86 protein-coding genes (1 of these 86 cut by a window edge) are annotated in these 115,343 nt (G+C 30.4%); 35 read left to right on the top strand and 51 right to left on the bottom strand.

The window, feature by feature from the left end:
- Positions 1–127 precede the first annotated feature (127 nt).
- The 4 genes from CXF68_RS17300 to CXF68_RS17285 all read right to left on the bottom strand — a co-directional run bounded on the left by CXF68_RS17300 (position 128) and on the right by CXF68_RS17285 (position 9,258).
- Positions 128–2,581: a TonB-dependent receptor domain-containing protein gene (locus CXF68_RS17300; protein ID WP_101046361.1), complete on the bottom strand. Its 2,454-nt coding sequence runs from the start codon at positions 2,579–2,581 to the stop codon at positions 128–130.
- A gap of 297 nt (positions 2,582–2,878) precedes the next feature.
- Positions 2,879–4,798 (bottom strand): leucine-rich repeat domain-containing protein, encoded by a 1,920-nt coding sequence (locus CXF68_RS17295; protein ID WP_101046360.1) that lies wholly within the window; start codon positions 4,796–4,798, stop codon positions 2,879–2,881.
- A gap of 782 nt (positions 4,799–5,580) precedes the next feature.
- Positions 5,581–7,452, bottom strand: coding sequence for a membrane protein insertase YidC (gene yidC, locus CXF68_RS17290; RefSeq protein ID WP_101046359.1), 1,872 nt, complete (start codon positions 7,450–7,452; stop codon positions 5,581–5,583).
- Between the two features lie 192 nt (positions 7,453–7,644).
- On the bottom strand, positions 7,645–9,258 hold the full coding sequence (locus tag CXF68_RS17285) for a CTP synthase (RefSeq protein ID WP_101046358.1): 1,614 nt from the start codon (positions 9,256–9,258) through the stop codon (positions 7,645–7,647).
- Between the two features lie 230 nt (positions 9,259–9,488).
- Here CXF68_RS17285 and rpmH point away from each other — a divergent pair, with 230 nt between their 5' ends.
- Together rpmH and carB are read left to right on the top strand one after the other, a co-directional pair.
- The gene (gene rpmH / locus CXF68_RS17280; protein ID WP_058884776.1) at positions 9,489–9,650 is read left to right on the top strand and encodes a 50S ribosomal protein L34; all 162 of its coding nucleotides are present in this window, start codon (positions 9,489–9,491) and stop codon (positions 9,648–9,650) included.
- 114 nt (positions 9,651–9,764) lie between these two features.
- Positions 9,765–12,617, top strand: a complete 2,853-nt coding sequence (gene carB / locus CXF68_RS17275) for a carbamoyl-phosphate synthase large subunit (RefSeq protein ID WP_101046357.1) — start codon at positions 9,765–9,767, stop codon at positions 12,615–12,617.
- A 116-nt stretch (positions 12,618–12,733) separates the two neighbouring features.
- Here carB and CXF68_RS17270 read toward each other — a convergent pair whose 3' ends face one another.
- From CXF68_RS17270 to CXF68_RS17235, 8 genes are all read right to left on the bottom strand, one after another.
- The gene (locus tag CXF68_RS17270; protein ID WP_101046356.1) at positions 12,734–13,354 is read right to left on the bottom strand and encodes a Crp/Fnr family transcriptional regulator; all 621 of its coding nucleotides are present in this window, start codon (positions 13,352–13,354) and stop codon (positions 12,734–12,736) included.
- Positions 13,355–13,508: 154 nt separating this feature from the next.
- Positions 13,509–14,117 carry a Crp/Fnr family transcriptional regulator gene (locus CXF68_RS17265; RefSeq protein WP_101046355.1) on the bottom strand — a complete coding sequence of 203 codons (609 nt, stop codon included), beginning with the start codon at positions 14,115–14,117 and terminating at the stop codon, positions 13,509–13,511.
- A 243-nt stretch (positions 14,118–14,360) separates the two neighbouring features.
- Positions 14,361–15,164 (bottom strand): alpha/beta fold hydrolase, encoded by an 804-nt coding sequence (locus tag CXF68_RS17260; protein WP_198553847.1) that lies wholly within the window; start codon positions 15,162–15,164, stop codon positions 14,361–14,363.
- Positions 15,165–15,275: 111 nt separating this feature from the next.
- Positions 15,276–15,902: a Crp/Fnr family transcriptional regulator gene (locus tag CXF68_RS17255; protein WP_101046354.1), complete on the bottom strand. Its 627-nt coding sequence runs from the start codon at positions 15,900–15,902 to the stop codon at positions 15,276–15,278.
- 135 nt (positions 15,903–16,037) lie between these two features.
- Complete coding sequence (locus CXF68_RS17250; protein ID WP_369800529.1) at positions 16,038–16,919, bottom strand: VOC family protein; 882 nt, start codon at positions 16,917–16,919, stop codon at positions 16,038–16,040.
- A 26-nt stretch (positions 16,920–16,945) separates the two neighbouring features.
- Complete coding sequence (locus CXF68_RS17245) at positions 16,946–17,860, bottom strand: hypothetical protein (protein ID WP_101046352.1); 915 nt, start codon at positions 17,858–17,860, stop codon at positions 16,946–16,948.
- A 25-nt stretch (positions 17,861–17,885) separates the two neighbouring features.
- The gene (locus tag CXF68_RS17240) at positions 17,886–18,182 is read right to left on the bottom strand and encodes a putative quinol monooxygenase (RefSeq protein ID WP_101046351.1); all 297 of its coding nucleotides are present in this window, start codon (positions 18,180–18,182) and stop codon (positions 17,886–17,888) included.
- Between the two features lie 88 nt (positions 18,183–18,270).
- On the bottom strand, positions 18,271–18,909 hold the full coding sequence (locus CXF68_RS17235; RefSeq protein WP_101046350.1) for a Crp/Fnr family transcriptional regulator: 639 nt from the start codon (positions 18,907–18,909) through the stop codon (positions 18,271–18,273).
- A 274-nt stretch (positions 18,910–19,183) separates the two neighbouring features.
- On the opposite strand from CXF68_RS17235, the gene CXF68_RS17230 reads away from it, so the two are divergent.
- From CXF68_RS17230 to CXF68_RS17215, 4 genes are read left to right on the top strand one after another with little or no spacing between them, the layout of a single operon-like run.
- Positions 19,184–19,645 (top strand): MarR family winged helix-turn-helix transcriptional regulator, encoded by a 462-nt coding sequence (locus CXF68_RS17230; RefSeq protein ID WP_101046349.1) that lies wholly within the window; start codon positions 19,184–19,186, stop codon positions 19,643–19,645.
- A 10-nt stretch (positions 19,646–19,655) separates the two neighbouring features.
- Positions 19,656–20,786: an efflux RND transporter periplasmic adaptor subunit gene (locus tag CXF68_RS17225; RefSeq protein WP_101046348.1), complete on the top strand. Its 1,131-nt coding sequence runs from the start codon at positions 19,656–19,658 to the stop codon at positions 20,784–20,786.
- A 3-nt stretch (positions 20,787–20,789) separates the two neighbouring features.
- Positions 20,790–23,945 (top strand): efflux RND transporter permease subunit, encoded by a 3,156-nt coding sequence (locus tag CXF68_RS17220; RefSeq protein WP_101046347.1) that lies wholly within the window; start codon positions 20,790–20,792, stop codon positions 23,943–23,945.
- 14 nt (positions 23,946–23,959) lie between these two features.
- The gene (locus tag CXF68_RS17215; protein ID WP_101046346.1) at positions 23,960–25,294 is read left to right on the top strand and encodes a TolC family protein; all 1,335 of its coding nucleotides are present in this window, start codon (positions 23,960–23,962) and stop codon (positions 25,292–25,294) included.
- Positions 25,295–25,344: 50 nt separating this feature from the next.
- On the opposite strand, the gene CXF68_RS17210 is transcribed toward CXF68_RS17215, so the two are convergent.
- The 3 genes from CXF68_RS17210 to CXF68_RS17200 are packed head-to-tail and all read right to left on the bottom strand — an operon-like array spanning position 25,345 to position 26,960.
- On the bottom strand, positions 25,345–26,037 hold the full coding sequence (locus CXF68_RS17210) for a cyclase family protein (protein ID WP_101047581.1): 693 nt from the start codon (positions 26,035–26,037) through the stop codon (positions 25,345–25,347).
- A 4-nt stretch (positions 26,038–26,041) separates the two neighbouring features.
- Entirely contained in the window at positions 26,042–26,590 is a 549-nt protein-coding gene (locus CXF68_RS17205; protein WP_101046345.1) for an acyl-CoA thioesterase, read from the bottom strand.
- Positions 26,583–26,960, bottom strand: a complete 378-nt coding sequence (locus CXF68_RS17200; protein WP_101046344.1) for a 6-phosphogluconate dehydrogenase — start codon at positions 26,958–26,960, stop codon at positions 26,583–26,585. The genes CXF68_RS17205 and CXF68_RS17200 overlap by 8 nt, the downstream gene beginning before the upstream one ends.
- Positions 26,961–27,197: 237 nt before the next feature.
- On the opposite strand from CXF68_RS17200, the gene CXF68_RS17195 reads away from it, so the two are divergent.
- Positions 27,198–28,373 (top strand): GlmU family protein, encoded by a 1,176-nt coding sequence (locus CXF68_RS17195; protein ID WP_101046343.1) that lies wholly within the window; start codon positions 27,198–27,200, stop codon positions 28,371–28,373.
- A gap of 32 nt (positions 28,374–28,405) precedes the next feature.
- Here the strand turns inward: CXF68_RS17195 and CXF68_RS17190 are convergent, their stop codons facing one another.
- From CXF68_RS17190 to CXF68_RS17165, 6 genes are all read right to left on the bottom strand, one after another.
- Positions 28,406–30,781: a TonB-dependent siderophore receptor gene (locus CXF68_RS17190; protein WP_101046342.1), complete on the bottom strand. Its 2,376-nt coding sequence runs from the start codon at positions 30,779–30,781 to the stop codon at positions 28,406–28,408.
- Positions 30,781–31,698 carry a FecR family protein gene (locus tag CXF68_RS17185; RefSeq protein WP_101046341.1) on the bottom strand — a complete coding sequence of 306 codons (918 nt, stop codon included), beginning with the start codon at positions 31,696–31,698 and terminating at the stop codon, positions 30,781–30,783. The genes CXF68_RS17190 and CXF68_RS17185 overlap by 1 nt, the downstream gene beginning before the upstream one ends.
- Positions 31,699–31,765: 67 nt before the next feature.
- Positions 31,766–32,287: an RNA polymerase sigma factor gene (locus CXF68_RS17180; RefSeq protein ID WP_101046340.1), complete on the bottom strand. Its 522-nt coding sequence runs from the start codon at positions 32,285–32,287 to the stop codon at positions 31,766–31,768.
- A gap of 76 nt (positions 32,288–32,363) precedes the next feature.
- The gene (locus CXF68_RS17175) at positions 32,364–34,112 is read right to left on the bottom strand and encodes a M14 family metallopeptidase (RefSeq protein ID WP_101046339.1); all 1,749 of its coding nucleotides are present in this window, start codon (positions 34,110–34,112) and stop codon (positions 32,364–32,366) included.
- A gap of 10 nt (positions 34,113–34,122) precedes the next feature.
- A complete protein-coding gene (coaD, locus tag CXF68_RS17170) occupies positions 34,123–34,575 on the bottom strand; it encodes a pantetheine-phosphate adenylyltransferase (protein WP_064966217.1) in 453 nt (150 codons plus the stop codon).
- 4 nt (positions 34,576–34,579) lie between these two features.
- Positions 34,580–35,554, bottom strand: a complete 975-nt coding sequence (locus CXF68_RS17165; RefSeq protein ID WP_101046338.1) for a D-alanine--D-alanine ligase — start codon at positions 35,552–35,554, stop codon at positions 34,580–34,582.
- Between the two features lie 207 nt (positions 35,555–35,761).
- On the opposite strand from CXF68_RS17165, the gene CXF68_RS17160 reads away from it, so the two are divergent.
- Both CXF68_RS17160 and CXF68_RS17155 read left to right on the top strand, forming a co-directional pair.
- Positions 35,762–36,274: a PASTA domain-containing protein gene (locus tag CXF68_RS17160; protein ID WP_232771679.1), complete on the top strand. Its 513-nt coding sequence runs from the start codon at positions 35,762–35,764 to the stop codon at positions 36,272–36,274.
- 16 nt (positions 36,275–36,290) lie between these two features.
- Positions 36,291–37,325: an RluA family pseudouridine synthase gene (locus CXF68_RS17155; RefSeq protein WP_101046336.1), complete on the top strand. Its 1,035-nt coding sequence runs from the start codon at positions 36,291–36,293 to the stop codon at positions 37,323–37,325.
- A 108-nt stretch (positions 37,326–37,433) separates the two neighbouring features.
- Here CXF68_RS17155 and cmk read toward each other — a convergent pair whose 3' ends face one another.
- On the bottom strand, positions 37,434–38,123 hold the full coding sequence (cmk, locus tag CXF68_RS17150; RefSeq protein ID WP_101046335.1) for a (d)CMP kinase: 690 nt from the start codon (positions 38,121–38,123) through the stop codon (positions 37,434–37,436).
- A 206-nt stretch (positions 38,124–38,329) separates the two neighbouring features.
- Here cmk and CXF68_RS17145 point away from each other — a divergent pair, with 206 nt between their 5' ends.
- The 10 genes from CXF68_RS17145 (at position 38,330) to CXF68_RS17100 (ending at position 71,717) form a co-directional block, all read left to right on the top strand.
- The gene (locus CXF68_RS17145; protein WP_101046334.1) at positions 38,330–40,609 is read left to right on the top strand and encodes a gliding motility-associated C-terminal domain-containing protein; all 2,280 of its coding nucleotides are present in this window, start codon (positions 38,330–38,332) and stop codon (positions 40,607–40,609) included.
- A 5-nt stretch (positions 40,610–40,614) separates the two neighbouring features.
- Positions 40,615–42,456: a PorP/SprF family type IX secretion system membrane protein gene (locus tag CXF68_RS17140; RefSeq protein WP_101046333.1), complete on the top strand. Its 1,842-nt coding sequence runs from the start codon at positions 40,615–40,617 to the stop codon at positions 42,454–42,456.
- A gap of 47 nt (positions 42,457–42,503) precedes the next feature.
- Complete coding sequence (locus tag CXF68_RS17135) at positions 42,504–64,580, top strand: T9SS type B sorting domain-containing protein (RefSeq protein WP_198553846.1); 22,077 nt, start codon at positions 42,504–42,506, stop codon at positions 64,578–64,580.
- 1 nt (position 64,581) lies between these two features.
- The gene (locus CXF68_RS17130) at positions 64,582–65,529 is read left to right on the top strand and encodes a type IX secretion system membrane protein PorP/SprF (RefSeq protein ID WP_101046331.1); all 948 of its coding nucleotides are present in this window, start codon (positions 64,582–64,584) and stop codon (positions 65,527–65,529) included.
- A gap of 66 nt (positions 65,530–65,595) precedes the next feature.
- Positions 65,596–66,489: a 23S rRNA pseudouridine(2604) synthase RluF gene (rluF, locus tag CXF68_RS17125; protein WP_101046330.1), complete on the top strand. Its 894-nt coding sequence runs from the start codon at positions 65,596–65,598 to the stop codon at positions 66,487–66,489.
- 124 nt (positions 66,490–66,613) lie between these two features.
- Positions 66,614–67,744, top strand: a complete 1,131-nt coding sequence (gene tgt / locus CXF68_RS17120) for a tRNA guanosine(34) transglycosylase Tgt (protein ID WP_101046329.1) — start codon at positions 66,614–66,616, stop codon at positions 67,742–67,744.
- Positions 67,745–67,755: 11 nt separating this feature from the next.
- Positions 67,756–68,841, top strand: coding sequence for an LptF/LptG family permease (locus CXF68_RS17115; RefSeq protein WP_101046328.1), 1,086 nt, complete (start codon positions 67,756–67,758; stop codon positions 68,839–68,841).
- Complete coding sequence (locus CXF68_RS17110; RefSeq protein ID WP_101046327.1) at positions 68,828–69,727, top strand: DMT family transporter; 900 nt, start codon at positions 68,828–68,830, stop codon at positions 69,725–69,727. Before CXF68_RS17115 ends, CXF68_RS17110 begins: the two co-directional genes overlap by 14 nt.
- Positions 69,728–69,816: 89 nt before the next feature.
- Entirely contained in the window at positions 69,817–70,770 is a 954-nt protein-coding gene (locus CXF68_RS17105; RefSeq protein WP_101046326.1) for an acetyl-CoA carboxylase carboxyltransferase subunit alpha, read from the top strand.
- Positions 70,771–70,865: 95 nt separating this feature from the next.
- Entirely contained in the window at positions 70,866–71,717 is an 852-nt protein-coding gene (locus CXF68_RS17100; RefSeq protein WP_101046325.1) for a DUF2911 domain-containing protein, read from the top strand.
- 52 nt (positions 71,718–71,769) lie between these two features.
- On the opposite strand, the gene CXF68_RS17095 is transcribed toward CXF68_RS17100, so the two are convergent.
- Entirely contained in the window at positions 71,770–72,402 is a 633-nt protein-coding gene (locus tag CXF68_RS17095; RefSeq protein WP_101046324.1) for a 7-carboxy-7-deazaguanine synthase QueE, read from the bottom strand.
- Positions 72,403–72,489: 87 nt separating this feature from the next.
- Here CXF68_RS17095 and CXF68_RS17090 point away from each other — a divergent pair, with 87 nt between their 5' ends.
- Positions 72,490–74,013: a helicase HerA-like domain-containing protein gene (locus tag CXF68_RS17090; RefSeq protein ID WP_101046323.1), complete on the top strand. Its 1,524-nt coding sequence runs from the start codon at positions 72,490–72,492 to the stop codon at positions 74,011–74,013.
- 56 nt (positions 74,014–74,069) lie between these two features.
- Positions 74,070–74,630: a hypothetical protein gene (locus CXF68_RS17085; protein WP_101046322.1), complete on the top strand. Its 561-nt coding sequence runs from the start codon at positions 74,070–74,072 to the stop codon at positions 74,628–74,630.
- Positions 74,631–74,730: 100 nt separating this feature from the next.
- On the opposite strand, the gene CXF68_RS17080 is transcribed toward CXF68_RS17085, so the two are convergent.
- The 6 genes from CXF68_RS17080 to CXF68_RS17055 all read right to left on the bottom strand — a co-directional run bounded on the left by CXF68_RS17080 (position 74,731) and on the right by CXF68_RS17055 (position 80,440).
- Positions 74,731–75,996: a hypothetical protein gene (locus tag CXF68_RS17080; RefSeq protein WP_157821984.1), complete on the bottom strand. Its 1,266-nt coding sequence runs from the start codon at positions 75,994–75,996 to the stop codon at positions 74,731–74,733.
- 76 nt (positions 75,997–76,072) lie between these two features.
- On the bottom strand, positions 76,073–76,714 hold the full coding sequence (locus CXF68_RS17075; RefSeq protein ID WP_198553845.1) for a response regulator transcription factor: 642 nt from the start codon (positions 76,712–76,714) through the stop codon (positions 76,073–76,075).
- A 67-nt stretch (positions 76,715–76,781) separates the two neighbouring features.
- Positions 76,782–78,488, bottom strand: a complete 1,707-nt coding sequence (locus CXF68_RS17070; RefSeq protein WP_101046320.1) for a sensor histidine kinase — start codon at positions 78,486–78,488, stop codon at positions 76,782–76,784.
- Positions 78,489–78,492: 4 nt separating this feature from the next.
- Entirely contained in the window at positions 78,493–78,936 is a 444-nt protein-coding gene (locus tag CXF68_RS17065; protein ID WP_101046319.1) for a hypothetical protein, read from the bottom strand.
- A 101-nt stretch (positions 78,937–79,037) separates the two neighbouring features.
- The gene (locus tag CXF68_RS17060; RefSeq protein ID WP_101046318.1) at positions 79,038–79,718 is read right to left on the bottom strand and encodes a ZIP family metal transporter; all 681 of its coding nucleotides are present in this window, start codon (positions 79,716–79,718) and stop codon (positions 79,038–79,040) included.
- A complete protein-coding gene (locus CXF68_RS17055; protein WP_101046317.1) occupies positions 79,715–80,440 on the bottom strand; it encodes a bifunctional 2-polyprenyl-6-hydroxyphenol methylase/3-demethylubiquinol 3-O-methyltransferase UbiG in 726 nt (241 codons plus the stop codon). The genes CXF68_RS17060 and CXF68_RS17055 overlap by 4 nt, the downstream gene beginning before the upstream one ends.
- A gap of 112 nt (positions 80,441–80,552) precedes the next feature.
- On the opposite strand from CXF68_RS17055, the gene CXF68_RS17050 reads away from it, so the two are divergent.
- Complete coding sequence (locus CXF68_RS17050; protein ID WP_101046316.1) at positions 80,553–81,731, top strand: class I SAM-dependent RNA methyltransferase; 1,179 nt, start codon at positions 80,553–80,555, stop codon at positions 81,729–81,731.
- Between the two features lie 64 nt (positions 81,732–81,795).
- Here the strand turns inward: CXF68_RS17050 and CXF68_RS17045 are convergent, their stop codons facing one another.
- Together CXF68_RS17045 and CXF68_RS17040 are read right to left on the bottom strand one after the other, a co-directional pair.
- Positions 81,796–82,059: a hypothetical protein gene (locus CXF68_RS17045; protein ID WP_101046315.1), complete on the bottom strand. Its 264-nt coding sequence runs from the start codon at positions 82,057–82,059 to the stop codon at positions 81,796–81,798.
- Positions 82,010–82,684: a serine hydrolase gene (locus CXF68_RS17040; protein ID WP_232771706.1), complete on the bottom strand. Its 675-nt coding sequence runs from the start codon at positions 82,682–82,684 to the stop codon at positions 82,010–82,012. Before CXF68_RS17040 ends, CXF68_RS17045 begins: the two co-directional genes overlap by 50 nt.
- On the opposite strand from CXF68_RS17040, the gene CXF68_RS21055 reads away from it, so the two are divergent.
- On the top strand, positions 82,605–82,877 hold the full coding sequence (locus CXF68_RS21055) for a hypothetical protein (RefSeq protein WP_232771678.1): 273 nt from the start codon (positions 82,605–82,607) through the stop codon (positions 82,875–82,877). The two genes, CXF68_RS17040 and CXF68_RS21055, sit on opposite strands and share 80 nt — an antisense overlap.
- A 393-nt stretch (positions 82,878–83,270) precedes the next feature.
- Here CXF68_RS21055 and CXF68_RS17035 read toward each other — a convergent pair whose 3' ends face one another.
- The 5 genes from CXF68_RS17035 to CXF68_RS17015 all read right to left on the bottom strand — a co-directional run bounded on the left by CXF68_RS17035 (position 83,271) and on the right by CXF68_RS17015 (position 86,909).
- Positions 83,271–83,582 (bottom strand): hypothetical protein, encoded by a 312-nt coding sequence (locus CXF68_RS17035; protein ID WP_157821983.1) that lies wholly within the window; start codon positions 83,580–83,582, stop codon positions 83,271–83,273.
- A 524-nt stretch (positions 83,583–84,106) separates the two neighbouring features.
- Positions 84,107–85,144 carry a dienelactone hydrolase gene (locus tag CXF68_RS17030; RefSeq protein ID WP_157821982.1) on the bottom strand — a complete coding sequence of 346 codons (1,038 nt, stop codon included), beginning with the start codon at positions 85,142–85,144 and terminating at the stop codon, positions 84,107–84,109.
- A 132-nt stretch (positions 85,145–85,276) separates the two neighbouring features.
- On the bottom strand, positions 85,277–85,852 hold the full coding sequence (locus CXF68_RS17025; protein ID WP_101046311.1) for a sulfotransferase family 2 domain-containing protein: 576 nt from the start codon (positions 85,850–85,852) through the stop codon (positions 85,277–85,279).
- An 85-nt stretch (positions 85,853–85,937) separates the two neighbouring features.
- A complete protein-coding gene (locus CXF68_RS17020; protein ID WP_101046310.1) occupies positions 85,938–86,327 on the bottom strand; it encodes an integrase core domain-containing protein in 390 nt (129 codons plus the stop codon).
- A 210-nt stretch (positions 86,328–86,537) separates the two neighbouring features.
- Positions 86,538–86,909, bottom strand: a complete 372-nt coding sequence (locus tag CXF68_RS17015) for a transposase (protein ID WP_101046309.1) — start codon at positions 86,907–86,909, stop codon at positions 86,538–86,540.
- A 254-nt stretch (positions 86,910–87,163) separates the two neighbouring features.
- Between CXF68_RS17015 and CXF68_RS17010 the strand changes: the two genes are divergently transcribed.
- Positions 87,164–88,156, top strand: a complete 993-nt coding sequence (locus CXF68_RS17010; RefSeq protein WP_101044188.1) for an IS110 family transposase — start codon at positions 87,164–87,166, stop codon at positions 88,154–88,156.
- Between the two features lie 617 nt (positions 88,157–88,773).
- Here the strand turns inward: CXF68_RS17010 and CXF68_RS17005 are convergent.
- From CXF68_RS17005 to CXF68_RS16995, 3 genes are all read right to left on the bottom strand, one after another.
- A complete protein-coding gene (locus CXF68_RS17005) occupies positions 88,774–89,241 on the bottom strand; it encodes an ankyrin repeat domain-containing protein (RefSeq protein WP_101046308.1) in 468 nt (155 codons plus the stop codon).
- A gap of 293 nt (positions 89,242–89,534) precedes the next feature.
- Positions 89,535–90,422, bottom strand: a complete 888-nt coding sequence (locus CXF68_RS17000) for a 3-hydroxybutyryl-CoA dehydrogenase (RefSeq protein ID WP_101047577.1) — start codon at positions 90,420–90,422, stop codon at positions 89,535–89,537.
- Between the two features lie 29 nt (positions 90,423–90,451).
- Positions 90,452–91,411, bottom strand: coding sequence for a Gfo/Idh/MocA family protein (locus tag CXF68_RS16995; RefSeq protein WP_101046307.1), 960 nt, complete (start codon positions 91,409–91,411; stop codon positions 90,452–90,454).
- A gap of 276 nt (positions 91,412–91,687) precedes the next feature.
- Here CXF68_RS16995 and CXF68_RS16990 point away from each other — a divergent pair, with 276 nt between their 5' ends.
- Positions 91,688–92,329, top strand: coding sequence for a protein-L-isoaspartate(D-aspartate) O-methyltransferase (locus CXF68_RS16990; RefSeq protein ID WP_101046306.1), 642 nt, complete (start codon positions 91,688–91,690; stop codon positions 92,327–92,329).
- Between the two features lie 54 nt (positions 92,330–92,383).
- Here CXF68_RS16990 and CXF68_RS20695 read toward each other — a convergent pair whose 3' ends face one another.
- The 11 genes from CXF68_RS20695 to CXF68_RS16940 form a co-directional block, all read right to left on the bottom strand.
- Positions 92,384–92,545, bottom strand: coding sequence for a hypothetical protein (locus CXF68_RS20695; RefSeq protein ID WP_157821981.1), 162 nt, complete (start codon positions 92,543–92,545; stop codon positions 92,384–92,386).
- Between the two features lie 18 nt (positions 92,546–92,563).
- On the bottom strand, positions 92,564–93,424 hold the full coding sequence (locus CXF68_RS16985) for a substrate-binding domain-containing protein (RefSeq protein WP_101046305.1): 861 nt from the start codon (positions 93,422–93,424) through the stop codon (positions 92,564–92,566).
- Positions 93,425–94,294: a nucleoside phosphorylase gene (locus CXF68_RS16980; RefSeq protein WP_101046304.1), complete on the bottom strand. Its 870-nt coding sequence runs from the start codon at positions 94,292–94,294 to the stop codon at positions 93,425–93,427. It lies immediately after the preceding gene.
- Complete coding sequence (locus CXF68_RS16975) at positions 94,295–95,239, bottom strand: DUF1835 domain-containing protein (protein WP_101046303.1); 945 nt, start codon at positions 95,237–95,239, stop codon at positions 94,295–94,297. It abuts the gene before it with no gap.
- Positions 95,240–95,386: 147 nt separating this feature from the next.
- Complete coding sequence (locus tag CXF68_RS16970) at positions 95,387–95,710, bottom strand: translation initiation factor (protein ID WP_101046302.1); 324 nt, start codon at positions 95,708–95,710, stop codon at positions 95,387–95,389.
- Positions 95,711–95,714: 4 nt separating this feature from the next.
- Positions 95,715–96,662 carry an isopenicillin N synthase family oxygenase gene (locus tag CXF68_RS16965; protein ID WP_101046301.1) on the bottom strand — a complete coding sequence of 316 codons (948 nt, stop codon included), beginning with the start codon at positions 96,660–96,662 and terminating at the stop codon, positions 95,715–95,717.
- A gap of 60 nt (positions 96,663–96,722) precedes the next feature.
- Complete coding sequence (locus CXF68_RS16960) at positions 96,723–97,439, bottom strand: DUF6048 family protein (RefSeq protein ID WP_101046300.1); 717 nt, start codon at positions 97,437–97,439, stop codon at positions 96,723–96,725.
- Positions 97,420–97,899, bottom strand: coding sequence for a DUF6452 family protein (locus CXF68_RS16955; RefSeq protein WP_101046299.1), 480 nt, complete (start codon positions 97,897–97,899; stop codon positions 97,420–97,422). Before CXF68_RS16955 ends, CXF68_RS16960 begins: the two co-directional genes overlap by 20 nt.
- Before the next feature lie 6 nt (positions 97,900–97,905).
- The gene (gene rlmD, locus CXF68_RS16950; protein ID WP_101046298.1) at positions 97,906–99,357 is read right to left on the bottom strand and encodes a 23S rRNA (uracil(1939)-C(5))-methyltransferase RlmD; all 1,452 of its coding nucleotides are present in this window, start codon (positions 99,355–99,357) and stop codon (positions 97,906–97,908) included.
- 102 nt (positions 99,358–99,459) lie between these two features.
- The gene (locus CXF68_RS16945; RefSeq protein WP_101046297.1) at positions 99,460–100,155 is read right to left on the bottom strand and encodes an OmpA family protein; all 696 of its coding nucleotides are present in this window, start codon (positions 100,153–100,155) and stop codon (positions 99,460–99,462) included.
- Between the two features lie 17 nt (positions 100,156–100,172).
- A complete protein-coding gene (locus CXF68_RS16940; protein WP_101046296.1) occupies positions 100,173–100,649 on the bottom strand; it encodes a lipocalin family protein in 477 nt (158 codons plus the stop codon).
- Between the two features lie 603 nt (positions 100,650–101,252).
- Between CXF68_RS16940 and rocD the strand changes: the two genes are divergently transcribed.
- The 3 genes from rocD to CXF68_RS16925 all read left to right on the top strand — a co-directional run bounded on the left by rocD (position 101,253) and on the right by CXF68_RS16925 (position 105,343).
- Positions 101,253–102,497 carry an ornithine--oxo-acid transaminase gene (rocD, locus tag CXF68_RS16935; RefSeq protein ID WP_101046295.1) on the top strand — a complete coding sequence of 415 codons (1,245 nt, stop codon included), beginning with the start codon at positions 101,253–101,255 and terminating at the stop codon, positions 102,495–102,497.
- Between the two features lie 207 nt (positions 102,498–102,704).
- Positions 102,705–104,333 (top strand): hypothetical protein, encoded by a 1,629-nt coding sequence (locus CXF68_RS16930; protein ID WP_157821980.1) that lies wholly within the window; start codon positions 102,705–102,707, stop codon positions 104,331–104,333.
- Positions 104,334–104,428: 95 nt separating this feature from the next.
- Positions 104,429–105,343 (top strand): hypothetical protein, encoded by a 915-nt coding sequence (locus tag CXF68_RS16925; protein WP_101046293.1) that lies wholly within the window; start codon positions 104,429–104,431, stop codon positions 105,341–105,343.
- A 1-nt stretch (position 105,344) separates the two neighbouring features.
- Here CXF68_RS16925 and CXF68_RS16920 read toward each other — a convergent pair whose 3' ends face one another.
- Positions 105,345–108,320, bottom strand: a complete 2,976-nt coding sequence (locus CXF68_RS16920) for an ATP-binding protein (RefSeq protein WP_101046292.1) — start codon at positions 108,318–108,320, stop codon at positions 105,345–105,347.
- Between the two features lie 341 nt (positions 108,321–108,661).
- Between CXF68_RS16920 and CXF68_RS16915 the strand changes: the two genes are divergently transcribed.
- The 7 genes from CXF68_RS16915 to CXF68_RS16885 form a co-directional block, all read left to right on the top strand.
- Positions 108,662–109,651, top strand: a complete 990-nt coding sequence (locus CXF68_RS16915) for a Gfo/Idh/MocA family protein (protein WP_157821979.1) — start codon at positions 108,662–108,664, stop codon at positions 109,649–109,651.
- Between the two features lie 264 nt (positions 109,652–109,915).
- The gene (locus CXF68_RS16910; RefSeq protein WP_101046290.1) at positions 109,916–110,731 is read left to right on the top strand and encodes a helix-turn-helix domain-containing protein; all 816 of its coding nucleotides are present in this window, start codon (positions 109,916–109,918) and stop codon (positions 110,729–110,731) included.
- Between the two features lie 163 nt (positions 110,732–110,894).
- Positions 110,895–111,278 carry a VOC family protein gene (locus CXF68_RS16905; protein WP_101047575.1) on the top strand — a complete coding sequence of 128 codons (384 nt, stop codon included), beginning with the start codon at positions 110,895–110,897 and terminating at the stop codon, positions 111,276–111,278.
- A gap of 172 nt (positions 111,279–111,450) precedes the next feature.
- Complete coding sequence (locus tag CXF68_RS16900) at positions 111,451–112,230, top strand: MOSC domain-containing protein (RefSeq protein WP_101046289.1); 780 nt, start codon at positions 111,451–111,453, stop codon at positions 112,228–112,230.
- A gap of 77 nt (positions 112,231–112,307) precedes the next feature.
- A complete protein-coding gene (locus tag CXF68_RS16895) occupies positions 112,308–112,706 on the top strand; it encodes an NUDIX domain-containing protein (RefSeq protein ID WP_101046288.1) in 399 nt (132 codons plus the stop codon).
- Positions 112,707–112,736: 30 nt separating this feature from the next.
- Positions 112,737–114,146: an aminotransferase class V-fold PLP-dependent enzyme gene (locus CXF68_RS16890; protein WP_101046287.1), complete on the top strand. Its 1,410-nt coding sequence runs from the start codon at positions 112,737–112,739 to the stop codon at positions 114,144–114,146.
- A 581-nt stretch (positions 114,147–114,727) separates the two neighbouring features.
- A protein-coding gene (locus CXF68_RS16885; RefSeq protein WP_101046286.1) for a WG repeat-containing protein crosses the window boundary here: on the top strand, positions 114,728–115,343 show its beginning. 740 nt of this gene lie beyond the right edge of the window; the window shows 616 of its 1,356 coding nt (coding positions 1–616); the start codon lies at positions 114,728–114,730; the stop codon falls past the right edge of the window.

The following is a 115,343-nucleotide window of genomic DNA, read 5'->3' as shown; positions in this document are numbered from 1 at the left end:
TTAGAATTCAATTATGCCTACTGCGTTAGGGATTGAATGGTTTGTTTGAGCTCTTTTAGACTGTGTGTATTTTTATACACACAGTCTAAAAAGCGAGTAATGAAAGCTCGCTCGAACGCCCAGAATATTATCCTTCAAAACCACCTCCGCCATCATTTTGACTTCCTCCTTGAGGTCTTCCTCTTTTTTTCTTTTGATTAAAGCGATAGGTGAAGCTTAATGATATTTGACGTTCACGCCATTGAAATTCACCGTTAGAGATTGTTGATGGGTTTTCTCTACCGCCATAATACGTAGTGCTTTCTCGTTTACGAGAATTAAATAAATCGCTTACATTTAAAACCAATGAAGCTTTGTCTTTTAAAATATCTTTACTAAAAGCTAAGTTTGTCATAAACATACCGCTTCTATCGCTTTGTGCATTTGTTTGTGGTCCACGATACATTATACGTGTTTGCCATTCTATTTTTGCAGGAAGTGTTATACGAGCATTAAAACGAGCAAACCAACTGCTTTCGTTTACCTCGGCTAAGTTTGTAGTAACTTGCGAATTATCTTGTGCAGTATGCGTATATGAAAAAGCATCAGTATTAAATTTAAAGTAATTAAAACTAGCCGATAAGCGTACTTTTTTTGTTGGATTGTAATTACTAGTAAACTCAAATCCATAACGCTTCTCATTATTTAAATTTAATGGCTGACGTACAAAAACATTGGTTCCGTTTCTTTCTTCTATAATAGATACTCCTTGAATTACATCCGTAGAATATTTATAATATAAAGAAGCTCCTAAATTAAATTTTCTAATTTTTGTGTTGTAGCCTAAATCGAAAGAACTTGTAAATGTTGGGTTTAAATCTGGATTACCTCTAAATACATTTGTTGCAGAACTTCTGCTTTCGAAAGGGTTTAAAAACCAGTGACGTGGTCTTCTTAAACGCCTGCTATAACCTAAAGTAAGATTTTCATTGTCGTTTAGTTCGTAACCAAGGTTTACGGTAGGAAACCATTCAGTATAATTTTTATCAGATTTTTCATTAGTAGTTAATACGTCTAAATCGATATCTGTTATTTCTGCTCTAAGCCCTAATAAATAAGAAAACTTATTAATCTTACTTCCATACTGGGTGTAAAAAGCATAAATGTTTTGATCAAAAGTAATAGCATTTGAAGGATCGAAATTATTATTTGGATCTAAAATATTTACTTTAAAATCAGAATCTAAATTTTGATAAGCAGCTTTATGTCCTATTTCAAATTGACTGTTTTCTCCAATTGGCAATACATAGTCTATTTGTAGTAGTTTTTCTTTAGAGTTTGTTATTTGTGAATTGTCTTCAGATAGCGTTCCGTTAACTGAAACAGGAGATTTTTCTATTTCGTTACTATCTCCGTATTGTAAATCGATGGTTAATTTTTCGCCACTTTTATTTAATTTATTGGTGTAGTTTATGGAGTATTGTTTATCTGTACCTTTTTCGTCTTCGTTTTCTATACGAGTCTCAGTTCCTGTTAAAATTTTATTTTCATCAACAAATGTTGATATATTTGTAGCAATATCATTTCCGTTAGATTTTCTGTAGACAAAATTACCAGTAATAGAACTGTTATCATTTATGTAATATTCCATACCAACAGAAGCATTGAAGTTTTTGTTTTTTCTATCAAAAACCCTGTCTTCATTTCTATAGTTTTTAATAGTATTATCACTATTAAAATTGGTGAAATAAGTTTGAGAGTTTCCTGGGCCTTTTCTATATGAATAGCCAATATTAGAGAATAAGTTAACTTTTTTTGTACGATAGTTTAGGTTTGGGGCAACTCTAACCATATCTGGGTTTCCAACAGTAAGGTTTACAGAGCCATTAAAACCCGTTATTTTTCCTTTTCTTAGAATAATATTTAAAATACCAGCAGTTCCTTCAGCATCATAACGTGCAGAAGGTGAGGTAATCACTTCTACTTTTTCAATAGCATCAGCAGGAAGGTTTCTTAAAGCATCAGTACCTGTTAAACCAACTAAAGCAGATGGTTTTCCATCAATTAAAATACGTACGTTTTCACTACCACGTAAACTAACAGCACCTGCAGCATCTACATTAACAGAAGGTACATTATCTAAAACATCAGAAGCTGTACCGCCTTTTACAGTCATGTCTTTACCAACATTGTAAATCTTTTTGTCTAAACGGATTTCTACCGTTGATTTTTCTGCAATTATTTCTACTTCATTTAAAGTTTCTGCATCTTCAGAAAGTGTAATTGTGCCTAGGTTGGTGTTTTCTATTAGTTTTTGATTTTTAAGATTTTTAGTTTTAAATCCTATAAATTCAACTTTTACAGCATACATCCCTTTAGGAACTTCAATTGAAAAATTCCCTTTAGCATCTGTTATTCCTCCAGAAATTCGTTTTCTTTTTAAATGGGTTAATACCAAAGTAGCATATTCTAACGGTTGTTTAGAGTCAGCTTCAATAACTTTTCCTGTTAACGTTATTTTAGGAATATTACTACGAATAGGTTTTTGGGAAAATGCTGAAATAGAGAGTAAAATAACAATAATAAGCGTAATTTTTTTCATTGAATATTTAATTGATTAGATATTTAAGACAGTAAAAATATTTAAAGGTTTAATCTGGTTTTGTTAAGAGAGTGTTAAAATAATTTAATTGTTTTTTTTGAATTTTTTCACTTAAGAAAGTACTTGTAGAATAAGGGGCTAGGTTGGTGTCTGATTGTTTTGTAATAATATTTTTTATTGTATCTGAAAATCAATCAAAGGAGATGATATGTTACTAGATGAGATTAGAGACATGATAAAAGGGCAATTGTTTTTACACAATTGCCCTTAAAGCTATAGAAGTAAGTTAGTGGTAGATTACAGCTTAATAAACTGAGTAGTTACAAGTTTTAGATTGTTTCGTACACTTAAAAAGTATTGTCCGGCAGGTATGTCTCTTACGTCTACTAAAACAGATCCGGAATCTGCTCCAGGAGCTTCTGATGATTGGTTAGAAGGAGTACTAATTTCTTCGTCTTCTGGAGTATTACTAGTGAATTTAACAAGCACTCTTTTTACAATTTCACCAGAGATTTTAAAAACTGTTACAACTGCATTTCCATTAATTGATGGGTCTCTTGGTCTTAAAGTCAAAAAAGAGCTAGTTGGATTAGGAGATAATATTAAGAGATCATTAAATTTAGGAACAGTTGGAGTACAATTACTACTTACCGTACAATTTAAAAGTTTTAATGTATTGTCTGTATATTGTTTCATTTTATTTAAAGCAGAAGGGTCTATACATATAAAGTTTAATTTTGGGCAGTTACTTAAACCTAAATAAGTGAAATTTAAGTTTCCTTGAAATACTGTATTTATAAATTTATGATTACCAGTAAGAAAAGTTTTTTCTAAATTTGGGTTATTATTTACATCTATTGATGCAGATAAACAGTTTCTAATATCTATTTCTGATATTAGATTATTACTTATTGTTATTTCGCTTAGTTTACTGTTATTGTTAGTAATGTCAAGTTTTTTTAATTTATTATTAGTAAGATATAGTGATTCTAAATTAACATTATTGCTAATGTCAATAACCGAAAGTTGATTATTAGTAGCATCCAGCCGTTTTAATGACAAATTACTATCAATATTTAAATTTGTTAAATTATTATCATTTACATGTAATATTTCTAGTTTAGTATTATTTATAATATTTAAAGAGGTTAAATTATTATGAAAGATAAATAACTGTTCTAATTTAGTATTATTTGTGAAATTTAAAGAGGTTAAATTATTCTGAGAAAGAAAAAGTAGTTTTAGATTTTTAAAATATTCGATTCCAGAGGCGTCATTTATATTTTTATTATGCAATGATAAATTCGTGAGTTTTTCAGCTTCTTCGATACAGATTTCACCATCACCATCAGTATCAATAGCGGGAGAAGTTGCCAATAAAGCAGTTTTTAAGTTCGCATCAGGAAAATTGATGATTTGGCAAGTTGATGTTACATTACAATTAGTGCTAACGATATAATTTCCAAAATAATTTGTAGCAGTTTTTCTGTTTTCGACTTCTTGAACGTATACGGGATCGACACAGATAAATTCTAATTTTGGACAATAAGAATAATTTACCGACATAAAAGTAGGAAGTGTAACTCCTGGGTTTAATTCTAGTGGAGAAAATACATTATCAGTTAAAAGGGCTTTTTTAATATTAGGATTATTACTAAAATTAAGACGCTTTATAGCGCTGTTTCTTATATCAATGTGAGTTAATAAATTACCTGAAACATTTAAACCTTCAAGTCGTTTATTATTAGAAACATTTAAACTCGCAATTTTATTATTAATAAGACCCAAATATTTTAAGCTGGTATTGTTTGTAACATCTATAGAAGTAAGATTGTTAAAATTTAAAAGGGCATCTTCTAATAAGTTGTTTTGTGAAAGATTTATATTTGTTAGTAAAGGATTACTTTCGATTCTTAGAAAGTTTATTTTTTTGTTTTGGCTAAGATTAATGTTTTTTAGTTTACTAAAACTTATATGAAGACTTTGCAGGTTTACAAAGTGTTCTATACCAGTTAAATCTGATATTTCAACTCTGAAAAATCTTAAATCACCTACATTTTGAGCTTCTTGTACTGTTATTTCTCCATCTCCATTAGCGTTACATGGAAGTGATAGTAAATGGTTTTTAAAAACGGGATCAATAAAGTCAATGTTTTGTGAATAAGAAGTAAAAAAAAAGCATAAAAATACACTAACAAAAAATATTTGTTTTTTCATAATATAAAAGTTTTAATACATCTAATAGTTTTTAGATGTATGGTTTAAAATTAAAAGGGATAACAATTTAAAGGAATAATCATTTATTGTCGTCATAGCTAATTCCGACATTTCATAACTTACTAATAATTATTTACTTAGCTAAAGTAGGTTATAAATGGATTAATAACAAAAAATATAAAACTATAACGTTAGGTATTTGTACGTTGTTAAGCTTTATAGATGAGTAGCTCTATAAATATGGCTATTAATTACACTTGGGTTTTATAATTAAAAATTAAAAATTAGAATTTTTAATGCTTTACAATGTTTTTCATAAATTCATTTTAACTTATTGATTCTTATAAGCAAATATTATTAGATTTTGAGTGAAAAAAAAGAAGATAATCCATCAAATGATTATACATTTTGTTAATGGGGTTATCAGTTATATCTAAAATTTATATACAGGTTTTGTAAATATGTATAGGGTAATTTATCACTCAGTATTTCTTATCATTGTATTTCTGGATAGATTAAACAGGCTATTAACTTTTTCTATGGAGTTTCATGATAGATAACTTAGAAAATGAAGAATAATCATTTTTAGTTTTTAGATAAGGACTGTGGTAAGATATATCAAAGAGCTTATTCTTGTCAAAGTTATTTAAGAATATTGTCTTGGTTGGTTTTTAATTAATTATTAAAATATAAAAGAATAATTATTTATTGAGTATTAAAAATAGAATTAAATAAAAAAAGGTCGCATTTAGCGACCTTTTTGAGTATTAAAAATTATTTAATTATTTTTTCTTTGCTTTTTTTTGAGTTGCTTGTTGCTCTTGAGCTTGTTTCATAGCGTTATCTAAACGCTCACGGAACTTACTTTTAGCTTTTTCAGGTTTCTTTTTGTTTTCTTCAATTTTTGCATGAATCTTAGCTTCATCAATCACGTAATTTTTAATAATTAACATAATTACAATGGTTAATAAGTTAGATATGAAATAATATAAACTTAATCCACTAGCATAGTTATTAAAGAAAAACAACATCATAATAGGAGAGAAGTAAATCATATACTTCATCATTTTACCCATATCAGGCATTCCTTCTTGTGTTGGAGCTTGCATATTAGCTTGTTGATTTTGATTCATTTTCATGTAAAAGAAAATAGCAATAGAAGCTAATATTGGAAATAAACTGATGTGATCTCCGTAAAATGGAATGCTAAAAGGTAATTGATAAATCATATCGTATGATGATAAATCATTTGCCCATAAGAAGCTTTTTTGTCTAAAATCGATGTTTGTTGGAAAGAATTTAAATAAAGCAAAGAATACAGGCATTTGTAATAATGCAGGGATACATCCAGACATCATACTTACACCAGCTTTTCGTTGCACCGCCATTGTTTCTTGCTGACGTTTCATTGCATTTTCTTTACCAGGAAATTTTTTATTGATTTCCTCCATTTCTGGACGAATCACTTTCATTTTAGCACTAGATAAATACGATTTATAAAGTACAGGAGACATAATAATACGAACTACAATTGTCATTAAAATGATAATTAATCCGAAATTCCCAATAAATCCTTTTAATAAATTAAATACTGGATAGAAAACAGTACGGTTTAAGAAACCAAAAATACCCCAACCTAAATCAGAAATTTCATCTAAACCAGTTCCTTCATATGTTTTTAATAAGTTATAATTTGTAGGTCCATAAAACCATTGCATGTTATAATTTAACTCACCATTTGTTAAAGCTAAAGGTGCTTTTAAGCCATATGTTTTTGTGAAAACAGTATCTTTTTCTTCACCAACAAAGTCAACAGATTTTAGGCTTGCATCATTAAATGGAGTATCTGAAGATAAAATTGTAGAAAAGAAATGTTGTTTATAAGCAACCCAATTTACATCACTTACAGCTTCATCGTCGTTCATTTGTAGATAATCAACATCGTTATCAGCTTTGTAATAGTAGTATGAATACATGTTTTCAGTTTTCATACTTTTCTCATGTCTAAACCCTTTTAAGTTCCAGTCTAAGTTAATAGCTTGAGAGCTGTTTATAACGGTATTTAAGCCTTGAGAGCGAACTGCAAAACCAACACGATAGTCATTTTTTTTAATTTCGTAACGGTATTCTAAAAATTTATCTTCAGATACTTTCAACTTCATAGAAAGTATTTGAGTTTCTCCATTTTTAGTTAAAGTAGGAGTAAACAATAAATCTTTAGTATTTAAAATACGGTTATCTGTAGTTCCGAAATTAATGTTAAAAGAAGCGTTCTTATCTTTAATTAAGTATAAAGGAAGTGAATCGTAGGTTTTAAAGTTTTTAACTAAAGCTTCAATAATTTGCCCACCTTTATTATCAATAGTTAATTTAAGAAGATCATTTTCTATAAAGGTACTTCCTTCTTTACCCGTTGAAGCTCCATAAGCAAAAGCGCCTAGTTTATTTCTTAAAGCAATTTGCTGTAACGAATCATTTAAGATAGGTGTTTCAGTTAAATTGTTTTGAATAGCTGAAGTTTCAGAAACTTGCTCCGTTTGAGTAGTTGTTTCAGGAGTTACTTCTGGTTTACGACTATTCATCCACCAAAGTAATATTCCTCCTAATAAAAGCATTCCTATAAAGGAATTTAAATCAAATTTTTTTTGTTCCATTGATATATATTATAATGTCAACTTGTCATTTTTTGTTTTTTCTTAATTGAAAAACCCGACAAATGTAGTGAAACCCGATAGATTTTATGAGGTTTTACTGTGATTAATTTTGATAGCATTAATAGTTCAAACAGTGTTCCAACTTGTTTAAAAAAAGAAAATCCTGTAATTTTTAATTACAGGATTTTAAAATTATTTTTTTGATTGCTGTAAAGCAGCTTTTATAAAACTTACAAATAGTGGGTGTGGATTTAACACGGTACTCTTGTATTCAGGATGGTATTGTACACCAACAAACCAAGGGTGGGTAGGTATTTCAATAATCTCTACTAATCCTGTTTTAGGATTTATACCTGTAGATTTCATTCCAGCTCCTTCTAATTGCTCTTTATAAGCATTATTATATTCGTATCTATGACGGTGACGCTCGCTAATTAATTTTGATTTATAAGCTTTAAATACTTTAGAATCTTCAGTTATCTCACAATCCCAAGCACCTAAACGCATTGTTCCACCTTTTTCGGTAACATCTTTTTGTGTTTCCATTAGGTTAATAACAGGATGCGTTGTTTTTTCGTTCATTTCTGTTGATTCTGCGCCTTTTAAGCCCAAAATATTACGAGAGTATTCAATAACAGCCATTTGCATTCCCAAACAAATCCCTAAAAAAGGAATGTTGTTTTCACGTACATATTGTACAGCAGCGATCTTACCTTCAATTCCACGATCCCCAAAACCAGGAGCAACTAAAACACCGTTTAAGCCTTCTAGTTTTAAAGCAGCGTTTTCTGGAGTTAATTCTTCAGAATGAATCCAACGAACTACAACTTTCGTTTTATTTGAAGCTCCAGCATGAATAAAAGATTCGGTAATTGACTTGTATGAGTCATGTAATTCAACATATTTACCAACTAAACCAATTTCAATAGTTGCAGTAGGGTTTTTATGACGTTCTAAAAATTGATTCCAAGCCTTTAATTTAGGTTGTTTACGTGTAGATAAGTTTAATTTATCTAAAACGACATAATCTAAACCTTCTTTAAACATTAAGTTGGGAACATCGTAAATAGTTTCAGCATCTAACGATTGAATTACATCTTGTTTTTTAACATTACAAAATAAAGCCAACTTACGTTTAATAGTATCATTAATTTCATGCTCAGAACGACATACAAGTATGTCTGGACTGACACCACTTTGCATTAACATTTTTACAGAGTGTTGTGTAGGTTTGGTTTTTAATTCACCAGCGGCGGCTAAATAAGGAACTAACGTTAAATGTATAACAATAACGTTATCATCTCCCAATTCCCATTTTAATTGACGAACAGCTTCTACATATGGTAAAGATTCAATATCACCAACAGTTCCACCTATTTCGGTAATAACAATATCATAATCACCAGTATTCCCTAAAATTTGGACACGTTCTTTAATTTCATCAGTAATATGAGGTATTACTTGAACTGTTTTTCCTAAAAACTCACCTTTACGTTCTTTATTTATTACAGATTGATAAATTTTACCTGTAGTAACGTTATTTGCTTGTGAAGTCGGAATGTTTAAGAAACGTTCATAATGACCTAAATCTAAATCAGTTTCAGCTCCGTCATCAGTTACATAACACTCACCGTGTTCATAAGGGTTTAATGTTCCTGGATCGATATTAATATATGGATCTAATTTTTGTATAGTCACAGAGAAACCTCTTTGCTGTAATAATTTAGCTAAAGAAGCGGCAATAATTCCTTTTCCTAGTGATGAAGTTACGCCTCCTGTTACAAAAACGTATTTAGTGTTGTTCATGGTATTCTTAGGTTTGGGCAAAAGTAAGAAGTCTAGCAATTCGAACAAATAAAAAAGTGAAAAAAGATATATAAAAATTAACTATTTTTGCTAAGTCAAAAAATATTAAAAAAAAATAAAACTAGTATTTGTCAGACAAAAAAACTATTGTATATTTGCGGACGCTTTTAGCAGACGGAATTTCATAAAAGCAACGTATAATTAAAGACCATATTTTAAAAATATAAATAATGCCGAAAAGAACTTACCAACCATCGAAAAGAAAAAGAAGAAACAAACACGGTTTCAGAGAAAGAATGGCATCTGCTAATGGACGTAAAGTATTAGCTAGAAGAAGAGCTAAAGGAAGAAAAAACTTAAGTGTATCTTCAGCTCCAAGACCAAAAAAATAATGATTAACAATTGTTAATATATTAGGTGTTACTATTTTTATAGTAACACTTTTTTTGTATATAAACGTTTTTTACTTTTACAGACAACAACAACACAACACAATACCGACTAAAATGCCTAAAAACCAAGACCTTAAATCTATATTAATAATCGGATCAGGGCCAATTGTTATTGGACAAGCCTGTGAATTTGATTATTCTGGAACACAAGCTTTACGTTCTTTACGTGAAGATGGAATTGAAACTGTTTTAATCAATTCAAATCCTGCAACTATCATGACAGATCCTTCAATGGCTGATCATGTATATCTTTTGCCTTTAAATACGAAATCTATAATTCAGATTTTAAAAGAGCATCCACAAATTGATGCAGTTTTACCAACAATGGGTGGTCAAACAGCATTAAATTTATGTATAGAAGCTGATGAAAAAGGAATTTGGGAAGATTTTGGTGTAAAGATTATTGGTGTTAATATTGACGCTATTAATATTACGGAAGATCGTGAGAAGTTTAGAAACTTGATGATAGATATTGATATTCCAATGGCGCCTCAAGCAACAGCGACTTCTTTCTTAAAAGGTAAAGAAATTGCACAAGAATTTGGATTTCCTTTAATTATTAGAGCTTCATTTACTTTAGGTGGTGAAGGAGCTTCTTTCGTTTACAAGGAAGAAGATTTTGATGCATTGTTAACCCATGGATTAGAAGTTTCTCCTATTCATGAGGTAATGATTGATAAAGCCCTTATAGGCTGGAAAGAATATGAATTAGAGTTATTAAGAGATGCGAATGATAACGTAGTTATTATTTGTTCAATCGAAAATATGGATCCTATTGGAATTCATACTGGAGATTCGATTACTGTAGCACCAGCAATGACACTTTCTGATAAAACATTCCAAAAAATGCGTGATATGGCTATTCATATGATGCGTAATATTGGTGATTTTGCAGGAGGATGTAACGTACAGTTTGCTATTTCTCCAGATGAAAAGGAAGATATAATAGCTATTGAAATTAACCCACGTGTATCACGTTCATCAGCATTGGCAAGTAAAGCAACAGGGTATCCTATTGCTAAAATTGCAGCGAAGTTAGCCTTAGGTTATCATTTGGATGAGTTAGATAATCAAATTACAAAATCTACATCAGCTTTATTTGAGCCAACACTAGATTATGTAATTGTAAAAATTCCTCGTTGGAACTTTGATAAATTCGAAGGTTCTGATAGAACTTTAGGTTTACAAATGAAATCTGTTGGTGAAGTAATGGGAATTGGACGTTCGTTTCAAGAAGCATTGCATAAAGCAACACAGTCTTTAGAGATTAAACGTAATGGTTTAGGAGCAGACGGAAAAGAAAATAAAAATTACGAAGAAATAATAGAGAAGTTAACGTATGCTTCTTGGGATCGTGTTTTTATTATTTACGATGCAATTAAAATGGGAATTCCGTTGAGTAAAATCCATGAAATTACTCAAATTGATATGTGGTTCTTAAAACAATATGAAGAATTACATGAAATAGAAAAAGAAATTTCTAAATATACTGTTACGAATCTTGATAGAGATTTATTATTAGAGGCGAAACAGAAAGGATATGGAGATCGTCAGATAGCTCATATGTTAGGTTGTTTAGAAAGTGAAGTATATAAGAAGAGAGAAGAATTAAATATTAATAGAGTTTACAAGTTAGTAGATACTTGTGCTGCTGAATTTAAAGCGAAAACTCCTTATTATTATTCAACTTTCGAAAGTGATGTTGTAGCAGCAGAAGGAAATACAGTTGTAACAAATGAAAGTGAAGTTACTGCTAAGAAAAAAATTATTGTTTTAGGTTCAGGACCAAACCGTATCGGACAAGGAATTGAATTTGATTACTGTTGTGTTCATGGTATTTTAGCGGCGGCTGAATGTGGTTATGAAACGATTATGATTAACTGTAACCCTGAAACTGTTTCTACAGATTTTGATACTGCTGATAAATTATATTTCGAACCTGTTTTTTGGGAGCATATCTATGACATTATCAAACATGAAAAACCAGAAGGTGTTATTGTTCAATTAGGAGGGCAAACTGCTTTGAAATTAGCTGAAAAGTTAACAAAGTATGGTGTTAAAATTCTAGGAACTAGTTTTGAAGCGTTAGATTTAGCTGAAGACAGAGGTAGTTTTTCAGATCTTTTAATGAGAAATAAAATTCCTTTTCCAGAATTTGGAATTGCTGAAACGGCTGATGAAGCTTTAGTGTTAGCAGATAAATTAGATTTTCCAATTTTAGTTCGTCCATCTTATGTTTTAGGAGGGCAAGGAATGAAAATTGTAATTAATAAAGAAGAATTAATAGAGCATGTTGTTGATTTATTAAGAAGGATGCCTGGTAATAAATTATTATTAGATCATTATTTAGACGGGGCAATTGAAGCAGAAGCAGATGCAATTTGTGATGGTGAAAATGTTCAGATTATTGGAATAATGGAGCACATTGAACCTTGTGGAGTGCACTCTGGAGATTCAAATGCAACATTACCTGCCTTTAATTTAGGTGATTTAGTAATGCAACAAATTAAGGATCATACAAAAACGATTGCTTTAGAGTTAAAAACGGTAGGTTTAATTAACGTTCAATTTGCTATTAAAAATGATATTGTATATATAATTGAAGCAAACCCAAGAGCTTCTCGTACAGTACCTTTTATAGCTAAAGCATATAAAGAGCCTTATGTTAATTATGCAACGAAGGTAATGTTAGGAGAAAATAAGGTTACAGATTTTGAATTTAATCCTCAATTAGATGGTTATGCAATAAAGCAACCAGTGTTTTCATTTAACAAGTTTCCGAATGTAAATAAACAATTAGGGCCTGAAATGAAATCGACAGGAGAAAGTATTTTATTTATTGACGATTTAAAAGACGATCAATTCTACGACTTATATTCAAGAAGAAAAATGTACTTGACGAAATAGCGTTTTTTATAAAAATGTAAATCCTCATAGAATTATACCTATGAGGATTTTTTATTTTAAAGGATATCTTTTCTAATAAAGGGTTTATGCTTTTTTTATTAATGAAAACGATTCTATTATAAAGAAACTAAACAAAGTAATACAATTGATCTAGTCTTACGTATAATTTTATTATTAGTTTCTAGGTTTTTTAACCCTCTTGAAATAGCTTCTCTAGAAAAATTTAAATCTTCAGATATTTCTAATATCGGAATTCTAATTTCAGAATTTTTATATAGCTTCGATTTTGTTTTAATATAGCCAAGTAGATGTTCTTCTAATGTTTGATTACTGACTTCTTGAGTTTTGTTTATGATACACATATAATGGTATTGAAATGAAGTAATCATAAAATCTCTAAGTTCTATGTAAGTACTTGTCCATTCTAAAAAAAAGTCATTAGGAATGTTTAAAACAATAGCGTCTTTTAAAACGATACGACATATTATATCTGAAGATATATTTTGAGTGTTAGTATAATTCATGATTTTCGGATTAAATCCCTCTACATGATATAGAAGTATTTTTTTATTATTATGTTTTATAGACATTTTAACAATTCCAGATAATAAAATACAAACATCTTTGTCGAATCTACTACAGTTTGGTAATAAAGACCCTTTTTTATAATGTAATATTTTTCCGTGTTTTTTAAATAGGTCGATTACCTCTTTAGAGAGTGGTAAGTTTTCTAGCATAAATGAAGGGTATTATTTAATATAGGATTTCCTACACTAAATTAGTTTACTAATTAGCTGTTTTTGATAAAAAAAAGATATTGTATGCTTTAAAGGGATATAACTTATTAAGCCATATTCCTCTAAAATGTAAAAATCTATTTAGTAGTATATTTTATACTACTAATTGTATGGACCTAGGTTTGCTTATAATTTTATGTCTATTTTCTAAGCGTCTTATAGCTCTAGAAATAGAAGCTAAAGGAGTTTTTAAATCAGAAGAGATTTCAGCTCTAGAAATATGAATGTCTTCTTGTTGGTAAATGGTAGATTTATTTTTTAGATAATAGAACAAGCGATTTTCTAAAGAATGAGTTAATAAATTCTTAAGTCTATTAAGCATTGTATTAATATTATACTCGCTAGAATTAATAATAATTTTTTTGAAAGACAAAGAAAGACCTTGCCATTCAGCTATTTTATTATTTGGAATCCATAATAAAGTACTGTTTTCTATAGCAGTGATAGAGATTGGAGCAGCATGTGATTCTGTCATGTTCATTAGTGCTATGACAGGATTGTTATTTGGTGAAATATGATATAACAATAAGGAGCTATTATCTTGATCTAAGTGAGCCTTTAACACACCATCAATTATAATAGCAGTAGTATTTATAGGAACATCTTTCAGTAAAATGGGATCACCAACTAGATATTTTTTTTGGACAGCATAAGATCGAATTAATTTAGCTGTTGATTCATTAACGAGGGACTTTAAAATCATTATAAATTATTTAAAAATTAATTATTATATAAACTTGTTATTAAGTAGTAATTAATAAAGTATACTTACAATATTAGAATGTTGCACAAATATATTTTTTAATATATTCTAAAACCTTAAATAAATCACAAAACGATTAATGTTGATAATCAGGTTGTTATATTTTAATTAAAATAAAGACCATAATGTTTTTTTTAAAAAATATATTTTTAGTTGTGCAACAATCACTTTAGTTATTCCCTTTTATTTTAGTATTTTTAAGAGAATATTTGCAAGGTTTTCAGGTTGTGAAAAATTTGGAGTATGACTTGAATTTAAAGTATATACTTTTTCAATTTTTCCTTTATACATTGCTCTTTGTATTTCAATAGGTATGGCTCTATCTTCTGTACATTCGATATAGTATTTAGGGATTTTACCAAAATTCCCGTCCGTTATTTGTAACTCATAGCTTAAAGGTGCCGCAGGCTCAGGTACAATATGTGGTTTTGCAGCATCAAAAGCTTCTTTTGAAATATCGTGAGCAAAAGCATTTTGTATCTCATCTTCTTTTACAAAAGCATACGTTTTATCTTCTGATAACTGAAAATTATCTACTGCTGTAGATCCTTTTACAGCTTGTACTGCTCCGAAGAATGAACCTTTGTTTGGTAATAAAAAGGCGGTTAAAAACACTAGCTTTTTAACTTTATTAGGTCTTAACTCAGCAACTCTACTTACAGTAATACCGTTAAAACTATGACCAACTAAAATTACAGGGTTATCTTGTTTATCAAGAATATTTACAAGTGTTTTTACATAATCATCCATAGTAATATCGGCAGGAGAAGTCTTGTCGCTTCCGTGCCCTGGTAAGTCTGGGGTTAAAACTGCGTGTCCATTTTCTTTTAGATTTTTAGCTACATTTTTCCATTGCCATCCTCCTAACCAAGCGGAGTGTACTAATACATAAGTTTCTTTTTTGTCCATTTTTTGTGTGTTTGAGCATCCAATACTAACAATCGAAAGTAGAATGATTGCTACAAGTGTAAATTTTTTTTGTGTCATTTTTTCTGTTTTAAATTTGTTATTAATTATAATGCAAAAGTAAAACGAGAAATGAAGTAGCACCTGTACCTTTTGATACAGGTGATAAAATATACTTTGAAAAGTAATTTTTTAGAGGAGTTCTATTTGTTTAAACTTCAATTTTACGATACCTGAAATTTCAAATTGTTTCAATATTTTTGAAACGACTTCCCTTGTAGTACCTATTTCTTTTGCTAATTGACTATGTGAAAGGTTTATTATATGAGATTGTATTTTTGTACTTTCTAATTTTAGGTAATCTATTAGTCGCTTGTCTATTTTGTTAAATGCCAAATTCTTATAAGAATGGAGTAAATCGTCATAACTAAATATAAATGAATTTGTAGTGAAATTATTCCAAGATTTATATTTAAAGCTCCATTCAGAAACAAATCTCACAGGTATTTTGATGATTATTGTATCTTCTTCCGTTTTTGCATTTACAAGACTTTTGTAGTCTCGGAATGTAGCTGAAAGAGATAATACACATGTCTGAATAGGATTAACATAATAAAGTAAAATTTGCCTATCATCATTTTCTTGCCATACCCTTACTTTACCTGAAATAACAAGGGCTAACCATTTGATATATTTATCTTGTTCAACAATAAATGTATTCTTAGGTACAGTTTGTATGATTCCTACCTTTAAAATTTCCTCTTTGAGGTTCCCCTCAGTAATGTTTAAAGCCTTAAATAGTTGGTTAAATTCAGTCATTCTTTCTAATTATAAATAATTGGTTTTGTATAACCACCAGTTATTGGTAAATATTTTAAATTATAGTTATGTAATAAGCTATTAAAGTAAGTATTTTCAGTTGTAAAATTAGGATTGATTTAGTATGAAGTCTTTTTAGTTTTTATATTCAGTAGCTAATATTTTCAAATTATCTACAGAAGAAAAATGTATTTCGTTTTTAGACTCTTGTTGATTTTCTTTTTCAAGAAAAGGAATATTTTTCTTCAGTAATTTATTTTTTAGGATTAATAAATTCCCTTCAAATTTAACCAATTGACATCCTTGATGATTGTGATTTAATATAAAATTATCATCATATTCACTACCCCAATAGTGCTGTATTTCAATAAATAAATGGTTTTGTTGGTACATCCATTCTCTATTTTCTAGAGCATCAATATCTAATGAGGGAGGTGTTAGTTCTGGACTTCCTAAAAAATACAAAGTAAATCCGTTACTTCGTTTTACATACATTCTTGCATGTAGTTTCATTCCGCAGATATCTTCATAAAACTGAATGCTTTTTATTGGATCTTTTGTTCTAATAGTTAACAAGCCTAATACTGGGTTTTCTAGTAACGGATAGTCTTTTTTTTGTGTAGACGGAACAGTGTTTTGTTTAAATGTTTTTTGAATGAATTCTATTTGATGATCTTCGATATCTTTGGTGTGAGACAAGTAACCAATATCTCCAAATTGATAGGGTTCACCAATAGGTATATTGTATTCTTTCATTTTAGTGTTAACCCTTTCAATATCGTCAATAAATAAGCTATGCTTCCAATAGTTGTCGTCTGGTTTTTGTAAGTAGTTAATAGAATTTTCTTCTTTTTCTTGAAACAATTCTAAGCAATAATCTTGATTTTCAAAATTTAAAATAGACAAAGTACCTTTGACATGTTCAAAGGTTTTTTTTAATTTCATTCCCAGTATTTTAGTATAGAAATTTATGGTTTTGGGATTGTTTATTCGTAGTCTAAAGCTTTTTAATTTCATCACTCTATATTTGTTTTTGTTATCTTTTAGTATTGTGTTACAACTTTGAATTCATCATAGCTTAATTTCCATTTTCCATCTTTTTTTTCCCATTTTTCATTATAAATTTTTCCTTCTCCAATATTCATTGACCAATCAGAAGATAAAATACCACTGTTGGCAGTTACCATTTCAAATTTTGGTGTTGAATAAATTAAATTATTGGCGCCATCTGCTATAAGTTTAATCCAAAAATTTTCGATTCCTTTTTTTCCTGTAACCGATGGAAAAGGGACAGGGTTCATTGTGGCATTTTCAAAATATCCTTCACCACAAATATTACCTTTACCATTATTAAAATTACTTGTCCATGCTATTGATGTATGAATTAGTTCTTCCATAGCAATATGACTAGCTATTGGATTTTTACTATTTTCACGAGGTGTTTCATATTTTTCTTGCACCTCAAAGTTATCATAGGTTAGTACCCATTTTTCATTTAACTTTTCCCATTTTTCATTATAAATTATACCTTTACCTACATTCATACTCCAATTTGCAGATAAAAATGCTGTTTTTTCATTTGCTACTTGAATACTTAATTTTGTATAAACTAAATCTGTTGCACCACTTTCTACAAATGGAACCCAAAATCCTTTTATTTTTTCTATTCCTTCGTAAACACCAAAAGGCATTGCGCTCATTACGGCTGTTTCTGCATAGCTTCCTATAATGTTTTCTTTGGCTCCTTTATTAAAATTAGTAATCCATTCTTTACTAGCCGCAATTACCTCAAGTGCTATCTCGTGATGAGCAGTCGGTTTTTGTTTATTGTTACTTTGCACTATTTTTTTTTCTTCGTTAGAAGTTTGCTGTTGTGCACATGATGTTAATGCTATTGTTAAAAATATGACTCTTAGGAATAAATTATTACTAAACATTTTTTTATTTGTTAAATTCATGATTTGTTTTTTCAAGCTTAAAGTATTAAGCTGTGGTTACTACTTCGTAAATTTGAATATTAGGATCTTCTTTTAGCATACTACCAAGAGTGTCGAAATCTCCTATTTCTTTTCTCCAGTTCAAATACTTCTGAAAGTGTTCATTAGATTTCCAATATTCAATTAGAACAATTTTATTAGGTTCTTCCCTTAGTCTAGATACTTGAGCTGTATTACAACCATTAAAATTTCTCGTATCTTGAAGTATTTTTTCAAAAAAGTGTTTAATTTTTTCGGACTGTCGTTCTTGAGCCAAAAGCTCAAATTTTACCATAATTTCCATAATTATTTAATTTTAAGTATTAATTATGGTACAAATAAACTATGATTTAAGGTGTAAAACCTGTGACATTTGGCACAACAGTTTAAATTTATTTTAAAATATGAATTTCTTTTTGTCCAAGACGTAGTTTACCGTTCGATTCTAATTTCTTAAGTAATCTAGAAATAACCTCTCTTGTTGTTCCTAATTCTTTGGCTAAATCTTGATGTGATTTATAAAGAATGTCATCATTCGCTTTAGAAATAAGATAATCAAGTAAGCGATCTTTCAATGGTTGAAACGCTAAATTTGAATATTGATGAATTAAGTGGTTGTAACTCTTTCTGAATGTATTTACAATGAAGTTATTCCATGATTTATAACTAAAATTCCAATCTCTTACATATCTAATAGGTAGGTTTAGTATGATGCATTTTTCTTCAGCAATAGCATTAACAGTACTTTTGCAATCTTCAAAACAAGCAGAAAGTGATAACGTACAAGTTTCCATTGTATTTAGGTAATAAATAAGAATTTCACGGTCTTCACTTTCTTGATAAACTCTTACCTTTCCTTCTAGCACAATTTTTAATACCTTTATGTAATGATTGTTTTTAATAATAAAATCGCCTTTTTTGTGCTCTGTTATAGTAGCATTTTTACGAATTTCATCTTGAAGCACTTTTTCAGAAATCCCAAGTTGTTTTAAGAAATTATCTAGCATTAAGTTTTGTGTATTAAATTGCATACAATGTGATTATATAAGATTTAGTTGTGTGGTTTAAGCACAAAAATTAACAAAGATAGTACAAGTAGTAAATAGATTATACACTGATTATTAGATAAATTTATAATTAATTTTGATAATAATGGGGTCCGATCTTGAATTAGAGTCATCCCTTTTTAGTTTAGTTGAATTTCTTGTATGAATGAGCTATAATTATTTTTTTTAACATAAAATTAACTAGTTGTATATGCAACTAAATTAATCTTTTGGATTAATTTTGCATCTAATATTAAATATGAATATGGATATTGAAAATACACTAGCTCCGTGGTTAGGCAAAACAATGAAAATGATTGATAATCATATTCAAGATATTTTTTTTGAGAAAAATATTAGTCTAACAAAGATTCAATTTATTGTTTTAAAAAGACTGAAAGCTAAGAATGGACTTCCACAGCAAGAACTTGCTTTTTTAACAGGTAGAGATAAAACATCTTTAACTCGATTGATTAATACAATGGAAAAGAAAAATTTAGTAGCTAGGATTTTGTCTAAATCAGATAGACGAATTAATAATATTCATTTAACTAAAAAAGGAGAGCTATTACTAGAAGAAACTTTACCAATTATGAAAAGTTTTGCAATTTCATTACAAGAAAACATCTCATACGAAGAGATTGCTAAAGCAATTGATACAATTAAAAAAGTACAAGGAAATTTAATAAAGAAATCAACTAAAAGTTGTAGTGACAACTAAATAATAAAACATGAGAAAATTAATTATTGTAGGGGCAGGAATTATAGTGCTTTTAGTAGCGTCTTTAATATCTAGTTATTTTAAAAATAGTAAAAAGAAGCCTGAGCATAAAGTAACAAAAGTTGAAAAAACAGTTTTTGTTAAAGAGGTTAAAAATGGAGATGTGGCAATTGTAATTTCAGCAAACGGAAATTTAGTTGCTAAAAATAAAGTTGATATTTATTCAGAAGTACAAGGAGTTTTAAGGCCTACAGGAAAAGATTTTAGAGCAGGAGTCTCGTATAATAAAGGACAAACATTATTAAGAATTAATAGTCAGGAATTTTACGCATCTATTCAATCTCAAAGAAGCTCTTTACAAAATTTAATTGCTTCAATTATGCCAGATATCAGATTAGATTATCCAGATTCTTTTGAAAAATGGAATTCTTATTTAAAAAACTACAACATTAATAAATCGGTACAACCATTACCTAATACTAATTCAGATAAAGAAAAATACTTTATAACAGGAAAGAATATATATACTACATTTTATAATTTAAAAAATTTAGAGGCTAAGCTAGCTAAATATAATCTTAGAGCTCCTTTTAAAGGTATTTTAACAGAGACATTGGTTACAAACGGAACCTTAGTAAGGGTAGGGCAGAAAATGGGAGAATTTATTGATTTATCAGTGTTTGAATTACCATTATCTGTTAATGCTGGCTTTGCAAATGTTTTACAAGTAGGTAAAACTGTTGCTCTTCAAAATTTAGAAAAAACAAAAACTTGGTCAGGAAAAGTTTCTAGGATTAATGGAAAAATAGATCAAGCTTCTCAAACTGTTCAGTTGTTTATTGAAGTAAAAGGAGAAAATTTAAGAGAAGGAATGTATTTAGAGGCCAACGTACCTGTAAAAACAGCAATAGATGCTATAGAGGTAAACAGAAAGTTATTAATAGAAAATAAATTTATTTATGTAGTTAAAGACAGTGTATTAGATTTAGTAAAAATTAACACGGTGCATTTTAATGAAAATACTGTTGTTATAAAAGGTTTGAAAAATGAAATGCAATTAGTCTCTAAACCAATAACAGGGGCTTATGCAGGAATGCCTGTAAAAATATTTTCTGAACAGAACAATGCAAAAACAGAGTAAATAATGAAAAAAGTTATATCATATTTTATAAAATACCCTGTTGCAGTAAATATTATTATCATTGCTTTTGTGTTATTAGGTAGTTTGGGATATTCGAATTTAAAATCTTCTTTTTTTCCACAAATAGACGCAAAGTTTATTAATATAAAAGTTGCATACCCTGGGGCGTCGCCTCAAGAAATGGAAGAGGGAGTTGTTTTGAAAATAGAAGACAATTTAAAAGGTTTAATAGGTGTTGACAGGGTTACATCTACTTCATCAGAAAATACAGCATCAATATCTATTGAAACTTTAAAAGGTTACGACATTAATAATATTTTAGCAGAAGTGAAAAACGCAGTAGATAAAGTTCCTAATTTTCCTTCTGGAATGGAACCAGCTGTAGTAGCTAAAATTGAAAGCGTAGCAGAAACAGTAAGTTTTGTAGTTACAGGAAATAATATTTCTTTAAAAACACTTAAACAGATTACTAGAGATGTTGAAAATGACTTACGTAGAATAGACGGAATTTCTCAAATTTCTATAACAGGTTATCCTAGTGAGGAAATTGAAATAGCTGTTCGTGAGAATGATTTATTAGCTTATAATTTAACTTTTCAACAGGTTGCAACAGCAGTTGCATCAGAAAATATTATTACAACTGGTGGATCTGTAAAAACAGTTGAAGAAGAGTATTTAATTAGAGCTAATAACCGATTATATTATGGAGATGAAATAGATAATTTAGTAGTAAGAGCTGATGCATCTGGAAGAATTATCCGTTTAAAAGATGTAGCTACAGTTACTGATAGGTGGAATGAGAACCCAAACAAAAGTTATTATAATGGAAACTTAGCTGTACGTGTTCAAGTAAGTAATACGAATAACGAAGATTTATTATCATCTGCAGAAAAAATAAATGAATATATAGATACATTTAATGAACAACATGAGAATGTAGAAATTGCAATTACTAGAGATTCTTCAATTACATTAAACCAACGTACAGAACTATTATTTAAAAATGCATGGCAAGGTATGCTATTGGTAATGTTGTTTTTATCATTGTTCTTAAGACCAAGGTTAGCATTTTGGGTTGCAGCAGGTTTACCAGTTGCTTTTTTCGGAATGTTTATGTTGGCAGGTTATTTTGATGTAACAATTAATGTATTATCATTATTCGGAATGATTATCGTAATTGGTATTTTGGTAGATGATGGTATTGTAATTTCAGAAAATATTTATCATCATTATGAAAAAGGAAAATCACCAATTCGTGCCGCTATTGATGGAACTATGGAGGTGATTCCACCTATTGTTTCGGCAATTATAACAACTATTCTAGCCTTTTCAGTTTTCTTTTTCTTAGATGGAAGAATAGGTGAGTTTTTTAGTGAAGTTGCTACAGTTGTAACACTTACATTAATTGTATCATTAGTTGAAGCTTTAATTATTTTACCAGCTCACGTTGCGCATTCTAAAGCATTACATAGAGATCAAAAGTTATATGCTTTTAATAAGTATGCAGAACAGTTAATGGATTTTATGCGTGATAAATTATATGCACCCGCATTAAAATTTGTATTAAATAACAAGTTTTTCGGTTTGGTAATTCCTGTAGCTTTGTTTATGATTACAATAGGAGCTTTTCAAGGAGGAATAATTAAAGGAACCTTTTTTCCATCGATAGCAAGTGATAGAGTTGCTATTAATTTAACGATGCCACAAGGAACCAATGAGGTAATAACTGATAGTATTATTTCATCGATTGAAGATAAGGTTTGGGCTGTAGAGAAAGAATTTACTGAAAAATATGGGGTTGATAATGAATCTGTTGTTGATAATATTACCAAGAGAGTAGGGCCAGGAAGATCTAGCGGATCACTTCGTATTAATCTTTTACCAGGAGAACAACGTAGTTTTAGTTCTAGAGAAATAACGAATGCCATTCGTGAACGTGTAGGAAAAATATACGGAATAGAAGCGTTAACTTTTGGTTCTGGAGGTAATTTTGGAGGAAGCCCTGTTTCAGTTTCTTTATTGAGTAATAATATTACTGAATTAAAAGCAGCTAAAAATGAGTTGAAATCTGAATTAAATAAAAATCAAGATTTAAAGGATGTTACTGATAATGACCCGCAAGGAATAAAGGAAATTAAAATTAAACTGAAAGACAATGCATATTTATTAGGTTTAACATTACGAGATGTAATGCGTCAAGTACGAAGTGGTTTTTTCGGATTACAAGTGCAACGTTTTCAAAGAGGTCAAGACGAAATAAGAGTTTGGGTCCGATACGATAGAGAAGAACGTTCGTCTATTAAAAATTTAGATGACATGCGTATTAGTACGATATCTGGTACTAAAGTACCATTTTCTGAAATTGCAAGTTATCAAATTGAACGAGGAGAAATATCTATAAATCACTTAGAAGGGCAACGAGAAATAAAAATTGATGCTGATTTAAAAGGGGCAGAAGCTAGTGCTACAGATGTTTTAGATGATATAAAACAGCGTGTTATGCCAAAAATAAAAGCAAAGTACCCATCAATAACAGCCTTATATGAAGGTCAAAACAGAGAGGCTTCTAAAGTTTCTAGTTCTGCCGCTCTAGTAGGACCAATAATTTTATTACTTATTTATATTGTTATTGTGTTTACGTTTCGATCGTACGGGCAACCATTGATGTTATTACTTATGGTACCTTTTAGTTTAATTGGTGTTGCTTGGGGGCATTGGTTTCATGGGTTTGCAGTAAATATATTATCACTTTTAGGAATTATTGCATTAATAGGAATTATGGTTAATGATGGCTTGGTACTTATTAGTAAATTTAACAGTTATCTAAAGGAAGGAATGGAGTTTGAGGAAGCTTTATTTGCTGCAGGTAAATCAAGGTTTAGAGCCATATTTTTAACAACAATAACAACCGTAGCAGGTTTAGCTCCGTTAATTTTTGAAACCAGTAGACAAGCTCAGTTTTTAATACCGATGGCAATATCTATAGCTTACGGAATTGTAATAGCTACTTTTTTAACCTTGTTAACATTGCCTGTTTTATTGTCAATTTCAAACTATTCTAAAGTATATGTAAAATGGCTTTGGAATGGTAGAAAACCAAATAGAGAAGAAGTAGAAAGAGCAATTATTGAGTTAGAAGCGGAACACGAAGATTTATAAAAAATTAATATAGCATGAATCAAATAAATAAATATATAATTAGTGGATTTTTAGGCTTAGTGGTTAGTTTTTCTATAAATGGACAAGAAATTTTATCCAAAGAAAAAGCTGTTGAAATGACTCTTAAAAACAATTATGATATAAGAGTAACCAAAAACAATTTAGAAACAGCTAAAAACAATAAGAGCATATATAATAGTGGTTATTTACCAACGATTACGGGAAATGCAGGAGCTAGTTATAGCAATAGAGATACAGATAGTGAATTTCAAGATGGCTCTGTAAATTCAGTTACTGGAGCAGAATCTAAGGCGTATAATGCTTCTGTAGGTTTAAACTATACCATATTTAACGGGTTTAATAGAAAAAACACTTTTAAACGGTTAAAAGAAGCATATAATTTAACTGAATTACAAGCACGCCAAGTAATAGAAAATACGTTGACAACTTTGTTTTTAGCCTATTATGAAGTAGGAAGGTTAAGCGAAAATGAAGCAACACAGAAAGTAACATTAAATATTTCTAAAAAACGTTTGCAAAGAGCAGTGTATAGTTTTGATTACGGACAGAATACGAAGCTTGATGTGTTAAATGCAGAAGTAGATGTTAATAATGATAGTATCACTTATATAAACGGAAAAAGGCTGTTAGCAAACGCAAAGAGAGATTTAAATGTAGTACTGGGTAGAAATATTAATACAGCTGTAAAAGTTGATAAAAACGTTGTTTATGCTATTAATTTGAATTTAATTGATGTGTTAGAAAAAGCAAAGACTAATAATGCTAGTTTATTGCAAACAAAAAAGAATATTGAGTTAAAGCAATTAGATATTAAAATTAATAAATCTGGTTGGATGCCAAACGTAGGTTTAACAAGTTCATATGCATGGAATAAAAGTAATAATGATGCAACAAGTCCATTTAGCCCAATTTCGAATACACAAACAGGTTTAAATGCAGGAGTAAATTTATCATGGAATATTTTTGATGGAGGGAAAACAAAAATAAATGTTACCAATGCAAAAATTGCTTTAGAAACTGTAGGTATTCAAAAATTACAGCAAGAAGAGCGATTAGAAAGAGATGTTAATAATGCTTGGGAAACATATCAAAATGCATTATTTTCATTACAAGTTCAAGAAAAGAATGTAATAACGAACAAGCTTAATTTTGATCGTACCAACGAACGATATAAATTGGGGCAAATTACTTCAATAGATTTTCGTCAAGCTCAAGTTAATTTAATAAATGCGGAATTAAGTGTAAGTAGCGCAAAATACACTGCTAAAAATGCTGAATTACAACTATTACAATTAGCAGGAACTTTATTAGATTACAATAATTTTTAAAATGTTTTAGTAGATAATTAAAAACCCGAAGTTTTAAACTTCGGGTTTTTTTATTCGAAAATAGCAACAGCTCTAACAGGGGAGCCAGTACCACCTCTTATTTTTAAAGGAAGTCCGATAAAACGAAATCGATTTCTACCTATTAATTTATATAAGTTTATCATGTTTTCATAATGTGTGAATTTTAACTCTCCACAAATATGATGAACTTCTTTATTTGAAACCTTAGGAACTCCTGGTGACATCGTTTCAACCCCAAAAGCAGCAATTTTTTGTTCACCTAACCAACGAGCACATTCAGCTGTAATTCCAGGGCCTTTACTCCAATTTTCAGTATTAAAGTGTTTGCGGTAGTGATCGGTATATAACAGCACAGTATCACCTTTTTTTATTGTTAAATCACTTTTAGATAAAGCTATTTGAATTTCTTTAGAGGTGATTAGTTCTTGTAGTTTTTTATGAGAAAAATCTAAACAAATACCTTCTGTATAAAACATCGAAAGCGGCATGGTGTCTATCGATAAATCTTTGTATTCAGCAGCCATGTGATTTAATGCATCAACATGAGTACCGGTATGTTCCCCCATTTCTAATTTATAAACAGCTGGAGTTTTAGTTGTTGGGTTTTCAATATTATCCCATTCTTCATGTGTATTATGAACCGACATCTTTACTTGAGGAAGGCTCTTGTAAACAGGCATTCCTTCAAAAATTTCTTGACTTAAATCAATTATTTCAGGCATAAATTTATAATTCAATTTTTACATTATAATCTTGTAAATCTTTAATGTAATTAAGTGCTGTAAAATCTCCATGATCAAATTCATCTTGACGCTTTTTTTTCATTTCAATACGCTTTACAGCTTTTAAAAAACGACGAACTTCAATATCTACATTAACAATTAAACCAGGTACTTCAACACTTGCTCCTTCTTCATTTTTTGCGACCATAGTAAAATAAGATGAATTACAATGTTTCATTTCACCTGTTCTAATATTTTCTGCTTCAACACGAATGCCAACTACCATAGAAGTTCTTCCAACATAATTAACAGAAGCTTTCATCGTAACTAATTCACCAACTTCAACAGGGTTTAAAAAATCAACCGTATCAACTGAAGCAGTAACACAATATTCGCCAGAATGTTTTGAGGCACATGCAAAAGCAATCTGGTCAAGTAAAGATAAAATATAGCCTCCGTGAATTTTACCGCTAAAATTAGCATGAGAAGGAAGCATTAATTCAGAGATTGTAATACGAGTTTCTTCTACGTGTTTATATTTTTTTTTATTCATCTTTAAGGCCTCTAAAGTGTGGTGATTGTTCTTTTTGAACCTTAGTAACAAAATATTTGGTATCTCCTAACCAAAAGAATGCACCATAGCGCTCTTTATAGGTAACTTTTACATAGCGACCTTGATATTTTTGTAGATCGGCAATTACTTGTTCTTTTTGGTCTTCAATAGAAAAAGAAAAAATTTGTGCGCCAGAAATACCTTGGCTAATTTCTCCTTCCCATGTTTTTACTAACATTCCTTTGTAGCTTATTTTTATTAATTCTCCAGAACGAACACCTTCACTATAAGGAATATAGTACATAAATGCATAATATAAGCTGGCAATCAACAAAATACCCCCAATAATTAAAGCTAATATTTTTTTCATAATGTAAAAGTAATATTAATACTTGTATAAGAATTGTAAATAATTAATTATTAGACGCTGTAAATATCATATTATTTTTTAATAAGTATAAAAAGTGCTGTTGTTTGTGTAGGTTTTGTTGTTGTTAGTGAGGTTGTTTTAGCCTTTGGTCTGTATTTTGTATAAAATATTAGCAGCTTGTTGTGTTTAAAATTAACTGTCAATATTTTATATTTGTAAAAAAATCATAATAATAAGATGAATTACATTTTGTTTGATGGAGATGTTCGTAATGCATTATTACCATTTACATATACTAAACCTGTTGCTGATATTAGAATAGGTATTTTAACTATTAGAGAAAAATGGGAAATGTATTTAGGTTTAACAACTACAACCATAACTGAAGAATACTTAGAGGAAAAATATCCTATGGTTGAAATGGAAGAAAATGTATTGTTGAATGCTTCTTTTTTACCTACGGAATCACTAATAGAAAAAGTGAAGAGTTTAAAAGTAAATCAAGCTATTTTTAAAGGGGAAGATGTTATTGCTTTTTATACGATTGACACACAAGAAGAGGTCGATTTTTCTTCTTATGAACAAATTGAATTTGAAGATGAGATAATTCAAATAAAAAATACTTGGGATATCTTTTCATTAAATGATAAAGCTATTAGAAATGACTTTGATTTAATTACTGAAGGAAGAACATCAGAACCTATACCAGAAACAGTTAATTACATAAATAAAGAAGCTATTTTTATAGAAGAAGGAGCAAAGTTAACGTTTGCTACTTTGAATGCGTCAAATGGACCAATATACATTGGTAAAGATGCTGAAATTATGGAAGGTGTTCTTGTAAGAGGAGCATTAGCGATGTGTGAAAACTCAGTATTGAAAATGGGAGCAAAAGTTTATGGAGCGACTACCTTAGGGCCACATTGTAAAGTAGGAGGTGAGGTTAATAATTCTGTTTTAATGGGGTATTCTAGTAAAGGACATGAAGGGTATTTAGGAAATTCAGTAATAGGAGAGTGGTGTAATATAGGTGCTGATACGAATAATTCGAACTTAAAAAATAACTATGCAGAAGTAAAATTATGGAGTTATGAAACTGAGCGTTTTGCTAAAACAGGATTACAGTTTTGTGGATTAATTATGGGAGATCACTCTAAATGTGGAATTAATACAATGTTTAATACAGGTACCGTAATAGGGGTGTCAGTAAATATTTTTGGAAGTGGTTTTCCTAGAAATTTTGTTCCTTCATATAGTTGGGGAGGAGCTTCTGGCTTTACAGAATACAAAACTAATAAAGTTTTTGAAGTTGCTGAAGTTGTTATGAAAAGACGGAGCATTCAGTTTGATGAAAAAGAAAAGAGAATTCTTGAACATGTTTTTGAAGAAACAAAAAAGTATCGAAATTTCTAAAAAAAACCTTCACAATATTGTGAAGGTTTTTTTTAGAAGCTAACTCTAAAAACTAAATTAGGAGTGACTCCTAAAGAAATTCTGTCAACCTTTTTTAGTTCATAAGTTATTGAATTACTGTCGTCTAATGTAGGTTCAGCTGTATAAGTTCTACTTAAAATATTTTTTTTATTATAAATATTTAAAATTGAAAAACCCAATTTACCTTTCCATCGATACGATAAATCAAAAGAGTAAGTTACAGAACCATCTAAACGGTGGTATTTCGGAAGGCGATTGGCATTTATATTATCAGTATCTAAAAAAATAGTTGGAGTACCAGTGTCAGCATCAATTTTAAATTCATGAATTGCTGTGTATGGGTTTCCCGTCCTATGGCTCCATCCTAATGAAAATTCGTAATTATTAAATTTATAGGCATGTGACCATGAAAAGTAATTTGTAATATCATGATTAGCAGGAAAAAACTTATTTTCTAAATCTAGAAATTTAAATTTATTTTTAGTAAAAGAATAATTTATCCATGTTCTATAATTTCCAATTTTTTTATTAATAAGGAAATCAATTCCAAAGATTTCCCCTTCACCTCTAGAAAAATCATCTGTCTGATCATTATAGCCAGCCGTTTTAGATGTCATTCCGTTTATCTTTTTTAAATAAGGCTCAATATCAATTTTCCATTTATTTTTATTGAAAATTAACCCAGATGAAATTTGAAAACTTTTTTGAAGAGGTACGCTTTCGTTGTTTACTTGAGCCCAAACTTGATTTTCTAAATCAAAACCTAAACGAGATGATTGAAATTCTATAATTTGACTAAGTGTTTGATGTTTTTGCTCTAAAGAAGCTTTAAAACTGATGCTGTTACTAATTTTAGCTTCTATATATAAACGAGGCTCAATTACCGATCTATTTATTTTATCAAAGTAATTAAATCTTAAACCCGTATTTATTTTCCAATTATTAGTGTCATAAATGCATTCAGCGAAGAATGAACGTGTATTATTAGTTCCTTTATCTTGTTGAAGTGAGTTTGTTTTTTTGTTATTGTAATTATCATCTTCTTTGTATCTTAAAACGTACTGAGCCTCATTTGATAAAAAATCATAACCTAATAAAAAATTAGTTCTATCATTAGCTTTATAATTTAAGTTGTAAGATAAACCAAAATCTTTTACTGAATTTGTTTTAGTTGATTCACGAATAAAAAGATCATTCCTGTAATTATATTCAGCGTAATAATTTAATTTAAAATTTGAATAGTAAAATTTAAAATTGTGTTCTAATTTTTTATTTATTTTCTTTTTCCATAAAAAACTAAAACCGGTATTTTTTATATCTAAATTATCTTGATAAAGGTCTTTATATAGCGGTATTTCAAAACTATTTGATAGTTTATTTTTTGTGTGTAAAAAACTAAAAGATAAGATTTCTCCAGCATGAGGTTTAATTATTAGTTTTGCAGAATAATCGGCAAAATAGAAGCTATTATCTCTGTTAAAAGAAACATAATTCGTAATTATATTTCTTTCTTGATTTGCATTAAATGTTTGAAATACTCTTCGAGATAATTTACTGAAAGTAACTGAGTTAATTAGATCGGTAAAAGAACGTCTAAAAGATGCGGTTAGTGCAACTTTTTTAGATAGAGGAACCCTAATATGTGCATCTGCATGCGTCATATTAAAACCAAAGCCTCCTGTTGTTTTTTTAGGAATATTCTCTTCGGTTATTATATCTATTACACCAGAGACTTTATTTCCGTAACGAGCTTGTGTTCCACTTTTAGATAAAGTTACTTTTTTAGCTGTGTATGGGTTAAAAGCAGATAGACTTCCAAAAAAGTGTCCAGAGTAATACATTTTTATTCCATCCCAAAAAATTAAATTTTGATCAGGAGTACCTCCTCTTATATAAATACCTGAAGCTGTTTCGTCAGGGCTTTGTACCCCTGGAATTATTTTTAAACTTTCTAAAACATCAGGCTCTGTTAAGCCTGGAAGTACACCAAGTTGCTGAGGGAGAATTGAAACAGAACCATTTTTATTCTTATTAATACCAGAGGTAACATAATTGGTTATTAGTACTTCTTTTAAAAGATTAAAAGCCTTATTTTTTTTTTGAATTGTTATAAAATAATATCTACTATTAATTTTATTGAATTTAAGTGAGGTTTTGTTTTCTATTTCACTAATAAGTTGATCAAGTGAACATTCTTTTCGTATGAAGGAGAATACTATTTGTTTAATTATGTTTGAGTCAAAAGAAAATTTAATTTTAAAGTCAGATTCTGTTTTTTTTAAAACATCTAAAATTTGAGTATTAGAAAAAACAATGTCTATTTTTTCCTGAGAAAAAACAGACATTACAAAGCATATATATATAATTATACTTAATTTTTTATTCATTAACTAGATATTAGCGTAACAGAATTGTTTTTTGCTAATTTAAACGAAATTTTTAAAGGCGCAAAAACAGTTTTTAATGCTATGTTAACATTATTGTGTGTAAAAGTACCTGTAAATCGTTTATCAAGATTAATGTTATTAGTATTAAATTTTAAGTTATAGTTTTTTTCTAGAGAAATAATAACTTGACTTAGAGGCATGTTGTTAAAATTACTCTCTCCATTTAACCAAGAAGGAGCCTCTTTAGAAAAATTCCAGCTTTCACTTTTGTTAGCGTATGCTCTAAAAGCTTTACCTTTAGTTAAAAAAGATTCATCGTCATTGTTTGAATTAACTTTTACTTTTCCTTCATAGCATTGTACTTCAAGAAAGTTTTTTGAAGTATTTACTGTGAATTTTGTACCTAAAACAACAATGTTACCTTCTGAGGTGTTTACGGTAAATGATTTTCCTTTTTTTACTTCAAAATAAGCTTCTCCTGTTAAAAATAAGTTCCTGTTCTTGTTCCATTTTTTTTTATTGAACTCTAAATGAGAGTTCGGTGATAAATGAACTATCGAATTATCAGGTAATTTAACACTTATGAGTTCTCCATATTCTGTAGAGAAATTAGAAGTAGTATTATTAAAGTAAAAAAAACTAAAAAGTAATGCTACAGATGCTACAGCACTATATACCCATTTAGGTATAAGTTTTATAACTTTTTTTGATTCTTTCTTTTGGTAAGTATTTTTAATTATTTTCTGAAACGCATCAGATTTGTTATAATCAGGAGCTTTTAAAAACTGAGAGGCTTTATTAATTTTATTAAATTGATGATATGCTTCAGATTTCTGAAATTGCTCAGATTCTTCTAGAGATAGATCGTTCTCAATCCATCTAGCTAAAAAAGTATCATCGTTATAAATTTTTTTCATTTTCAATTTATCTATACTATATAAGAACAATTATAATACTAATTACCCTACTATTATTTATTTTAAACTAAACGTTTCCTATTTTTTCTTTAAGAGTTAGCAACGCTTTACTCATTCTCTTCTCAACGGCCTTTACAGATATACCTGCGATTTCTGCGATTTCAGTATATTTTTTTTTATCTATTCTGCTTAATAAAAAAACTTGTCGTTGTTTTTCTGGTAAATCAGCAATTGTTTTTTTTAATTTATGATAAAATTCTTTTTCTTCTAAAATAAATTCTGGTGTTTCGTTTGTTTTATCAAGTGAAGGAGTTCTTTTTTGATGATTTAAAATAACTTTTTTATGAGCAACTTCGTTAAAAAAACGATTATTAGCAACTGTATATAAGAACGATTTAGATTTTTCAAATATAATTTTAGCACAATTATCCCAAAGTTTTATATAAGACTCCTGAACAATATCTTCGGCTTGCTGAGTGTTACCACATTTATAATAAATGTAATTTCGTAGAGTTTGCGAATGTTTGTTGAAAATTTCTTCGAAATTTTTTTGATCACAAACAGATTTTATAGACTCTTTTTTATTCATTAAAATATTTCCCTATAATATATAGCAAAAATATAAAAAGGAAATATAAAAAGTGTGTTAAATGGTTAATATTAGTTTAGTATTTTTTATAGATAGGTAGTTTAGTGTGAGAATTTTCGTAATAAGGTGTTTTTTTATAAATATAATTCAATTGTGCATATGCGTTTTTTTCGAAACTTTCATCAGCATTCATCTTTTCTTTAAGTTCATTTTTTACTTCTGGATTCTCCTTTAAAAACTGCTCAGCAATATCTTCAAAAACATAGGCAGAAAAACCTTCTTTTTGTTGTAATACTGTGTCAAAGAAATTCCAGTTAAAAAACGAATCAATAGCTTCAGCTTCTAATGTTTCAATAACGTATCTAATTCCATATTGTTGTGTTGGAATGTAAATATCTCCTTTTTTAAACTGAATTGCTTTTTTAGTTCTTCTAACAGTAGTGTTGTAATGTAAATAATGTCCTTCATAAGCTGTTTTACGAGTTTTAAATGTATTTATATGTTGCACTTCTACAGTTAAAACAGTGTCTTTTTTTAAAGCAGTAAATTTAATTTTATTATTTTTAAGTATTTGAACAACTTTGTGCCAACCTTGTTGTAAAATATATGCTTGAGGTATTTTTACTTCTTTGGTTGTCTTAAAATTATTATAATAAGAAATTTTTTTATTATAAGGTTTTGATTTGTCGTAAAACAAACGTTTTCCGTTAGTTACTTTACTCTGAATATAATTACTCTCATACCCTCTAAAATTTAATGTACTAGGATTGTTTTTATCAACTTTAAAAGAAATAGGATATGTTTTTTTTAACAATATTTCTTCTATATTTTTCTTTCTTAAATCTTTGATTTTTGAAGTGTTTTTTTCTGAAAAATCTAAAGTAGAAAGTAGAAGCTCGTAGGTTTGTGTAACTCTAATTTTATAAGGTTTTAACATGTGTGTTTCTACCATTAAACCAAGTGTGTTAAATAGGGTAGTATACCCTGTTGAGTATCTTGGAGAATCGAAAAATTGAGACCATCCTTTTTCAGGAGTACTTCCCCAAACATTTACATACGGAGTAATATGTATTTGTTTTTTTGATAACGACTTCTCTATTTGTGGACGCATGTCAGTTTCTAAAAAACGACCAAGTTTACCACCAAGTTTATTATGTTGTGTAAATAAATGTGTAATGGCGTATTGGTAATCAGCTCCGTTACTTACATGGTTATCTATAAAAACATCAGGATTTATAGCATGAAAAATTTCAGCAAATGAAGCAGCATTTTTAGTATCTTGTTTTATGAAGTCACGGTTCAAATCGAAGTTTCTTGCATTTCCTCTAAAACCATATTCTTTAGGCCCATTCTGATTGGCTCTTGTATGTGAATTTCTATTTAAAGCTCCTCCAATATTATAAACAGGAATCACGCAAATTAAAGAGTTTTTATAAGCGTCTTTTAACGAATCGTTTTGTACAATATCACGTAAGAGTAACATAGAAGCATCAATCCCGTCTGATTCTCCAGGATGAATCCCGTTATTTATTAAAACTCTATTTTTTGGCGAATCTTTTAAATCTTTTAAATCAATACTACCATTGCTATTAAAAACAGCTAAATGAAGTGTTTTTCCTGAGTCTGTATCTCCAATTTCAAATAAAGAAATTTCATTATACGTTTGAGCTAAATCTTTATAAAAAGAAATAACATCATTGTACTCTGGGGTTTCCGTACCATTAGATCTTTCAAATAAAGTAGTAAAGTTTTTGTTGTTAATTTTAGATGTTTGTTTACAGGAAATTAAGCAACTAAAAATTAGTATTGTAATTATTCTTTTCATGTAATGCAAGTTATATTCTTACAGCGTTAGGAACAAGCCCCGTGTAATCACCATTATTTCTAATAACATCACGTACTATTGAAGATGATATGTAGCTTTTACCAGAAGAGGTTAATAAAAAAACAGTTTCTATTTCTGAAAGTTTACGATTGGTGTGTGCTATTGCTTTTTCAAATTCAAAATCGGCTGGATTTCGTAAACCTCTTAAAATAAATTGTGCATTTTCCTCTTTGCAAAAATTTACAGTTAAGCCACTGTACATAACTACTTTTATTTTTGGTTGATGTTTAAAGGTTTCTTCGATAAATCGCTTACGTTCTTCCAAAGAAAACATATATTTTTTATCTGAGTTTACACCAATCGCAATTACTAATTCATCAAATAAAGTAATACCACGTTCAATAATATCTACGTGACCTAAGGTTATTGGATCAAAAGACCCTGGGAAAATTGCTTTTTTCATAAATTTAGTTGTTTAAGGCTGATTCAATTGCGTTACTAAATAAGTCGGGTAAAGAAATACCAGCGCAATTTGCTTGTTGTGGTAAAATACTTGCTTCTGTTAAGCCAGGAACGGTGTTCATTTCTAAAAAATGTGGCTCATCGTTAACAAAAATATATTCTGAACGAGAAAAACCACTCATATTTAAAATTTGATATACACGTTTTGCTATTTCGGTTACTTTTTTTTCTTGAGTTTTAGAGATACGAGCAGGTGTAATTTCTTGCGATTTCCCTTCGTATTTAGCTTCGTAATCAAAAAAATCATTTTCAGAAATAATCTCTGTGATGGGCAAAACAATTGTTTCTCCTTTATATTGAATAACACCTATAGAAACTTCTGTTCCGTCTAAAAAACTTTCAATAAGTACTTCAGAATCTTCTTTATATGCTATTTCTAGTGCAGGAATTAATTCTTGTTCTGTATGAACTTTCGAAATACCGAAACTAGATCCTGCATTGTTTGGCTTTACAAAACAAGGCAAACCAACTTTAGTAATAATTTTATTAGTATCAACGAAATCCCCTTGGTTTAAATACACAGATTTGGCAGTCGAAATTCCATATTCTTTTACAACACTTAAAGTATCACGTTTGTTAGAAGTTAATGCCATTTGATAAAAAGGAGCAGAGGTGTGTTTCAGCCCAATTAAATCAAAATAAGCTAGAATAGCTCCATTTTCACCAGGTATACCGTGAATAGCATTAAAAACGCAATCAAAAAATATTGTTTTACCTTTTATTTTAACTGAAAAATCATGTTTATTTACAGGGTATTCATCGTTGTTGTGAACAAGTACCCATTTATTATTTAAAATATGAATTTTATAAGGAGTGTATTTTTCTTTGTTAAGATAGTTATAAACTACCGAACCACTTTTTAAAGATATCTCTACTTCAGAAGAGTATCCCCCCATAATTATAGCTATGTTTTTTTTCACTTTTAAGCTTTTGAATTGTTTTATATTGTGTAATAATTTATTTTTAAATTATACAAATTTACCAAAAAAACTCGTTTATGAGTTCACGAGTTAAAAATAGTAATATTTTTACTGTAAATTTGCGCCATCTTACAAAAAAAAAATATGAATACTTTTTCCGAAAAATCTAAAAATTTATTTCAATTTATAAAGAGCAAAACTTTTTTTATGCAAATAGGAATTGCGATTGTTTCGTTATTTCTCGTTGTATTTATATTGCAATGGTGGTTAGGAGTAACAACAAATCACGATCAAAAAATACAAGTACCTAATTTGCATAAAATGTCATTGGCAGAAGTAGAAGCAAAGTTAGATGCGCTTAATTTAGATTTTATTATAATTGATAGTGCAACTTATAATCCTGATTATCCAAAGAAATCAGTTATAGAGCAAGATCCTGAAGTAGGAGGTTTTGTAAAAGAAAAACGTAAACTATACTTAACTTTAAATCCATCTAAATATAGAGATATTGAAATTCCTAATTTAAACGGAAGAACAAAAAGGCAAGCAACTACACATTTACGATCTCAAGGTTTTATAGTGGGTAAAAAAATAACGTGGGTAAGAGATATTGGTAAGAATGTAGTTCGAGGTTTAAAGCATAATGGGAAAGTAATAACTCCAGGAACAAAATTACCAAAGAAAACAATCATTAACCTAGTTTTAGGAGATGGTAACTAATTTATATAATTGATTAATGCAGGAAGATACAAATTTAGAAGTAGAGAACGACGATTTACACGAACATCATAGGTTTGTTGCAACAGATGGTCAAGAACCTTTAAGGGTTGATAAGTTTTTAATGAATTTTATTGAAAATTCAACTAGAAGTAAAATTCAACAAGCAGCTAAAGCAGGAAATGTTTTAGTAAATGAAGTGGTTGTAAAACCGAACTACAAAGTAAAGCCTAAAGATGTTGTTCGTGTAGTTTTGGCATACCCGCCAGCTGAAAATTTATTAGTAGCTGAAGATTTACCAATTGATATTATTTATGAAGATGATGATGTGATTGTTGTTAATAAAGTTGCAGGTATGGTGGTGCATCCAGGTCATGGAAATTATTCTGGAACTTTGGTTAATGGATTAATTCATCATATTGAAAATTTACCTAAAAATTCAAATGAACGACCAGGTTTAGTACATCGTATTGATAAAGATACGAGTGGTTTGTTAGTAGTTGCAAAAACAGAATTTGCAATGTCTCATTTGTCAAAACAGTTTTTTGATAGAACTACTGAGCGTTTGTATTACGCATTGGTTTGGGGTGATGTTAAAGAAGACACAGGTACAATTGAAGGTAATATTGGACGTAGTTTTAATAATCGTTTGCAAATGGCTGTTTTCCCTGATGGAGATTATGGTAAGCATGCAGTAACACATTATAAGGTTTTAGAGCGTTTAACGTATGTTACTTTAGTAGAATGTAAATTAGAAACAGGTAGAACACATCAAATTAGGGCGCACTTTAAATCTATTGGACATACACTTTTTAACGATGAGCGTTATGGAGGAGATGATATTTTAAAAGGAACAACCTTTACCAAGTACAAGCAATTTGTGCAAAATTGTTTTAAAGCATTGCCTAGGCAAGCGTTACATGCTAAAACATTAGGATTTACGCATCCAACTACTGGCGAGTTTATGCAGTTTAATTCTGAAGTTCCTGCTGATATAGAAGCGTGTTTAGTAAAATGGCGTACATACTCTGAGAATTCAAAATTTGAAGAATAAATAAAATATTTTTTAAATATAGGATTCTCAACAATGGGATTATTCTTTTATAAAAAACAAAAAACAGCTTTATAAAGCTGTTTTTTGTTTTTTATAAAAGAATGTTTTTTATTTTAGCCTCATGTTAACTAAACTCATAATGCGTTCAAATTGTTCTTTTAACCCCATATCTGAATTATCAAATTCTACAGCGTCATCAGTTAAAGTAAGCGGAGAATCGTCTCTAGTAGAATCTACTCTATCACGTTCTTGAACATTATGTAGTATTTCTTCGTAGTTTACATTATCTCCACGGTCTAATAATTCTTTGTATCTACGAGTGGCACGTTTATCAGCAGAAGCTGTCATAAATAATTTTAATTCAGCATCAGGAAAAACTACGGTACCAATATCACGACCATCCATAACAATACCTTTATTTTTTCCCATTTCTTGCTGTTCGCTCACTAATTTTTTACGAACTTTAGAAACCGTAGCAATTTTGCTTACTAATCGAGAAACCTCAATAGTTCTAATAGCTGTTTCAATATTGGTGTTGTTTAAATACATTTCGGCAAAACCTACTTTTTCATTGAAAACAAAAGATAATGAAATTTTTTGGAGATCATTAATTAACTCTTCAGGGGTGAAGTGAGTATCTGAAATATAGTTTTGTTGTATTGCATACAAAGTAACAGCTCTATACATTGCGCCAGTATCTACATAAATGTATCCTAGTTTTTTTGCTAATTGCTTTGCTATTGTACTTTTTCCTGTAGAAGAAAAACCGTCTATAGCTATGGTGATTTTTTGTGTCATACTTAATGGTTAAAAAGGATAACAAATATACGGTATATTTATGTTATTGGTAATTCATGAATATATAATCTTATGAAGCTATGGTGTTTGTTGTTAGTGATTGTGTAGGTAATTTGTTTTTTGTATATTACCTTAATTAATTAATGTGATATGTTAATTTTTTAAAAAAAAAGTGTACTTTTAGCACCTCTAAAGAATTCTCTTAAATGAATAAAATAACAAGAAGCTTACAAGTACTTATAGCTGTACTTCTTTTTTGTATTCAATATACATTGGTCGCACAGGTCTTAGAACCGCCTATGTTACAGTTTGGTGGCTCTGCTTGTGATAATGGACCTACTTCTAGCAATTTTTTTATTGATATAGAGCTTACTACTAAACTTTTTAATAATGATAATCATTTTATTATAGAGTTATCAGATGCTAATGGTGTTTTTGGAGATCCAGCAGTTTTGTTAACAACATTAACGGATCCTACACTTAATGCGAACTATAGTGTAGAAAATGTTGGTTTTAAATTACCACCAGGTACTTTTGGTAAAAATTATAAAATACGTGTTCGTACGACATCACCTGTAAGGGAATCTGTTTCTGCTTCTTTTGAGGCTTATGAAAATATGTTTAATGCGTTTGAATTGTTTTTGGCAAATAGTAGTGGTGAAGATAGTTTTACCTCGTGTGCAGGAGAGAGTAGTGAATTGTTTTTAAATACGACTGTTGTAGGTGAGTACTTATGGTATAAGGAAAATGGTGCGGTTGACATTCTTTTAGCAACAACAACAGAACCTAAATTTACAATAACTGAATCGGGAGATTATTTTGTGATTATAGATTATGGAGCATGTCCTAATGTTGAGTCTATTCATGCTATTATTACAGGTCTTAGTACTGCCGATTCGCAAATTGATACCTCGTCAGTGGTTGAGATTTGTGGAGATGAGACACATACTTTTAAAGCTTTAGTTAATAGTCCGTTATATGTATATGAATGGTATTTAGATGGTGAATTAAAACAGTCATCAAATTCTAATGAATATACGACACCAGCTGCAGGTCAGTTTGGTAAATATGTTTTAAAAATAATAACAGGATCCGGAGTCGATGACTGTGTAACAACATCAAACGAGGTTGAGTTAAAGCAAAAAACAACGGCTAGTTTTACGATTACAACAGTAAATCCAGGCAAAAGTATACTATTACCGTGTGAAACTAGGGAGCTTGAAATAAGTGATGTGCCTAGCGGAGGAACTATTCAGTGGTATAAGGATGAAGAGGCTATATTAGGGCAAAATCAAGCAACTATTTTTGCAGTAGAACCAGGTGTGTATTTTGCTAGAGTAACCAAGGCATCATCAGGATTATGTCCTGATATTGTTGATTCTGAAAAGACAACATTGTTGGCCGCTACTTCTTTTGAGGTTGTAATTGGTACAGGGACAAGTTATACAGAGTGTGAATCATCTTCGGCAAAATTATCTATAGTTGGTATAAAAGCAATTGGTTCAGATAATGAAAAATACGATTTAACAAATGCGCAAATTAGCGCAGATACTCCAGTATTAATAGAATATCAATGGTATAAAGATGATGTTGCTATTTCAGGAGAAGTTACAGATGAACATGCTGTAAGCTCTTATTTAGAAAATGGTAAATATGATTTAGAAATAAGCTCTTGCGGTGTAGGTGCTGTTAAAGGAAATACAAAAGATAATACACCTAGTGCTAGTTTAGATATTAAATTAATAGGTGCATTACCTGTAGTTACTTCTCTGCCAAATTCAAATTCACTATGCCCAAACACTGGTGGAATAACGTATACAATAAATGCGTTGATTGCTGGTTATACATATGAATGGTTTAAAGATGGAGATACAACCCCATTAGCGACAGACGTTAAAGATTTTGTTGTAGATGAAATAGGAAGTTATGTTTTGAAAATGTCAGGTTTAGGGTGTGAAAAAATACTTGATCCAATAAACGTTGTTTTGTTTGATGAATCAATAGTTGTAGTAACTCCGTCAGAAAAAGTTGTAATGAAGGAAGGGGAAACAGTTACTGTAACAGCTTCAGGTGCCGATTCATATATATGGTATCAAGGAGAGGATACTAGTGGTACAGTTTTATCAACAAATGAAACATTAGATGTAGATACATTGGGTTTTTATACAGTCGTAGCTACAGTTGGTAGCTGTGCCGTAGAGAAAACAATTGAAGTTGTAGAACAAGATGATTTAGTTATTGTGCCTAATGTGGTAACACCAAATGGAGATGGTAAAAATGATTCATGGAGAATATCGAATAGATATGCCTTTCAGCCCTTGATTACGATACAGTTATATAATTCAAATGGAAAAGAAATTTTAAATACTACTGATTATAAAAATGATTGGCCTTTAGAGAATGTAGGAAGTCAGCGAACTTTTTATTATAAAATTATTCGTGATGAGAAAATTCTAAAAGCAGGTACAATATCAGTATTACATTAATAAACATGATAAGGAAAATAACTATATTATTTATTTTACTAAGTAGCTTAAGTACAACAATGTTTGGGCAAACTTCAGATAGCGGACAGAACTATAATTCTTTTAGTTCTCGAAACTTTATGAAGTTTAATCGTTTTTTAACAGTGCCTACTTTTTCAGCTTTACGAGAAAATAAAACATCATTAACTGCTATTGTACGTAATAGTAATGTTGATTTTGAAGATAACCCAAGATTGCATTTAGTTTCGTATGCTGGAAAAATGAGGGAAAATATAGGAGCTGGGTTCGCTATATACCAACAAGAAGTTGGTGCTATGAAAGATTTTGGTGCTATAGCTAATTATGCACAGCGATTGCAGTTAAATGAGAACATGGATTTAACTTTTGGGTTCAATTTTTTATATAGCAGAAGTAGTATTGATTGGGCAAGAGTACTAGTACAAGATGCTGATGATTCTTTTTTAGGTAATTTTCAAGATATTCCAATAGTTATGTTACAACCAGCAGTTACTTTATCATTTGGTAAGTTTGATGTTGGTGTGTTTTTCGAAAATTTAATAGATTTTAATTTAAAGAGTAGCGAAATGGTTACTTCTTTTGGTGAAAAAACTTTTTCGGCGCATGCAATGTATTCTCGTGAGTTTACATACGCATCAGGAATATTTGAAGGAGCAGATTTAAGGACTTTGGTTATTGCTAGAAAGCCTGGTAAAGATGAATTTAGCATAGGAGGTAGTTTAATATTAGATTTACCTAAAGCAGGTTGGGCAAAAGTAGGTTATGATAAAACATATGGTATTTCGGCAGGAGTAGGAGTAAATATTTCCGAAAAAATTGCAATAGGTTTTAGTTATGAGAAGAGTAAATTTGCAGCGACCAATGAAATAGGTCTAATCTACAATTTTGGTAAAAAATCATTTAGAAGAGAAAGACCAAAAAGAAGAACAGGAAAAGTTAGCGTTGTATTACCTGAAAGAATTTCAGAGAAAAAAGAAGAATACTTGAATCCAGAACATAATGATTTATCTGATGAAATTCAAACAGCTCAAGACTCAATAGATATTTTAAACAAAAAAGTAGACGAAATACTTAGGTTATTAAAAAATCAACCTACGCCAAATATTGTTAAGACAACTGAAGCTATAGTGCCTAGCAATCAGATAGAAGGAAAAGATAATTCTTTAAAACGAAGGTCAAATAAACCATGGCGTGAAAGTACCATTACATACTCTGGAGGCGGAGGTACAATGTATTATATTGTAGCAGATAAATTTAGAGATAAAGAAAATGCTGAAGTTTTAATAGATAAGTGGAAGAGATTAAAAGTAGAAGCTAAATATATTTATCAACCAGAAGGTAAATGGTATTATGTATATATTGATCGATTTGCAAAAGAAGAAGATGCAGAAGAAAAAATTGATGAATTTAATGATAAAACACGTTTGTATGAGAATAATGATAAAAACGATGAATCATCAATTAAGATAAAAAAAGGAGGAAAAGATCCTGTATATATAGAGAAATTAACAATTGGAAGTAGCGGAGATAGTTATAAGGAGCCTAAGAAACAGGCGCCTGCAAGAGTGCGAACAATGTCTAATATACAAGGTGTTACTCCTGGTTACTATATTCAAATTTATGTGAATTCTAAAAAATCTTTAGCCGACAGAAATGTAGATGAACTGGTAAATGATGGAATTGAAGCAGGATATTTTGTGAATCCCAAGACTGGTTATATGCACGTATATATTGCAAAGACTGACAATAGAGAAGAGGCTATTGATTTGTATAATAGCAATTTAAATGGTTCATATTACGATATTAAAACAATAGTACATATAAAATAATTAATTATAATACCCCCAAATACATAATTAATCCCCATAGAAAGATGATGAAAAAAATACTTATTATAGTAACGTTACTACTTCTGGTAGTATCAGTTCAGGCTCAAAAAAATACACGTCCAGAAAAACCAATTTTAGAAAAAATAGTTGGTAAAAGCTTAAGGCCAGACGTGCCATTTACAAATCGTTTAGGTAGTGGAGGTATTAATGTAAGAGGAGATATCACTTTTATTGCCAATAATATTTTAAATAGATCTGATGCTAGTAATTCACCTAATGTACCATATAATGGTAATTCAGGGAATGGTGGTTTGTTTATGGATTATATAGATGTTGATAGTGATAATTCAACATTTTCATCTTCTAGAGCTGGCTTAACATTACCTACATGTTCAAGAGTTGTTTATGCAGGTTTGTATTGGGGAGCTGTATATCCATATGAAACATGGGCAAATCAAGAAACTAGAAGTAATCAATTTAATAGAATTAAATTTAAATTACCAGGGGATGTTAATTATAGAAATATTACTGGAGCGCCTATTTATACAGGTGGTACAGCTACTCAAAGACCTTATGTTTGTTACAGTGATGTAACGAGTATAGTTGCCGGTTTGGGCACAGGAGTAAATGGTGATTATTTTGCTGCAAATATTAGATCTGTAGTAGGAAATGATCCTAATGGTTTAGGAGGTGCTGCGGGATGGACAATGGTAGTGATTTATGAAAATGAAACACTATCAAGCAAAAATATTTCTCTTTTTGATGGTTTCTCAACCATAAACGGTACTACAAATGCTACAATTTCTTATACTGGGTTTAATACAATTCCTGTTGGACCTGTAAGAGCAAAGGTTTTAGTTGCAGCATTAGAAGGAGATCGAGCAATTAATGGAGATAGTTTTCAAATACAAGATACGGGCGGTACTTATGTAGATCAATCTACACCAGTTGTAAATCCTTCAACTCTAGGTTGGGTATTGGACCCTGTTTTTGGTTGGCAATGGAGAGCTTCATTTAATTTTTTTAATGGTTCTGTTAGTGAGTATGATGCTTATTTAACCGATAGGACCCCTGCCAGTCAAAATACATTAGGGTTTGATGTTGATTTATATAATTTGAACAATAGTGGGAATAGTGTTATTGGGAATAATCAAACAAGTGCAAGTTTACGATTTACAACTAGTGGTGATGTTTACTGGCCCTTTTTAAACGCTTTAGCTGTAGAAATAATAGAACCTAAAATTCAATTAATAAAAACGATTGAAGATGCTGCAGGAAATCCTGTACCTCCAAATATGGGAGTTGATTTTGGTGATGAAATATTTTATTCAATAAAGTTTCAAAATGTAGGAACCGATAATGCTTTAAATACAGAATTAATAGATTTACTTCCAACAAATGTAGATTTAATAGAGTCAGATATAATACTACCAACAGGCTTAACAGCAGCAGACTATACATATACACCACCTGCTATAGGGAACGGATTTAGAGGGGAGTTAAGGTTTAATATTCCTAATAGTATGGTTACTGAAAATGGTGCTGAATATGAAATTAAATTAAAAGTACAAGTTGTATCGAGCTGTAATGATTTAAGAGATGTTTGTTCTAATGTAATTATGAATCAGGCATTTGCCAACTATGATAGTGATGAAGGAGGAACACCTAGAGTTATTAATGAACCAAGTTTTTCTGGAGTTGATGCATGTAATTTAGGTGCTGTAGGTACCTCAAATTTTTTAATAGATACTTCTGGTTGTACGTTTGAAAGAACACAAATATTATGTGGTGCAAGTACTGATTTAGTTGCAGGAGCTGGTTTCGCATCTTATTCGTGGGAGAATACAAATAACCTTGGAGTTGTAATAGGAACAAATCAAATTTTAACAGTTACTCAAGGAGGTACTTATATTGTTACTAAAACGGTTCCAAATAATTCACCTGCTGGGTGTGTAAGTACTACTGAAACTGTACATGTAACGGCTTTTAATACTGTAACAAATCCTTTAATACCTTTTGTCGATCAAGTTTTAAATTCATGTCCTAATAATATTGAACTAGCTGAAATTTATTTATGTGGTAATGCAGGTTCGAGAGATATAAATTTACCTTTTGTAGTTCCTCCTGTAGGTGTAATAGGTACAACAGTAAGATGGTTTGAGTTAGTATCTTGTCCTAACCCAACAACAATAACTGGTTGTGCAAATGTAGATTCAGGTTGTAGTTGGACAGATTTAGGAACAGATTTTTCAAAAACGTTTACAGCTGCAGGTCAATATAAATTAGAAGTTTTATATGATGGACAGTGTCCTAAAACTTATTATTTTAATGTCTATAATGATCCATTAACCCCTACAATTGTAAAAGAAGATCTTATTTGTGGTGATTCAGCAGATATAGTTATTAATAATATACCAAACGGATACGAATATAGCTTAACAGGTCCTGGTGGATTTAACGCGCCTTTTCAGACGAGTAATACTTTTACCGTAACAGCACCAGGAGATTATAATTTATCTATTAGATTAGCAAACGGATCTACAGCAACATGTATTTATACATTTCCTGCAATAAACATTCAAGAAACAACAATTGCTCTTAATGTTACAACAACTAATATGCAATGTGCAAATGAACCTGCACAAATTAGAACTCAAGTAAGTGGGGCACCAGGAGATTATACATATGTTTTAACACAAGGAGCAAGTATAATTGCAACAGAAGGTCCTACTGCGAATAATGATTTTACTTTTAATGTAACTGATGGGGGTAATTATACTGTAACTGTATCTGTACCTAATGTTTTATGTATAGCATCAGAAGATATTGTTATTACTGAACCTGATGAACTTAATTTAACAGCAATACCAACAAAAGATATATCATGTTTAGGTGGAACTTCTAATGGAATTATAACTTTAAATCCTACTGGAGGTGTTTTAAGTGGATCTGACGTTTATTCTTTTGCTATTTGGTCTAAGGATGGAACACCTTTGTATGCTAATATATCAGATATTCCTGCAACAGCTTATTTCACAAACACCACACATCAAGTTATTAACGGTCAAGAAGGGGTTTATACCTTTATTGTAGTTGATAGTAATAATTGTACTACTATTTCAACTCCAGTAACAATTAATGTTGAACCAGAATTACAATTTAATCATACTGCAACTAACATTTCATGTAATGGATTGACAGATGGTAGTATTAATGTTAATGTAGTTGGTAGTGATTTAGGTTTTTCTCCTATAGAATATAGTATAAATGGAGCCGGAGGCCCTTGGAACACTACAGGTGTATTTAACAATTTGTCAGCAAATCCTAATTATACGATAACAATAAGAGCATCAAAAACAGGTTATCAATGTGATTATGAGATTACTAATATAGCAATTACAGAACCCTCACCACTTACTGGTGGTGATGTAGTCGGAACCGATTATGAGTGTAATACTGCTGGAAATACAATTTTAGGAACTTTAACCTTTACACCACCAACAGGAGGAAGTGGAGCATATACTTATTATTATAAACTTTCTACAGATGCTACTTTCATTGCAGTCACAGGAGTATCAGTATCAGGATTAGTATCAGGTACTTATAATGTGAAAGTTGAGGATGCGAGAGGTTGTGAAAGAAATTTAACAGATGTTGTTATAGATCCGATACCTGGTGCACCAACACTTAACCATTCTATAGAATATAATTGTGAAGGGGAAGGAACAATAACAGTAACTCCTTTTAACGCAACATATAGTTATACTTTAGATGGTGGAACACCTCAAACAGGAGTAAATGCAAACATATTTGCTAATACTGCAGTTGGAAATCATATAATTAGAGTAAACTACTTTGGTAATTGTAGATTAGATTTACCTGTAACAGTTCAACCAGGAAATATTTTTTCAGGGAGTATTGATCGTTGGTCAGATAGTGAATGTTTTGGGGCAGATAACGGAACAATAACAATAGGAGCAACTAATGTTGTTGGAACAACTTTTGAATACTCGACTGACGGAGGAACGACATGGTCAGCTACATCTGACAATCCATATAGAGTAATTGGTTTAGCTGCGGATACTTATAATGTATTTATTAGAGAGACAGATGGAGGAAAAACATGTGTCATAGATTTAGGAAATGTAGTAATAACTCAACCAGATGAATTAACATTATCAGCTTCAGCAACTCAAATACCAACATGTGTACTACCATCAACAGGTACAATTACAGCTGTAGCATCAGGAGGAGTACCTCCATATGAATTTAGCATAGATAATGGTGCCTCATGGCAAAATTCTCCAATATTTTCAAACGTACCAGCAAGAGCTACTGATTATATTGTTATGATTCGTGATAGTAGAAACTGTAATGAATGCGGTTGTACTTCAAATTTATTTGAAAATGGAAGTTTTGAATTACCTGCTAGAACAGGAAGAACCTTTAGAATATATAATGAAAACAATGTTCCAGGTTGGGATTCTACAGCAAGTGATAATAGAATAGAAATATGGTATAATAATTTTAATGGAGTACCAGCTCATGATGGAGTAGCTCATGCAGAATTAAATGCAAATTTAGAATCTTCATTATTTCAAGAGTATTGTACGCAACCAGGTGATGTAATAAGTTGGTCTGTTGCACATAGAGGTAGATCTGGTACAGATGTAGCAACTGTTAAAATAGGAGATGATTTAGCAACTGCTTCTGTAGTAGAAACAATGTCAGATGGAAGAACTGCTTGGGGAGTATATTCAGGAACTTATACTGTACCAGTAGGTCAATCAACAACTGTTATTGCTTTTGATGCTGTATCTACTGCAAGTGGAAGTATAAGTGTCGGTAATTTTATTGATGATGTTAAAATTACGATAGCTAGAAATAATTGTATACCAGTTAGTATTCCATTAATAGCACCAACACCAGTTGCTTTTACAGTAACACCAGAGGTTTGTTATGATGGAACAAATGGAACATTAACAGTAAACGTAACAACTGGTAATGGTAATTACATATATAGTTTAGATGGCGGAACAACAACACAAACATCAAATGTATTTACAGGATTAACGGATGGTACTTATAATGTAACCGTTACAGATGGTTTATCATGTACAATACCTGCAGTATCAGCAACAATTAACCCACAAATAACAGCGACTGTTGTACCAACAAATGAGATTTGTAGTGCATTAGGACAGATAGCCATTACACCAATTGGAGGAGATGGAAACTACCAATATGTAGTAACACCATTAGCACCAACAGTTGGAGCAGTAATAACCACAACAACAAGTCCAATAAATGTAGCGGCAGGAACTTATAGTGTAAGTGTAAGAGACCAAGGAGGCGCAGTTGGATATTGTGAATATTCAGAAAATGTAACAATAACAAGAATAGCAGATCCTACAGTAGTAGTAACGGCTGTGCAACCAGATTGTAGTGGAGGCACTGGAACTGTTAATATTGCAATAAGTAATGGAACTTCAAATTATACAACAACATTAACACTTCAAGGAGCACCAGGAACAGTTCATACGTTTGGACCTTCATCAGATGCTGCAATTTCTTTTGGAACATTAGCCGAAGGAACTTATGATGTTTTAGTTACGGATGCAAATGGATGTACGAATCCATTACCAGAGACGGTAATAATAACCGCACCAAATGCAATAGCTGGAGACTCAAGACAATCACAAGATTATACATGTCTTCAATTAGGAGAAATTACAGTAGAGAATGTAGTAGGAGGAACACCACCTTATACATATACATTAGATGATGGAATTACTACGACAACACACACTACAGATACTGTAACTTTTGATCATGTATTTACAGGATTAACAGATGGAAGTTATACGGTAACAATAAGCGATGTAAATACATGTAATTTTGTAACAACACCAGCAGTTGTTATACCAGCATTACCAACAGCACCAGGATTAACAAGTGCAGTAGCTTATAATTGTGATGGGACAGGAAATATTACAATAACAGCTTTACCAGCAGGAGTATATAATTATACTTTAGGAGCAACAACAAATACGACAGGTATTTTCAATGATTTATCAGATGGTACTTATACAGTAACCGTTGATTATGGAAGTGATTGTACGGTAGATGTTGTAAACATTACGATTTTAGATAATCAAGAATTTACAGCAGTAGTAACAAATCAAACGAATCCTGTTTGTATTGGAGATACCAATGGAACAATAGAGGTTACGGCTTCATTTCCATCAACAGTACCAACAGATTTTGATTATTCATTAGATGGTGGAGGAACTTGGATTGCATCAGGAGCAAATCCATTTACGATTCCGAATTTAGATAACATTACTTATAACATTTTAGTAAAACCAACAGGGGCACCAGTCACAGATTGTAACATTACGTTAGATCCAGTTGTTTTATCAGATCCATCACCAATAGTCGTTGCAGCAACAGTAACAAAAGATATTACATGTGATGCAGATCCTACTTTAGATGGAGCAACAATAACAATAACACCAACGACATCAGGAGGAAACGGAGCAGCATATACATATGAATTATTTGATAATGCAACGGCAACCGGAGCAGCAGTTCAAACAGGCGCACCATTTACAGATATTGATATAGCTGGAGATTATTGGGTTGTAGCAATAGATGTAGAAAGTTGTCGTTCGATACCAGTTCTAGTAAATGTACCAGATAAAGTTGTATTAGCTTTTACAGTAACACCAGAGGTTTGTTATGATGGAACAAACGGAACATTAACTGTAAATATAACAACTGGTAATGGTAATTATTTATACAGCTTAGATGGTGGAACAACTACACAGGCATCAAATATATTTACAGGATTAACAGATGGTACCTATAATGTAACCGTTATAGATGGTTTTGAATGTACGACAACCGAACCAGCAACAATTAACCCACAAATAACAGCGACTGTTGTACTAACAAATGAGATTTGTAGTGCATTAGGACAGATAGCCATTACACCAATTGGAGGAGATGGAAACTACCAGTATGTAGTAACACCATTAGCACCAACAGTTGGAGCAGTAATAACCACAACAACAAGTCCAATAAATGTAGCGGCAGGAACTTATAGTGTAAGTGTAAGAGACCAAGGAGGCGCAGTTGGATATTGTGAATATTCAGAAAATGTAACAATAACAAGAATAGCAGATCCTACAGTAGTAGTAACGGCTGTGCAACCAGATTGTAGTGGAGGCACTGGAACTGTTAATATTGCAATAAGTAATGGAACTTCAAATTATACAACAACATTAACACTTCAAGGAGCACCAGGAACAGTTCATACGTTTGGACCTTCATCAGATGCTGCAATTTCTTTTGGAACATTAGCCGAAGGAACTTATGATGTTTTAGTTACGGATGCAAATGGATGTACGAATCCATTACCAGAGACGGTAATAATAACCGCACCAAATGCAATAGCTGGAGACTCAAGACAATCACAAGATTATACATGTCTTCAATTAGGAGAAATTACAGTAGAGAATGTAGTAGGAGGAACACCACCTTATACATATACATTAGATGATGGAATTACTACGACAACACACACTACAGATACTGTAACTTTTGATCATGTATTTACAGGATTAACAGATGGAAGTTATACGGTAACAATAAGCGATGTAAATACATGTAATTTTGTAACAACACCAGCAGTTGTTATACCAGCATTACCAACAGCACCAGGATTAACAAGTGCAGTAGCTTATAATTGTGATGGGACAGGAAATATTACAATAACAGCTTTACCAGCAGGAGTATATAATTATACTTTAGGAGCAACAACAAATACGACAGGTATTTTCAATGATTTATCAGATGGTACTTATACAGTAACCGTTGATTATGGAAGTGATTGTACGGTAGATGTTGTAAACATTACGATTTTAGATAATCAAGAATTTACAGCAGTAGTAACAAATCAAACGAATCCTGTTTGTATTGGAGATACCAATGGAACAATAGAGGTTACGGCTTCATTTCCATCAACAGTACCAACAGATTTTGATTATTCATTAGATGGTGGAGGAACTTGGATTGCATCAGGAGCAAATCCATTTACGATTCCGAATTTAGATAACATTACTTATAACATTTTAGTAAAACCAACAGGGGCACCAGTCACAGATTGTAACATTACGTTAGATCCAGTTGTTTTATCAGATCCATCACCAATAGTCGTTGCAGCAACAGTAACAAAAGATATTACATGTGATGCAGATCCTACTTTAGATGGAGCAACAATAACAATAACACCAACGACATCAGGAGGAAACGGAGCAGCATATACATATGAATTATTTGATAATGCAACGGCAACCGGAGCAGCAGTTCAAACAGGCGCACCATTTACAGATATTGATATAGCTGGAGATTATTGGGTTGTAGCAATAGATGTAGAAAGTTGTCGTTCGATACCAGTTCTAGTAAATGTACCAGATAAAGTTGTATTAGCTTTTACAGTAACACCAGAGGTTTGTTATGATGGAACAAACGGAACATTAACTGTAAATATAACAACTGGTAATGGTAATTATTTATACAGCTTAGATGGTGGAACAACTACACAGGCATCAAATATATTTACAGGATTAACAGATGGTACCTATAATGTAACCGTTATAGATGGTTTTGAATGTACGACAACCGAACCAGCAACAATTAACCCACAAATAACAGCGACTGTTGTACTAACAAATGAGATTTGTAGTGCATTAGGACAGATAGCCATTACACCAATTGGAGGAGATGGAAACTACCAGTATGTAGTAACACCATTAGCACCAACAGTTGGAGCAGTAATAACCACAACAACAAGTCCAATAAATGTAGCGGCAGGAACTTATAGTGTAAGTGTAAGAGACCAAGGAGGCGCAGTTGGATATTGTGAATATTCAGAAAATGTAACAATAACAAGAATAGCAGATCCTACAGTAGTAGTAACGGCTGTGCAACCAGATTGTAGTGGAGGCACTGGAACTGTTAATATTGCAATAAGTAATGGAACTTCAAATTATACAACAACATTAACACTTCAAGGAGCACCAGGAACAGTTCATACGTTTGGACCTTCATCAGATGCTGCAATTTCTTTTGGAACATTAGCCGAAGGAACTTATGATGTTTTAGTTACGGATGCAAATGGATGTACGAATCCATTACCAGAGACGGTAATAATAACCGCACCAAATGCAATAGCTGGAGACTCAAGACAATCACAAGATTATACATGTCTTCAATTAGGAGAAATTACAGTAGAGAATGTAGTAGGAGGAACACCACCTTATACATATACATTAGATGATGGAATTACTACGACAACACACACTACAGATACTGTAACTTTTGATCATGTATTTACAGGATTAACAGATGGAAGTTATACGGTAACAATAAGCGATGTAAATACATGTAATTTTGTAACAACACCAGCAGTTGTTATACCAGCATTACCAACAGCACCAGGATTAACAAGTGCAGTAGCTTATAATTGTGATGGGACAGGAAATATTACAATAACAGCTTTACCAGCAGGAGTATATAATTATACTTTAGGAGCAACAACAAATACGACAGGTATTTTCAATGATTTATCAGATGGTACTTATACAGTAACCGTTGATTATGGAAGTGATTGTACGGTAGATGTTGTAAACATTACGATTTTAGATAATCAAGAATTTACAGCAGTAGTAACAAATCAAACGAATCCTGTTTGTATTGGAGATACCAATGGAACAATAGAGGTTACGGCTTCATTTCCATCAACAGTACCAACAGATTTTGATTATTCATTAGATGGTGGAGGAACTTGGATTGCATCAGGAGCAAATCCATTTACGATTCCGAATTTAGATAACATTACTTATAACATTTTAGTAAAACCAACAGGGGCACCAGTCACAGATTGTAACATTACGTTAGATCCAGTTGTTTTATCAGATCCATCACCAATAGTCGTTGCAGCAACAGTAACAAAAGATATTACATGTGATGCAGATCCTACTTTAGATGGAGCAACAATAACAATAACACCAACGACATCAGGAGGAAACGGAGCAGCATATACATATGAATTATTTGATAATGCAACGGCAACCGGAGCAGCAGTTCAAACAGGCGCACCATTTACAGATATTGATATAGCTGGAGATTATTGGGTTGTAGCAATAGATGTAGAAAGTTGTCGTTCGACACCATTTTTAATAAATGTACCAGTTAGAGAAGCTATAATTTTCACAGCAGTTCCACAATGTTATGACGGAGTTAATGGTATTATTGATGTAAACATAACGAATGGTAATGGTACTTATGAATATAGTTTAGATGGAGCAACATGGCAAACACCAACTCCAGCTAACGCAACTTCTTTTAGTATTACAGGTTTATCTAACATAGGCTACACAGTAAGTATTAGAGATATTGCTGGTTGTATAGAAACAGCAGCTGTTACAATAAATAATACATTAGTAGCAACAGCTATACCAACAAATGCTAGTTGTGTACCATTAGGAAGTCCTACGGGGCAAATAGAAGTATTTCCAACAGGAGGATCTACGATAGGTTACGAATTTTCAGCAGTAATTGATGGTAGTGTTGCAGGAGTATTTTCAACAACAAATCCAATTACTAATTTAGCAGCAGGTACTTATGATATATATGTAAGAGATGATGCAAATTGTGAATTCATAATCCAAGATGTAGTAATTGAGCAAATAACACCAGTAGCAATTACAATAACAGGTAATCAGCCAACTTGTAACGGAAGAACAGGAAGTATTAAAGGCGTAATTACTGTAAACACAGGTCAATCACCACATATTATTACTATTGCAGATAGTGGTGGTATTATAGTAGCAAGAACTTTAACAGGTTTTATTGGTACAGGTTTTAGTTTTGATAATTTACCAGCAGAAACATATACAGTAGAAATCACAGATGATTTAGGATGTACAGATAGTCAAAGTGTAACACTAACTGATCCACCTGCATTAACAATTTCAATTGTTCCAGAAAGACCTATTTGTGGTACACCATTTGCTTTAGGAACAAATGAAACTTTATTCGGATATGATTTTACAGGTTTTCCTACAATTTCAGCACCAAATAAACTACAGTTTAGTGTTGATAATGGAGTAACATGGCAAGACAGTCCTATTTTTAGAGGAACTGATGGGAGTCCAGATTTTAATTATGGAACAGTAACTTTTCCTGCTATTAGAATTACTGATATAGCAACAGAATTGATAACCTATTGCTTTAACAGTATAGGCTCTTATACAATGCCTTTTGAAGTAAGTCCTTTAGTAGTGAATGTTACTACTAATTCGGCAGATTGTACTACAGGAGCAGAAGCAGTAGTAAATGTTTCAGGAGGTGTTGGAAATTATCAATATACTTATAATACAATACAAGTAGCACCTGGTCCTAGTGGATGGCAACCTGCAGGTATTGGTACTGCTGCAACTACTTATACATTTAATGGGTTAACTCCAGGGAGAACTTATTATTTCTTTGTTAAAGATTTAGGAGATAATGATTGTGTAAAAGTAGATGATACTTTTATTATTGATATTGATGTAGTAATAACACCTTCAATTCTAAGTGAATCTTGTAATGGAGGAAATACTGGTAGTTTACAGTTTGATATTGATGATACTACATCAAATTTACTTACAGGAGGTGTTCCAGCAATTAATTGGGAGCTTTTTAGTCTTAACGTTGTTACAGGAGTCTCTACTTCAGTAGAAACAGGAACACAAGGTAGTTTAGCACCGATATTGCCAGCTGGAAACGGAACTCTTTCTCCTGGAACTTATTATTTAGAGATAGAGAATAATGCAGGAACATGTACTTTTGCGAGTCCAAACATAGAGATATTAGAAACTGCACCAATAAATGCAACCTTAACAGTAGTAAGTGATATAACATGTAGTACTAATGGGGTTATAAGTATAAACGCTACAGGGGGAATAGAACCGTATACATATTCAGTAGCTTCTTCTGTTAACTTCCTTCCTGCAGATGCTATAGTTTCAGGAACAACTATTGAGTTTGCTTATGCAGATGTAACAAATCCTACTTTAGATGTTACAGGAATTAATATAACAATAACAGATAGTAATGGTAATAGTTGTACAACAACAGTAGGACCAGAATCTCTCGTCGTCGGTCAATTACCTAATGTTATAAGTAGTACGCCAAATAGTTGTGGTGTTAATAAAACAATTACCACGAGAGTTAATAGCGGAACAGGCCCTTATCAGTTCTCAGTAGATGCTGGAGCATTCAGTAGCTTAGTCGTATTAGATGGAGGTTTAGGATATGCTGAGTTTATTGCTGAAAACTTAACACCAGGTAATCATATTATAACAGTAAGAGATGCTAGTGGGTGTACAGTTACTACAAATGCTGATATACAACCAAGTTTAGAGTATACTGTAACATCAACCAAAAACTTAACATGCGATACTCCATCTCCAGCAGATGAAGCAACATATGATGTAAATGTAACTAGTGGTAGTGGTATATATACTTACGAAGTAACAGGTACTGTTAGTGGAGTAGTAGTAACAGCAGGAACCGCTCTACCAAGTAATCCATTTACTTTTAGCACAGCTGTTGCAGATGATTATACAATAATAATAACAGATACAGCTGAAACACCTAACTGTACGTTAACAAAAACATTTATAGTACAACCAGCCTTACAGCCAGTTTTTACGACAAGTGTAGTTGATGCGACGTGTGATGGTTCAGCAAACGGAAGTATTGGAGTTTCAGTAACGGTAGGTTTAACGCCATATGTTTATAGTATTGTTAAAACAGATTTACCAGTTTTAGGAGCCGGATTAGCAACATGGGATGCAACAAGCAATTCATTTATAGATGTACCAGCGGGAACATATACTGTAACAGTTTCGGGAGATAATGGATGTTCTACAGACGAATTAAATATCGTAGTAGATGATAATCCATTATTAACAGTAACAGCCCCATTAGACGTTCAGTTTGCATGTGCAGCGAATACAAATACAGTAAACAATGCGACATTAAGTATAAATGCACTAGATACTTTTGGAGTATCAGGAGGAACTACGGTATATTCTACAGTAAGACTTTACCATGACGTACTAGGAGATAATCCAGCAGATAACTCAACCAATAGAGCAGATGATGTTGAAGTAACGACAGTAACAGTAACAGGTACAGATCATGTATTTATAATAACAGATGTTGCAGGAGGATCTTATTATGTAGAAGTAGTAGATAGTGCAAGTTGTATGTCATTATCAGCATCAACAATAATTAATGCATTTGATGCTATTACTGATATTACAATTACTCAAGCAAAAGCAATTGATTGTACAACAGGAGATAATATCACTGTTAAAACATTAACAGATATTTCAAATGTTACTTATAACATTATAAGTGCACCAGCAGGTTATGTAGGATCAACAGTTGAATTAGTAGCATTAGGTACAAGTTCAGCAAGTTTTACAGATTTACCAACAGGAACTTATGAGATAACAGCAACACACCCAGTAACAGGTTGTGTATTCACAAAAGAATATACAGTAGATGCTGAACCAGCCTTTACAGCAATCGCAAATAACCCACAAACCACCTGTTTCGGAGTAAGTGGTGGAAGTATTGATGTAAGTTTTGATGTAAGTACACCATATACCTTAGGTTATGATTATGAAGTATTAACATCAGCAGGAGCCTCTTTAGTACCAGCAGTAACAGGAAGTGGAGTTGGAAATGTAACAGAAACGATAGCAGGTTTACCAGCAGGAACATATTATGTATCAATTAATATGAGTCCAAATACACCATTCTGTACGATTCAGACAAATGAATTTACAATAGTAGAGCCTACTGCAATTTTATCAGTAAGCGGAATAGTAGATCCAGGAGTAAGTTGTACAGGAATTTCAGATGCAACAATTACAGCAACAGGAGCAGATGGATTTGGCGGATATACATATCAGTTAGAAGTAACAGGAGCACCAAACGTTCCTTATAGAGCAGGAGATGTTTTTGCAACGAACTTAAATAACAATGTATTTACAGGTTTACCAGCAGGAAATTACACAATACGAGTACGTGATGTAAATGGATGTGAAGGAGCATCGGCAGATGTTGTAGTAGCAGCTCCAGTAGCAGTAACGTTTGGAGTTACAGAATTAGATAATTCATGTGATACCAGTGTAGGCGGAAGTATCGAAGTAACAGCAGCAGGAGGAACAGGAAGCTATACATATGTATTAACAAATAGTGGCGGAGTAGAAGTAGGAAATACAGGAGTAATAACAACTACGACACATACTTTTGCTAATTTATCAGCAGAAGTTTATACAGTAAGTGTAACCGATTCAAACGGATGTGCTGCACCAGCAGGAGCAGCGATAACGATAAGTGAAGATTTAGTATTTAGTTTAGCAACGACTAAAGATTTAACATGTTCAGCACCAACAGCAGGAACAGTTGTTATCACAGTAGCATCAGGATCTAACAATTATACTTATGAAGTCGCAGGACCAGTAGGATTTACAGCAATTCCAGCCGGATCAGCATTTATAAGTGGTCAAACATTTAGTCCAACAGTTACAGGTACTTATACAGTAACAGTAACAGATGAAGATGCATCACCAGCAGCCTGTCCAGTAGTAAGAACTATTGATATTGCAGCAGCATTACAACCAGTGTTTACGACAAGTGTAGTAGATGTGACCTGTAACGGAGGCGCAAACGGAAGTATAGCAGTTTCAGTAACAACAGGATTAACGCCATATACTTATAGTATTATTCAAACAGCCGGAGCAGGATTATTAGCAGGTCAAGCAACATGGGATGCAGCAAGCAGTTCATTTATAGCTGTACCAGCGGGAACCTATACAGTAACAGTTGAAGGTGATAATGGCTGTTCTACAGATGAGCTAAATATATTAGTAGAAGACAATCCATTATTAACGGTAACGGCACCATTAGATGTTCAATTTGCTTGTGCTGCGAATACAAATAATGTACAGAATGCGACATTAAGTATAAATGCACTAGATGGATCAGGAGTATCAGGAGGATCTACGGTATATTCAACGGTAAGACTTTACCATGATGTACTAGGAGATAACCCAGCAGATAACTCAACCAATAGAGCAGATGATGTTGAAGTAACGACAGTAACAGTAACAGGTACAGATCATGTATTTATAATAACAGATGTTGCAGGAGGATCTTATTATGTAGAAGTAGTAGATAGTGCAAGTTGTATGTCATTATCAGCATCAACAATAATTAATGCATTTGATGCTATTACTGATATTACAATTACTCAAGCAAAAGCAATTGATTGTACAACAGGAGATAATATCACTGTTAAAACATTAACAGATATTTCAAATGTTACTTATAACATTATAAGTGCACCAGCAGGTTATGTAGGATCAACAGTTGAATTAGTAGCATTAGGTACAAGTTCAGCAAGTTTTACAGATTTACCAACAGGAACTTATGAGATAACAGCAACACACCCAGTAACAGGTTGTGTATTCACAAAAGAATATACAGTAGATGCTGAACCAGCCTTTACAGCAATCGCAAATAACCCACAAACCACCTGTTTCGGAGTAAGTGGTGGAAGTATTGATGTAAGTTTTGATGTAAGTACACCATATACCTTAGGTTATGATTATGAAGTATTAACATCAGCAGGAGCCTCTTTAGTACCAGCAGTAACAGGAAGTGGAGTTGGAAATGTAACAGAAACGATAGCAGGTTTACCAGCAGGAACATATTATGTATCAATTAATATGAGTCCAAATACACCATTCTGTACGATTCAGACAAATGAATTTACAATAGTAGAGCCTACTGCAATTTTATCAGTAAGCGGAATAGTAGATCCAGGAGTAAGTTGTACAGGAATTTCAGATGCAACAATTACAGCAACAGGAGCAGATGGATTTGGCGGATATACATATCAGTTAGAAGTAACAGGAGCACCAAACGTTCCTTATAGAGCAGGAGATGTTTTTGCAACGAACTTAAATAACAATGTATTTACAGGTTTACCAGCAGGAAATTACACAATACGAGTACGTGATGTAAATGGATGTGAAGGAGCATCGGCAGATGTTGTAGTAGCAGCTCCAGTAGCAGTAACGTTTGGAGTTACAGAATTAGATAATTCATGTGATACCAGTGTAGGCGGAAGTATCGAAGTAACAGCAGCAGGAGGAACAGGAAGCTATACATATGTATTAACAAATAGTGGCGGAGTAGAAGTAGGAAATACAGGAGTAATAACAACTACGACACATACTTTTGCTAATTTATCAGCAGAAGTTTATACAGTAAGTGTAACCGATTCAAACGGATGTGCTGCACCAGCAGGAGCAGCGATAACGATAAGTGAAGATTTAGTATTTAGTTTAGCAACGACTAAAGATTTAACATGTTCAGCACCAACAGCAGGAACAGTTGTTATCACAGTAGCATCAGGATCTAACAATTATACTTATGAAGTCGCAGGACCAGTAGGATTTACAGCAATTCCAGCCGGATCAGCATTTATAAGTGGTCAAACATTTAGTCCAACAGTTACAGGTACTTATACAGTAACAGTAACAGATGAAGATGCATCACCAGCAGCCTGTCCAGTAGTAAGAACTATTGATATTGCAGCAGCATTACAACCAGTGTTTACGACAAGTGTAGTAGATGTGACCTGTAACGGAGGCGCAAACGGAAGTATAGCAGTTTCAGTAACAACAGGATTAACGCCATATACTTATAGTATTATTCAAACAGCCGGAGCAGGATTATTAGCAGGTCAAGCAACATGGGATGCAGCAAGCAGTTCATTTATAGCTGTACCAGCGGGAACCTATACAGTAACAGTTGAAGGTGATAATGGCTGTTCTACAGATGAGCTAAATATATTAGTAGAAGACAATCCATTATTAACGGTAACGGCACCATTAGATGTTCAATTTGCTTGTGCTGCGAATACAAATAATGTACAGAATGCGACATTAAGTATAAATGCACTAGATGGATCAGGAGTATCAGGAGGATCTACGGTATATTCAACGGTAAGACTTTACCATGATGTACTAGGAGATAACCCAGCAGATAACTCAACCAATAGAGCAGATGATGTTGAAGTAACGACAGTAACAGTAACAGGTACAGATCATGTATTTATAATAACAGATGTTGCAGGAGGATCTTATTATGTAGAAGTAGTAGATAGTGCAAGTTGTATGTCATTATCAGCATCAACAATAATTAATGCATTTGATGCTATTACTGATATTACAATTACTCAAGCAAAAGCAATTGATTGTACAACAGGAGATAATATCACTGTTAAAACATTAACAGATATTTCAAATGTTACTTATAACATTATAAGTGCACCAGCAGGTTATGTAGGATCAACAGTTGAATTAGTAGCATTAGGTACAAGTTCAGCAAGTTTTACAGATTTACCAACAGGAACTTATGAGATAACAGCAACACACCCAGTAACAGGTTGTGTATTCACAAAAGAATATACAGTAGATGCTGAACCAGCCTTTACAGCAATCGCAAATAACCCACAAACCACCTGTTTCGGAGTAAGTGGTGGAAGTATTGATGTAAGTTTTGATGTAAGTACACCATATACCTTAGGTTATGATTATGAAGTATTAACATCAGCAGGAGCCTCTTTAGTACCAGCAGTAACAGGAAGTGGAGTTGGAAATGTAACAGAAACGATAGCAGGTTTACCAGCAGGAACATATTATGTATCAATTAATATGAGTCCAAATACACCATTCTGTACGATTCAGACAAATGAATTTACAATAGTAGAGCCTACTGCAATTTTATCAGTAAGCGGAATAGTAGATCCAGGAGTAAGTTGTACAGGAATTTCAGATGCAACAATTACAGCAACAGGAGCAGATGGATTTGGCGGATATACATATCAGTTAGAAGTAACAGGAGCACCAAACGTTCCTTATAGAGCAGGAGATGTTTTTGCAACGAACTTAAATAACAATGTATTTACAGGTTTACCAGCAGGAAATTACACAATACGAGTACGTGATGTAAATGGATGTGAAGGAGCATCGGCAGATGTTGTAGTAGCAGCTCCAGTAGCAGTAACGTTTGGAGTTACAGAATTAGATAATTCATGTGATACCAGTGTAGGCGGAAGTATTGAAGTAACAGCAGCAGGAGGAACAGGAAGCTATACATATGTATTAACAAATAGTGGCGGAGTAGAAGTAGGAAATACAGGAGTAATAGCAACTACGACTCATACTTTTGCTAATTTATCAGCAGAAGTTTACACAGTAAGTGTAACCGATTCAAACGGATGTGCTGCACCAGCAGGAGCAGCGATAACGATAAGTGAAGATTTAGTATTTAGTTTAGCAACGACTAAAGATTTAACTTGTTCAATACCAATGGCAGGAACAGTTGTTATCACAGTAGCATCAGGATCTAATAATTACACCTATGAAATTGCAGGTCCAAGCGCAGTAATTGTTGCCGGAACAGCATTTATAAGTGGTCAAACATTTAGTCCAACAGTAGCAGGAACTTATACGGTAACAGTAACAGATGAAGATGCATCACCAGCAGCCTGTCCAGTAGTAAGAACTATTGATATTGCAGCAGCATTACAGCCAATGTTTACAGCTGTGGCAGTTATTGATGATATTTGTAATGGTAGTTCAGATGGTGCAATAACGATGACACCTGTTAATAATGGTATATCACCATTAACTTATACTATAGCTCCAATAGCAGGAACTTTAGATGTTGCAACAAGTACATTTGAAGATTTACCAGCTGGTATTTATACAATTACAGCAACAGGGACTAATGGATGTTCAAGTATTAGAAACGTAACAATTACTGAAAATGCTGATATTGATATTTCTGGAGCAGTTACAATAAGTGAGTTTGGTTGTACAACAGGAAATGAAACAAATAATGCTGTAGTGTCAGTAAATACTGTAGGAGCAGGAGGTACTGGTAATTTTGTAAGAGCAGTATTTGTATATGATAATGGTACACCTGGAGATACCACAGATGATCTTACTCAAGATAGTGGAGTATTTAGTTATACTGTTACAAATGAAGCAGGAGGTCAAATAACAGTTACTGTTTTTGACGATAATAATTGTTCAGACACAATAATAAGAACTATAAACCCTTTTGCAAGAATTACAGGGGTAACAGTTACGTCTCAAAAAGCAATTGATTGTAATAATGGTGAAGATATTATTGCAACATACAGTTCTACAATAGCAATAGCAAATGTAGAGTATAGACTGTATAATGATACAACAGGTTTATTATTGGAACCAATAAGAACAATTGATGGAGATTTCATTAGTTTACTAGCAACAGGAAATTATAGAATTGAAATTGAAAATACTGATACAAATTGTGTATTTACAGAATATTATACTGTAAATGAAACACCAGAATATGAGTTAATAGTTAATAACATTCAAAGAGCTTGTTCTGGAGGTAACGGAAGTGTCGATTTAATTTTTAATCCAAGCACACCATATGTTGATATTTATTCATATGAAGTTTTCAATGTAGGAGGAGTAACAACAGGTCAGATAGGTAATGGTATTGGAAATGCAGTAACAACAATAAATACGTTACCAGGAGGTGATTATTATATTGTTGTAAATATGCCAAATACACCTTTCTGTACAGTTACATCAGGTAATTTTACTATTGAAGAACCAGATAGTGTTCTAACGCTTTCAGAAGAATTAACATACTTAAAATGTAATGTTTTAACTTCTGGAGAAGTTGACTTAACAGCACAAGGAGGTTGGGGAGCTTATGAATATGAATTGATAAATACAACAACAAGTGTTACCATTCAAAACTTTGGTAATAATAATGTAATTACAGGTTTAGAAGCAGGTAACTATCAAGCTACAGTTAGAGATGCTAATAATTGTACAGTAGTGATAACTTTTCAATTAGATCCAGGTACTACAATAACAGGAAGTTATACCGTAACACCTAACGATTGTATTGGAGAGTATACAGCTACAATTGAAGCAATAAATGTTTTAGGGGGGCAATTACAAGATGCACCTATAAATTATATGTATGCTTTAGAATATCCTGACGGAACTAGAACAACAACTCAAGCATCACCAATATTTACTAACCTATCAGCAGGAGTTGGGTATTCAGTAATAGTGTCTGATGGTTATTCTTGTGACGGAAGAGTAGGACCTATTGATATAGTTGATCCAACTAAAACAATTGCATCAGCAAATATTACAGCAGATATTACATGTAATACAACACAGGCAACAGTTGAAGTATCAGGAGCAGGAGGAACAGGGCCTTATGAATTTAGTATTGACGGAGTTAATTTCTTAGCACCAAATGCTGGTCCAAATCATATATTTAGTGTAGGGGCAGGTGAACATCAGTTTTATGTAAGAGATACAGAGTCATGTATTTCAAATCCTAGAATAATAACAATTAGCTCATATATAGGCTTAACTGCAACTTTAGATACAGCATCGGCATTTATAACATGTAACGGAGATGCAAATGCAGTATTAAGTGCAAATGCAGAAAATGGTCTTGGTAATTATGAATACCAATTATTAGATGCATCAGATACTCCAATAGATGGTACTTGGCAAATATCAAATTCATTTTCAAATTTAGATGTAGGAACTTATAAAATTAACGTAAGAAGCACAAAAGGAGGAGAGGTTTGTAGTATTATAACAGGTCAGTATACAATTACTCAACCTCTACCATTAGTTGGAACCGCTGTAGCTACTCAAAATGTAACATGTTTTGGTAGTAATACAGGTATAATTACAGCAACAGGTCAAGAAGGTAATGGAGATTATGAATTCAATATTGTTTCTGAACCAAGTAGTCCTGAATACCCAGAAAACAAATATGTGAAAAATGGTGTATTTGAGAATCTAGGAGCTGGTGTGTATTGGGTAACTGTTAAAGATATTGTAGGTTGTATAAATGCACCTATAAGAGTAGAGATATTGGAACCAGATGAATTAGAAATAAGTTTGGTTAGTGTAACAGAACAAATTTGTTTAAGTAGTCCAACACCAATAATTACTGTTGATGTTCAAGGAGGAACACAGCCTTACTATATTAGTATTAATAATGTTGAGTTCGCAACACCTTATAATCAAAATCAAATAACAATAGGTGCTGCAGCAGGAATTGAAGCAAATACAACATATTTAATTAGTGTAAGAGATAGTGGAGGAGGATGCCCACCAAAATCAATAGCACCATTAACAACCATAGAATCTGTAGATTTAGAATTAACAGTAGATTTTGAATATACTTGTCCGACAGGAAATATAATCAAAGCAATTGTAGCTGATAAGTATAAGAATAACATGTCTTATAGTTTATACCTAGGAGGTGCATTAGTAACAACAAATACAACTGGTGAGTTTATTGATGTAGCCGCAGGTAATGGTTATACTGTTACAGCTACAGATACTGTAACTTCATGTTCAGAAAGTTTAGTGTCAGATCCTATTGATATTGAAGATATTCAAGCGTTAACAATGACAATTGATGATTCTCAGAAAAATAAGTTAATAGCAAATGTAGATTTTGGTTTACCTCCTTATAGTTTTACAGTTGATGGAGTTGACTATGAAGATGAAAATGAAATTGTAATTTTACAAACAAAAGATTATACGATAACGGTAACAGATGCTAGAGGATGTGAAGTAACAATAACTATAGAAGGAGTTTATATAACAATAACTGTATTAAACTTATTTACACCAGATGGTGATGGAGTTAACGATTTTTGGTATCCTTTAGAAGTAGAGAACTACCATAATTTAAAAGTATATATATTTGATAGATATGCCCGTGAAATAACTAAGTTTAGAGGAATGCAACAAGGTTGGGATGGTACCTATGATGGTAAACCATTACCAGCAGGAGATTACTGGTATACTCTTTATTACAATGAATTATCAGGAGAAGAGAAAAAACTAATGGGACACTTTACATTATATAGATAAAATGAAAAAGATATTAATAACAATAAGCATCATAATTTTTAGTGTAAAATCAGTAGCTCAAGAAATTAATTTACCTCAGTATATAAGTCACATGGCTGATAACCCTTTTTTAATATCTCCTAGTTATGCAGGTATTGGACCAGGGTTACAAATTAGGCTAAATGGGGTAAGTCAATGGATTGGGGTTGATGGTGCTCCTGATACACAATCATTAGTAGTTGAAGCTCGTATAGCTGATCGATTTGGGGGAGGAATAACTGTTTTTAATGATAAAAATGGAGCTACCTCTCAAAAAGGAGTTAAATTATCCCTTGCTAGTCATTTGACTTTAAGTGATTTTCATGATAGTTTTTTATCTTTTGGTTTAAGTTATAATTTTACGCAGTTTGGTATTGATACGTCTAAGAATAACTCAGGACAAGCTGTGGGAAATAGGTCAGCAACGAATTCTAATTTTGATGTTGGTATGTTATATCGTTATGAACGATTTAGTATTAGTTTAAACGCTAATAACATATTAAACAAAAAAGTAGAAAACTTAACGACAAATGAACCAGAAGCGTTAAGAAGATTTACAGCCTATTCTTCATATGTTTTAGCAAGAATTAGAAATAATATAGAAATTGAACCTTCTATTTTTGTTGAATATTATGAAGCTGATAAAAGATCTAGAACCGATTTAAACATTAAAGTGAGAAAAGGTATTAATGATGGATATGTTTGGGCAGGTTTAAGTTATACCTTTTTAAATGATCAGTTTTTTGTACCTAATGCAATTGCACCGCTATTGGGTATAAAAAAGGATAATTTATATATGTCTTATGGTTTTAGTATTAACATGAATGAAACACAAGATTTTAATTATGGAACTCACATGATTACACTTGGTTTTGATTATGAAAGAAGACCTAGTTTAGCTAGATGTACTCAAAAAATGATGATTTTTTAAAAATAATAATAGTATTATAATTAAATCCTCAAGCTAAAACTTGAGGATTTTCTTTTCTTTGCAATAATGGAAAATAATAATAATAAAGTATCAACCAACCTTAATAAATTTATAAGCAGCACAGGAGTTTGTTCTCGAAGAGAAGCTGAAAAATTTATAGCAGCAGGTAGAGTTACAATAAATAAAAATATTGCTCAATTAGGTAACAGGGTTTTTGATGGAGATAAAGTAAGGGTCGATGGTCGTTTATTAGAAGCCAAACCTAAAATACTTTACATAGCTTTAAATAAACCAGTGGGTATTGTTTGTACAACAGATAGTAAGGAGAAAAAGAATATTGTAAAATTTGTAGGTCATCCTGAAAGATTGTTTCCAATAGGGAGGTTAGATAAACCATCAGAAGGATTAATTTTTCTTACGAACGATGGTGATATTGTAAACAAAATTTTACGAGCAGGAAACAACCACGAAAAAGAATATATTGTTTCGGTTAATAAAATAATTACTGAAGAGTTTATTGCTAAAATGAGTAATGGAATTCCTATTTTAGGGACTATAACTCGAAAGTGTAAGGTTAAAAAAATAAATGATTTTACTTTTCAAATTGTTTTAACACAAGGGTTAAACCGTCAAATACGTAGAATGTGTGAGTATTTAGATTATGAAGTAACTAAATTAAAACGCGAACGTATTATGAATGTAACTTTAGGTAAATTAAAAGTTGGTGATTGGAGAGAACTAACGGTTGATGAGATGAAAGAGATTAATGAAATGATTTCTAGTTCCTCTAAAACAGAAGAAGCTTCAGTTACGGTTGAAAAGAAGAAAAAACCAAAACAAACAATTAAAAAGGAAGTTAAAAAACCAAACGATTTTAATCGGAAGAGTGCTTCTTTTAGAAAAAATTCTCCAAAATCAAATAAAAGTACAAATCAAAAATTCGGACGTAAGCGTAAATAGTTATAAGAAAAGTTATTCTTACATAGGGTTTAATAGAATATAATTGATACACGAGCTTCTAAGTAATAATTATTATGATTTTATTTACTTTTTCAATTCTTAAATAAGCGTATATTTGCCACTTATGCAATTCGATCTAAAAACAACCGACCCAAAAAGTAAAGCCCGAGCAGGAGTTATAACGACTGATCACGGAACTATAGAAACTCCAATTTTTATGCCTGTAGGTACAGTAGGTACTGTAAAAGGTGTTCATCAATCTGAGTTGAAAAATGAGATAAATCCCGATGTAATTTTAGGAAATACCTACCATTTATATTTACGACCTAAATTAGAAACGTTAGAAGCGGCAGGTGGTTTACATAAGTTTATGAATTGGGATCGAAATATCCTGACAGATAGTGGAGGATATCAAGTTTATTCTTTATCAGGAAGAAGAAAAATTAATGAAGAAGGAGTAAAATTTAAAAGTCATATTGATGGATCTACACATTTCTTTACTCCAGAAAATGTAATGGAAACACAACGTACAATTGGTGCTGATATTATTATGGCATTTGATGAATGTACACCTTATCCTTGTGATTATAATTACGCAAAGCGCTCTATGCATATGACGCATAGATGGTTGAAACGATGTGTAAATCATTTAGAAAAATTACCTTTCAAGTACGGTCATGAACAAACGTTTTTTCCTATTGTACAAGGAAGTACTTATAAAGATTTAAGAAAACAATCAGCAGAATATATCGCTTCAGTCGGGGCGCAAGGAAATGCTATTGGTGGGCTTTCAGTAGGAGAGCCAGCTGAAGAATTATATGCTATGACAGAAATTGTTACAGCTATTTTACCAGAAGACAAGCCACGTTACTTAATGGGGGTTGGAACTCCAATTAATATTTTAGAAAATATAGCTTTAGGTATTGACATGTTTGATTGTGTAATGCCAACAAGAAATGCTCGTAATGGAATGTTATTTACAGCTTATGGATCTATCAATATTAAGAATGAAAAATGGAAAAATGATTTCTCTCCGATAGATGATATGGCAATTACGTATGTAGATACTATGTATTCAAAAGCATATTTACGTCACCTTTTTGCAGCAAAAGAAATGCTAGGAAAACAAATAGCTTCTATTCATAATTTAGGATTTTATTTATGGTTAACAAGAGAAGCTAGAAAACATATTTTGGCTGGTGATTTCGTAGAATGGAAAGACAAGATGGTTAAACAAATGGACAATCGTTTATAAAATTTTTTCTTTTGAAAATACTAGATTGGTACATATTAAAACGATATTTGGTAACATTTTTATTTACCTTACTAATATTAATACCTATTGCGGTAGCTATTGATATTGCTGAGAAAATAGATAAATTTTTACGTGAAGAAAATTTAACTCTTTTTGAAGTAGTAAATGACTATTACAAGAATTTTATAATCTATTACGCAAATACATTTATGCCTTTGGCATTATTTATTGCAGTAATTTTATTTACATCAAAACTAGCAAATAACACTGAAGTTGTAGCTATTAACAGTTCTCAGATATCATTTACTCGCTTTTTATATCCATATTTCATTGGAGCTACGATTGTTTGTGTTTTGGCTTTATCAATGAATCACTTTTTTGTACCTTCTAGTAGTAAAACAAGAAAAGCTTTTGAGAGAGAATATTTAAAGAAGAAAAAATATGCAGACAAATCAATAAGAGAGTTTAGTTTACAACTAAATGATAGCACTTATATGTTTCTTCAAACATTTAATTTAAAAAGTAATTCAGGTAATTATTTTTCAACAGAAGTTTATGATGGAATTCAGTTAAAGTATCAACTAACGGCTGATAATATTAGATGGAACGAAAAAGACAGTACGTTTAAATTAAGTACATGGAAAAAAAGAAAAATATTTAAAGATCGAGATAGTATTTTTTCAGGGAATAGCTTAGATACTACTTTTGCTTTTACACCAAAAGATTTTAATTATAAAAATATTATGGCTCAAGAAATGAACTCTCCTGAATTAATAGAGTTTATTGAAATCTCAAAAAAAAGAGGGGTTAAAAACTTAAATGTTTATTTAGTTGAATTATATAAACGTACTAGCTTACCGATAGCTTGTTATATTTTAACTCTAATAGCTGTAGTTTTAGCTCATAAGAAAAGAAGAGGAGGAGTAGGTTTAAATTTAGCTCTTGGTATTTCAGTAATGTTTATTTATGTGTTTTTCTTAAAAGTAGCAGAAGTACTTGGTGGTGTAGCAGGTGCAAATGCACTATTAAATGTTTGGACACCTAATATTGTTTTTGGAGGGTACGCAATTTATTTATATATCAATGCAAGGAAATAAATTAAAAAATTATCTTCATTTACATTTCATTGTGTTTATTTGGGGGTTTACAGCAATACTCGGAGCACTAATTTCTATTGATGCTGTTCCTTTAGTATGGTACCGAATGTCATTAGCGGTAGTATTCATTGCTATTTATTTCTTTATTAGTAAAAAATCATTTAAAGTAGATAAAAAAGGACTCTTAAAATTTGTATTTTCAGGTATAATTATTGCAATACATTGGGTAACTTTTTTTAAAGCAATAAAAGTATCAAATGTTTCTGTTGCTTTAGTAACAATGAGTACAGGCGCTTTTTTTGCTTCACTTATTGAACCTGTTTTTTTTAAAAGAAAAATTAAACCAATTGAAATTTTATTAGGACTATTGGTAATAGTAGGACTTTATATTATTTTTAATTTTCAAAGTGAATATACGTTAGGAATTATTTATGCGTTAATATCAGCTTTTTTATCAGCATTATTTGCTGTTTTAAACGGTCTTTTTATAAAGAAATATGATGCTAATGTTATATCATTTTATCAATTATTATTTGGTGCACTAGGTATAACATTGTACTTATTATTTACGCAAAAATTTTCAATTCAATTTTTCCAAATATCAGTAAATGATTGGTTTTATTTAATCATATTAAGTAGTATTTGTACAGCATATGCTTTTATAGCTTCTGTGTATGTTATGAAATATCTAACACCATATACTGTAATGCTAACTATTAATTTAGAACCAATTTATGCTATTATTTTAGCACTAATAGTCTTTGGAGAGAAAGAACAAATGAGTGTCGAATTTTATTACGGTGCATTTATTGTTTTATTAGTCGTAATATTAAATGGTATTTTGAAAAATACAAGTTTAATCAAAAATAAATTTAAGAAAAAATAGCGTTTTAAGAAAAGTTTGAAAGCTAAACTTTACAATTTTTTAGTATGTTTGCCTTTGAAAACAACTAATATAAAATCAAACTATATATAATGGAATATTTAGATTTTGAATTACCAATAAAAGAGTTAGAAGACCAGTTGGTAAAATGTTTTGATATAGGAAAAGAAAGTGAGGTTGACGTTACTGCAACCTGTAATAAGATTGAGAAAAAGCTTGAAAAGGCTAAAAAAGACATATATAAAAACTTAACAGCTTGGCAGCGTGTACAATTATCACGTCACCCAAATCGTCCATATACATTAGATTATATTAAGGCTATTTGTGGTGATACTTTTATGGAGTTACATGGTGATCGTAATGTAAAAGATGATAAAGCAATGATTGGTGGTTTAGGTAAAATCGGAGATCAATCATTTATGTTTATTGGTCAACAAAAAGGGTATAACACCAAAACTCGTCAATATCGTAATTTCGGAATGGCTAACCCAGAAGGGTATCGTAAAGCTTTACGTTTAATGAAAATGGCTGAGAAATTCGGAATTCCTGTAGTTACATTGGTAGATACACCAGGTGCTTACCCAGGTTTAGAAGCTGAAGAACGTGGGCAAGGTGAAGCTATTGCTCGTAATATTCTTGAAATGACTCGTTTAAAAACACCTATCATAACAATTATCATTGGTGAAGGTGCTTCAGGTGGAGCAATAGGTATTGGTGTAGGAAATAGAGTATACATGATGGAAAACACTTGGTATACTGTAATTTCACCAGAATCATGTTCATCTATTTTATGGCGTAGTTGGGAGTACAAGGAACAAGCAGCTGAAGCCTTGAAGTTAACAGGTGAAGACATGAAGAAAATGACATTAATTGATGCTATTATCGAAGAACCCTTAGGAGGAGCTCATAGAGATAGAAGTGGTGCATTTAAGGTCGTAAAAGAACAAATACTAGCTGCATTTAATGAATTAAAAGATTTAAATGAAACAGAACTAGTTACCCAACGTATGGAGAAATATGCAAACATGGGGGTATATAAAGAATAATAGTAAAATAAATTAATTTTATTTTTTTTTAAAAAAAAACTTGCCTTTTAGGCAAGTTTTTTTAGTTTTAATTTTTAATTGAAAAACTAATAAAAATGAATAAAAAATTGATCCTTATTATTATATTTCTAATACCTTTAAGTATCCTATCGCAAGTAAGACGGCCTAAAAAGAGCTTTTTTCAGAATGTAGAACAGCGAGTTGGTCTTACTGATGTTAAATTAAATTATTACCGCCCTTCTATGAGAGGGAGAACTATATTTGGAAGTCTTGAAAAATATGGTAAAATATGGAGAACAGGAGCCAATAAAAATACTATTATAACTTTTAGTGAAAATGTAGAAATTGACGGAAAAGAATTAAAAGCAGGTTCTTATGCTTTGTATACTAAACCAAATATTGAATCTTGGGATATTTTTTTTTATACTGATATAGAAAATTGGGGAGTTCCTAAAGTATGGGACAATAATAAAGTTGCACTTAAAATAACGATACCTGTATTTAAATTAAATAGAGATATTGAAACGCTAACGATTAACATAGATAACATTAAAGAATCTTCAGCGAACCTCGGAATAATGTGGGAACGAACTTATATTTCAATTCCTATCGAATTTCATTTTAAAGAAGTGTTAGAAAGAATTACAAAAAAAGAATTAAGAAGAAATGCAATTGATTTTCATATTGCAGCAGTAAATTATCATGAAAGAGGTTATGATTTGGAGCAAGCTAAAAGATGGATGGAGCAAGCTATTTCGTTAAAAGATAAACCACATTTTTGGGACTATAGAGAATATTCAATTATTCTATCAAAATTAAAGAAATATAAAGAAGCAATTATAGCTGCAAAAAAGTGTATTCAATTATCTAAAAAAGTTGGTGATAACGGAAAGAATGCTATTAATTTAAGTGAAAAATCTATTAAAGAATGGCAAAGTAAAATATAGAAGCTGTAAATATACCTTAATAAAAAAGCAACCTAATTAGGTTGCTTTTTTATTAAGGTATATTTAAAAATTTATGAGTTTGTAAAGAAACGCGCCATTTCGGATGTTTCATTACATAATCTACAATTAACGGAGTCATTTGTTCTTTTTTACTCCATTCAGGTTGTAAAAAGAGTTGACATTTTTTTCCAACCTTTTCAGCTTGCTCTTCTGCAAATTGAAAATCATTCTTATTATGAATGATCATTTTTAACTCATCAGCCTCTTTATAACATTCTTTTGTAGGTAATTTAGTTTTCTTAGGTGATAAGCAAAACCAATCCCAAATACCAGAAAACTTATAGGCACCAGAAGTTTCAATATGTGTTTTCATTCCTTTATCTTGAAGCTCTTTAGTAATATAATCTAAACTCCACATTAAAGGTTCTCCACCAGTAATAACAACTGTTTTAGCATATTTCTTGGCATTTTCAACAATTAGGTCAGTTTTTGTAGGTGGGTGTAAATTAGCATCCCAACTTTCTTTCACATCGCACCAATGGCAACCAACATCACAACCACCAATTCTAATAAAATAGGCAGCAGTACCTGTATGTGATCCCTCTCCTTGAATAGTATAAAACTCTTCCATTAAAGGAAGCATTTCACCTTTTTTAATTAACTCTTGTACTTCTTTTTTCAACATAAGGCAGCAAAGATAGTTAACATTAAAATTTTTTGAATCATTTTTGTTACTTTTACGTGTTCTATCAATAAAAAGAATTGCAATAAAATGAGTAAAACCGAAGAGTTTTTTAATTATATAAACGAAGGATATAAAAGTAAGGGAGATTTTATCACCTTGGGAGCGGGTATGTTAGGTGAAGAAACGGTAACTAATGCCTTGGTAAATATTCCTTTAAAAACATTGAATCGTCACGGATTAATTGCAGGAGCAACAGGTACAGGTAAAACGAAAACGTTACAAGTATTGGCTGAAAATATGTCTGAAAAAGGGATTCCTGTACTGTTAATGGATGTTAAGGGTGATTTAAGTGGATTAGCACAACCAAGCCCTGGGCATGCTAAAATTGATGAACGTCATGAAAAAATAGGTATTCCTTTTAATGCAACGAAGTTTCCGATAGAGATTTTATCAATATCTGAGCAAGAGGGAGTGCGTTTAAGAGCAACTGTATCAGAATTTGGACCAGTTTTATTATCTCGTATTTTAGATTTAACAGAAACACAGTCGGGAATTGTTGCAATTATTTTTAAATATTGTGATGATAGTAAATTACCTTTATTAGATTTAAAAGATTTTAAAAAAATTCTTCAATTTGTTACAAATGAAGGAAAAGAGGAAATTCAAGAAGAATACGGACGAATTTCTACAGCTAGTACAGGAGCTATTCTTAGAAAAATAGTAGAAATCGAGCAACAAGGAGGAGATTTGTTTTTTGGTGAAAAATCATTTGAAGTTGATGATTTAACACGTGTAGATGAAAACGGACGAGGATTAATATCTATTTTGCGATTAACAGATATTCAAGATAAACCAAAATTGTTTTCAACTTTTATGATGCAGTTATTGGCAGAAGTATATGAAACGTTTCCAGAACAAGGAGATAGTGACAGACCAGAGTTAGTTATTTTTATTGATGAAGCACATTTGGTTTTTGAAGAGGCTTCAAAAGCATTGTTAAGTCAAATAGAAAGTATTGTAAAGTTAATTAGGTCGAAAGGAATTGGATTGTATTTTGTAACTCAAAACCCTAAAGATGTACCGGAAGATGTATTAGCACAATTAGGAATGAAAATTCAACATGCATTGCGTGCTTTTACCGCTAAAGATAGAAAAGCGATTAAATTAGCAGCAGAGAATTACCCAGATTCAGCATATTACGAAACAAAGGAAGTTTTAACACAGTTAGGTATTGGTGAAGCTTTAGTTTCGGTATTAAATGAAAAAGGAATTCCTTCTCCATTAGCAAGAACTATGTTACGAGCACCAATGAGTAGAATGGATGTGCTTACTGATAGAGAAATTAAGCAGGTTTTAGACAATTCAAGATTAATACCTAAGTATAATGATATTGTAGATAGAGAAAGTGCTTACGAGCTATTAAAAGAGAAAATAGAAAAAATTAATAAAGAAAAAACTACTGAAGCTCGTAAAAAAGAAGAAGATAAAACAAAACGGAGATCGTCATCAACAAGAAGTAGAAGTACACGACAAAACCCGATAATAAAAGTACTAACAAGCGCAACTTTTATAAGAGCTGTTTTTGGAATTTTGAAAAAAGTATTAAAGTAAAACAAATAGAGTATATAAACGTTTAATAAAAAATAACCCAATCAATCAACAATAAGATGAAAAACATAACCAAATCCATAGTGTTCGCTTTAATTTCAGTCGTATTTATACAGTGTGGAAACAATACGTACGATATTTCTAAAGGTAAAGTAGGTGCACTAACTATAAAAACAACAATGCAAGAGGTTGATGGAATTTTTGCTAAAGATTCTATAGTAAAAGAATTGAGCGAAGGAGCCAAAGGGAATAATTTTTTTCAAGAAGATGATAAGTATATGATTTTTGAAAAAGGAGGGAAGCATTTACTAACAATTATACCAAAAGAGCAATTAGATTCAACATCAACAATAAAAAGTATTGAGATTTTTGATGAACGCTTTAAAACAAAAACAGGTTTAAACATTAATTCTACATTCCAAGAAATTAATGCGAACAATAATATAAGTAAGGTTGAATCTTCATTTTTATCAGCAACTTTATTTATAGATGATTTAAATGCTACGGTATCTATTGATAAAGAAGAGTTAGGTTTAAAAGACTTTAGTACTCAAAAAGTAAGTAAAGAACAAATACCTGATTTGGCAAAAATAAAATCACTAACCATTTGGTTTAATTAAGATAAAAAAACCGAAACATTTGTTTCGGTTTTTTTTATGCTAATTTTAAAAATAATAGCTATTAAAAGTAGCATTGTAGCAAAATTCATTCAGATAATATTTACTTTTTCCAATTTATACTAATATCGTCTGTTACTGGGTTTATTTTTAAACTAAAATATTTATTCTGCTCATTAGGGGTTAATATAATTTCTTTATTATCAAAAGTTTTTATTTTCACAAAACTTACATTAGGTCTTTTCCCATCAACAGGTTCTGGAAGTTTAAATAAAGTAGGGTTAACTGTAGAGACATTTTGAGTATTTGTAATTAAATCGTTAACCTCATATTTAATTTCAAATTCTTTATAACTAAATGTTAAGGTAGACCTACCACCTCCACCATATGGTTTTTTATCTGATTTACAACTAATACGTCCTATAGTTTGCTGTTCTGTTTTAGAAGTAAAACGATAGCCACCACCATATCTTTGATACCAATTGTTAATTACAATTGAGTTTTTATCGAAGCTTCTTCCATTAACAGGTAAAATATTTATAGCAGTACTTTCTCTCTCTTGATCTCCTTTCCAATTACTCGAACCGGTACTACAATTGTATGTTCTTTGCTGAGTATAAAATATTTTTTCAGGTAACTCTTGTTCATAAAAAGCTTGTGCAGTTCCTATATTTAAAGGAGTTAACGGTATTATAAATTTATCTCGTCTTTCTCTTTTACGTTTAAATAATCCTATCTTCCATTTAAAGACTATTTCACCAATTATATAGTTTTTATCATCATTTTTTTTTATAAAAGCTGAATCAATAATAAAATTTAGTTTAGTGTTATTTGAAGTAGAAGGAAGTATTTTATTTCCATTAATTTTTGCGAAAACTTCATAAGGTCTATCAAAGTTTTTACCAGTAGCACTAAAAGAATAATCTTTATCATAATTGAGTACAAATACACCAGTATTATATTTGAAAATGTTAGGTTCTCGGTTCTTACCAAAAAAATCATCAATTACCTGGGTTACACGTGTCGCAATAACATCAATATTTTCAATATTTTCTTTTATAGCTTTATTAAAATCATCTTTTAGGGATAAGATTTGATTATAAAGACCGAGTTGTTTTTCTCTTAAAATTTTATCGGTATTACCAATCGTTTCGTTAATATCTTTTTTTAATCTAGCGGATATTGATAATATCATATTACCGGTATTTCCAATACTATTTGTAATTAAATTATCTACAGAGTTTATTTGACTTGTTATTGATTTGTCTAATTCATCTAAAGCCATTAAAGCCGTTGCTCCACTAATTTGAGCGTATGAAAGTGATAAGGTAAATAGTGTGAATGCTAAAGTTAAAATGTTTTTCTTCATAATATTTAGTTTTAATTGGTTATGAATCAAAATTATAAATATTAAGGAAGTGCTTTTATCCTTATAAATAGGTAATTTAAAATTGATACTTTTTATCAATAGCGTATTTCACCAATTCGTTGCCCCCTTTTAAGCTAAGTTTACGAATCATATTTTTTCTATGAGTATCTACCGTCGTTTTTGCTATGAATAATGCTTCAGCTATCTCTTTAGAGGTACTACCGTTAGCAATTAATTGTAGTATTTCTTTTTCTCTATTTGATAATACAATTTTTTCAGATTTACCTATTGTAACGTTTTCATTTATATAATCATTCATGAAATTAAAAGCGACGTTTGGGTCAAAAAAAGTATCACCATTAGCTATAGTAACAATTGCTTTTGATAGCATTTTAATTCCTGAATTTTTAAGTAAATAACCAGAAGCTCCAGCATCTAACATTTGTTTTATTGCTTCAGGTTGATCAAACATAGTTAACGCGAGTACTTTAATATGCGGGAATTGAGTTTTAATTAGCTTAGTGGCCTGAATACCGTCCATTCTTGGCATGCGAATATCAGTAATAACCAATTTAGGTTGCTTTAAACTAACAAGTTTAACTAAGTCTTCACCATTATTAACTGTTCCAATAATATTGATGTCTTCATCGTATTCAAAAAAAGATTGAACACCATCAATCAACATTTGATGATCTTCGGCCATAGCAATAGTTATCATAATTTATGTGTTTTACCCAAAGATAATAAATGTTGTTTTTTTTAATATACTTAGTATTAGGTATATGTTATATCACTGGAATATCCATAATTATAGAAGTTCCTTTGCTTATAGTAGAATCTACATTAAAAGTACCATTCAAGTATTTTATTCTGGTTTGAATAGAATTAATTCCCATTCCTTCTTTTAAGGTTGTTTTATTATAGTTAAAGCCTTTGCCATTATCTTCAACAATAATATTTAAGTTTTTATCGAATAAAGAAATATTAATAGTTGCTTCAGTAGCATTTGCGTGCTTAATAATGTTGGTTATAAGCTCTTGTATTAGTCTAAAAATGGTAATTTCTAAGTTGTTATCTAACCTTTTATTTAAACCAAAATCTAAAACATGAATATCAATTTTATTAGCATCTGATATTTTCTCAGCCATAATTTTTATAGCTACTAATAAACCTTTATTCGCAATAACCCCTGCATTTTTAGCATGGGCAATGCTGCGGACTTTTAAGTAAGTTTCGTCAATCAAATTTTCAGTTTTCTCATAGAGCTCATCTTGATTAAAATGTTTTTTTTCTCTATTCAGTTTTAAGTTTTCAAAATGCAGTTTTAAAGTAGCTAATACACTACCAATGTTATCATGTAAATCTTCGGCAATTCGTATGCGTTCTTTTTCTTGCCCTTTAATCATAGCATTAATAGCCATGATTTCTTGTTCTTTAAGTAAGGTTAAGTTTTTTTGCTTTTCAAGTTCTTTTTGTTGTTCTGCAAGTAAACGTTTCTTTTTGGAGTTTTTTAGAAAAAGAAAACCTGTAGTTCCTACTAAAAATAGGAATACTAATGTACCATAAAATAAATTTTTACTTTGTCTTATTTTTTGTTTACTGATTAAGTTATTTTGTTTTAATTGTAAATTTTCTTTTTCTTTTTCTACTACTTCGTGTTTTGTGTCAAGCTCTGTAATGGCTATATTTTGTTGTTTTGTATTTAAACTATCTTTATATGAAATGTAATCTTGTTGGTAATTGTATGCTTTTGGGTAATTACCTAGCTGTTGATAACAGTGAGCTAATTTTTTATATATTATTTTTTGATACTTTAAATTGTATTGAGAAAGGTTTAATTCTTTTGCTTTTTTAAGCATTTTTATAGCCTTATGGTATTTTTTTTGTTTTTGATATAAGTTGATAAGGTTTATGTATATACTAACTAATTTATCAGGATTGTTTATAGAAGTTGAGTTTAAAGCTTTGTTTAGGAAGTGATTAGCAGAATCTGGTTTTTTAATCGAGTATAATAAACCAAGATTAATATAAGCGTTTTGAGCATAGTCTCTTCTATTAATTTTTAAACATAATTTTAAAGACTCTTTATAATATTTTGCAGATTTTGTTGGTGAATTTTGATTGAAAAAATAGGAGGCAAGCCTGTTTTTTGTTGCAATAATATTTATTGTATCTTTTGTTTTATAGCATAGGTTTTCTTTTAAATATTGTAAAGGGTTTTTATTTAATTTTTTCTGAGATCTAACAATGTCATATAGTTTTATGTTACAAATAAAAACACTGTCAAACTTTTCTCTTTTTAAATATTTTTTTTTTGCTTTTAAGATATATTTGTAGGCTAGGTAAGCTTTATTTAGTTTAATAGCTTTAATTCCCTTGTTAAAGTAAATATAAGAAGAGTCTTTTTTAATTTTTGTTGTAGAAGAAAATACTGTTAAAGAAAATAAGACTAAAACAGTATTTATAAATAATTCTTTTCTAATTTTAATCATATTTTTATGGCCCAACAACAATTACTCCTCCTCCAGCTTCTTCTGGTGTAAAAGGAAATGTTTTAGGTGTGTATGGAATATCACTATTATAAGTTATTACATGTAATATTTCAATATTATCTAAAGAAGGAGTATCATAATTAGGTGATATATCATCAATATTAAAATCACCTTTCAGAATAAATTTTTTGCTGTTATTCCTTATACGATCATTTCTGTTTTTATCTTTAATTTGCAATATTAAAATATGGTAAAAGCCAAAATTGTGATAGAAAGCATCAGAAACTTCAAATGTAGAAGTGTCAATAGGAGTTTCTATATGTATTATTTTTTTTTGAGGAGTGAAGTAACTAATTCCTTTTTCAACATCAAGGTTTTTTTTGTGCACAGAATGTTGATGAGTACTAATAGGAATAGATTTAAATTTCTTTGTAATTGAATTACACATATTGTAATGTTTTTAGGTTAATAATATACAAATATGAGTAAGAAAAAAATGATATAACTACTTACAAATAGGTATTTTAAACTACCTAAATATAAGTGAAATTAAGATAAGGTAAAAATGGTTAACAAAACACCTAAAAGAATTGCTGTAAACTTTTGAAAATTAAATTTATGATTTTCTGAACTTTCAAAAAGTATAATGGTAGAAATATGAAGAAATACTCCAATGATTAAAGCCGTTATTTCGGTGTGATAATCATTAAAAAACGGCACTTTATCAGAAACTAAGATTCCTAAAGGACTCATCAAAGCAAAGAAACTTAAAAAGAAAATAATAATTAGTTTGCTGTAGTTTGTATGTAGTAAGAAAGTAGTTAAAACAATTGCGATAGGAATTTTATGAACAATAATAGCCCAAAGTAAATTATCTCCAGCGTGGTGTATTGGTAAGCCTTCAGAAAAAGCATGAATACATAAACTAATAAATAATAGCCAAGGAAATTTTGAAGTATCAGAATGTAAATGAATATGCCCGTGTTCTGCTCCTTTAGAAAAAGATTCTAAAACAGATTGAATAATAATACCTACTAAAATTAAAATTCCAATTTTTTTAGAATTTTGTGTATATATATAAACTTCGGGTACTAAATGTAAAATAGTAACCGATAACAAATAAGCCCCACTAAAGGCTAATAATAAACGTACAAATTTATTATTTGGTTTTAAAACTAAAACAAATAAAGAACCTATTAAAACAGCTACTATTAATAAAATATAACTCATTCAGCAATTAAAATTAATCTATCAGATGTGTTTTTATCAAAATTATTTAAACCATAATCACCAAAAACATGTTTTATTTTTAAATTAGATTCTTTAAAATACGTTTGCATTTTATCTAAAGTTAAAAATTTTACCTGTTCAGTATATACATGATTTTTTTCATCAGCAATAAAAGAGATATGTTTTAAAATAAAACCATTTTTAATTTCTCTTTTAATATGAAATTCAATACCGTCTATTGTTTTTACTTCCTCTGTAACTAAAGTAGCTTTTACCTTTTCAACATTCAAAAAATCTAAAACGAATACGCCATTTTCATTCAAGCCGTTTTTTATACTTTTTAAAATAGCAATATCTTCATTGTCATCATCAAAATAACCAAAGCTCGTAAATAAGTTAAAAATAGCATCGTATTTGTGTTTTATAGGATCACGCATATCCCAAACTTCAAAATTAAGAGACTCGTTTTCAGATTTTTTAGCGTGTTTAATACTATTACTACTTAAATCACCACCTGTAACTTTATAACCTAAAGAGTTTAAAAATACAGCGTGTCTTCCTTTACCACAGGGTAAATCAGCAATATGGCTTGATGCAGGTAATTTTAAAAACGAAGTTATATTTCGCATAAAAAACTGAGCATCAGCATCATTTCTATGTTTGTATAATGTATGATAATATGAGGTGTCGAACCACGAAGTAAACCAGTCTGTTGTTTTCATAATTATAAAGTCTGCAAAAATACATAAATCTTACGTTTTTTATATTGAAACAAGAAAAGATTAACATCAACCCAAAATTAACTGTATTTTTGCAATGAAATTTTACAGTTACATGGAGAAAGATTTTAAAATGACTGCTATTACTATGGCAGGTTTAGAGGGAGTATTAGTAGATGAACTAAGAAAACTTGGTGCTCAAGACGTTAAAGAAGGAATACGTAATGTTACTTTTAAAGGAGATACAGGGTTTATGTACAAGGCAAATATTGCTTTACGTACAGCTATTCGTATTTTAAAACCAATTAAAAAGAGTAAAATTTTTGATGAAGAAGATTTATACGAAGCAATACAACGTGTAAAATGGGATCGTTATATTGATGTTGATGGAACTTTTGCTATTGGAGCAGTTGTTAATTCTAAAAACTTTACAACGAATTCACATTATATTAGCTTAAAATCAAAGGATGCTATTGCTGATTATTTTATGCACAAGTATAAGAAGCGTCCGAATGTAGATTTAAAATACCCAGATGTTAAAATACATATTCACATTCATAACGAATGGTTAACTATTTCATTAGACTCATCTGGTGATTCACTTCATAAAAGAGGGTATAGGAGCGCAACCAATATTGCGCCAATTAACGAAGTATTAGCGGCAGGACTTGTTTTATTATCTGGTTATAAAGGGGAAGAGAATTTTATTGACCCAATGTGTGGTTCTGGTACTATATTAATAGAAGCAGCAATGGTTGCTAATAATATACCTGCAAATATTAATCGTAAACATTTTGCTTTTGAAAATTGGAAAGATTACGATGAAGAGCTGTATTTTGTAATTCAGGATGCTTTATTGAAAAAAATTACAAGCTCACATTTTAAAATTATGGGGTTTGATAAAGCTCCATCAGCGGTTACCAAGGCTAAACAGAATATTATTAATGCCAATTTAGAAGAATTTATAGGTATACATCATGTAAACTTTTTTAACTCTAAAAAAGAAGTATTTGGTAAAACAACAATTTTATTCAACCCTCCTTATGGTGAACGTTTAAATATTGATGTAGAAGAGTTTTATAAAAAAATTGGTGATACCTTAAAACATAATTATCACGATTCAACAGCGTGGATGATTACTTCTGATACTGAGGCGTTAAAACATGTTGGTTTACGAACATCTAAGAGAATACCGCTTAAAAATGCTGATTTAAACTGCCGTTTCGTAAAATATGAATTATATGAAGGGAGTAAAAAAATAAAGAACGATTTAGAGTCTGAGATAGATGAATAATAAAACGACCCTTAAAGAGTATTTAACTTTTTGAGGGTCATTTTTTTGTTGTAAAATAATTATCCTAGTTTGCTTTATTTAAAAATAAAGAATTACACAATTGAGAAGTTTCTTGAGTATATTTATCAACATTAGATAGTACTATAATACCTTTTTTTAGATTTTTATCAAGCATTAATATCGAAGTAAACCCGCCAGTACCTCCATCATGAGTAAGTAAAGTAAAACTTCCATCTTCAATAATAGCCCAACCTAAGCCAATATAAGTGTTGTTTCCTTTACCAAATGTTTTTTTCTGTGGATAAATTGTAAACGATGTCGTTTTCAAAGTTTTTACGAACAAATTTTTCTAAATCCTTAACTGAAGATTTAATAGAGCCTACACCTGATGCTACTTCATCTAAATTCCAATAAGGAACTATGTTGCCACCTTTATCTCTTCCTTCTATTAATTTATCTGAATCAATATTTTCTAGTAATGTTGTAGAGTTGTCCATATTCAAAGGTTTAAAAATTATATTATGTAGTAACTGCTCATATGTTTTTTGTCTTTTTTGAGCCAAAATATATCCTAACATTCCTGTCCCTAAATTAGAATATAAATACTCTAAACCACTTTCTGAACTTAAAACAAGATCATTTTGTAAATAACTTTTTAAGTTATCTAATGTGTAGGTAGCATAAGGATCACTTGCATTGTATCCTTTTATTTCACCAACGTTTGTTGGTACAACAGGTAAACCAGAAGTGTGGTTTGCTAGTTGTAGTAGTGTAATATCTCCACCAGTTGGAATTGAAAAATAAAATTGACTACTTAGGGTTTCTGTTAAAATAGCTTCATTTGTTGTAATTAGCTTTGATAAACAAATGCTTGTGAAAATTTTAGTAATAGATCTAATTTCAAAAATATTATCCGAATTATTGGTTACTTTTAAAGTATTCTTATCGTTTATTACACCTATATATTCAGTAGATTCATTGTCTATAATTGCAATAGCAACTCGACTATTTAAAGGTAAGTTAGAAAGGTTTTCTTCAATTATTTTTACATATTCTTGGTTAGCAATATCCTTTTTTAATGTACTCGATATAGGTATTGGATCTTCAGTACAGCTTATGAAAAAGATAGCTATTAAAAGAAGGTAAATTTTAATGATTTTATCGATTGTTTTTGATAATTGTAATGTTTTAAAGTATTCATGCTTTTTTTAGTTTTGTTTAAAGGTTATTTTGAAGCAAAACTATATGAATAGGCACTTTTTGAGGTTTCAATTTGTTGAAAATGAACAAATCGGGACTTATTTTTCTAGATGTTTACGATCATTTCTGCAAATATTTTAAATGAATTATGATTTTTTTTTGAATAAAATACACATTCACGTCCAATTATTCTTTAGCTTATTTTTTTGTTGGCAAACGTTTTTACATTTGAAGATTTGATTTTAAATCCGAAATTTTTATGTGTTGCCATTATACTTTTTTACCTTGATAAGGTATTCTGCTTAATTTAATTAGAGTTTTGAAATATGTAATTTATTATTATTGAGTAATTGTCCAATCGTTTATTATTTTAAAATATATTTTAAGAGTGAAGTTCTCTTTTCGTTTTACCTGTAATAAGTTAATCATTAAGTTTCCTTCAATTAATTGTTCTCCTGTTTCATAAATTTTAGTAGAATTATCTAAATCTTTAACAGATTTGAAGGTGATTTGATTACCTTTATTTGGAACGACTATAAAACGGTCTTTAATGTCTTTCAACCTGTTAAATTCTAATGCTTCTTCATAGGTTTTCATACCTAATGCTCCTGAAAAATTAAAAAACAATTGAATCGTCTCCTTTGGTACCAATACTTTTAATCTTATATATTCCTATATTTAGTTTAAGAGAACTGCCTTTACGATTAAATAAAAATGAAATTTCAAGGTCTTTTTTTGTGGCATCTTATTATCAAGACCAACATTAAATGATGTAAATACAAAACCTTTCTTTACTACATCAGAACTGGTCATACTGTACTTATGCGTTTTCCCTTTATTGTTAGCTAATTCTATTTTGCAATAACCTAATTCAGAATTGTTATTTTCTTGTAATTCGTTTTTTGTTTATTGTGTTTTTAACTTTTTGATTTTTTACAAGAAGATAAAAAGGCTACTATTTCTAGTGCAAATATTTTTTTCATTTTTTTTTAGTTCTTAAAATACACAAAGGTCTATTTTTAATGTCTCGTCCTAAAATACAGCTACAGTTAATTAAATTTAAACGGCATTTAGATACATGTAATTAGATGTTTTGTATTCTAAAGATAAATGTAATCTTTTATTTAAGTACTAAAATAACTGTTTTGATATACTGCTTAAGTTAGCTATAGGTTTTATAACGTGCTTTTGAAAAAATTCAATGCTAATTTCAATGTTTTTTCGTGTATTTCCTTTCTGTCCACGGTTGAATTGTCAATGGTTATTTCAGGTGCTATTTCTTTTCCAAAATCTGTTGGTTGGTTTAAAAACACATAGTGCTCAACATTCTTGTTAAAAAGATAGATTTTACTGGTTTTGATTAAAATATGATATTTTTCAGCATTTTTTTTAACAGGTGCTACCAAATCTCCTTTTCCTGCTACAATAAAAACCGGTGCAGTAATTTTGTTAGTTTGCTCTTTGGAATGGAATCCAAATCCAATTGCTGGTGCCATTACGAAAAATGCCTTTATTCTGTCATCTTTTACGAAGTCTTTGTACTTTTTGTAAGATGAAATAATAAGACTGTCATTTTCAAAATCTATAATTTCTTCTGTTTTAGGGAATTCGGAAGGCATTTCCCTGTCCTTCGATTTTTCATTTTCCCTAACTGTTCTGTCTACATAACCACCTGCCAATGCGATATTGGTATAACCACCCAAAGAAAAACCAACTCCGCCAATTCTTGATGTATCTATTTTAGTTCCAATTTCATTGTTTTTTAGAACTTGCGTAAGAACATATTGTACGTCAATTGGTCTTTCCCACCATTTTACGAACTCTCTCGGTATTTTGTTAAAAGTAGAATTTCCGTAATGGTCGAGCGAAACAACTATGTAACCTTCTTTTACCATTTTTTCGATAAACCAAGTCAATGAAAATCTGTTTCCTCCAGTTCCGTGTGAGATTATTAGTAACGGAAATTTTTCATTAGGAATAGTTGCGTTTGGAATTGTTTCGATGGCTTTAAAAAGTTTTTTTTGACTTTTTTTCTGTTCTTTTTTTGTTAAAGTAGCCAAAGTCGGATACCATATTTCGGTAGACAATGGTCGACTTCTCGATTCATCTAGAAACGTTACTGATCTTTGGCCTATTCTAAAGATCCTTTCTTTCTGTTTTGTACAAGAAAAGGATAAGAATATTATGAGAACAATTATTGGTAAATTTTTCATTTATTGGTTTTTAACTCAATCTAAAGACAAATGAAAAAGTTAATCGTTACAGTGTTTCTTTAAATTATTAGCTAAGGTTACGCATAAACGGTTGTTTTAATGTCGTTTATACCTTGTTGTACTTTGTTTTTATTAATAAGTATAATTAAAGTATTCGATGTCTTTTTTACATTTTTCAGCAATTAAATAATGGCTTTTGTCTGTGTAAAATGCTTTATAGTCTTTAGGACTAGCAGCATTCACATGAGGGATTTCTGTTAATTGTATATTGAATTTATTAACAATTGTTCTAATCTCATTATTAAGGTTTTCGTAACGAAATATGTTATCTGCTATAAGCTTACCTTTTTTATTGGTAAAGTAATCCAGAGAATTATAATGAAAAAAAGATGAGCCAAAGTCAGATGCATGATCACATTCTATGAATTTTTCAAATCTAATTCTCTCTTCTGCAAGGCTTTTTCGATTGTTAAGTTGAATCAATGAATACCATGAAAAAATACGTTCCCAAGGATTTCTCGTAAAACCAAATTTGTAATAATCATTGTAATTATCAAATAAATCACTACTTACAGTCATTGCATTACTGTGCTGGGAAAAAGTTTCAAAATTGTCATCTAAATTTTGCCTTAAAATATTACTAAAACTAGTTCCCGCAGTTCTATGTGTATGAATAAAAATTAGTTTTTTTTTGTGTGAAATAATCATTATCAGAATTCAGTTTTAAATGTCTTGTACTGAAATACGGCTACAGGTTAAAATTTATTTTACGCTGATAATTTGTATACCATATTCAGTATTTATAACCTAAAGATAAATGTATTCTTACTTCATTGTATAAATTAATTACACTTTTTGCAGCTCTCTTTGCATGTGCTACGTTTTCAAAGGTTTGATCGAGATAAAACTTGTCTTTTAATATTCCGTTTACACGTTCTGCCATTGCATTTTCTGTTATTAAAGCTAGATAACAAAAGCCTTTTACTGTTCTAATGTATGTTATGTCAGACACCCAAACTTGGTTAGTTCTATTAACTTCTAAGTCTTTTATGATGTTCTTATATTTATAAAAACGATGATAAGAGTTAGTAGTTCTGGCGCTGTTTTTTCTTCTAAGTGTTAGCATTTTGTGTTTTCTAAGCACTTTAAATAAAGTATCTCTACCAACTTTTAATATTATCATTAATAAACTCTTTATCTAGAGATCTAATAAGTTTACGCACACCTTCTCTAGGAAGAGATTTGCGCCTTTTTCTAACAATGTTTAAAATCTGTTGTTCCAGTTCTAAACGCTTATCAGCTTTAGATTTATAATACGCATCACGTTTAAGCCCAAAACAATGAGTTATAGTTGTTAAAGAAGCAAATCTCTTAGATTTCTCTTTAGCTTTGATTAAGGCTTTATACTTAGCTTTTTTTTTAGTTCAATAACTGATTTATAGCCAAGATCTTCAGCAGCTACTTCAAGATAAGAATCCTGTACCATAGCATCTAAATCCTTTTTGAGTAGTAGCTTTTTTAGTTGTTCAATTTCTTTTTGAAGTCCTTTAATTCTAGATATTTCGTCTTTAGTTTCCACTTTTACTCTGGTGTTCATTAAGTCTTTACGATTGTACTTTTTAATCCACACATTTACTGTTGTAGGTGCAATAGAGTAGAGCTTACAAAGTTTGCTCTTTGTATGTTTTCCGATTGTAAGTTCTGCTAAAATTTTTAATTTAAAAAGTTCACTGTAACGTCTAATTACTTTGTCATTTCTGTACATAATGTTTAAAATTATGTAGCCGTCATTTCAGGACGGGTCATAATTATTGCTAACGTGTTTCTTTAGTTTGTATTAAATATCTTTAGATAGAAAAAGAGGAGAACTATAACGTGTTTTAGATTTCAAGCTCCAGTACACGTACGAGTCCTCTGTTTCTATAAAGTTGCCAAGAACCATTTGGAATACCAGGAGTTAAATCTCCCGATAAAGGAAGTAGTTAAAGCAACAAATTTATTCACACTAAATGTAAAAATATGAAAAATTACAAAGAAGTCGTAGGAATTGATGTGTCAAAAAAAAAAATTGATGCTTATTGTTATCATGCCCAGTCTCACAAGGAGTTTAAGAACGATATCGTAGGATATAAAAGTTTAATAAAATGGGTTTTAAAAGCAACAAAAGGGGTTGATGTTTTTTATTGTTTTGAGAATACAGGATATTATTCTTTAAAATTTGCGCTTTATCTACATAGTCAGAAGATTGTTTATGTTGAAGAGAGTCCCTTAAAAATAAAGCGATCATCAGGAATTGTAAAAGAAAAAACAGACCGTCTAGATGCAAGTTTAATAGCCCGTTATGGGTGGATTTACAGAGAAGAATTAAGTCCAAGTACAGTAAAAAGCACAGCTCATCTAGAGCTTGGAAGATTACTCGCTTTGAGAGATCAATTAGTTAGAAACAATGCAGGATTAAAGGAAACTTTAAAAGAAATGAAAGTGTTTTTAACCAGTGCTACCACAGATGCTGGCTGCATTAGTTTAAAAAGAAGTATTGACTATTTATCCAAACAAGTAAAGTCAATAGAAATTAGAATAGAAGAATTAATATTTGAAGATAGTTCGATGTATAAGAACTATGAATTATTATCTAGTTTAAAAGGAGTTGGTTTTGTAGTTGCTTGTCAACTGATTTATCATACAGGTAATTTTACTAGATTTGATAATTGGCGCTCATTTTCGAGTTATTGTGGAACAGCACCTTTCGCGCATGAATCAGGAACAAGTATAAGAAGAAGGAAACAATGTCATTATTTAGGTGATAGGAAAATGAAGAGTTTATTGAGTATGGCAAGTGTTTCAGCAATACAGCATGATAGTGAATTACGAATGTATTATAAAAGAAAGTTAGCAGAAGGAAAAGATAAAATGTTAGCCATAAATAATGTTAGAAACAAACTAATCTCAAGAGCTTTTGCAGTTGTTAAAAGAGGAACACCTTATGTAGTTCTTCAACAACATGCAGCTTAAAAAAAAAGAAACTTTATTAGGATTTGATCTTGGAATACGTGTAAGATCAGTTGCGTGGTTTAAATACTAAATTTAGCAAATAAACCATAAATAGAAAGTTAGCAAGGCTTACCTAAATAAGCTAAAACTAGGAATTAATTTTATACGGCTTAAGTTAGCACCAGTTTTTATTATGTAAACACCAATTGGATATATAAAAGAAGATGATATTAATGTGATTTTCTTCCCTACAGGGTTTTCTCTTTTAATTAGTTCATTAATTATTATATAATAGTTTCGAAATATTGAAATTATAATACAAATTCCATTTACATAAAACGTCAGTTTGTATAAAGAAGCAAATAAGATTCTAAATCCAAATGATATTGATAAAGAGATGATTACAATATCAGTTGTTAAAAGTTAAATAAATATTTTATTTCTCGAATACTTATATCTAGCCTGTTTTTAGATTTCGATAGTTTAATTATGTTATTCGAAATAATTGTTATCCAAATTACTTGTATAGTTAGATAAAGAATCAATCATTAAAACTCGCAATTTGAATTCCTAGAAGGCTAAATATAAATATAACTGTAAGTATTCATTTTTAATATTATTTTCAACCACTGTAAGTTTTACTCTTTACTTTTTTTATTGATTTTTTGTTCAACAAATTTAATCATTTCAAGATTTTTACTTTCTTTCGCAGCAGTAAGAACTGTATTTCTTTTTCCGTCATTATCATTAATATTCGATCCGTACTTTAGAAGCAATTTTATCAATTCCACATTTCCACTATTTGCTCCATAAAGAATTGCAGAAGTTTTAAACCCGTCTTTCCAATTAACGTCAGCTTTATTTTCCAGTAATACTTTTGTGATTTCTAAATTCTTATTATTTATAGCTGTAATAAGTAAATTTACTTTCACCCAAGGTCCAGATTGTTTGACAAAGTTAACATCAGCTCCTTTTTTTATTAATTTTTTAGTTTTAGTTAAGTCATTTTGAACAACAGCTTGATAAAGTTTTTCATTCTTATTTTGAGCAGTTGTAGTAGATATGGTTATTCCAATATATAATATAAAAGTAAAAATATTTTTCATAGTTTGTTGATTTCTTGAATTGGTGCTAACAAATATATATAGTTAACTATTAAAATAATGAAATTTAAAATTTAACACTAAATGTATTAATGATTTTTTGAGAATTAAAGTAATCAATAAGTCTAACGGTATAATAATGTAATTACTATAAATGATGAATTTTACTCAACAATATACTTTTTTTTATAACCAATAAATGCAAAATAACAAACCCCTCTATAAAATAGAAGGGTTTGCTTATTTTGATAAACCGAAGTTTAGAACTGTTTTGAGTAATTAATGAGTGTTTTACTTTAAGAAAACATTTTAGCTACTTTTTCAGCTTTTCTACTTTCACTATAGTCGTAAAAACCTTCACCAGATTTACTACCTAATTTACCTGCATTTACCATATTTACTAATAGTGGGCATGGAGCATATTTAGGGTTTTTAAAACCTTCATACATTACATTTAAGATAGATAAACATACATCTAAACCAATAAAATCAGCTAACTGTAATGGCCCCATTGGGTGTGCCATACCTAATTTCATTACTGTGTCAATCTCAGCAACACCAGCAACGCCATTATATAAGGTTTCAATAGATTCATTAATCATTGGCATTAAAATACGATTTGCTACAAAACCAGGGTAATCGTTAACCTCTACAGGTACCTTTTTAATTTTCTTAGTTAAATCAACAGTAAAATCCATTACTTCATCAGAAGTATTATAACCTCTAATGATTTCAACTAATTTCATGATTGGCACTGGATTCATAAAATGCATTCCAATTACCTTATCAGGTCTTTTTGTTACGGCAGCAATCTGTGTTATTGAAATAGAAGAAGTATTTGTAGCTAAAATGGTGTTTTCAGGACAAACTTCATCTAAATCTTTAAATATTTTTAATTTTAAGTTTACATTTTCTGTTGCCGCCTCAATAACTAAACTAGCAGATTGCACACCATCTTTAATAGAAGTATGTGTTGTAATATTAGCTAAAGTAGTTTTTTTATCGTTTTCAGATATTTTTTCTTTAGACACCATTCTGTCTAAATTTTTGGTAATAGTAGCCAAACCTTTATCTAAAGCAGTTTGAGATATATCAATAAGTTGAACGTTGTAACCAAATTGAGCAAATGTATGGGCAATTCCATTACCCATAGTTCCGGCTCCAATAACAGCGATGTTTTTCATATTGTTTGTTGTGTTTTTATTATTTTTTGTTAAAAGCAATCTATAATTAAGTGGGCAACTCGTAAGGCTTCTGTACCTTGGGTTAATGAAACAATAGGTGTTGTATTATTATTTATTGCATTAGCAAATGATTCTAGCTCATCTAAAATGGCATTATTATCAACAACAGCAGGATTATCAAAATAAATCTGTTTTTTAACACCTTCTGCATTTTGTAAAATCATAGCAAATTCATCAGGATTCTCAGGAACATCTTTCATTTTAACAACTTCAGATTTTTTCTCTAAGAAATCAACAGAAATATAGGCGTCTTTTTGAAAAAAACGACTTTTACGCATATTTTTCATTGATATTCTGCTAGAAGTTAAATTAGCAACACATCCGTTTTCAAATTCAATACGAGCATTTGCAATATCTGGGGTGTCAGAAATAACAGAAACACCACTAGCATGAACTTTTTTTACTTTAGATTTTACGACAGATAAAATAATATCAATATCATGAATCATTAAATCTAAAACAACAGGTACATCAGTTCCTCTTGGGTTAAATTCTGCTAATCTATGTGTTTCGATAAACATTGGAGAGTCTATCATGTCCTTTACAGCGGTAAACGCAGGATTAAAGCGTTCAACATGCCCTACCTGACCATGAACGTGGTTCTGACTAGCTAAAGTTTTTATAGCTTCAGCTTCTTGTAATGTGTTTGTTATTGGTTTTTCAATAAAAACATGTTTCCCATTTTCAATTGCTTGTTTAGCACAATCAAAATGAGATAAGGTTGGGGTAACAATATCAATGACATCAACAGCGTTAATTAATTCTTCAACAGAATTAAATAATTTGTACCCAAATTCTTTTGCAACCTTTTTAGCATTTTCAGTAAAAGGATCATAGAAACCTATTAAATCATATTTTTTAGATTGTTGTAACAAACGCAAGTGTATTTTACCTAAATGACCTGCACCTAAAACTCCAGCTTTTAACATAATATGTTTGATTTTTTTTAGTCATTTTTAACAAGAAGGTTGTACATTACTAGAGTATTCAACCTTTAAATGACGTTGTTTTTAACCTATTTAGCTTTTCTATTTTAACTTGAAAAGCAATGCTAACAAAGATACACTTTTATAGAGATTTATTACTATTTTTGACGTGTTGAAATTATATTCTAAGAAAAAAAATAGCACGATTATTTGTTATAAATAATAGAATTGTAAATCAATAGGTTAAATAATAATTCACCATTAGCATCGTATTCATAAATGAAAGACACAACAAAGCATCAGGGACTTAGAAATCAGTTAGCAACTACGTTACAAGCTAAAGGCATTGTAAATGAAAATGTATTGAAGGCTGTTCGTAAAATACCTAGGCATTTGTTTATAGATAGTAGCTTTGAAGCGCATGCATATCAAGATAAAGCATTTCCTATTGCAGCAGAGCAAACAATTTCTCATCCATATACGGTTGCTTTTCAATCGCAAGTTTTAGAAATAAAACCAGGAGAAAAAGTACTTGAAATTGGAACGGGTTCAGGTTATCAAACAGCAGTTTTATTAGAGTTAAAGGCTGAAGTTTATACGATAGAGCGTCAGCATGAGTTGTTTAAAAAAACATCAATGTTTTTACCTAAGATAGGTTATAGGCCTAAACGGTTTATTTTTGGTGATGGTTATATTGGGTTGGTAGAAGAAGCACCTTTTGATAAGATTATTGTAACAGCAGGAGCTCCGTTTGTTCCTAAAGCATTGCTGGGGCAAATAAAAGTAGGAGGTAAGTTGTTAATACCTGTAGGTGATAAAGAACAGGTGATGACATTGTTTATTAGAAACTCTCCTAAAGAATTTGAAAAGCACGAATTGGGTGATTTTAAGTTTGTACCAATGTTAGAGGATAAAAACTAATAAATCCGCTTAAGAAAAGCGGATTTATTGAATTTGAATTAAAAGAACATCAATTTATTCAGCAATCTCAGTTGCATCAGCAACAATAATTTCTGGTTGATGTTTGTTTTGTTTTGTTTTATCAACTTTAGATAAACCGCAAGGTGCTGTACTTCCACAAGAAGAAAAACCCACTAAACTAACAACACAAATTGCAATAAATACTATTTTTTTCATTTTTTTCGGTTTTAAAAATCAAATATACATATTTCTGATTAACTCACCAGAATCTTTCTTCTCTTCAATAACGTTAAAACCTATCATTTTATTTTGTATGCGGGTTATTAAATTTTTTGATATAGGTTCTCCATCATTCCATTCGGTTATTGATAACCATTTCTGAATGTCTTTTAATTGTTGTTCATATCTATAAGCTAGTGTCTCGTCAATGTTTTTAAGATCTTTAAAATCACTAGTACAATTATTAATAATGTCTAATACTTTTTTTACTTCACTAAAGTTTTTCTCTAGTATTTCATTACGTACAGCTACAACAAAACAAGGCCATGGAGTAGGGCAATCACCTAAACGTCTAAAAGTAGCATTATCTACCAATGGTTTTGTAGTAAAGTGCTCCCACATAAAGTAATCGGCCTCACCATTTGTTAAAGCATCTATGCCTCCTTGTAAATTACCAACAACTTTAAATTTTAAATTATCAATATTCCAACCATTATTATGAGCATTTACAATAGCCATTAAATGCGATCCTGATCCAAAACGACTTATAGCAACGGTGGCATTTTCTAAATCTTCAATTTTTTTAAATTTAGATGTAGCGCCAACATGAATTCCCCATATTAAAGGACTTTGCACAAAAACTTGAGTTATTTTTGAAGGATTACCATTTATAATGTCTTTAATAATACCTTCAGTTAGCACAATAGCAATATCAACATCACCAGAACGTAAAGCCTTACACATTTCTCCAGTACCTCCAGGAAAATCTTGCCAACGTAGGTTAATACCTTCATTTGTATACTCTTTATTCTTTAGGGTTAAATACCAAGGGTAATTAAAATGTTCTGGTACACCACCTACTTTTAAGTTTAGCATTTATCTTACTAATTTATCTAATGTATATTTAATCAATTCAGCAACAACCTTACCAGGGTTTTCGCTAAATGTCCCGTTAGCTCTGTTGGCAATTATAGCGTTCATTGAAGCTGCGTTATGACCTAATAATGTTGATAAACCATAAATAGCAGAAGTTTCCATTTCTAAATTGGTAATTCTGTTTCCGTTATGGTTAAAACTATCTATTTTTTTATTTAATTCAGCATCTTGCAAAGCCAAACGTAATACACGTCCTTGTGGACCGTAAAAACCTCCTGCTGTAGCAGTAATTCCTTTAAAAACGTTATCAGACATTAATTTGTCTTCCAAGTATTTTCCGTTTGAAACGATTAAAGGATATGGTTTCTTTGAACACCAATTGGTGTGTGCAATAAAAGCCTGTTCAATAACAGGATGCGTTATTTCTTCTGTTTTATAAGATAATAACATTCCGTTTAAGTCTAAGGCATGTGAACTTAGTAAAAAACTATCAACAGGGATATCTGTTTGTAAAGAACCAGAAGTACCTATGCGCGTAATATTTAATGATGTATGTGTTTTTTTTACTTGACGTGTATTTAAATTGATATTTACTAAAGCATCTAATTCATTTAAAACAATATCAATATTATCAGGACCAATACCTGTAGAAATTACCGTTATACGTTTTCCTTTATAAGTTCCTGTACTGGTTTTAAATTCCCGTTTTTGGGTAGTAAATTCAATACTATCAAAATGTTGTGTGACTTTATCTACACGATTTTGATCTCCAACGAATATAATATCAGTAGCTATGTGTTCTGGTCTTAAGTTTAGATGATATATACTTCCATCAGGGTTTAAGATGAGTTCAGAATGTTTAATGTTCATTTATGATGTAATTTTCAACAATTTATCTGTAGCGTTTACATATAAATAGCTGTATTTTTTAGCTCCGCCAAGATACGAAAAATCAGAACGTATTTTACCATAATAGTTGGTTTGCAGTTCTAACACTTGTTTACCAGCCCTGCTTAGTTTAACGGGGTTAAATGAAGTGAATAATTTTTTTAATTGCTCTATTTTATTAAGGTATTGTGTATCGCCAAAACCGTAATTTTCTTGGTTTGCTAATAAGTTAGCAACAAGTTGATTTTTAGTATTAAATTGATTGTTTTTTACGGTTTTTAAAATACCATTTTCTATATGATTTAAACCATTTTTGATTGATGGAAATCGAAGAAGGTGAGATTTTATTGCGTCTTCTAAATAATTGAAAATTGAATTTTTATTTGATTTAGAAGCGTTTTCTAATTGTAATGGACTGTCTGAACAATACAATTGCCAAATATAATCGGCATATTCAATATCATTTTGGGTTAGAATAACCTTATTTTTATAATGTTGTTTTAACTGATTATCAGATAATTCTCCTAGACCGGCTAATTTTTCCTGTGTTTTTATTTTTCCGCTACAAACCAAAGATATTTGACGGCCTTTTCTGTAACGTTTTAGCCAGCTTATAACAGCAAGCATGTTTATTTGACAAAACAAATCATATTCAAACCATAAAACAATTTCGTCTTGTTGTTTTTGATTACAAAGATTCCGATATTCTTTTACTGTATAGTCAATAAATTTTTGCTTAGAAACTTTATAAGAAGATTTAAAAAAATCGAAACGAGTTTTCCAAAAGTCTTCACTACCAACTTCAACAGTAGTTTTGCCTTCACAGAGCATTTCACGCCATGTAATTATTTGACCTTCAAAATTTAATTTTTTTAAACGTTCTGTAGTGTAGTCTCCGTTTGTAATATGTAATGTTGGGGATGTCATATTTTAGGAATTGAAATTAATTATACTTATCTATATATAATAAACGACCTATTTTTAGCGTTATTATTAGTTTCTTGTTAAAAAACGTTTAAATATAGTAAAAACAAAAAACATCAAGAATATTTATTCTTGATGTTTTAATATTAGTTAACCTCCAACGCGTTTTACATTAAAGCCTTTGTCTTTTAAAAGTTGCATTATTTTATCACGATAATCTCCCTGAATAATTATTTTATCGTCTTTAAAACTACCACCAACACTTAATTTTGTTTTAATTTCTTTAGCTAGTTTCTTGAAATCTTGAGTAGCGCCTGTGTAACCATCTAAAATTGTAATTGGTTTTCCTTTGCGTTTTTCATACTTGCAAAGTATAGGGGCGTCTTGTAACCAAATATCAGTTTTCTGCTCTTGCTTAATTTCAGTCTCTTTATGATCTGGAAATAAGTTTTTTAATTGGTCTTTTAAGTCCATAATATTATTTTTTCAATCCTAACTCACGTAAGCGTTCATCTAAAAATTCACCTGCTGTAATATCTTCAAATTGTTTAGGATTGTTTTCGTTAATACAGTTCTCTAAAACATCCAACTTCATATCAGAAACAGGGTGCATAAAAAAGGGAATAGAATAACGAGATGTTCCCCAAGATTCTTTTGGAGGATTTGTTACTCTATGTATGGTTGATTTTAATTTATTGTTACTATGGCGTGATAGCATATCTCCAACATTAATCATTAATTCATCAGGTTGCGCAATAGCATCAATCCAATCTCCTTTATGATTTTGAACTTGTAATCCTTTTCCTTGAGCTCCCATTAATAAGGTAATTAAATTAATGTCTCCATGGGCAGCTGCTCTTTCAGCTCCTTTTGGTTCTGTTTTTATAGGAGGGTAGTGTATTGGACGTAATATACTATTTCCGTCTTTAATATAGTTATCAAAATAAACTTCTTCCAAGTCTAGGTGTAATGCTAAAGAACGTAAAACGTATTTAGCTGTCTTCTCTAGCATTTGGTAGGTTTGTTTACCAACTTCGTTAAACTTAGCAAGTTCTTCAACATTTACATTGTCTGGATATTCACTTGCGTATTTAGAGGCAGCATCTACATACTGACCAAAATGCCAAAATTCTTTTAAATCACCTTCTTTTTTCCCTTTAGCACTTTCTTTACCAAAAGAAACATAGCCTCTTTGACCACCAATACCAGGAATTTCATATTTCTCTTTTATGTTAGTAGGTAAGTCAAAAAAGTTTTTAATTTCAGTATATAAATTATCAACTAGTTTATCGTCTAAAAAATGACCTTTTAAAGCTACGAATCCTATATTCTCATAAGCGTCACCAATTTCATTGATGAATTTTTGTTTTCTGGTTTTATCGTCTGATAAAAAGTCTGCTAAATTTACGCTTGGAATTTTATTCATTGTTAATAAGTTTAATTATTTAAAGTGTAAAGTTAGTGAAATCAACGATAGGCTTTAAAATTACTTATTAACAAAAGGGATTAGATAAGATATTGTATAATTAAAACCAAAACCAGTATTACTTTCAAAAATACGATTGAAACCAGGGGCATATAGTGTTTTAAAGTTCTTTTGATCATCTAAACTTAACATTATTTTATAAGAAAATCCACCACTTAAAAAGAGGTTTTTTAAAACTTCTACTTTTATACCTAATTGAATTTCAGTCCAATGAGCTGTTAATCCTGTTTCAGTTAAAGGAGTTGTTATTGTGTTAGTAGGAAAGTATGGTAGTGTTTCTTCTACTCCAGAAGTAACATTAGGGGTGTAACTATTTAAAGTATGATCAAAAATGGCAAACCCATAGCGCATACCTACATAAATTTCGTTATTCATGTCTAACCAATTTTTATAGGCGTTAAAGTTAGCTCCTAATCTAATAAAGCTTCCTTTTGATGTTGAGGTTGTAAAATCTTCAAAAGTTTTTTCTTCTTCGTACCCTAATTCTGTAGCGATATACCATTTTTTAGAAATACGATAATCAGCAACCAATTCTAATCCACTATAACTCTTGTCTACAATTGATAAGACAGGTCTGCTAATATCTACACCTAAACGTAAACCGTAACCTGTTTTGTAGGTTATGGTGTCTTTTTTAGTTTTTGATAGTTTTTGTTTCTGAGAAAAACCATTTGCACCAACAAATAGCAAACAGATACTAATAATATACTTGTACATGCGCTTTTGTTTGATCGTTAATATTTGTAATTGTTGAAGTAGATAAATTATCAATCCAACTAGTATGTGTTAAATTAATATCTTTAAAGACTATTCTATAACCACAAGAACGAGAAACATAGTCGTCTTCAGAGTTGTGTTTTATGGTTAAGGTTGCTATTTTATTGTTTACAGCTATGTTATCTACATCATTCATTTTTAAAGTGTAAATAGTCTCATTTGCTAACGAATTTAAAGGTATTGCAATACTATCTGTAGTTATACTTTTAAAAAGACTATCTGTTTTACCTTGTGCAATCATAGAAAAACGCTGTGCTTTCTTTTTTAAAGAGGTATCATCTTTATCATAAAAACTTAAGATTAATCTTGGTGTAACAGGATTTTGAACACAGAAATCGTCTTTCTCACAAGAGGATAATCCTACAAAACAAATAAATAATAAAAGGATATTTTTTTTCATTAAAGCTTATTTTTCAAATAAAACAACAGTTTCTATATGTGCTGTATGCGGAAACTGGTCTACTAAACTAATCTTTTTTAATTTATAACCACTGTTAATTAACTCTTCGGTATCACGGGCTTGTGTTGCTGGGTTACAAGATACGTAAACCATTCTATCAGCATTCAATCGGATGATTTTGCGTAATGTTTTTGGGGCAATACCAGCACGAGCAGGGTCTAAAATAATTGTTTTTATTTTATTCTGATATTGTGGGTGTTCTAATAAAAACTTACCAACATCAGCGGCATAAAACTGCAAGCCTTCAATATTGTTTCGTTTAGCATTTTCTTTAGCATCTTCAATAGCAGAAGCTACAATATCTACTCCAACTATTTTAGCATTGTCGCTTCGTGAAGCTAAAATTTGTCCTATAGTCCCTGTTCCACAGAATAAATCCATAACAACAGTATTGTCAACAGCTTCTTTGTTTTCTAAAGCATAATCAACAACTTTTGTGTATAGTTTTTCGGCAGATTTAGGGTTTGTTTGAAAAAAGCTTTTCATGCTTATTTCAAAGTTTAAGCCTAATAGTTCTTCTACAATTTTATCTTTTCCAGTAACAAGTTCAATACTTCCTGAGGTTGCTATGGTTCTGTCTCCAATTTCGTCGTTTATGGTATGAAGTAAACCAGCTAAGCGTTCTCCAAAAAGATCTTTTAATAATTTAGCAAAAGCTTGCATATCAAAATTCGGCAAATCATACGATGTCGTTACTAAATTAAATAATAACTCATTTGTTTTATAAGATTTACGAACTACAAAATATCTAAAAAAACCTTCTTTTCTAGGGCCATGCCAAGGTGCTAAACCAGTTTTTTCACAATATTCACGTATTACCTTTAGGTTATCTTCAACTTGTGTGTCAAATAAACCAGAATCTTTATTTAGGTTATCACCCATCCACCAAGTTCCACGACGTTTAAACCCTAAGGTAAAAAAATCGGCATCTGTTTTGTTCTCTCTATCATAACCAATCGCAGAAAAACCGTATTCCATTTTATTTCTGTAGTGAAATACGTTGGGAGAAGTTATAAATTCATCAAATAAATCATCAATATTTTCAACTTTCCCTATTCTTTTGAATAAAGAGAGTGTACTTTCTTTTTTGTATTTATGTTGTAGTTCAATTGGTAACTGAATGTAAGGAGCTCCAGGAATGTCTTGAAATGGAACTTCAACTTCATCTTCAGATGGTTCTAAAACATCAATTAATTTAGCTTCAGCATATTTCTTACTTGATTTGCTAATTTGTGCTTTTACCAATTGGCCTGGTAGTGTATTAGGAACAAAAACAACAAAGCTACCTTCTTCAGATTTTATTCTTGCTATTCCTTTTCCTCCAAAAGCGTAATCCTCAATTTTTAATTCTAAAACTTGATTCTTCTTTACAAATTTATTTCGTTCTCTACGTGGCATTTTCTGTTATTTATAGATATGCAAAATTATGAAAAGTTATGGTTTGATAACACAAAAAAGGCTACTCATTTGAGTAGCCTTTTTTATAAAAGATAGGATTGTTTATTGTCCTGCTTCTTTTTTAGCTTCATTAATCATTTGTTGATTTGCAATAATAGCAAACTCTACACGTCTGTTTTTACTTCTACCTTCAGTAGTTTCGTTAGAAGCGATAGGGTTTGTTATACCTAATCCTTTTGTTTTAAAACGACTTATACTTAAACCTTTACTTGTTAAATATTTTTTTACTGAATTTGCTCTTTTTTCAGAAAGAGTTTGATTGTATGCAACTTTACCTTTGCTATCAGTAAAACCATAAATAGCAATATCTGTATTATCGTAACTTTTAAAAACAGGTAGTAACTTGTTTAAGTTTGCTTTAGCTGCAGCACTTAATGTTGATTTATTAGTGTTAAATCTAACAGCGTTCTCACCTAAAGTTAGTTTAATACCTTCACCAACTCTCTCTACTTCGGCACCAGGTAAAGCTTCTTTAATTTCACGAGCCTGTTTATCCATTTTGTTACCAATAACACCACCTGCTACACCACCAATAACACCACCTAGTATTGCTCCTAATTCAGAATTTTTACCACTTCCTACATTGTTTCCAATTACGGCACCTAAAATAGCCCCTGCTGTAGTACCTATTACGGCTCCTTTTTGAGTATTGTTAGCGTTTTTAATAGAACTACAAGAAATAAAAATACTGCTTGCTAAAAATAAAATTGCTAAACTATATATTATTGTTTTTTTCATTATTACTTTTTTTATAATTATTTTCTTTGAAATGTATATGTTATATTTTTTGTTTGTCCTGCTACATTTATTTTATCAACCAAATTGAAACTTGTTGCAGTTACCTTATTTATATTTAAAACAAAACCATTGTTTACGTTTTTAGCTTTATGATTGTTAATGATTTTTAATACAAATTCTCCGTTTTTATTAATGTACCAAGTTATTGGAGAGCTAAATTCTTTACAACTAGTATCTGCTGTATTTAAACTCATTTTACCTTTATTATTATTAGAAATAAAACTCCAGTCACTACCAATAAAGCATTTAGAATCTCCTAAATTAAAAGAGTTCACTTTTAGATAATCAGAGCCAGGGAAATTTACAGCGGTAATTGTCCAGTTTCCTTTAAGCATTTTTTCGGTTTTGTTATCTAATTTTGTGTTAACTACAGAAGTAGATTTACATCCAACAAGTGTAGCTAAAAAGATGATAAAAAATAAAGTCTTTTTCATGATTTAATAAGTTAGTTATTTATAAAGATGTTGAACTCTTAAATGGTTCAATTTTTTGACACATAAAGTGTTTTTAAGTCACTCTATATTTAATGTTAATTTATAATGTTTTTTTAATTAATTGATAAGTACGTGTTTATACTGTAATATTTTTTTTTAGAATAAAAACAACTTGTAACTGGTTATTAAAACAGTCTATTATAAATTTTTTATATTATAGAATTGTTCTCTCTAAATTGAGAACGTAAAATTAATTAAAAAAATAGAGATAGGTTACTAAAAGAAACATTATCTGAAGAGAAAATAAAGTTTCATAAATAACATATTTTTGAAACAATTGATGGGGTATTTAATAGTAAAAAATATAAGAATTATGATCTTGATGAATAAAAACGCTTTATTAAGAGAAATTAAAGGATTAGCGTTACAAGTTTCTTCATTGTTGGCAAAAATCTCAGATTAAGATATCAAAAGACAGGTAATATTTAGTAAATTGCAGCACTTTTTAGGGATGATTTCTTTCCCACGCTGAATTTTCGGAGCTTTTCGAAAGGATAAAGGTAGAAGAGGAATAGTTTTTTATTAATTAAAAATTATTTTAGAATGGCTGTTTTAGACCAATTAACTTCGCAACAAGCGATTGAATTAGAGAATAAGTATGGAGCACACAATTATCATCCGTTACCAGTAGTATTAAGTAAAGGTGAAGGTGTATATGTATGGGATGTAGAAGGTAAGAAGTATTATGATTTTTTATCAGCTTATTCTGCGGTAAATCAAGGGCATTGCCATCCGAAGATTGTTGCTGCGATGGTAAATCAAGCACAAACGTTAACTTTAACTTCTCGTGCATTTTATAATGACATGTTAGGGAAGTATGAAAAATTTGCTACTGAACTTTTTGGTTTCGATAAATTATTACCAATGAATACTGGTGCAGAAGCGGTAGAAACTGCTTTGAAATTGTGTAGAAAATGGGCTTATGAGGTAAAGGGGATTAATGAGAATAATGCACAGATTGTGGTTTGTGAAAATAACTTTCATGGTCGTACTACAACAATTATTTCGTTTTCAAATGATCCTGTAGCTCGTAAGAATTTTGGACCGTTTACAAACGGATTTATCAAAATAGAATATAATAACTTAAAAGCTTTAGAAGAAGTTTTAGAGAGTGATAAAAATATTGCTGGTTTCTTAGTAGAACCAATTCAAGGAGAGGCTGGAGTATATGTTCCTTCTGAAGGATATTTAGCAGCAGCAAAAGCATTATGTGCAAAACATAATGTATTATTTATTGCTGATGAAGTTCAAACTGGAATTGCACGTACAGGTAAAATGTTAGCAATTGATCATGAAAATGTAAAGGCTGATATTTTAATTTTAGGAAAAGCTATTTCTGGTGGAGCATACCCTGTTTCAGCTGTATTAGCAGATGATAACGTAATGAATGTTATTAAGCCAGGGAATCACGGTTCTACTTTTGGAGGTAACCCTATTGCTGCGGCAGTAGCAACGGCTGCTTTAGAAGTTATACAAGAAGAAGGTTTGGCAGATAATGCTGAGCGTTTAGGGCAAATTTTTAGAGCTGAATTAGCTGAGTTCGCAAAAGAAAGTGAATTAGTTTTATCTGTTAGAGGTAAAGGTTTATTAAACGCTGTTTTAATAAACGATACTGAAGAGAGTTCTACTGCATGGGATATTTGTATGAAGTTACGTGATAACGGATTATTAGCAAAACCAACACATGGAAATATTATTCGCTTTGCACCACCTTTAGTTATGACAGAGGAGCAATTAATGGATTGTATTTCGATTATTAAGAAAACAATTTCTGAGTTTAAGAAATAAAGATATTATCTTAGATAAAAAAAGCGACTTATAAAGTCGCTTTTTTTTTGCTTATTTTAAACTTATATAATAAAACGTTATTTTTCTTTTGTTCTTAGTTTTATAGGACTTGTAACATAAAAACAAGACTTTAAGCCATTTTTTTTAGATATAATAGGCTAATAGGTGAAATTTACATGACATCTAACCAAAATATATCTTAAAATGATGAGAAATATACTATTAATAATCATTTCGTTGTTTATGATTTTTTCTTGTAAAAATCATAAACAAAATAATCAATACCTTATTAAGAATAAAAGCTCTGCTTCAGAGGTTATAAAGAAAAATGATTTTAAACTTACTGCTAAAGAAGAGAATAAACTTATTAATGATATTGTTAAATCGATAAATTTAAAAGATAGCTCGGTACCAAAAGGACCAAAATCTGATGCGTCGAAATTGGAGTTATACAAGTTAGCATGGGAGCAATTTATAGCATTAAATTGGCCAGTAGCTAATACAAACACCTCAGGAAATAGAGCTAAACCAAATGCTAGTTCTGATTCTACTTTTTTAAGTGTTACACCTAATAAATTACCAACTACTGTATGGAGTACTTATGCAAGTAAAGCAGAGGTTTTTAATCATCAATCGAGTAATTTACCAGCTTGGAATCTGTTAAAAAAACCAGTGTATCAGTATACTTATCAGCCTTCATCTCTAAAGGAGTCTGATGAGTTTAACCTTTTTAATAATTTAGATGAAAATAATGAAATTGGCGAAGCTGTAGTTTTTGGAGGTGCTGGTAAAGGAAATATTTCAGGAGGAGATCAAATATTATATGAGGCTAAAATTAACGAAACAGAGTATTCTTATTTAAGAGCTTATAATCTTCAGAATGCAGATACAGCATCAAATTGGGCAAAAAACACAGTTAAAAAACTAAATGCTTTTGGAGGGACATGTTTGAGTGAAGAAGCTGCAAAACAAGAAGTGATTTGTTTTCCTTGTGCTGATGAAAATAATGAAGGAGCTATTGAAATAAAAGCTGCTTGGAGAAAGTTAAACGATAGCGATAAAAAAGAAAGATATTATATTCAGAAAGTATTAGTTTATAAAAAGGTAGGAGATAAGGTAAAGTATACAAATCAAGATTATGGTTTGGTAGGTTTACATATAATTAGAAAAACAAAAAACTTCCCTACATTTATTTTTACCACTTTTAATCATGTAGATAATTTAGATTCTGGAATTTATTATAATAATAGTATTGCTTTAGAAGAGGCTAAAGGGCCATATTATCAGTATTATAAAAATAAGACTGAAAACGGTAAGACAAAACAAGTTCCAGATTTAACTTATGATACAAACAACCAGTATATTAAAACTGGTAATATTGCAGTAAAAACTCAAGAAGAGATTCATAAAATACCATCAGGTTTAGAACTTTTTAATACAGCGATTCAAAAACAAATAAAAAAACAATCTAAAAATAATAATTCTGTATGGCAATATTACGAGTTATTAGGTGTGCAAGCTGTACCTGTGGATCTTAAAGATGCTGATTCTGATGATTCTTATTATTTAGCTAATAATGTGATTGAAACGGATTATACTTTAAGAAGATTTACTGGGGCTTTTGCTAATAAAACGGGTATTCTGTTACATTTTTCTAATGTAAATAAAAAAGGAAAAAAAGTATCTATGGGTGGCTGTATGGGGTGTCATGGTAATGCACAAGCTGGAGGAAATGATTTTAGCTTCTTGTTAGGAGACGGTCCTATTAAAATGCCTGATACATTAGGTGTTCCTCCTGATGTTAAAGCAATCAAGAAAATACTTAAAATGAATTAAAAAGTTTTTTAATTCTTATCAAGAAGATAATAGTAAACTTAAATAATGAATTTTAGGTTTACTATATAATTATCCATTAAATAAACTCGATTATAATGAAGCTTTTACATATAAATATTATTTTATTTTTACTGACTTCTTTAAATTTATTATGTCAAGATAAAAGTACTGCTTATGTAAACTTTAATCTTGATAAATCAACAATTAAACCTCAAAAAAAACACAAAAATCAAGGAATAACATTGTTAGGTTGTAATACTGTTGTAACTAATAATGAAATTAAATATTGGAAAAATGCACCAGAAGGATTAAAATGGAATACAAGAAATCAAGTTTTTTCAAAAATCCCTTATGGTTATCATAATGATAAACAAACAAATAAATCATATTTTGTTTCAAAGTATTATATAGCTTCACCTCCTGTTTTTCATAGAGATAAACAAGGTAAACCTAAAAAAAATACTAAATACGATATTGGAATAGTTACACCACATGAATTTGTTTTTAAAGGAGATAAACCAGTACAACAAGTCCTTTTAGACTATAATATTTTAAAGTTGGTAAAAATAAAATATATACCAATTAAATTCGACAAATCTTTTGAAGGGCAAAAAATAAGTATTATACCTTTTAATGTTGATTCCAAAGATTTTCCAAGGTTAGATAAAAAGTTGTATAAAAATGCTAAAGGAGCTTCAGGTATAGGTTTTTTAGATATGAATTCTAAGATGCCAAAACAGTTTTTTTTACCTTATTATAATTTCGAATCAACAACAAATCAACAGAATAAAATATTAAATTTTGATTTAACTATTTTAAACGATATTATTTTAAATCATAATATTTATTTTAAGATAAAAGGTGAAAAGCATTATACTATAAACCTCAAAGATTTTTACAATAAGCATAAAAAAGATAAGAATTTAGAAATTACACTTTACTGTGAACCTAAAACAGAATTACCTTGTGGGTGTGTAAAGCCTGATAAAGTAAAGGAAATAGTGACGTAAATTATTTAACCATTTCGTGTACGTTTAAATGCTTTTTTAAGATACCAGAAGGTGTGTTTTTTGTTTCATCAAAAATTCGAGTGTCTCCAAATAAAATAAAGCTTTCTTTAGCTCTAGATACGGCAACGTTTAACATGTTTGGTTTGTTGTCTTTTTCAAAAAACATGGTTCCTTCGTCTTCATTAGAATATACTGAGCTGAATAGTATAATGCTTCGTTCTGCGCCTTGTAATGCGTGTACGGTTCCTAGTTTTATATTGTTTACTTTGTAACCTGCATCGGTTAAGGCTTTTGCTAATTCTCCTTTTTGACTTGCAAAAGGGGTGATAATACCTAAAATACTTTCAATATTTTCAACATTATAGGCTTCTTGTATTTTTTCTTTATTTTGTTGTAGCCAGGTTATAATGGCTTTTACTTCGCTTATATTGCAACGGCTGTTGTATTTACGTTCGCTAACTCCTTCTATATGGTATGCCATCATTGACGGAAATGGTTGTGAGTCTTTAGCTTTTCCTTTCATTGGTTTTAATATACCATTGTACGCTAGTTCGTTACAAAAGTTAATGATTTCATCGTTACATCTTCTGTGTTCTAATAATACTAAGCCTTGTTCTTTTTGAGAAGCTAAAGGAGTTTCAAATTCACAAGCGTTTTGTGCCATCCTCATAATACTTCCGCTTGAGGCTAAGAATCCTAAGTTTTTTAAATAATTTTCATCGTCTTCGTTATTTAGCATGTTAAGACTAGTTAAATTACCTGTGTCTATTTTTGAAGGTATTGACCAAATTGGTTCAATTTGTTTTAAATCTCCTACAACAAAGGCTTTTTGGGCTAAAGAAAATACGGGAATACTAACTTCTGGAGTTACTTGACCTGCTTCATCAATAATTAAAAGGTCTAAGAAGTTGTATAGCGGTAAGTACTCGAAAATTCCTTTTCCGTTGTCGTCTTCTCCTTGAAATTGACTGTATAAAAAATGACTTGGTGCCATGTAAAATGTAGCAACAAAACATGGTGTTAGCATTGCTCTACGTTTCCACTTGTTTTTAACGGCATTTTCTCCAGTACCTTTTTCGGTATTGTTTTCTAACATGTCGTTTGTGGCTAGTAACCATCTCGCTTCCCAATAATGAACTGCAAGTAGAAAGGCTTTATGACGTAGTTCCATATCTAACTCATCATAAAAAAATCGTTGCGAATTATCGTTAGAATTCATTTTTTCGTACTCATTATTCCACATTTGTTCTTCTGATACAAAGGGGAATCCTTTAATATTGTTTTCTGCTTTCCAGTTTTTTAAACGTAAGTTAGCTTGTAATGCTAAATTTAAGTAGGTAAGGCATTCTTTTATAAACGCTATTGTTTTTTCGTTACTTGCAATGGTGTCTTCTGTAACTTTAAAAATACGATCGGCATTGTTGCTAGTTGTATCGGTATCAACTTTAAAATATTGTTTTACTTTTTCTATAAAGTCAGTTTGTTTTACTGCCGATTTAAGGTCAGTAATTATAGTTCTCCATTCTTTAAGTGTCCCAATTCTAAAGGCGTCTTTTTTTACAAAATTACTTTCATCTAAAAGTATATTATTTATGTAATTTATAGAGTTTATGTAGTCGGTAGAAAACTCAACACCATCTATTAAGGTGTTTTCTATAATTATAATTTCTTCTTGTAAATGATCACAAACATCTTCTAATGAGTTTGTTTCTGTATTGTAGTAATTACAGAAGTTTGTTAAGAAATAATATTCAGCTTCGTCTATATAGTCTTCATTTTCTAAGTCGCACAACGTCCCTTCATTACCAAATAGGTTTCCTTTTAAAAAGTTAATATTTTTTAAGGCTTTTATACTTTTAGAGTTCGAAGGTAGGTAAGTTGCGTAACCGTTAAAGTCAGGAATCCATCTGCTAGATAAGTCCACCATCGTACTTTCAGAATTGATAAAACTATCAATAATATTAGTAACTGCTTGGTTGTTGTTAGAACATGCTAAAATTATTGGTGCATCTTCTCCTCTTATTGCTGCTTTTACAAATTCGGTAGCTACTAAACTTTGTAATAGTGTTGTTTTTCCTGTTCCTGGAGGGCCATTAACCGCTGTAACGGCATTTTCTTCTGCTGTTAAATAAGAGAGTAGTGTTTTTCGTTGACTGATAGATAACGGAAATTCGTTAGACATTTGCCCTAAATGCAAGTGGTTGTAATTTAAAAAACCTGCATCGGTAATTGCTTCTATTCTGTTTTTAGAAAGTGGATTTATTATTTTAGACAGTATAGGTAGTTCTTCTTCGTTTTTTAATAAGTTTTCGTATAAAAATAGAATGCTTTTTGCAGTAGAAATTTTTGAACTTATAGCAAAATAAGTAAGTTGATACTGTGTTGTGTAATTTTCTACTTGATACTGTTGTAGGTTGCTATTGGTGATTTCTGAAAATATTTCGTTTATATAATCCCAGTATTCATCCCATGGTACTGATTCATCTTCATATTCGGCTTCAGGTGCTTCAAGATCTTTGGCATCTAAAATAGTATCAATAGCAGAAAAAATAAAATCGTTTTTAACATCGGCAACAGGGGTTAGGTAGTTACGAACGATTAAAGGAAATAATTCTTTAGGGGCTGATAATTGACCATCACGATTAACAACTGCAATAACCCAAAAAGGGTGAATAGGGCGTTGTTTAGATTTTGGGTTGTCTGTTTTATAATCTAAATGAAAAGGAGAAATAAGTATTTTTGTTTCTTCTACTTTATGCCAGTTATTACTGTCTTTTTTTATTCCTTTTAATCTATTAATTCTTCGTTCTTCAACGTCTAATAGTTCGTTTGCTTGTTTTGAACCGATAAGCGCATTGCTTAAATCTGACGTGTTTTGATGAAATAAGTTTTTTATTTTAGAAATATCAATCGCTAAGTTTTCACTATCAGATAAACTATTTTTATAATATTGTAACCAATTTTTTTCGTTTTTCATAGGTATGAAGAAGTACTTGTTTTATAGATTTTGTGATAAAAAAAGATGGCGAAAATAATATATTATTAGGGGCTAAATTTAGTTTTATGTGTATTTTTATTAACGAAATGAACATCTTTTTTAACATATTCGTTTTTAGTGAAATAACGAAGTGGTTTTTATAAATGATAAAAATAATTATTGTAGCTGTATTAACTTTAATAAACTTGTTTTTTATGTTGATGCATTTCAGTATATTGAAATTTGAAAATAGTAACAAAAATTATGTATAACCTACCTGTGTTATCAGGATGTAAATTCTGGAGATAAACAAGTTAGTGGCTATTAAAAAGAATAAAAGAGTGAATAAAAAAATTAATTGGGGAATTATAGGTTTAGGAAATATAGCGAACAAATTCGCAGAAGATTTAATGCTTTCAAGTGATTCGATATTATATGGAGTTGCCTCTAGAGAAATAAATAAAGCTAAAAAATTTAGTAGTAAATTCAACTCAATTAAATACTATGATTCTTATGAAGAGTTGGCTAAGGTTTCTGAAATAGATATTATATATGTTGCTACACCTCATGTTTTTCATTTTGAAAATGTAATGATGTGCTTAAGAAATAATAAAGCAGTTCTATGTGAGAAACCAATGGGGTTGAATTCTCAAGAAGTTAACATTATGATTGAAGAAGCTAAATCTCGGAAATTATTTTTAATGGAAGCCCTTTGGACAAGATTTATTCCTGGAACAGAAAAATTAATTGAAATTCTTAAAAAAAAATTAATTGGAGATATTTTATTAATTCGTGCAGATTTTGGATACAAAGGTGATTTAAATTTAAACAGTAGAGTATATGATAAAAAACTTGGAGGAGGTTCTTTGTTAGATGTAGGTATTTACCCTATATATTTAAGCCTTTTATCACTAGGGCTCCCTACAGATATAAAAGTTATAGCTTCTATGACGGAAACTAATGTGGATAGTAATTGCTCAATGTTGTTTAATTACAAAAGTGGAGCTAAAGCTAATCTTGAATCAAGCATTGAAAGAGAAACACCAACAGAAGCATATATTTACGGTAGTGAAGGTGTGTTAAAAATACACAGCCGATTTCATCATACTGAGAAAATCACAATTTCAAGAAATGGAAAAAATGAAATATTAGATATTAACTATAGAGGAAATGGTTATATATATGAAATAGAAGAAGTAACTAAATGTCTCATAAATGAAGAAGTGGAAAGCTCTAAATTACCTTTTACAACAAGTTTAGATTTAATTTATTTAATAGATAAAGTTAAAGAAGAAATAGGCCTAAAATATGACTCTAAAAACAACATTTAACAAAGAAATGAGGTAAAAAAACAGATTTACCATTAATTTCACGTAATATTATAAGAAGCTCAAAATAGTGTTATTCACTATTTTGAGCTTCTGTTTTTTTTGTAAAAAACGCTACAGGAAACTCTGTAAATTATATGTTATAAGAAATTTACCTATGACTAATTCTTTATTGCTATTATTCGACTAAATTTGAGATATAAAAATAAATATGACGATCTAAAAGTATTTAAATATAAAACTCAAAAAAGTAAAAAACTCAATTAATTGAAAGTAAGTGAAAAAATAAGAAAACTTTACAAACCCATTCAACCAACAATTCAACAGTCGGATAAAGATGTAACGTATCAAGAAATTATTCCAAATAAACCACTCCAAGAATTCATTTATTGTTATTGGCAACTAAAAACAGAGAAGCCACTTTCCAATCAATTTAATTACAAGGTTGTTGCAGATGGTTGTATTGATATTTTTTTTGAACTTACGAATCCAAAAGAAAGTTTTGTAATGGGGTTTTGTAAAAATTACATGGAATTTCCGCTACAAAACACATTCAATTATATAGGTATTCGTTTTTTACCAACAATGTTTCCACAAATATTCAATTTTAATGCCTCTGAAATAAGTAATCGATTTGAAAATTTGAATGAAATTGAACCAGAAACAGCAGCGTTTATCGTAACGAAAATAAATGAAAGTCAAAGTTTAGAAGATATTGGCGTAATATTTAACGAGTATTTTCAACATAAAATTTCCAATACTAATTTTACAACTGATAAAAGATTATATACTGCAATTGAGATAATTCTTGAGAATTTTGGAGTTGTAAATATTAAAACGGATTTGAACACAGGCATTAGTTCAAGGCAACTTCAGCGATTATTTAAATATTATATTGGCGATACCGCAAAGACTTTTTGTAAAGTCGTTCAGTTCCAAAATTTTTTAAAATCAAAACCTTCAAATGAAAGTTTAAAAACAAATAAATTATTTTATGATATTGGTTATTACGACCAAGCTCATTTCATAAAAGATTTCAAAAATTTCTATGGCGTAACACCCTCAAAAGCATTCAAAAAATAATTATGTCCAATTTTTACAATACTTGATTCTAATTCTGTGATAGTTTTGGGTTATAAATTAATAACTTAAGAATATGAAAAAAACTATTACACTTTTAATTGCAGTATGCCTATCGGCAAGCGTATTATCACAATCAAGTATTAATAAAAAAAAAGATTTAAAAATGAAATTGAACGCAGGAATAACAACAGACAAAATAGCAGAAAGCAAAGAGTTTTATACTAAAGTTCTGAATTTTGGAGTAACATTTGAAAATGAATTTTATCTATTATTACATACGCCAGATAAGAATATGAATTTAGCATTTTTGTTACCAAATCATCCTTCACAACAAGCGTTGTTTCATGAACCTTTTAACGGTAAAGGAATGTTTTTGACAATAGAAGTTGATGACGTAGATAAAATTTATAATGAAATAAAGAAAATGGGAATTGAAATTAGAATTGACATTAGGAATGAGTCTTGGGGAGATAGACACTTTGCAATTCAAGACCCAAACGGAATAGGGATAGATGTCGTAAAATACACAGAACCGGTAACGAAATAAAAACATTTTAAAGCAAAACGTTAAATATAAAGTTAAAAACATGTAGGTTTAGATATATTAATATTCAAACCCAAAATATTGCTATTATTCTATTAAATTTGGAATGAAAAATTAAAAGCCGGCTTTTAAAATAAACTGATATTATTAGCCATTACAGTAGATAATAAAAAAAATGAAAATAGAAAGTTTATACACTTACCCGATCAAGTCAACTAAAGGAATACTATTGAATGAAGTTAACGTTAGAGAAATTGGTTTTGAAAATGATAGATATTTTGGAATAGCTAATTCTTTAAATGAAATTATTACAGCTCGTGAAAATCCAAAACTACTAAAATTAGAACCTGAGATTAATAATGAATATCTTAAAGTGGTTTATGAAAATAAGTCTGTAAATTTCCCTTTAGAGAGTAAGTTTAATGATCTTAAAACTTCGCTATTTAAAAAAGAAGTAAGTGTAAAGGTTATTGATAATGAAATAAACAATTGGCTTACAGAAATATTAAAGACTGAAAGTAAATTAGTAAAAATAAACTTAAAGAATCTTCGAGAAAAAAACAATACTAAAATATCTTTAAGTGATTCATGTCCTATTCATTTAATAACTAAAGAATCTGTTGAAGCTCTTAATGAAAAACTAGCAATACCAATAGAGATAAATCGTTTCAGAGCTAATATTATAATTTCTGGAGCTAAAGCTTTTGAAGAAAGAAATTGGAAAAAAATAATTATTGGAGAATGTGAATTTAAAGTTGTTTCTGACACAGTAAGATGTTCTTTAATTACTATAAACCCTGAGAATGGAAATAAGGATAAAAAACAAGAGCCATTAAGAACTTTAGCAAAAGAATTTAAATCTAATGGGAAAGTTAGTTTTGGAATTTACTTAGTTCCAACAAAAATAGGATTAATTAAAAAATCGGACTCTTTGATAATAAAAACAGAAGCTTAAGTGAAAATCAAATGTTAATTTAATTATTGAATAAACATAAGTAAGAAGTAGCAATAGATTTGATAAAAGCCAAAAAGATGAAAGAAGTTGATAAAATAGCATTTATTGAAATTAAGGACGGACAAATTTTAAGCACACGATCTAAAGGGAAATCAAAATACTATATTCCAGGAGGAAAAAGAGAATTAGGAGAAACCGATGAAGAAACGCTTATAAGAGAAATATTAGAGGAGTTAGATGTACATATTAAACAGGATACAATTAAATATGTAGGAACTTTCAAAGCTCAATCAGACGGCGAAAAAGAGGGGGTTTTAGTTAAAATGACTTGTTATAAAGCGGAATATGACGGGGCTTTAAAACCAAAAAGTGAAATTGAAGAAATAAAATGGCTGAATTATAAAGATTTAAATATTGTATCGGAAGTAGATAAAAAAATATTTAAGTTTTTTAAAGAAAATGACGAACTGAAATAGTAATTAAACGTTGGCATTAATTAGACGAAAATGAGTGAAATTCAAAATAAAATGTTTCTAGAAATTAGAGACAAAGAAATATTTAACCAAACGCAACAGTATTCTTTTGAATACTTAGAAAGTGTTTTTGATCGAAATGTTTATCCAACAGAAGAAGCACTCGAAAACTTATCTATATTTAATGAAGAGCTACCAGCTAATTCTACAAACGCTAAAAATGTAATAGAACAATTAAATAAATATGGAAGTCCTGCAACAACAGCAACACTAGGAGGAAGGTATTTCGGATTTGTTTGTGGAAGCGCAGTTCCTGTAGGTTTAGCAGCTAAAAATTTAGGAACTTATTGGGATCAAGCCCCAGCAATGAATGTATTGTCACCCATAGGAAGTAAACTAGAATCGGTTGTTGAGAAATGGTTAGTAGATTTATTTAATTTACCAAAAAATACATCTGCAGGCTTTGTTAGCGGAACATCTACAGCTAATTTATGTGGTTTAGCTGCTGCAAGATATCGTATTCTTCAAAGGAATAATTGGGATATAAATAAAAAAGGGCTTAATGGTTCACCTAAAATAAGAATTGTAACAGGAAAACAAGCACATTCTACAGTTTTAAAAGCAATAGGGATATTGGGTTTCGGAACAGAAAATATTGAATGGGTAGCTGTAGATAGGCAAGGTATAATTATTGCCGAAGCTATTCCTGAATTAGATGAAAATACAATTCTTATTTTACAAGCAGGTAATGTAAATAGTGGCGCATTTGATGATTTAGAAACTATTTGTGAAAAAGCAAAAAAAGCAAATTCTTGGGTGCATATTGATGGTGCATTTGGTTTGTGGGCTGAGGCAGTAGAAGAATTGAAGTACTTAACAAAAGGAATAGGAAATGCTAGTTCTTGGGCTGTGGATGGACATAAAACCCTGAATACACCTTATGATTGTGGAATTATTTTATGTTCAGATCAAGAAGCAATGACTTCAGCACTTCACATGTCAGGAAGCTACATTATAGAGAGTTCTGAAAGAGACGGAATGTTTTATACACCCGAAATGTCTCGTAGGGCTAGAATAATTGAATTATGGGCTATAATGAAGTATCTAGGAAAAAATGGAATTGATGAAATGATTCTGACGATGCATAAAAGAGCCAAACAGTTTGCTGAAGAAATAGTAAAAATAGAAGGTTTTTATGTTGAAAATGATGTTGTATTTAATCAAGTAATTGTTAGGTGTAATTCTGATGAAATTACTGAGCAAGTATTAAGTAATGTTCAAATGTTAAGAGAATGCTGGCTTGGTGGATCTGTATGGTTTGGTAAAAAGGTAATGCGAGTAAGTATTTGCTCTTGGGCAACAACTGAAAATGATATATCAAAATCAGTAAAATCATTTGCAAAAGCGTTAGCATTAACTAAAACAAACAAAGAACTGGGATAAAATAAAACACTTTCATTAAATTTATTAACTGTTTTTACTTTCGTTGATTTCAGTAGAATAAATCGTTTTATAGATAAAGAACTCCTATATTTTAATGATATAGGAATTCTTTATTTTAGTAATAGATACAGATAGGTGCTAAAAACAGTAAGTATTAGTGTGAAAGAAGAAAGTTATTGCTACTAAAAGCTATGACTTAACATGTAAACATGATATTAAAAGATGAATTTTTTCTTGACCAAATTTTCACAAACTTGATTTACTCGGAAAGCACAATTAACTTATACAATCATATAAGATTACAGTTACCTTTAGCCCTTAAAATGCCTTATATAGTGTACAAATTATCAATCTAAATCAATTTTAACCTGTAGCCTATTTCAGGATAAGGCATATAAAAGTGATAGATTAAAATAAGTAAACTAACATAAAGTTTACCATTAATTTTGCGTAACATTATAATAAGCTTAAAAATAGTGTTATTAATTATTTTTAGGCTTTTTTTACGAGGACAAATTAGTGAATTGTTTTAATATTATAACTGAAAAAAATTACTTGAATCAATAACAAATAAAATTTAAATGAAAAAGACAATTAAAATTATATTTTTACTATTAATGAGTTTTTCTTTAAAAGGGTATACTCAAAATTCGAATGAAGTGATAGTCCTAAAATATAGAATGGTTGAATTGTTTTCAGAAGGTTTATCAGGTGTTGAATTAAACGATAAATGGGGGTTTGTAAATAAAGCAGGAAAAGAAGTTATTCCCTTAAAATATAATTATATAAGAAAATTTTCAGAAGGATTTTCAGAAGTTAGAATAAATAATAAATGGGGTTTTATAAATAAAAGAGGAAAAAAACTAACACCTTTAAAATACGAAGGTGTTTATAGTTTTTCAGAAGGATTCGCAAGGGTTGGGTTAAATAATAGGTGGGGGTTTATAGATAAAACAGGTAAAGTAGTTATTTCTATAAAATATGAAGAAGTTACTAATTTTTCAGAAGGTTTATCAGGTATTAAATTCAAAGGAAAATGGGGGTATATAAATAAAAATGGAGAGGAAATAATTCCATTTATATATGACAAGGTTAAAGATTTTAAAGAAGGTTTAGCAATCGTTTTATTAAATAGAAAAGGTGGTTTTATAGATAAAAGTGGCAGAAAAGTAACACCCATAAAATATGATTATATAG

Source organism: Tenacibaculum sp. Bg11-29, assembly GCF_002836595.1.
GTDB lineage: Bacteria > Bacteroidota > Bacteroidia > Flavobacteriales > Flavobacteriaceae > Polaribacter.
The sequence above is the reverse complement of the archived record's forward strand: the minus strand, read 5'-3'. Positions and strand labels throughout refer to the sequence as shown.

Coding starts and splice junctions, on each gene's coding strand:
- CXF68_RS17300 (WP_101046361.1), bottom strand. CDS start 2,581: ATGAAAAAAATTACGCTTATTATTGTTATTTTACTCTCTATTTCAGCA.
- CXF68_RS17295 (WP_101046360.1), bottom strand. CDS start 4,798: ATGAAAAAACAAATATTTTTTGTTAGTGTATTTTTATGCTTTTTTTTT.
- yidC (WP_101046359.1), bottom strand. CDS start 7,452: ATGGAACAAAAAAAATTTGATTTAAATTCCTTTATAGGAATGCTTTTA.
- CXF68_RS17285 (WP_101046358.1), bottom strand. CDS start 9,258: ATGAACAACACTAAATACGTTTTTGTAACAGGAGGCGTAACTTCATCA.
- rpmH (WP_058884776.1), top strand. CDS start 9,489: ATGCCGAAAAGAACTTACCAACCATCGAAAAGAAAAAGAAGAAACAAA.
- carB (WP_101046357.1), top strand. CDS start 9,765: ATGCCTAAAAACCAAGACCTTAAATCTATATTAATAATCGGATCAGGG.
- CXF68_RS17270 (WP_101046356.1), bottom strand. CDS start 13,354: ATGCTAGAAAACTTACCACTCTCTAAAGAGGTAATCGACCTATTTAAA.
- CXF68_RS17265 (WP_101046355.1), bottom strand. CDS start 14,117: ATGATTTTAAAGTCCCTCGTTAATGAATCAACAGCTAAATTAATTCGA.
- CXF68_RS17260 (WP_198553847.1), bottom strand. CDS start 15,164: ATGACACAAAAAAAATTTACACTTGTAGCAATCATTCTACTTTCGATT.
- CXF68_RS17255 (WP_101046354.1), bottom strand. CDS start 15,902: ATGACTGAATTTAACCAACTATTTAAGGCTTTAAACATTACTGAGGGG.
- CXF68_RS17250 (WP_369800529.1), bottom strand. CDS start 16,919: ATGAAATTAAAAAGCTTTAGACTACGAATAAACAATCCCAAAACCATA.
- CXF68_RS17245 (WP_101046352.1), bottom strand. CDS start 17,860: ATGAATTTAACAAATAAAAAAATGTTTAGTAATAATTTATTCCTAAGA.
- CXF68_RS17240 (WP_101046351.1), bottom strand. CDS start 18,182: ATGGAAATTATGGTAAAATTTGAGCTTTTGGCTCAAGAACGACAGTCC.
- CXF68_RS17235 (WP_101046350.1), bottom strand. CDS start 18,909: ATGCAATTTAATACACAAAACTTAATGCTAGATAATTTCTTAAAACAA.
- CXF68_RS17230 (WP_101046349.1), top strand. CDS start 19,184: ATGAATATGGATATTGAAAATACACTAGCTCCGTGGTTAGGCAAAACA.
- CXF68_RS17225 (WP_101046348.1), top strand. CDS start 19,656: ATGAGAAAATTAATTATTGTAGGGGCAGGAATTATAGTGCTTTTAGTA.
- CXF68_RS17220 (WP_101046347.1), top strand. CDS start 20,790: ATGAAAAAAGTTATATCATATTTTATAAAATACCCTGTTGCAGTAAAT.
- CXF68_RS17215 (WP_101046346.1), top strand. CDS start 23,960: ATGAATCAAATAAATAAATATATAATTAGTGGATTTTTAGGCTTAGTG.
- CXF68_RS17210 (WP_101047581.1), bottom strand. CDS start 26,037: ATGCCTGAAATAATTGATTTAAGTCAAGAAATTTTTGAAGGAATGCCT.
- CXF68_RS17205 (WP_101046345.1), bottom strand. CDS start 26,590: ATGAATAAAAAAAAATATAAACACGTAGAAGAAACTCGTATTACAATC.
- CXF68_RS17200 (WP_101046344.1), bottom strand. CDS start 26,960: ATGAAAAAAATATTAGCTTTAATTATTGGGGGTATTTTGTTGATTGCC.
- CXF68_RS17195 (WP_101046343.1), top strand. CDS start 27,198: ATGAATTACATTTTGTTTGATGGAGATGTTCGTAATGCATTATTACCA.
- CXF68_RS17190 (WP_101046342.1), bottom strand. CDS start 30,781: ATGAATAAAAAATTAAGTATAATTATATATATATGCTTTGTAATGTCT.
- CXF68_RS17185 (WP_101046341.1), bottom strand. CDS start 31,698: ATGAAAAAAATTTATAACGATGATACTTTTTTAGCTAGATGGATTGAG.
- CXF68_RS17180 (WP_101046340.1), bottom strand. CDS start 32,287: ATGAATAAAAAAGAGTCTATAAAATCTGTTTGTGATCAAAAAAATTTC.
- CXF68_RS17175 (WP_101046339.1), bottom strand. CDS start 34,112: ATGAAAAGAATAATTACAATACTAATTTTTAGTTGCTTAATTTCCTGT.
- coaD (WP_064966217.1), bottom strand. CDS start 34,575: ATGAAAAAAGCAATTTTCCCAGGGTCTTTTGATCCAATAACCTTAGGT.
- CXF68_RS17160 (WP_232771679.1), top strand. CDS start 35,762: ATGCAAATAGGAATTGCGATTGTTTCGTTATTTCTCGTTGTATTTATA.
- CXF68_RS17155 (WP_101046336.1), top strand. CDS start 36,291: ATGCAGGAAGATACAAATTTAGAAGTAGAGAACGACGATTTACACGAA.
- cmk (WP_101046335.1), bottom strand. CDS start 38,123: ATGACACAAAAAATCACCATAGCTATAGACGGTTTTTCTTCTACAGGA.
- CXF68_RS17145 (WP_101046334.1), top strand. CDS start 38,330: ATGAATAAAATAACAAGAAGCTTACAAGTACTTATAGCTGTACTTCTT.
- CXF68_RS17140 (WP_101046333.1), top strand. CDS start 40,615: ATGATAAGGAAAATAACTATATTATTTATTTTACTAAGTAGCTTAAGT.
- CXF68_RS17135 (WP_198553846.1), top strand. CDS start 42,504: ATGAAAAAAATACTTATTATAGTAACGTTACTACTTCTGGTAGTATCA.
- CXF68_RS17130 (WP_101046331.1), top strand. CDS start 64,582: ATGAAAAAGATATTAATAACAATAAGCATCATAATTTTTAGTGTAAAA.
- rluF (WP_101046330.1), top strand. CDS start 65,596: ATGGAAAATAATAATAATAAAGTATCAACCAACCTTAATAAATTTATA.
- tgt (WP_101046329.1), top strand. CDS start 66,614: ATGCAATTCGATCTAAAAACAACCGACCCAAAAAGTAAAGCCCGAGCA.
- CXF68_RS17110 (WP_101046327.1), top strand. CDS start 68,828: ATGCAAGGAAATAAATTAAAAAATTATCTTCATTTACATTTCATTGTG.
- CXF68_RS17105 (WP_101046326.1), top strand. CDS start 69,817: ATGGAATATTTAGATTTTGAATTACCAATAAAAGAGTTAGAAGACCAG.
- CXF68_RS17100 (WP_101046325.1), top strand. CDS start 70,866: ATGAATAAAAAATTGATCCTTATTATTATATTTCTAATACCTTTAAGT.
- CXF68_RS17095 (WP_101046324.1), bottom strand. CDS start 72,402: ATGTTGAAAAAAGAAGTACAAGAGTTAATTAAAAAAGGTGAAATGCTT.
- CXF68_RS17090 (WP_101046323.1), top strand. CDS start 72,490: ATGAGTAAAACCGAAGAGTTTTTTAATTATATAAACGAAGGATATAAA.
- CXF68_RS17085 (WP_101046322.1), top strand. CDS start 74,070: ATGAAAAACATAACCAAATCCATAGTGTTCGCTTTAATTTCAGTCGTA.
- CXF68_RS17080 (WP_157821984.1), bottom strand. CDS start 75,996: ATGAAGAAAAACATTTTAACTTTAGCATTCACACTATTTACCTTATCA.
- CXF68_RS17075 (WP_198553845.1), bottom strand. CDS start 76,714: ATGATAACTATTGCTATGGCCGAAGATCATCAAATGTTGATTGATGGT.
- CXF68_RS17070 (WP_101046320.1), bottom strand. CDS start 78,488: ATGATTAAAATTAGAAAAGAATTATTTATAAATACTGTTTTAGTCTTA.
- CXF68_RS17065 (WP_101046319.1), bottom strand. CDS start 78,936: ATGTGTAATTCAATTACAAAGAAATTTAAATCTATTCCTATTAGTACT.
- CXF68_RS17060 (WP_101046318.1), bottom strand. CDS start 79,718: ATGAGTTATATTTTATTAATAGTAGCTGTTTTAATAGGTTCTTTATTT.
- CXF68_RS17055 (WP_101046317.1), bottom strand. CDS start 80,440: ATGAAAACAACAGACTGGTTTACTTCGTGGTTCGACACCTCATATTAT.
- CXF68_RS17050 (WP_101046316.1), top strand. CDS start 80,553: ATGGAGAAAGATTTTAAAATGACTGCTATTACTATGGCAGGTTTAGAG.
- CXF68_RS17030 (WP_157821982.1), bottom strand. CDS start 85,144: ATGAAAAATTTACCAATAATTGTTCTCATAATATTCTTATCCTTTTCT.
- CXF68_RS17025 (WP_101046311.1), bottom strand. CDS start 85,852: ATGATTATTTCACACAAAAAAAAACTAATTTTTATTCATACACATAGA.
- CXF68_RS17020 (WP_101046310.1), bottom strand. CDS start 86,327: ATGATAATATTAAAAGTTGGTAGAGATACTTTATTTAAAGTGCTTAGA.
- CXF68_RS17015 (WP_101046309.1), bottom strand. CDS start 86,909: ATGTACAGAAATGACAAAGTAATTAGACGTTACAGTGAACTTTTTAAA.
- CXF68_RS17010 (WP_101044188.1), top strand. CDS start 87,164: ATGAAAAATTACAAAGAAGTCGTAGGAATTGATGTGTCAAAAAAAAAA.
- CXF68_RS17005 (WP_101046308.1), bottom strand. CDS start 89,241: ATGAAAAATATTTTTACTTTTATATTATATATTGGAATAACCATATCT.
- CXF68_RS17000 (WP_101047577.1), bottom strand. CDS start 90,422: ATGAAAAACATCGCTGTTATTGGAGCCGGAACTATGGGTAATGGAATT.
- CXF68_RS16995 (WP_101046307.1), bottom strand. CDS start 91,411: ATGTTAAAAGCTGGAGTTTTAGGTGCAGGTCATTTAGGTAAAATACAC.
- CXF68_RS16990 (WP_101046306.1), top strand. CDS start 91,688: ATGAAAGACACAACAAAGCATCAGGGACTTAGAAATCAGTTAGCAACT.
- CXF68_RS20695 (WP_157821981.1), bottom strand. CDS start 92,545: ATGAAAAAAATAGTATTTATTGCAATTTGTGTTGTTAGTTTAGTGGGT.
- CXF68_RS16985 (WP_101046305.1), bottom strand. CDS start 93,424: ATGCTAAACTTAAAAGTAGGTGGTGTACCAGAACATTTTAATTACCCT.
- CXF68_RS16980 (WP_101046304.1), bottom strand. CDS start 94,294: ATGAACATTAAACATTCTGAACTCATCTTAAACCCTGATGGAAGTATA.
- CXF68_RS16975 (WP_101046303.1), bottom strand. CDS start 95,239: ATGACATCCCCAACATTACATATTACAAACGGAGACTACACTACAGAA.
- CXF68_RS16970 (WP_101046302.1), bottom strand. CDS start 95,710: ATGGACTTAAAAGACCAATTAAAAAACTTATTTCCAGATCATAAAGAG.
- CXF68_RS16965 (WP_101046301.1), bottom strand. CDS start 96,662: ATGAATAAAATTCCAAGCGTAAATTTAGCAGACTTTTTATCAGACGAT.
- CXF68_RS16960 (WP_101046300.1), bottom strand. CDS start 97,439: ATGTACAAGTATATTATTAGTATCTGTTTGCTATTTGTTGGTGCAAAT.
- CXF68_RS16955 (WP_101046299.1), bottom strand. CDS start 97,899: ATGAAAAAAAATATCCTTTTATTATTTATTTGTTTTGTAGGATTATCC.
- rlmD (WP_101046298.1), bottom strand. CDS start 99,357: ATGCCACGTAGAGAACGAAATAAATTTGTAAAGAAGAATCAAGTTTTA.
- CXF68_RS16945 (WP_101046297.1), bottom strand. CDS start 100,155: ATGAAAAAAACAATAATATATAGTTTAGCAATTTTATTTTTAGCAAGC.
- CXF68_RS16940 (WP_101046296.1), bottom strand. CDS start 100,649: ATGAAAAAGACTTTATTTTTTATCATCTTTTTAGCTACACTTGTTGGA.
- rocD (WP_101046295.1), top strand. CDS start 101,253: ATGGCTGTTTTAGACCAATTAACTTCGCAACAAGCGATTGAATTAGAG.
- CXF68_RS16930 (WP_157821980.1), top strand. CDS start 102,705: ATGAGAAATATACTATTAATAATCATTTCGTTGTTTATGATTTTTTCT.
- CXF68_RS16925 (WP_101046293.1), top strand. CDS start 104,429: ATGAAGCTTTTACATATAAATATTATTTTATTTTTACTGACTTCTTTA.
- CXF68_RS16920 (WP_101046292.1), bottom strand. CDS start 108,320: ATGAAAAACGAAAAAAATTGGTTACAATATTATAAAAATAGTTTATCT.
- CXF68_RS16905 (WP_101047575.1), top strand. CDS start 110,895: ATGAAATTGAACGCAGGAATAACAACAGACAAAATAGCAGAAAGCAAA.
- CXF68_RS16900 (WP_101046289.1), top strand. CDS start 111,451: ATGAAAATAGAAAGTTTATACACTTACCCGATCAAGTCAACTAAAGGA.
- CXF68_RS16895 (WP_101046288.1), top strand. CDS start 112,308: ATGAAAGAAGTTGATAAAATAGCATTTATTGAAATTAAGGACGGACAA.
- CXF68_RS16890 (WP_101046287.1), top strand. CDS start 112,737: ATGAGTGAAATTCAAAATAAAATGTTTCTAGAAATTAGAGACAAAGAA.